The sequence below is a fragment of the Cryobacterium sp. Hh11 genome (genome assembly GCF_004404045.1).
In the GTDB taxonomy this organism is placed as follows: Bacteria; Actinomycetota; Actinomycetes; order Actinomycetales; family Microbacteriaceae; genus Cryobacterium; species Cryobacterium levicorallinum.
Genome location: NZ_SOHF01000031.1, coordinates 57,672 through 139,811, shown reverse-complemented (window position 1 = coordinate 139,811; position 82,140 = coordinate 57,672). Strand labels below are relative to the sequence as shown.

Annotated in this window: 82 protein-coding genes and 1 tRNA gene (1 of these 83 cut by a window edge); 55 read left to right on the top strand and 28 right to left on the bottom strand. The window is 63.5% G+C overall.

Going from position 1 to position 82,140, the window contains the following annotated elements:
• Positions 1-231 (top strand): hypothetical protein (locus E3T46_RS18300; RefSeq protein WP_206751485.1); only part of this gene is annotated, 231 nt, incomplete at its 5' end.
• A gap of 322 nt (positions 232-553) precedes the next feature.
• Here E3T46_RS18300 and E3T46_RS15025 read toward each other — a convergent pair.
• Positions 554-1,552, bottom strand: a complete 999-nt coding sequence (locus E3T46_RS15025; protein ID WP_134579163.1) for a LacI family DNA-binding transcriptional regulator — start codon at positions 1,550-1,552, stop codon at positions 554-556.
• Between the two features lie 270 nt (positions 1,553-1,822).
• Here E3T46_RS15025 and E3T46_RS15020 point away from each other — a divergent pair, with 270 nt between their 5' ends.
• From E3T46_RS15020 to E3T46_RS14970, 11 genes are all read left to right on the top strand, one after another.
• On the top strand, positions 1,823-2,323 hold the full coding sequence (locus tag E3T46_RS15020) for a hypothetical protein (protein ID WP_134579162.1): 501 nt from the start codon (positions 1,823-1,825) through the stop codon (positions 2,321-2,323).
• 1 nt (position 2,324) lies between these two features.
• The gene (locus tag E3T46_RS15015; protein ID WP_134579161.1) at positions 2,325-3,188 is read left to right on the top strand and encodes an N-acyl homoserine lactonase family protein; all 864 of its coding nucleotides are present in this window, start codon (positions 2,325-2,327) and stop codon (positions 3,186-3,188) included.
• A gap of 41 nt (positions 3,189-3,229) precedes the next feature.
• Positions 3,230-4,714 carry a sugar ABC transporter ATP-binding protein gene (locus E3T46_RS15010; RefSeq protein WP_134579160.1) on the top strand — a complete coding sequence of 495 codons (1,485 nt, stop codon included), beginning with the start codon at positions 3,230-3,232 and terminating at the stop codon, positions 4,712-4,714.
• Positions 4,711-5,763, top strand: coding sequence for an ABC transporter permease (locus E3T46_RS15005; RefSeq protein ID WP_134579159.1), 1,053 nt, complete (start codon positions 4,711-4,713; stop codon positions 5,761-5,763). The genes E3T46_RS15010 and E3T46_RS15005 overlap by 4 nt, the downstream gene beginning before the upstream one ends.
• Positions 5,764-5,933: 170 nt before the next feature.
• Positions 5,934-6,770, top strand: coding sequence for an ABC transporter permease (locus tag E3T46_RS15000; protein WP_198419231.1), 837 nt, complete (start codon positions 5,934-5,936; stop codon positions 6,768-6,770).
• A 77-nt stretch (positions 6,771-6,847) separates the two neighbouring features.
• Positions 6,848-8,101 (top strand): sugar ABC transporter substrate-binding protein, encoded by a 1,254-nt coding sequence (locus E3T46_RS14995; RefSeq protein ID WP_134579158.1) that lies wholly within the window; start codon positions 6,848-6,850, stop codon positions 8,099-8,101.
• A 122-nt stretch (positions 8,102-8,223) separates the two neighbouring features.
• Complete coding sequence (gene hisD / locus E3T46_RS14990) at positions 8,224-9,555, top strand: histidinol dehydrogenase (protein WP_134579157.1); 1,332 nt, start codon at positions 8,224-8,226, stop codon at positions 9,553-9,555.
• A 3-nt stretch (positions 9,556-9,558) separates the two neighbouring features.
• A complete protein-coding gene (locus E3T46_RS14985; protein ID WP_134579156.1) occupies positions 9,559-10,311 on the top strand; it encodes an SDR family oxidoreductase in 753 nt (250 codons plus the stop codon).
• A gap of 16 nt (positions 10,312-10,327) precedes the next feature.
• Complete coding sequence (locus E3T46_RS14980) at positions 10,328-11,299, top strand: 3-hydroxyacyl-CoA dehydrogenase family protein (RefSeq protein WP_134579155.1); 972 nt, start codon at positions 10,328-10,330, stop codon at positions 11,297-11,299.
• 693 nt (positions 11,300-11,992) lie between these two features.
• On the top strand, positions 11,993-12,658 hold the full coding sequence (locus E3T46_RS14975; protein ID WP_134579154.1) for a hypothetical protein: 666 nt from the start codon (positions 11,993-11,995) through the stop codon (positions 12,656-12,658).
• Entirely contained in the window at positions 12,658-13,542 is an 885-nt protein-coding gene (locus tag E3T46_RS14970) for a hypothetical protein (protein ID WP_198419229.1), read from the top strand. The genes E3T46_RS14975 and E3T46_RS14970 overlap by 1 nt, the downstream gene beginning before the upstream one ends.
• A 125-nt stretch (positions 13,543-13,667) precedes the next feature.
• On the opposite strand, the gene E3T46_RS14960 is transcribed toward E3T46_RS14970, so the two are convergent.
• Positions 13,668-13,880 (bottom strand): VOC family protein, encoded by a 213-nt coding sequence (locus E3T46_RS14960; protein WP_241980804.1) that lies wholly within the window; start codon positions 13,878-13,880, stop codon positions 13,668-13,670.
• A gap of 205 nt (positions 13,881-14,085) precedes the next feature.
• Between E3T46_RS14960 and E3T46_RS14955 the strand changes: the two genes are divergently transcribed.
• Both E3T46_RS14955 and E3T46_RS14950 read left to right on the top strand, forming a co-directional pair.
• On the top strand, positions 14,086-16,869 hold the full coding sequence (locus E3T46_RS14955; RefSeq protein ID WP_134579152.1) for a response regulator: 2,784 nt from the start codon (positions 14,086-14,088) through the stop codon (positions 16,867-16,869).
• The gene (locus E3T46_RS14950) at positions 16,869-17,774 is read left to right on the top strand and encodes a response regulator (RefSeq protein WP_134579151.1); all 906 of its coding nucleotides are present in this window, start codon (positions 16,869-16,871) and stop codon (positions 17,772-17,774) included. Before E3T46_RS14955 ends, E3T46_RS14950 begins: the two co-directional genes overlap by 1 nt.
• Here the strand turns inward: E3T46_RS14950 and E3T46_RS14945 are convergent.
• The 4 genes from E3T46_RS14945 to E3T46_RS14930 form a co-directional block, all read right to left on the bottom strand.
• Positions 17,769-18,476: a TetR/AcrR family transcriptional regulator gene (locus E3T46_RS14945; RefSeq protein WP_134579150.1), complete on the bottom strand. Its 708-nt coding sequence runs from the start codon at positions 18,474-18,476 to the stop codon at positions 17,769-17,771. The two genes, E3T46_RS14950 and E3T46_RS14945, sit on opposite strands and share 6 nt — an antisense overlap.
• 43 nt (positions 18,477-18,519) lie before the next feature.
• Complete coding sequence (locus E3T46_RS14940; RefSeq protein ID WP_134579149.1) at positions 18,520-19,812, bottom strand: ABC transporter permease; 1,293 nt, start codon at positions 19,810-19,812, stop codon at positions 18,520-18,522.
• Complete coding sequence (locus tag E3T46_RS14935; RefSeq protein WP_134579148.1) at positions 19,809-20,555, bottom strand: ABC transporter ATP-binding protein; 747 nt, start codon at positions 20,553-20,555, stop codon at positions 19,809-19,811. The genes E3T46_RS14940 and E3T46_RS14935 overlap by 4 nt, the downstream gene beginning before the upstream one ends.
• A 100-nt stretch (positions 20,556-20,655) precedes the next feature.
• Positions 20,656-21,306, bottom strand: coding sequence for an MBL fold metallo-hydrolase (locus E3T46_RS14930; protein ID WP_134470323.1), 651 nt, complete (start codon positions 21,304-21,306; stop codon positions 20,656-20,658).
• A gap of 142 nt (positions 21,307-21,448) precedes the next feature.
• On the opposite strand from E3T46_RS14930, the gene E3T46_RS14925 reads away from it, so the two are divergent.
• Positions 21,449-21,521 (top strand) — tRNA-Glu (locus E3T46_RS14925).
• Between the two features lie 28 nt (positions 21,522-21,549).
• On the opposite strand, the gene E3T46_RS14920 is transcribed toward E3T46_RS14925, so the two are convergent.
• Entirely contained in the window at positions 21,550-22,683 is a 1,134-nt protein-coding gene (locus E3T46_RS14920; protein ID WP_134579147.1) for a site-specific integrase, read from the bottom strand.
• Between the two features lie 203 nt (positions 22,684-22,886).
• On the opposite strand from E3T46_RS14920, the gene E3T46_RS14915 reads away from it, so the two are divergent.
• The gene (locus tag E3T46_RS14915; RefSeq protein WP_134579146.1) at positions 22,887-23,087 is read left to right on the top strand and encodes a hypothetical protein; all 201 of its coding nucleotides are present in this window, start codon (positions 22,887-22,889) and stop codon (positions 23,085-23,087) included.
• A 52-nt stretch (positions 23,088-23,139) separates the two neighbouring features.
• Here the strand turns inward: E3T46_RS14915 and E3T46_RS14910 are convergent, their stop codons facing one another.
• On the bottom strand, positions 23,140-23,775 hold the full coding sequence (locus E3T46_RS14910; protein ID WP_134579145.1) for a helix-turn-helix transcriptional regulator: 636 nt from the start codon (positions 23,773-23,775) through the stop codon (positions 23,140-23,142).
• 366 nt (positions 23,776-24,141) lie between these two features.
• Between E3T46_RS14910 and E3T46_RS14900 the strand changes: the two genes are divergently transcribed.
• From E3T46_RS14900 to E3T46_RS14860, 10 genes are all read left to right on the top strand, one after another.
• Positions 24,142-24,789, top strand: a complete 648-nt coding sequence (locus E3T46_RS14900) for a hypothetical protein (RefSeq protein ID WP_134579143.1) — start codon at positions 24,142-24,144, stop codon at positions 24,787-24,789.
• Positions 24,786-25,244: a hypothetical protein gene (locus E3T46_RS14895; protein WP_134579142.1), complete on the top strand. Its 459-nt coding sequence runs from the start codon at positions 24,786-24,788 to the stop codon at positions 25,242-25,244. Before E3T46_RS14900 ends, E3T46_RS14895 begins: the two co-directional genes overlap by 4 nt.
• A gap of 117 nt (positions 25,245-25,361) precedes the next feature.
• Positions 25,362-25,670, top strand: coding sequence for a hypothetical protein (locus E3T46_RS14890; protein WP_134579141.1), 309 nt, complete (start codon positions 25,362-25,364; stop codon positions 25,668-25,670).
• Positions 25,667-27,025 (top strand): AAA family ATPase, encoded by a 1,359-nt coding sequence (locus E3T46_RS14885; RefSeq protein ID WP_134579140.1) that lies wholly within the window; start codon positions 25,667-25,669, stop codon positions 27,023-27,025. Before E3T46_RS14890 ends, E3T46_RS14885 begins: the two co-directional genes overlap by 4 nt.
• Before the next feature lie 198 nt (positions 27,026-27,223).
• Complete coding sequence (locus E3T46_RS18755; protein ID WP_277870978.1) at positions 27,224-27,349, top strand: hypothetical protein; 126 nt, start codon at positions 27,224-27,226, stop codon at positions 27,347-27,349.
• The gene (locus tag E3T46_RS14880) at positions 27,346-27,609 is read left to right on the top strand and encodes a hypothetical protein (RefSeq protein WP_134579139.1); all 264 of its coding nucleotides are present in this window, start codon (positions 27,346-27,348) and stop codon (positions 27,607-27,609) included. The genes E3T46_RS18755 and E3T46_RS14880 overlap by 4 nt, the downstream gene beginning before the upstream one ends.
• A 36-nt stretch (positions 27,610-27,645) precedes the next feature.
• Positions 27,646-27,945, top strand: a complete 300-nt coding sequence (locus tag E3T46_RS14875) for a hypothetical protein (protein WP_134579138.1) — start codon at positions 27,646-27,648, stop codon at positions 27,943-27,945.
• A gap of 133 nt (positions 27,946-28,078) precedes the next feature.
• Positions 28,079-28,435, top strand: a complete 357-nt coding sequence (locus E3T46_RS14870) for a hypothetical protein (RefSeq protein WP_134579137.1) — start codon at positions 28,079-28,081, stop codon at positions 28,433-28,435.
• A gap of 2 nt (positions 28,436-28,437) precedes the next feature.
• Positions 28,438-28,632: a hypothetical protein gene (locus tag E3T46_RS14865; RefSeq protein ID WP_134579136.1), complete on the top strand. Its 195-nt coding sequence runs from the start codon at positions 28,438-28,440 to the stop codon at positions 28,630-28,632.
• A complete protein-coding gene (locus tag E3T46_RS14860; protein ID WP_134579135.1) occupies positions 28,629-29,474 on the top strand; it encodes a hypothetical protein in 846 nt (281 codons plus the stop codon). The genes E3T46_RS14865 and E3T46_RS14860 overlap by 4 nt, the downstream gene beginning before the upstream one ends.
• An 800-nt stretch (positions 29,475-30,274) precedes the next feature.
• Here the strand turns inward: E3T46_RS14860 and E3T46_RS18060 are convergent.
• The gene (locus tag E3T46_RS18060) at positions 30,275-30,433 is read right to left on the bottom strand and encodes a hypothetical protein (RefSeq protein WP_166790292.1); all 159 of its coding nucleotides are present in this window, start codon (positions 30,431-30,433) and stop codon (positions 30,275-30,277) included.
• A gap of 643 nt (positions 30,434-31,076) precedes the next feature.
• On the opposite strand from E3T46_RS18060, the gene E3T46_RS14855 reads away from it, so the two are divergent.
• Positions 31,077-31,424, top strand: coding sequence for a helix-turn-helix domain-containing protein (locus E3T46_RS14855; RefSeq protein ID WP_198419227.1), 348 nt, complete (start codon positions 31,077-31,079; stop codon positions 31,422-31,424).
• Positions 31,425-31,589: 165 nt separating this feature from the next.
• On the opposite strand, the gene E3T46_RS14850 is transcribed toward E3T46_RS14855, so the two are convergent.
• Entirely contained in the window at positions 31,590-32,723 is a 1,134-nt protein-coding gene (locus tag E3T46_RS14850) for a class I SAM-dependent methyltransferase (RefSeq protein WP_134579134.1), read from the bottom strand.
• A gap of 276 nt (positions 32,724-32,999) precedes the next feature.
• On the opposite strand from E3T46_RS14850, the gene E3T46_RS14845 reads away from it, so the two are divergent.
• The 8 genes from E3T46_RS14845 to E3T46_RS14810 all read left to right on the top strand — a co-directional run bounded on the left by E3T46_RS14845 (position 33,000) and on the right by E3T46_RS14810 (position 41,511).
• A complete protein-coding gene (locus E3T46_RS14845) occupies positions 33,000-34,025 on the top strand; it encodes a TerC family protein (protein ID WP_134579133.1) in 1,026 nt (341 codons plus the stop codon).
• Positions 34,026-34,060: 35 nt separating this feature from the next.
• On the top strand, positions 34,061-34,852 hold the full coding sequence (locus E3T46_RS14840; RefSeq protein WP_134579132.1) for a protein phosphatase 2C domain-containing protein: 792 nt from the start codon (positions 34,061-34,063) through the stop codon (positions 34,850-34,852).
• A 151-nt stretch (positions 34,853-35,003) separates the two neighbouring features.
• Positions 35,004-36,461 carry a 3-isopropylmalate dehydratase large subunit gene (gene leuC / locus E3T46_RS14835; RefSeq protein WP_134579131.1) on the top strand — a complete coding sequence of 486 codons (1,458 nt, stop codon included), beginning with the start codon at positions 35,004-35,006 and terminating at the stop codon, positions 36,459-36,461.
• 5 nt (positions 36,462-36,466) lie between these two features.
• Entirely contained in the window at positions 36,467-37,093 is a 627-nt protein-coding gene (gene leuD, locus E3T46_RS14830; RefSeq protein ID WP_134579130.1) for a 3-isopropylmalate dehydratase small subunit, read from the top strand.
• Positions 37,094-37,254: 161 nt separating this feature from the next.
• Positions 37,255-38,577 carry a UDP-N-acetylglucosamine 1-carboxyvinyltransferase gene (gene murA / locus E3T46_RS14825; protein ID WP_233195338.1) on the top strand — a complete coding sequence of 441 codons (1,323 nt, stop codon included), beginning with the start codon at positions 37,255-37,257 and terminating at the stop codon, positions 38,575-38,577.
• 55 nt (positions 38,578-38,632) lie between these two features.
• Positions 38,633-39,373, top strand: a complete 741-nt coding sequence (locus tag E3T46_RS14820; RefSeq protein WP_241980814.1) for a lysophospholipid acyltransferase family protein — start codon at positions 38,633-38,635, stop codon at positions 39,371-39,373.
• Positions 39,363-40,514, top strand: a complete 1,152-nt coding sequence (locus tag E3T46_RS14815) for an NAD(P)H-dependent glycerol-3-phosphate dehydrogenase (protein WP_241980802.1) — start codon at positions 39,363-39,365, stop codon at positions 40,512-40,514. Before E3T46_RS14820 ends, E3T46_RS14815 begins: the two co-directional genes overlap by 11 nt.
• The gene (locus E3T46_RS14810) at positions 40,414-41,511 is read left to right on the top strand and encodes a D-alanine--D-alanine ligase family protein (RefSeq protein WP_134579129.1); all 1,098 of its coding nucleotides are present in this window, start codon (positions 40,414-40,416) and stop codon (positions 41,509-41,511) included. Before E3T46_RS14815 ends, E3T46_RS14810 begins: the two co-directional genes overlap by 101 nt.
• Positions 41,512-41,549: 38 nt before the next feature.
• On the opposite strand, the gene E3T46_RS14805 is transcribed toward E3T46_RS14810, so the two are convergent.
• The gene (locus E3T46_RS14805) at positions 41,550-42,074 is read right to left on the bottom strand and encodes a DUF3515 family protein (RefSeq protein ID WP_134579128.1); all 525 of its coding nucleotides are present in this window, start codon (positions 42,072-42,074) and stop codon (positions 41,550-41,552) included.
• Between the two features lie 177 nt (positions 42,075-42,251).
• On the opposite strand from E3T46_RS14805, the gene thiL reads away from it, so the two are divergent.
• Entirely contained in the window at positions 42,252-43,253 is a 1,002-nt protein-coding gene (gene thiL / locus E3T46_RS14800) for a thiamine-phosphate kinase (RefSeq protein ID WP_134579167.1), read from the top strand.
• A gap of 50 nt (positions 43,254-43,303) precedes the next feature.
• Here thiL and rsmD read toward each other — a convergent pair whose 3' ends face one another.
• Positions 43,304-43,885: a 16S rRNA (guanine(966)-N(2))-methyltransferase RsmD gene (gene rsmD / locus E3T46_RS14795; RefSeq protein WP_134579127.1), complete on the bottom strand. Its 582-nt coding sequence runs from the start codon at positions 43,883-43,885 to the stop codon at positions 43,304-43,306.
• A gap of 80 nt (positions 43,886-43,965) precedes the next feature.
• Here rsmD and E3T46_RS14790 point away from each other — a divergent pair, with 80 nt between their 5' ends.
• From E3T46_RS14790 to mutM, 9 genes are all read left to right on the top strand, one after another.
• Complete coding sequence (locus E3T46_RS14790) at positions 43,966-46,209, top strand: ATP-dependent DNA helicase RecG (RefSeq protein WP_134579126.1); 2,244 nt, start codon at positions 43,966-43,968, stop codon at positions 46,207-46,209.
• Positions 46,210-46,273: 64 nt separating this feature from the next.
• A complete protein-coding gene (coaD, locus tag E3T46_RS14785) occupies positions 46,274-46,762 on the top strand; it encodes a pantetheine-phosphate adenylyltransferase (protein ID WP_092449249.1) in 489 nt (162 codons plus the stop codon).
• Between the two features lie 134 nt (positions 46,763-46,896).
• Complete coding sequence (locus E3T46_RS14780; protein ID WP_134579166.1) at positions 46,897-47,946, top strand: MoxR family ATPase; 1,050 nt, start codon at positions 46,897-46,899, stop codon at positions 47,944-47,946.
• 3 nt (positions 47,947-47,949) lie between these two features.
• On the top strand, positions 47,950-49,326 hold the full coding sequence (locus E3T46_RS14775; protein ID WP_134579125.1) for a DUF58 domain-containing protein: 1,377 nt from the start codon (positions 47,950-47,952) through the stop codon (positions 49,324-49,326).
• Positions 49,319-51,700, top strand: a complete 2,382-nt coding sequence (locus tag E3T46_RS14770; RefSeq protein WP_134579124.1) for a DUF3488 and transglutaminase-like domain-containing protein — start codon at positions 49,319-49,321, stop codon at positions 51,698-51,700. Before E3T46_RS14775 ends, E3T46_RS14770 begins: the two co-directional genes overlap by 8 nt.
• Before the next feature lie 37 nt (positions 51,701-51,737).
• Positions 51,738-52,307 (top strand): DUF177 domain-containing protein, encoded by a 570-nt coding sequence (locus E3T46_RS14765; RefSeq protein ID WP_241978055.1) that lies wholly within the window; start codon positions 51,738-51,740, stop codon positions 52,305-52,307.
• A gap of 2 nt (positions 52,308-52,309) precedes the next feature.
• A complete protein-coding gene (rpmF, locus tag E3T46_RS14760) occupies positions 52,310-52,513 on the top strand; it encodes a 50S ribosomal protein L32 (protein ID WP_092108959.1) in 204 nt (67 codons plus the stop codon).
• Positions 52,514-52,546: 33 nt separating this feature from the next.
• Positions 52,547-53,239 (top strand): ribonuclease III, encoded by a 693-nt coding sequence (gene rnc, locus E3T46_RS14755; protein ID WP_134579123.1) that lies wholly within the window; start codon positions 52,547-52,549, stop codon positions 53,237-53,239.
• A 5-nt stretch (positions 53,240-53,244) separates the two neighbouring features.
• On the top strand, positions 53,245-54,156 hold the full coding sequence (gene mutM, locus E3T46_RS14750; protein WP_134579122.1) for a bifunctional DNA-formamidopyrimidine glycosylase/DNA-(apurinic or apyrimidinic site) lyase: 912 nt from the start codon (positions 53,245-53,247) through the stop codon (positions 54,154-54,156).
• 29 nt (positions 54,157-54,185) lie between these two features.
• On the opposite strand, the gene E3T46_RS18200 is transcribed toward mutM, so the two are convergent.
• Complete coding sequence (locus E3T46_RS18200; RefSeq protein WP_174845410.1) at positions 54,186-54,680, bottom strand: GNAT family N-acetyltransferase; 495 nt, start codon at positions 54,678-54,680, stop codon at positions 54,186-54,188.
• Between the two features lie 233 nt (positions 54,681-54,913).
• Here E3T46_RS18200 and E3T46_RS14740 point away from each other — a divergent pair, with 233 nt between their 5' ends.
• On the top strand, positions 54,914-58,648 hold the full coding sequence (locus E3T46_RS14740) for an AAA family ATPase (RefSeq protein WP_194092398.1): 3,735 nt from the start codon (positions 54,914-54,916) through the stop codon (positions 58,646-58,648).
• Positions 58,649-58,688: 40 nt separating this feature from the next.
• A complete protein-coding gene (locus E3T46_RS14735) occupies positions 58,689-59,246 on the top strand; it encodes a HutD family protein (RefSeq protein WP_134579120.1) in 558 nt (185 codons plus the stop codon).
• Here E3T46_RS14735 and E3T46_RS18750 read toward each other — a convergent pair.
• From E3T46_RS18750 to E3T46_RS14690, 10 genes are read right to left on the bottom strand one after another with little or no spacing between them, the layout of a single operon-like run.
• On the bottom strand, positions 59,243-59,368 hold the full coding sequence (locus tag E3T46_RS18750) for a hypothetical protein (RefSeq protein ID WP_277870977.1): 126 nt from the start codon (positions 59,366-59,368) through the stop codon (positions 59,243-59,245). The two genes, E3T46_RS14735 and E3T46_RS18750, sit on opposite strands and share 4 nt — an antisense overlap.
• 42 nt (positions 59,369-59,410) lie before the next feature.
• A complete protein-coding gene (fdxA, locus tag E3T46_RS14730) occupies positions 59,411-59,728 on the bottom strand; it encodes a ferredoxin (RefSeq protein WP_134579119.1) in 318 nt (105 codons plus the stop codon).
• Positions 59,725-61,125, bottom strand: coding sequence for an FAD-dependent oxidoreductase (locus E3T46_RS14725; protein WP_134579118.1), 1,401 nt, complete (start codon positions 61,123-61,125; stop codon positions 59,725-59,727). The genes fdxA and E3T46_RS14725 overlap by 4 nt, the downstream gene beginning before the upstream one ends.
• 44 nt (positions 61,126-61,169) lie before the next feature.
• Positions 61,170-62,090, bottom strand: a complete 921-nt coding sequence (locus tag E3T46_RS14720) for an ABC transporter permease (protein ID WP_134470291.1) — start codon at positions 62,088-62,090, stop codon at positions 61,170-61,172.
• Entirely contained in the window at positions 62,080-62,865 is a 786-nt protein-coding gene (locus E3T46_RS14715) for an ABC transporter ATP-binding protein (RefSeq protein WP_134471087.1), read from the bottom strand. Before E3T46_RS14715 ends, E3T46_RS14720 begins: the two co-directional genes overlap by 11 nt.
• Positions 62,862-64,274 carry a GTP-binding protein gene (locus E3T46_RS14710; protein ID WP_134579117.1) on the bottom strand — a complete coding sequence of 471 codons (1,413 nt, stop codon included), beginning with the start codon at positions 64,272-64,274 and terminating at the stop codon, positions 62,862-62,864. Before E3T46_RS14710 ends, E3T46_RS14715 begins: the two co-directional genes overlap by 4 nt.
• 2 nt (positions 64,275-64,276) lie before the next feature.
• Positions 64,277-65,338, bottom strand: coding sequence for an ABC transporter substrate-binding protein (locus E3T46_RS14705; RefSeq protein WP_134579116.1), 1,062 nt, complete (start codon positions 65,336-65,338; stop codon positions 64,277-64,279).
• Positions 65,338-66,249, bottom strand: coding sequence for a sulfate adenylyltransferase subunit CysD (gene cysD, locus E3T46_RS14700; RefSeq protein WP_241980800.1), 912 nt, complete (start codon positions 66,247-66,249; stop codon positions 65,338-65,340). Before cysD ends, E3T46_RS14705 begins: the two co-directional genes overlap by 1 nt.
• Positions 66,246-67,031 carry a phosphoadenylyl-sulfate reductase gene (locus E3T46_RS14695; protein WP_134579114.1) on the bottom strand — a complete coding sequence of 262 codons (786 nt, stop codon included), beginning with the start codon at positions 67,029-67,031 and terminating at the stop codon, positions 66,246-66,248. The genes cysD and E3T46_RS14695 overlap by 4 nt, the downstream gene beginning before the upstream one ends.
• Positions 67,028-68,713, bottom strand: coding sequence for a nitrite/sulfite reductase (locus E3T46_RS14690; protein ID WP_194092399.1), 1,686 nt, complete (start codon positions 68,711-68,713; stop codon positions 67,028-67,030). Before E3T46_RS14690 ends, E3T46_RS14695 begins: the two co-directional genes overlap by 4 nt.
• Before the next feature lie 372 nt (positions 68,714-69,085).
• On the opposite strand from E3T46_RS14690, the gene ftsY reads away from it, so the two are divergent.
• A complete protein-coding gene (ftsY, locus tag E3T46_RS14685) occupies positions 69,086-69,961 on the top strand; it encodes a signal recognition particle-docking protein FtsY (RefSeq protein ID WP_104132582.1) in 876 nt (291 codons plus the stop codon).
• Between the two features lie 22 nt (positions 69,962-69,983).
• Complete coding sequence (locus E3T46_RS14680; RefSeq protein ID WP_134442455.1) at positions 69,984-70,487, top strand: DUF2004 domain-containing protein; 504 nt, start codon at positions 69,984-69,986, stop codon at positions 70,485-70,487.
• A 185-nt stretch (positions 70,488-70,672) separates the two neighbouring features.
• On the opposite strand, the gene E3T46_RS14675 is transcribed toward E3T46_RS14680, so the two are convergent.
• A complete protein-coding gene (locus E3T46_RS14675) occupies positions 70,673-72,226 on the bottom strand; it encodes an MFS transporter (protein WP_134579113.1) in 1,554 nt (517 codons plus the stop codon).
• Positions 72,227-72,288: 62 nt separating this feature from the next.
• Here E3T46_RS14675 and E3T46_RS14670 point away from each other — a divergent pair, with 62 nt between their 5' ends.
• The 3 genes from E3T46_RS14670 to E3T46_RS14660 all read left to right on the top strand — a co-directional run bounded on the left by E3T46_RS14670 (position 72,289) and on the right by E3T46_RS14660 (position 75,648).
• On the top strand, positions 72,289-72,885 hold the full coding sequence (locus E3T46_RS14670) for a TetR family transcriptional regulator (protein ID WP_134579112.1): 597 nt from the start codon (positions 72,289-72,291) through the stop codon (positions 72,883-72,885).
• A gap of 79 nt (positions 72,886-72,964) precedes the next feature.
• Positions 72,965-74,554 carry a signal recognition particle protein gene (gene ffh / locus E3T46_RS14665; protein WP_134579111.1) on the top strand — a complete coding sequence of 530 codons (1,590 nt, stop codon included), beginning with the start codon at positions 72,965-72,967 and terminating at the stop codon, positions 74,552-74,554.
• 305 nt (positions 74,555-74,859) lie between these two features.
• The gene (locus E3T46_RS14660) at positions 74,860-75,648 is read left to right on the top strand and encodes an LLM class F420-dependent oxidoreductase (protein ID WP_134579110.1); all 789 of its coding nucleotides are present in this window, start codon (positions 74,860-74,862) and stop codon (positions 75,646-75,648) included.
• A 183-nt stretch (positions 75,649-75,831) separates the two neighbouring features.
• Here E3T46_RS14660 and E3T46_RS14655 read toward each other — a convergent pair whose 3' ends face one another.
• Positions 75,832-76,968 carry a glutamate--cysteine ligase gene (locus E3T46_RS14655; RefSeq protein WP_134579109.1) on the bottom strand — a complete coding sequence of 379 codons (1,137 nt, stop codon included), beginning with the start codon at positions 76,966-76,968 and terminating at the stop codon, positions 75,832-75,834.
• Between the two features lie 202 nt (positions 76,969-77,170).
• Between E3T46_RS14655 and rpsP the strand changes: the two genes are divergently transcribed.
• The 3 genes from rpsP to rimM are packed head-to-tail and all read left to right on the top strand — an operon-like array spanning position 77,171 to position 78,476.
• Positions 77,171-77,575 carry a 30S ribosomal protein S16 gene (gene rpsP / locus E3T46_RS14650; protein ID WP_134442443.1) on the top strand — a complete coding sequence of 135 codons (405 nt, stop codon included), beginning with the start codon at positions 77,171-77,173 and terminating at the stop codon, positions 77,573-77,575.
• Positions 77,576-77,578: 3 nt separating this feature from the next.
• Complete coding sequence (locus tag E3T46_RS14645; RefSeq protein ID WP_035879344.1) at positions 77,579-77,815, top strand: RNA-binding protein; 237 nt, start codon at positions 77,579-77,581, stop codon at positions 77,813-77,815.
• Between the two features lie 4 nt (positions 77,816-77,819).
• A complete protein-coding gene (gene rimM / locus E3T46_RS14640; protein ID WP_241978762.1) occupies positions 77,820-78,476 on the top strand; it encodes a ribosome maturation factor RimM in 657 nt (218 codons plus the stop codon).
• A 115-nt stretch (positions 78,477-78,591) separates the two neighbouring features.
• Here the strand turns inward: rimM and E3T46_RS14635 are convergent, their stop codons facing one another.
• The 3 genes in view from E3T46_RS14635 to nirB are tightly spaced (at most 4 nt apart) and all read right to left on the bottom strand, a layout consistent with a single transcriptional unit that may run on beyond the window.
• Entirely contained in the window at positions 78,592-79,830 is a 1,239-nt protein-coding gene (locus tag E3T46_RS14635; protein ID WP_134579108.1) for a uroporphyrinogen-III synthase, read from the bottom strand.
• Positions 79,830-80,639 (bottom strand): uroporphyrinogen-III C-methyltransferase, encoded by an 810-nt coding sequence (cobA, locus tag E3T46_RS14630; protein WP_134579107.1) that lies wholly within the window; start codon positions 80,637-80,639, stop codon positions 79,830-79,832. The genes E3T46_RS14635 and cobA overlap by 1 nt, the downstream gene beginning before the upstream one ends.
• A 4-nt stretch (positions 80,640-80,643) precedes the next feature.
• Positions 80,644-82,140, bottom strand: the 3' portion of a protein-coding gene (nirB, locus tag E3T46_RS14625) for a nitrite reductase large subunit NirB (protein ID WP_134579106.1). Its footprint extends 1,218 nt past the window's final position; the window shows 1,497 of its 2,715 coding nt (coding positions 1,219-2,715); its start codon lies off the right edge, out of view; the stop codon is at positions 80,644-80,646.

The window sequence follows — 82,140 nt, the reverse complement described above, 5'->3', positions numbered from 1 at the left end:
CTTCAAACGATCAAGCGTCATACGGACCGCTCGTTCGCGAACCTCTGTTGGGTGTTTCTTGGGCATAACCGAATCCTTTCACCAGAAAGAAAGCGGCAGGAAATCAGGGACGGTTCACCCTTCCTTGTAACGATCCGCAAGATGCCGCACAACAAGGTGGGCCGCTGTCATGAATCTGCTCGTACGCACTTTGCAACCTTCTCCCGCCGAAAGCCAAATCCGCCAAGCTAAAACCCATCGACGTCCAGGACTACGCGCACGACGTCGCCCAAAGGATACGCAACACATGGTGCACAGACTCAGAACTTCCGTGGACTGCCGATCACCGGAATATTTAGCCCTAGCGTAACTGCGCGCGTCGGTAAAAAGTGCAGACCGAGCAGCATTCGACGCGCACCAAAAAGGGATATCTAATAATTGGATATCTGCAGAACTTGCGGATGACTACGTTAGAAGTAGACATAATCGTCCGTTATAGGCCACGATCAGGCCGAAGTTCAGGATCTAGAGGGCGGGAATCCGCAGAAAAAGGCACCAGAAAATCAGGGACGGTCTAGATTGCAGTCCGGCCTGTTGACCCTCTGATCACGAGGGCCGCCGGGAAACAGATGTCCTCTACTGGCCGAGTCGGATCTTCAATCCTTTGCAGGAGTAGTCGCGCAGACTCTCGGGCCATTTCCTGGCTGTCTTGGCGAACGGTGGTCAGACTATAGGAATCCCAACTGCTCATCTCAATATCATCGAAACCAACGACCCAAGTGTCTGCCGGGATCGAAATTCCCTCTCGACGCGCCCCGTCCAAGGCTCCTATGGCCATGAGATCGTTTGCGCAAAAAACCGCGTCCGGTGGGTTTTCCAAAGCCATGAGCTCCCGCATGGCCTGAAGCCCGCTTTGGTGACTGAAGACACCGCGCTTCATACAGAGAACGTCCATTTTGTAGCCCCGTTTAGCGAGGCGATCCACGAACCCGTGCTCGCGTTCAGATGCAGTACTCACGTGGCCTGGACCAAAAATGCAACCAATGCGTTCCCTGCCGTTGTTGAGAAAATAGTCCGCGACGAGGCCAGCGCCTTCCACGTTCTGGCTGCGCACCTGGTCGCTCTTCAGTCCCGCAACATAACGGTTGACCATGACGATCGGATATCCGGCAGCAATAGCCCGTTCAAGTTCGGGACTCTTCTCATTGATCGTCGTAAAAACGAGCCCATCGATTATCCCTTGACCAAGTGCTTCAAGCGCATTTTTGTCTTGGAGTCCATCCGAGTTCCAAACGATCACTCTCTTGCCCATGCCGTCAAAGTACTTCGTCAACGCGTCCAGAATCTCGGGGTAAAAGGGGTTCTTGATATCTGCGACAACGACGCCGACGGCATGTGCCTGACCAGTTTTCATCGCCTGGGCAGCAGCGTTCGGAACATATCCAAGCTCACGCATCGCCGCTCGAATCAAATCCAGATTTCCCGGCCTTATGGAAGCGGGGTTCGACATAGCGCGAGAAACAGTCGCTTGCGATACTCCGGCCAGACGAGCGACATCTCGGCTTGTTGCCATGACGCTCCCTAGTCCGTTGGTTCCCGAATGTGTGACTTTTTTCTAAACCTCTGAATACGAACCTCAGAATACCGAGGTCTAGCACGTTAAATCAAGATGCTCGACAGGTGGCGCGCGGGCAGGAAACCGACGTCTGAGACAGAAGTCACCCGACAAATAGAGGCTACTTCAAACTCGTCTCAGAACCAATCCAAAGATTTTGCATCTCACGGCACTGAATACGTATACGCTAGCACCAAGAGAATGAAGCATCACAGACGAGGGAGTCACGTGATTACCATGCGAGATGCAGTTCCAGAAGGACATACGTGGTCCGAAAGCTCCGACCGCGCGATGGCCGTTCAGGAGCTCTATGAGGAGGCGGAAACCCTCCGTCGAATTCTTCAGGCGCAGACCGCTGTGCTCTTACTGCTACGAACTGGATCTGGCCGCAATACGGAGCCTTTACTGCAGACCCTTCTGCAAGTGAGCCGATGGATTTCTGCTTTGGATGCATCCGTCCGCGACCAGGCCCACCAGAATCCGTGCGCCGCCCAGCTCTTAAGCGTTTTATCGCTGGTCAAGGCGAACCATGCCGTACTGCGGTCCGTCGCGAGCCCATCTCTCAAGAATACGAATTTTCACGAGTCCTTAATTGTTGCTCACGCCGGACTCACCGTCATCAATAAACAGGTCGACACAATATTTGCCGGAACTATCGCAGAACTACGTTCCTTCACAAGCGGTTGTGCCTGCGAAGCAGAACGTCTCAATGAAATGAGGAACACTTAGTATGACTGATTACTCGATTTGGGTCTTGGAATACGCCTATGTCAATAAGTATCCGAAGTCCGGTGTGCTTTATGGCGCGCACAACCAAGGAACGATCAAACTGCCTTACTGTTACGTGGTTCTCAAAAGTGATGACAGAACAATAATGGTGGATGTCGGATACAACTTCAAGGAGTATGGGAAGACCCTTGCCGATAAATTCGGCGTGGTTAACTGGCGTGACCCAACTACGGTGCTTTCTGAGGTGGGCGTCAGCCCGGAGGAAGTCACAGATGTGATTATTACGCACGCCCACTTCGACCACTTTGGCAACGTTGAGGACTTCCCCAACGCACGATTTCATATCCAGGAATCTGAGTTCAGTAAATGGCTCTGGGCCCTGACCCTCCCCAAACAATTCAATTGGCTCCAGGTTGCTATCGACCCCGCGGATTTGCTCAGGGCCAGCGAGTTAGCAGTAAACGGCCGGCTCAACCTCGTCGACGGTGATCTTGATGGGCTATTCCCTGGCATTGACCTGTTTCTCGCGAGCGATTCGCATACTTTTGGTTCACAATTCGTCCGAGTGAATAATTCCGAGGGTCAGGACCCCTGGATACTTGCTGGGGATTTGCGTTATACGTTCGAGAACCTCACGGGCTACACCGGAGACGGCACGTATGTCCCCGTGGGATTGGCTTCCGGAAGCCAGCTCAACCTTCTTCTTGCTTCGGAGCGAATGATGAGCCTTGTAGGACACGAAGAACGACGGGTTATTCCTATCCATGAGGAGCGCCTAAAAGATCACTTTCCCGCACGTGAAACAAAAGAGGGCCTTCAAATTGTTGAGGTCGCCCTTGCGCCAGGGCACGATTCGCGTGTCTGAATTCCCTGCAATTTTGCGGCCAACGGAAAAGTCGAATCAGCATGAGTCATATCACAATCACTGACGTTCGTAAGCGTTTCGGAGGCACGCTTGCCCTCGATGGCGTGAGCCTTTCGATTGCGTCTGGAACAGTTCACGGAGTTCTCGGAGAGAATGGCGCCGGAAAAACAACTCTGAATAAGGTCCTCGCCGGCGTCCTGGTTCCGGATTCCGGATCGTTCATCATCGATGGGCAGGTTGTTCCTTTCGGCAAGCCGCTCGTTTCTCGAGCCGCGGGGCTTGCGATGGCCTATCAAGAAATGAGCTCTCCCCTTAATATCACCGTGGCGGAGAAGCTCCTTTTGCCGCGACTTCCGCGTGGGCGATTGGGCTTCGTGTCACGTCGTTTTATTAACATGCGCGCGGGAGAAATTCTTTCAGATTGGGGTAAGCCGAATATCAATCCACGAGCGGAAATTGGCGATCTCGACTTGGCGGACAAGCAGTATGTGGAGATTATTGCTGCTCTTGCGACGGACCCAAAACTACTTATTCTTGATGAACCAACGGCATCTTTACCTGAGTCAGATTGGCTTTTTTCCTGCATAGATAGGATCACCAAAGCGGGTGCAAGTGTAATTTATATATCGCACAAGCTGGCAGAGATTCGTCGCATATGCAGCACGGGCACCGTGCTTCGCAACGGGCGCGTCGTGAAAGAATTTCAGTCGGCCGACGTTGACGATCATGATCTGGTGGAGTTCATGATCGGTCGTTCTTTGGAATTGGTTTTTCCTGAGAAAGTGGTCAGGGACGAATCCAAAGTTGAAACAATCGTGAAAATCACGGACCTAACGGTCGGCGATCTTACCGACTTATCGGCAGAGATCAAGGCTGGGGAAATTGTAGGTATCGCCGGCCTGGAAGGTCAGGGTCAAAAAGACCTCTTTTACTGTCTAGCGGGCCTAAAATCACCGCTTTCAGGGGAGGTGGAGGTTTTCGGTTCGCAGAATGCGAAGAACAAGCCGAACTTCACTCTCGTTCCCGAAGATCGCAAAGTTGAGGGGCTTTTTCTGCCCATGCTGACTCAGGTGAACCTGGTTATGGCCGAGCCTCGCAAAGTGTCTAGATGGGGATTGCTCAGCCCTAAACGCGAGCGGGCTGTTGCTCGAACTGCGGCCCGTGCGTTCAATATTCCCGTGCAGTTTCTGAGTAGAAATATTCAGGATCTTTCCGGCGGAAATCAGCAGAAGGTTTTGTTCGGGCGGGCCGTGATGACAGAGCCACGATGCCTCCTCCTGTTCGACCCCACGCGTGGCGTGGACGCGGCAACAAAAATTGAGCTTTACCACATGGCCCGATCTTTTGCGCGTAACGGAGGGTGTGTGCTCATTTATTCCACGGAGATTCCGGAACTCGTTGGACTGTCTGATCGGGTCTACACAATATATGGCGGCAAAATAAGTGGTGAATTTTCGGGCGATTGGCTAACTGAAAGTGCTCTAATGCGTGGTGCTATCGGTCATCAAGAAGGACTGAAAGAATGAATTTACAAGAATCAACAAGTCTCCCTCGCCGACTCGCTCCTCGCGCCAAGGCACCCTATATCGCGGCGGCAGTATTCCTCCTTCTTTATGGACTTCTCATCGTAGTTTCGCCCGTGGCAGGGTCTTCGTTCCTAATCAACAACTTCGTTGTTCTCATGAGTCCACTTGCCATCGCAGCAGTTGGAACAACTTTAATTCTTGTGCTCGGAGGTTTTGATTTATCCGTCGCGGGCACAATTAGTCTTGCCAACGTTGTAGCAGCAACTGCAATGCAGCGAAGCCCGGAGAATATCTGGCTCATTGCCCTTGGAGTCATTGCTATGGGCGCCCTCATTGGCATGATCAACGGACTGCTAGTCTCAATGCTTAATCTTCCTTCGCTCGGAGTGACGCTGGCAACGAACATTGTGCTGGCCGGCATCGCCTTGGTGATCATGCCAGCACCGGGCGGCCGAGTTCCGGCTGAATTTACTTCAGTGCTTACGGGAATGTTGGGTTCTGTTCCCTTCGCTGCGATAGTGCTCCTTGGATTGGGCGCCTTCTGGGTAGCGTTGATGAAAACTCGAACTGGCATGTCGATTGCGGCTATCGGTGGTGATGCGACCGCTGCCAAACTCTCGGGAATCCCTATTCGACGAGTCTCGACCGTGGCATACGTGATTGCAGGGATGCTCTATTCCGTTGCTGGGCTCTACCTATGCGGATTAACCGCCACGGGGTCACCAGCAGCAGGATCGAGTTTCCTGCTGACAGCGTTTACCGCAGCAGCGCTGGGACTAGTCAGCTTTAAGGGGGGAAGAGGTAGTGGAGTTGCAGCCATATTTGGCGCGGGGACAATCCTGGTTATTCCTAAATTCCTCTTTGCTCTCGGCATCGCCGATTTCTGGGTAGGGGCGTGTCAGGGGCTTATAGTGCTGATCGCTTTGACCATCCCTTCGATTGGACGACTGACAAGGCATGCTGCTCGACAAGGTGCAGGCCGCAACACTCGGGGTTCGCAACTTGCAGCATCGACTGAGGGATTGGAGAAGAAGAAATTACATATCTAACTACTCACGCCGAAGGCACTGACGTTGATCGTGAGGATCACATGACGTGGCCCCGACGGCTGCGCACGTTTATGGGCACTGCCGGCGGCCAAGCGGCTCTCATGTGGGCGCTGGTGATTCTCCTCGTTCCCCTTTCACGTGTGTTCAGCAGTAACTTTCCGTCCGCGGCAATGGTTAACAGCACGATAATGCTCGGGCTGTTTCTGGCCATAGTTGCCTTTGGTCAGGGCCTTGTGATTTTGAGCGGCGGCATCGATTTGTCCGTTCCTGCGGCGATCGCGCTCGGAGCATTCTTCACTGGATTCTTTGCAAATGAGGGGTTGCCGACGCTACTTGCCGTGATTCTGGGGCTCCTCATCTCCTCTCTCGTTGGCCTCATAAACGGCATAATCGTGTGCTCCACGAATTTTCCACCATTTATTGTGACACTCGCAGTTGGAACAATTGGAGCTGCGTTGCTCCTCGGGGTAAGCCAGGGGCAGCCGGGACAAAACTCACCCCCCGAACTCGTGGCACTTTTCAACGGGGAACTCAACATTTTGGGTGCTGCACCTTCCCTGATAATGCTTATAGCGGTCCTGATGCTCGGGTACCTGATCCAGTCCAGAACTACATTTGGGCGCAGCGTTTACGCCATTGGGAACAGTATGAAAGCGGCCCGTATCGCTGGGATCAGGGTCAGGCTCAGCACGTTCTTGGTGTACTGGGTTGCGGGAATCGCATACGGACTTGCCGGTGTGCTTCTACTGGGATACGGGTCCGGTTCAGACCTGAATATTGGTAATTCTTGGCTCCTGCCAAGCATCGCCGTCGTCGTTGTCGGAGGATCATCCATCTCCGGCGGAACCGGAAACTATTCCGGAACAGTAGCCGCGGCACTACTCATAACACTCCTGAGCATCGACATCAGTGCTGCAGGCTTTCCAGAGGGAGTGAAGCAAATCCTCTATGGAGCGATCGTGTTGCTCGCCCTCCTTCTCAGCAAGATCGGGGGTGGTCGTAGATAGACATCGTGTGATTCAGACGGCACTTCTTGGCTCGCGGCCAAGTCAAAATTTATGAACTATTGCAATCGGAGAAGTACATGAACTTTAAAAAGAAACTCACGTTGGTGGGAGCGATGGCTGCAGTTGCTGCCTTCGCTTTGAGCGGCTGCTCGGCGGCTGTCACACCGTCGGGGGGAGCTGATGGAGCGAAGGAAAAGATCTTCGTAAACCTGAGCTACAGCGGAAACAACTGGCAAGATGAGGGTGCCAACTTGGCTATGGCAGTGGCACAGGCGCCTGAGGTGGCAGCCAAATACGACGTTAAAAAGGTGATTTCCGGGTCTGATCCCCAGAAGCAGATATCTGATCTGCAATCCATGATCGCCAGTGGTGCAAAGCTAATCGTGCTGTACCCAATTTCGCCCACGGCGCTCAACCCGGTCATTCAGCAAGGTTGTGACGCAGGTGTCACGTTCGTTGCTTATGACGGAACTGTGGAAGCACCGTGCGCGTGGAACATTTCCTACATCACGGGAGCCCGGACAGAAGACCCAGAACAAGCCTTCTTTGGCGCTCAGACAGCACAGGCGCTGGTGGATCTGCTTGGGGGCACGGGCGAGGTCATGATGAACCGCGGTGTTGCGGGCACGTCAACTGACACGGTCCACTACGACACTGCGATGTCTGTATTCAACCAGTACCCCGGCATTAAGGTTGTAAACGAGTTCTACGGGAACTGGGACTCGTCGGTGAGCCAGCAGGAAGCCACGAAGGCGCTTGCGGCACATCCCGGTGTCGACGGCATCTGGTCCCAAGCTGGCGAAGACGGAGTCGTCAAGGCGCTTGAAGCAGCAGGAATGGAAATTCCAGTTACCGGAGAGAACAGCAACTACCTGCGACAGAAGCTCTCGGAGGGTTGGCCCGGCGTATCATCCGGATCCGCTCCTGCGCAGGGTGCAGTAGCGGTAAAGCTTGGACTTAAGATTCTTGCTGATGGTGCGGATTCCGTACCCAAGGACATTGAAATGCCCCTCCCGTGGGTTACGACCGAAACGGCGAAGGTCTGCCCTGCTGCTGAGTTCGTGGATGGCTGCAACTTCTTTGCCCAAGCGGATGATTCCTTCGTCACGGAAATCTTCGAAAAGAGCGTCCTCCCGGAAAGCTCCTACACTGCGGCTACCACTGGCGCTGCAGTTTCCGCTTTGCAGGCGTTGCCCAGCATGGACACCCTGGCGCAGCCCGCGTCTCGGCGTATTTATACCCGCGGTGTTTGTGACGCCGGGTGGACTCCGGGACCAGTCGAAAAGGGACAAGTTCCCGCAGGCCTTCCGGGCTGTGTAAAAAAGAAGTAGCCCTCAGGGCTATCGGCTTGCCGCCCAGCAGTTCAGGGGCAAATAACTTAACATCGAACCCGCCGGAATGTATACGTATTCATTCCGGCGGGACGCCCACTCACTTGCAAGGAAGCGAAATCATGATCACTACAGCTACCGCACGAATCGTCCTGAAGAAGCCGGAAAAGGAAGCAAGTCCGCGTAGCGGCTCTCCTGAAGTCCGAAGTACTGTCGAAGGTGTTATTGCCGATATCCGTAAGCGCGGCGACGCCGCAGTTCGGGAATATTCAGAGAAATTCGACAACTGGTCACCCGAGAATTTTCGTCTCTCTGAAGCTGAATTAGTGGAGATCATTGCGCAGGTCCCCGACCAGGTAATAGCCGATATCGAGTTTGTGCAGTCTCAGGTCCGCACTATGGCCGAGCGACAGATGGCTTCGCTTACGGACTTTGAGATGGAAACTTTGCCCGGAGTCTTTCTGGGGCAGAAGAACGTCCCCATTACGGCCGTTGGCGCGTATATCCCCGGGGGGAAGTATCCGCTGCTGGCCTCCGCGCACATGACCATCGTGACTGCCAAGGTGGCGGGTGTTGGACGAATCATCGCAGCAACTCCCCCCATCAACGGAAAAATACCGCACGCAACCATTGCCGCGATGCACATGGCTGGCGCGGATGAAATCTACCTACTTGGCGGTGTTCAGGCCGTAGCTGCGATGGTGATCGGAACGGAAACCATCACGCCTGTCAACATGATTGCTGGACCGGGAAATGCCTACGTTGCAGAAGCGAAGCGTCAACTGTTCGGTGAAGTGGGAATTGACTTGTTCGCGGGCCCAACTGAAACACTCATTGTCGCCGACGAGCACGCTGACCCGTTCGTGGTCGCTGTAGACCTGCTGTCGCAGGCTGAGCACGGTCCTGATTCGCCAGCCATCCTCATCACTACGTCGGAAAAGGTCGGCCGCGCAGTCATCACGCACATCGACGAGATTCTCGTTGATATGCCGACGAAAGGTTTCGCCGAACCGGCGTGGCGCGACTATGGCGCGGTGTGGGTTGTGGCCAACCTTGACGACGCGTATGTGCTCGCCGACGACTATGCATCAGAGCATGTGCAGATTCTGACTGAAAACCCTCGCGAGGCACTCGACAAGATGCATCACTACGGTGCGCTCTTCCTTGGGGAAGGAACTTGCGTGTCCTATGGCGACAAGGTCATCGGAACGAATCACGTCCTCCCGACCAAGGGCGCGGCGCGATACACAGGCGGCCTTTGGGTAGGAAAGTATCTCCGTACCGTTACATACCAAGAAGTCAAGAATCAAGAATCCAGTGCGTTCTTGGGCGAAATATGCGGACGCCAGTCACGAGTCGAATACTTCGAAGGGCACGCGCGGTCCGGAGACGTGCGCGCGGCCAAGTACGGGGACAAGACTTTGGCCTGGACTGACCACACGTTCACGGCATAACTGATGCCGCTCGATGACAGATTCGGCGCTCATGACACTGCGCTTGTCGTCGGTGCATCTCGAGGGCTGGGCAAGGCCATCGCTGATGGTCTTGCCCAGCTTGGAGTTCTCGTTATAGGGACCTCCCGAAATAAGGATGATGCTGAGCGAATCGCAGAAAGATACGGCACCTTCCCGGTGGTCTTGGATCTAGAAATAAGCGAGGATATTCCGCACATTATCGACGAGGTACATCACCGATCAGGTGGTTTTTCGCTCCTCGTGAACAATGCGGGGGTTAATATCCCCGAGCCAGCTCTCGAAGTCTCCCGACAGAACTGGGAGAAAATATTCAGTACCAACGCCGCGGGCCCATTTTTCGTTGCACAAGCGACCGCTCGGCACTGGATTGAGTCTGAAACTACGGGATCGATCGTATTCGTGAGTTCGCAAGCTGGAACAGTGGCTCTTGAAAACAGAGTTGCCTACGGCTCAAGCAAGGCCGCTGTATCTCATATGACGAGACTCTTGGCTTTCGAATGGGCGCGGCACGGCATCAGGGTCAATGCCGTTGCACCGACTTTTATCGATACCGAACTTACGGCCAGCACCCTCAACGATCCGGTCATGTCAAAGACGTTACTGGAGCGAATTCCGCTCGGGCGTTTCGGAATCCCTGAAGATGTTGCTAAATCGGTTGCCTTCTTGCTGAGCGAAGAGGCCTCCATGATCACCGGTCACATACTCGCCGTCGACGGCGGCTACACCATCCATTGAAGTCGTGAGGAAAAATATGGACAAGGCTCGAATCTCTATCGTTGGCTCTGGCTACATGGGTGGTGGCATGGCTCAAGTCTTCGCGTTAGCCGGCCACAAGGTTCTCCTGGCGGATGTTGATGGAGCAACGTCTATTGCGGGGCGTGAACGTCTGATGGGGGAAGCGTGGAAGTTTCAGCAACAGGGGCTCTTCCCTGACGGATCACTCGCGAAAATTGAAGAAAATATAACTGCGGTATCCTCAATTGAGGATGCCTCGCGGGATGCTGACTATATCGCAGAGGTCGTTCCGGAAAATCTCGATATAAAAACGACTGTTCTGGCGAGGATTAGCAGCTCTGCCGCGCCCGATTCGATTATCGCTACCAACACTTCTGCTATATCCATATCAACGTTGGCTCACTTCGTTGAAAGTCCTCATCGTTTTCTCGGCGTTCACTGGATGAATCCCGCGCCTTTCGTACCTTCAGTCGAGTTGATTTCTTCGGCGCGAACGTCAAGAAGCGTTCTGGAAAAAGTTGAACTCATCATCAACGACTTGGGCAAAGTGACTACGCGTGTTTCGGATTCAGCGGGATTTGTAGCTAATCGTCTGCAGTTCGCCCTTTTTCGTGAGGCAGCACTAATCGTTGAAGAGGAACTAGCAACTCCAGATCAGATCGACGAGGTAGTTTCTAATTCTTTTGGGTTCCGGCTCCCGTTTTTTGGACCATTTGCTATTGCTGACATGGCGGGCTTGGACGTGTATGCGGGTGCATATGAAACATTGCAGTCCACTTTCGGAGATCGATTGGCACCTCCATCACTCTTAACTGATCTGGTGGCTCAAGGTAAACTCGGGGTCAAAACAGGTGAAGGATTTAGGAGCTACGACGCCACGGAGGCCGGGGAGATGGCTGAGCGTCGAAATCGTTCCTATGCCGCGTTGTCATCACTGCGCGATAATCTTAACGCTCAAAACGCAATTTCGACGGGCTCTGGCGGGTAGCGACAAATGATTCTGCGGTCCAGGCAGACGGCTGAAGTAGAGATCGGGCATCAAATGGGAGCGTAATCGATCTTTTAGGCGAGCCAGACGGGGGGAGTCGCGCCCGGTCGAGTACGGGCGCTGGCGTGACCAGAAACGCACCATAAACCCCAAAATATGACCAGATTCAGGCCGTATCTCGCCGTACAGCGCGTACACTGAACTCCATGAGAACCGCGGAATTCCGCGGAAGTCTGCCCCATATGCAGGTGCGCACCACCACCCCGACGCCTATCATTTGTTCTTGGTTCGAGTCCAGGTACCCCAGCAGTAGCCCATGAGTTTCCGCGGAAACCAGGGGCTTTTCTTGTTTCCAGACACCGCACGCTCGAGGAGTGGCGGCAGACTCGCTCGGGACCGCCATATCGGCGCATATGCGTCGTCGCGTGAGATACCTGCGGTACGGAGTCAAGCGTGGACGTTTGAGCAGGTCCTAACCTGGCAGCGTTGAGGATCGAAGGCGGCCAATTCTCCGGAGGCGAATCCTGAGCAACGTGAACGGACGCCCCAGCCTTGAGACCTGGTGACCCTCGGGTCGTGCAGGCGTTGCCCGCAAGCCAGTCTGGGGGGATACTCACAATATCAGTGGCGTTCCGGAGCGAGCGCGACCGGCATCCGCTTCGCTTCGTCGTCACCCTCCAACGGGAGGTTGTCATGGATGCACGGCGGACATTTTCAGTCATCGGCGTCGTTCTCGTCGAGATCGCCCTCGCGGGGGCGACCCTGACGGGGTGCGCCGTCGCCCGGCCCCAGCAGCCCGAGGTCACCCCGAACGCCCCCAGCTCGTCAGCTCCCAGCACGTCGTCGCCGGCGCCGCCTCCCGACACCGGCGGAGGTGAAATATCCCTCGAGCTCGCGCAACTCCCAATCGGCGGCAGTGTGAGTTTTGACGAAAATACGTTTGCCGACAATTGCGTAACGGTGAACTGGATCGTCGAACAGGATAACTCCAGGATTCCGGAGAATGTGCAGATCTGGATCAGCGGTGCCACCTTCACGGACGACGTCTACGCGCTCGCCGATTCTGGATGCAGCGGCGAGAATCCGCCGTGCATCGGGTTCATCTTCGACGTCGCCAACCAGACCTGCGATCTGGCGATCGCGCCGACCGGCAAGCAGCCGAGTTCGCCGGATGTGCAGCTCGACGTGAGCATCGCCGGCGAGGTCACCTGCACTGAAGGTGAGACCTTTGAGTGCGCGAAATTCCTATCCGCGTTAGACACCGAGAGCAACCTCAGCATCCCCCTCGACACGCCTCCCGTCGCCGATGCTCCTCCCGCGGATGAGAGCTTGGGAGCGACTATGAGCGGACCCGCCTGATGCCCGAACCGGGGGAGAAGAAGGGTGGTGCACAGTTCGAACGCGGGTTGAACGTTCTCGGCAGCATCATCGCTCCGGCGACGCTTCTGGGCGCCCTGCTTTTTTATTTTGGCTACGTTTCGTCTCGGGCCCAGTACGACTACTTCGGCCTTGACGTCGACGTCATCGGCCTGAGCACGCAAGACTACGTGATGCGCAGCCCACAGCCGCTCTTGGTGCCGCTTCTCGTGTTCGCGCTGGTCGGCGCAGCCCTGATCGCCTGGCACGCGCAGATCCGACGTCGCTCGAGCCGAGCCGGCTTCGCGGCTGCGGTGAGACGGGGCGTCGTCGTCGGCCTGGTCATCCTGGGAGTAGGGGTCGTCCTGCTCCTCGCCTATCCGATCCTCGCCGGATGGGGCTACTACCCGCTCGTCACCCCGCTCGTCCTGGCGTTGGGCGGCGCGATCGCAGCGTATTGCCTGGGTGCCGTGCGGTTCCTGGCTCGCACAGCCGGTGCGAGTCACCGCCCGCCGACGGGCGTCGTCGTGCTGCTCTGGGCTGCGGTCGCCGCCTGCGTGTTCTGGGCGACGGCCACGGTCGCGCAGTGGTCGGGCCTGGGTCTCGCCCAGCAACAGGCGCGGCGCCCTGACAACCTTCCCAGCGTCATTGTCGACACCGAGGAGCGGCTCTTTCTCCCGGACGAGGCGCGGGTGAACGAAACCCTGCTGCCCGCGTCGGCCGACGAGACGTTTCGGTTCCGCTATTGGGGGCTGCGACTCCTCATTGTCGGAGGGGATCGCATGTTTCTCATCCCCAACGCCTGGGACAACCACAACACAACTCTCGTGCTGCCGCTCGATGGCTCGGTGCGGCTGCAATTCCAATTCCGAAACCTTGAGCCCTGAACACATGCTGGACCGAACCCAAAAAGGTATTTTGCTCGCCGGGTGACGGCGACATCGCCGGCGCGACTCTCGCCGCCGAAGCATCCGCTCTGGATCTGATCGATGAGTACCGGGGAACGAAATGCTCAGGCGTTCTCGAGTTCCTCGATCACAATCTTCTTCTGGCCCATCATCACGCCGATCTGCTCGGGTCGGCGAGTCAGATCGGCCATATTCTCGGGGATGATCTGCCAGCTGATACCGAATCGGTCTTTGCACCAGCCGCACTGCTCAGAATCGGGCACGTGGGAGAGCTTGGCCCAGTACGCGTCAATTTCGCCTTCGTCCCGGCACAACACCTGGCGCGACCCGACCAGCTTAACTACCCCCGATGGGGGGTCATTTTGTCGATTCGTGATATAGATTTAAGTGAGGGAAATTCCCCCGGTCGACTCGCGGCAATCCAGCGAGGCGAGGTTGCCGACCGCGAGCCTGTTCTGCCATACCGTGAAGCGTTCCAGCAGCGCACGCTCACAGCGCACTCTAGAGATCACGGAAGGCGTGATGACTATGTCCCCCCACAACCGCAAGAATCATTCCCGGCCGTCCGACGCCGATGATTCCACAGCTACGGTCAAGGCGAACCTTCCCGGTGGAGACAGCGCGGTAGCGCAAGAGGCGCTTCTGGCGAAGAATTTGCTGGAGCAGACGGTGATCCTGCAGGACGCCATTTTTAACAGTGCCAACTTCTCGAGCATGGCCACCGACGCCGAGGGCATCATTCAAATTTTCACCGTGGGCGCGCAGCGCATGCTCGGGTATACGGCGGAGGAAGTGGTGAACAAGATGACTCCGGCCGAGATGCACGATCCGGAAGAGGTCATTATGCGGGCAGCGCAGCTGAGCCTGGAGTTCGGAACCACGATCCAGCCCGGATTCGAAGCACTCGTCTATAAGGCGAGTCGCGGTATTGAAGATGTCTATGAAATCACCAAGATTCGCAAGGATGGCAGCCGGTTTTCGGCCATCGTCTCGGTCACCGCGCTGCGTGATGAAGACGTCGCCATTATCGGCTATGTACTGATCGTTACCGACAACACGTCGCGCAAGCAGGTGGAGGTCGCCCAATCCGTGCTGGACCAGCGGTTGCGCGACCAGCAGTTCTATACGCGCTCACTGATCGAGTCGAATATCGACGCGCTCATGATGACCGACACCCTGGGAATCATTTCCGACGTCAATCAGCAGATGATCGAACTGACCGGCCGAACGCGGGACGAACTCATTGGCGCGCCCTGCCGCAATTTCTTCACCGACCCGGCTCGGGCCGACACGGCAATTCAGCGGGCCCTCACCGAGAGCCGGGTCAACGACTACGAGCTCACGGTGCAAGCGCTCAACGGCGATGAAACGGATGTCTCCTACAACGCGGCAACGTTCTACGATCGCGACCGGGTCGTTCAGGGCGTGTTCGCATCTGCCCGGGATGTGACCGAACGGAAGCGGTTCGAACGGGCGCTTAAGGAGACCAATATCGAGTTGGAACACGCCAGCCGGATGAAGACGGAGTTTCTCGCGACGATGTCGCACGAATTGCGCACGCCCCTGAACGCGATCATCGGGTTCTCCGAGGCGCTCAAAGACGGGCTCATGGGTGATATGAGCGATTCCCAGCGGGAATATATCGGAGATATCTTCACCAGTGGACATCACCTGCTCGATCTGATCAATGACATTCTCGACCTGTCCAAGGTTGAGGCTGGAATGATGGAGATCGAGCTGGAACCCGTTGATGTGCGCTTGTTGCTCGAGCAGAGCCTGCTGATTGTGCGCGACGGAGCGGCCGCCCACGATATCCAGTTGCGCTTCGAGGGTGCAGAAGACCTCGGCGTGCCGCTTCTCGATATGCGCAAAACCAAGCAAATCGTCTATAACCTGCTGTCGAACGCGGTCAAATTCACGCCCGACCATGGGAATGTCACCCTGATGGCCAAACGGGTGCCGCGGAGCGCCGTCGGAAAAATTGCCGGTCCGTGGCCCGTGCACGATTTTCCGCTGCCCGCCAGCACAGTCTTGGACTTCCTCGAAATTCGCGTCGACGACACTGGCATGGGCATTTCCTCCGAGAATATGTCGAAACTTTTTCTCGCCTTCAGCCAGATCGACAGCACCCTGGCCCGACGGTTCGAGGGCACCGGCCTCGGTCTGGCCACGGTCAAGGAGATGGTGGGGATTCAGGGCGGAACGGTGGCCGTGGCCAGCGCCGAGGGCGAGGGCTCGACCTTTGTCGTGTGGCTGCCGCTGGGAGTCACCGATCAGGTCGCACCGGCCTGGTCGGCGCCGGGAGACGAATTGACGGGGACCACCGATCGCGAGTCGGCACCAGCGAGCAAGGTGGCGGGCGCAACCGACCGGCCCAAGCCGCATCCGTTTCACCCGGCACCGGCTGCCGTCGAGTCAAAGTCAGCCGAGCCAGAAGTAGAAGCGCCGGTCGAACCCGACAAAGAGGTGTACTCGACCACGACCGGCCAGCCGGCCGCCAGGTCGCAGGCGCAGCAGGAACATGAAGCGAAGTCGGAGAAACACGTTGCCCTCGTCATCGAGGACGATGCCAAGAGCGCAGAGGTACTGCGGCTGCTGCTCGAGGCTGAGGGGTTTCGCGTCATCGTCGCCCCCAGCGGCGAGGAAGGCCTCGCCCTCGCTCCGCACCAACAACTCAGCCTGATCACCCTGGACATCCGCTTGCCGGGAATGGACGGGTGGGGATTCTTGATTCGGCTGCACGAGTTCGCGGATCTGGCGGCGGTTCCCATCGTGATCATCGCAGGGGATACCGATGTGGCCCTGGCCCTGACCCACGGTGCGGCGGCCGTGTTGGAGAAACCGATCAGTCGGGCAGCTCTGCAGAAATCGTTGAACGTGCTGGGTCTCGGCCCGAACGCGCTCCGCACCCGGCGGGTTCTGGTGGCCGATGACGATCCCGAAACCGTTGATGTGATTGCCCGGTTCCTGACTCGCCCGGAGTACGCCGTGGAACGCGCGTTCACCAAGAATGATGCGATCGAGATGGCGCAGCGCCTGCATCCTGACCTGGTGCTGCTCAACCTGATGATGGAAGGGTTTAGCGGTTATCAGGTGGTCCTGGCCCTGCAGAGTGACCCGAATACCGAACACATTCCCGTGCTCGTGGTCACCGGTAAGCGGCTCACCAAGCAGGAGCTGGCCGCCGTCGACAGCGACCCGACCCAGCCCGTGCGCGTGCTGGGAACCGAGAATTTCAATCGAACGGCGTTCATAGCCGAGGTGAAGCGAGCGCTAAGTTCGGGCGTGGATCTGGGTGATGAATAGTGGCCAGGATTCTGATTATTGAAGACAACCCGATCAATATGAAACTGGCCAAGCTATTGGTGCGACGGGCCGGGTATTCGACACTGGAAGCGGTCGATGCCGAGAGTGGATTATTGCTGGCCAGGGTCGAAGTTCCCGACTTGGTTCTTATGGACATCCAGTTGCCGGGAATGGATGGCTTCGCCGCCACCACCGAGTTGAAGAACGACCCGGTGACTGCCGACATCCCGGTGATTGCGCTGACCGCCATGGCCATGAGCCGAGACCAGGAAAAGGCTCGCACCGCTGGCTGCGACGCCTACATCACCAAGCCCCTGCACTATAAGGAGCTTCAGGACGCGATCAACTGGCTCATGCCGCGGGTGGACGATGAGGTCGCTTCGCACGAAGCGGGATTGCTCACCCGGGATGTTCCCGAGCGCGGGAACGAATTCGAGCAGGCCAGCACAGAAGTGGATGCCTCGCCCTCCCCGGTAAGCCGGGCCGCGGTTCGCGCACCGGGCGCGACCCGCATCCTCGTGGCCGAGGACAACCTGACCAACCAGAAGCTCATCCTGTGGCAGCTGAACCTGCTGGGCTACGAAGCCGATGTGACCGACAACGGTGCGCTCGCGTTCGCGCGATGGACGAGCGGCGACTACGACCTGGTGATCACCGACCTGCACATGCCAAAGATGAACGGTTACGAGCTGGCCTCGGCCATCCGGGCGGCCGAGCCGCCCGGTACGCGGATGCCGATTCTGGCCATGACCGCGAGCGCGGTGCGCGGCAGCGATGCTGACCATTCGCGCTTGGTCGGGATGAACGAGTACCTCATGCGGCCGCTGCACCTGGCCAAATTGCGCGCGGCTCTCGATAAGTGGCTACCGGTCGAATCCGACACCCAGCAGGGTCAGCTCCTATAGACCCGGGATGCTCAGCGTCTGCCGGAGGAGAGTGACCGTGTGGTCCAGCGCCTCGGTCAGGGTCAGCCGGGTGGGGCGTTCCCGAGCATCTTCCTGGCTCGTGTCGGCTGGCGCGCCAAACTCGGGGCCGGGGATCCACTGCAGCGCCATGAAGCGCAGCACACCCAGCATGGCGTGCGTGAGTAGTTCGGCCTGGCCGTGTCGAAAGGCCCGGTCAGTTTCGGTTTCTGTGTCTGCGTCGACTCCGCGAGCAAGTCGCAGGTAGACGAGCTCAGCGACCTCATCGGTGACCCTGGCCATCCGTTCCATCTGCTCCTGCAGGAGCTGCGGATGCAGGCCGAAGATCCGAATTCGGTCGGTGAAGAGCTGTTCCTTGATGCCGTCCGGCGGCCCCATCACGCTCATCAGCTCGAGGACGTCGGGCAGCAGGTCGTCTCCCGGCGCTGCGATGAACTCGCGAGCGCTTGCCTCGTCAATGGTCGGCGGTTGGGCACCGATAATGGCGGCCGTCTTCGTCTTGAAGTAGTTGAAGAAGGTGCGCTGCGAGATACCGCTCGCGGTGCAGATCATATCCACCGTGACGTTGTCGAAACCGTGTTCCAGGACGAGGCTGACCGCGCTCCGTTCCACGCGCAAGCTCGTCGCGTGGTGCTTGTCCTCGCGGGAGCGCGGGCGAGTGGAGGTGGTGGGGGTGTTGATCATGCCTCGTCCTGGTTCATCGCTGTGCTTTATTGGATTGCCGGCGCTACTCGTAGCGCAGCGACTCGATCGGGTTCTGCTTGGCGGCTCGCTGGGCCGGAAGGGTTCCCGAGAGGAACGCGATCAGCATGACCAGCAGAATGACGAAGGCCACCGACATCGGTTCGAACAATAGAATGTTCAGCCCGGGCAGCCCGGAGAGGAAGCCCTGCGACAGCACGGCGCTCAGCGCAGAGCCGAGGCCGATGGCCACACCGGCCCCGATGGCGCTGCCGAGGAACCCGATAAAAATGGCTTCGAGGCTGAACAGGGTGTAAACCTTGCCACCGCTCATGCCCATGGCCTTCATTAGACCGATCTCGCGGGTGCGTTCCTGCACGCTCATCAGCAGGGTATTGATAATGCCGAATGCCGCGGCGATCAGGGCGATCACGGCGAAGGCGTTGAGCACACCGACGATGCCGTTGATCACGGTCTGCACAGCGCCGAGCTGGTCCTCGATGGTGCTGGCGGAATAGCCCTCGGTCGCGAGGTCGGCCTTGATTGCGCTGATGCCCTCGGCGGCCAGCGCGGTATCGAAGTGGGCGACGGCCACGCCGTAGCTCGTGACGGCGGTGTCGATGCCGCCGGACTGCGCCTCGGCCAGCTCAGCGATCAGGGCATCGTTGGCTCCGGCCCCGGCAGCGAGCAGACTCTCGAGCGAGACGCCGACGACGGTGGCGTCGACCACGTGCTTCTCGCCGAGAATGTCGGTGATCCCAATAGAAACGGATGCCCCCACCGCGTCATCCGCGGAGGCGAAGCCGAGCGGAGTCACAAAGCTGTCCTGCAGCACCAGCTGCGCCTCCTCGGCACTGCCGTCGAGCTGCGCGCCCGCCGTGAGGTCGGCCGTGGTCACCGCCGAGGTGGCGTTGATGCTGAACTCGTACGGTGTGCCCGAGTCGTATTCGACGTAGTCGGGCTGCACCGAACGGATCGGGTCGACCGACTCGATGCCGGACGTTTCGGCGATCGCCCGGAGGTCGGCATCCGTCAGAGCCTTGGTCGTGGTGCCGGGGGGACCTTGCCGACTGGAGACCGACGCGGAACTCTCGGCGTCATATTCGACCGGGCCGTCGCCGGCGGCGGTCGCATCGCTGGCCTGGGTGATGATGAACACGTCGGGCGAGCCGAGGGCACCGACCTGGGCGTCGACGTACTGGCTGACGCCGGCGCCGACCGCGTTGGTCAGGGTGAGGGTGAAGGCGCCGACGAAGATGGCCAGCACGGTCAGCGTGGTGCGGAGCTTGCTGCGAAAGGTATTGGAGATCGCGGTGGCGACGAGGTCTTTGGTTCTCATACTGCGCCTCCGGCGGTGTTCATTGCTGCAGTGCTGTGTGCTGCGGGGGCGTGGGTGGCGAGCTGGGAGACGATGAGTCCGTCGCGAATGTAGATCTGGCGGTCGCAGCGGGCGGCGAGATCCTCGTCGTGGGTGACGATGACGACGGTGATGCCCTGGCTGCGGTTCAGCTCGAACAGGATGTCTTCGACGACGGCGCCGGTGGCGGTGTCGAGGTTGCCGGTCGGTTCGTCGGCGAAGATCACGCGCGGCGAATTGACCAGGGCTCGTCCGATGACGACGCGCTGCTTCTGCCCGCCCGAGAGGGTCGTGGCCTTGTTGCCGGCCTTGTCGGCGAGCTCGAGCTGCGTAAGAACCTGCATGCCGATGCGGCGGCGTTCCTTGCCGCCCATGCCGGCGATCTTGAGCGGGAGGATGACGTTGTCGAGCACGCTCACGTTGGGGGTGAGAAAGAACTGCTGAAAGACGAAGCCGAATTCCTTATTGCGCAGTTCGTTGACGGCGCGCTTGGACAGCGACTTGGCGTCCTGGCCGGCGACCTGCAGTGTTCCCTTGTCGGGTTCGTCGAGCAGCGCGAGCAGGTGCATGAGAGTGGACTTGCCCGACCCGCTCTTGCCGACGATCGCCACGGTCTCGCCCGGCGCGATCTGCACGGACACGCCCTTCAGCGCGTCGAACCGGCTCGTGCCAGAGCCGTAGGATTTCTCCAGGCCTTGCGCATCAATTACCCACTCGGAATCCATCGGGCGTCCCTCAGTTCGGTGCTAGATACTACAAAATGCAGTAACTGCACTCTAATTTGCAGTAGCTGCAAATTGACTGAGGGGGAGTGCGCTGTCGCAGCTATAGATCGAGGCTGTCTCCTGGTTCCAGCGCGAAGAATTCGCCGCCACCCTGCTCGGTGACACCTTGGATTCGTGCGTTGGACAGGTCTTTCCCGGCCCGGGATAGCAGCATCTCGTGGGTCGTGAAGCTGCGTTTCGGCTGGACGGCCAAAACGTAGTCCATCGCCTCACTCATTTTCATCCAGGGCGCCGCGGCCGGAACGGCGAGTGTGCCGACCGTGACGCCCTCGGGAACCGTGAAGGCGTCACCGGCGTAGTAGAACTCGTCATTGACCAGCACCCCAACGTTGTCGATGACCGGAATCGACTCGTGAATGATCGCGTGCGTCGCCCCGAAGAAGCGCAGGCTGAACGGGGCGACCTCGATCTCGTCCCCGGCCTGCACCGTCGTCACCTCGAGATCGGCATTGAAGGCGGCGATCGCCCGAGCGACTCCGGCCGGAGCGAAGATGCGCAGGTCGGAGTTCATTTCGACGATCCGGCCCAGCTGTTCCGGGGTCCAATGGTCGGCGTGTTCGTGGGTGATAACGACGGCTACGGCGCCCGCCGTGCCGGTGAGCGCCGTGGTGAACGAACCGGGGTCGATGTAGAGCTTCTTGCCCGAGAGCTCGAGGATCAGGGCGGCATGCTCCAGCTTGGTCAGTTTCATGTCCCCGAGCTAACCGCGATTCCAGTCGTGGCGCAACAGCATCCGCTGTCGTGATTGCTGTTTTGGTGCTGTCGCGACGCGCCGTGTGCGCTCAGTTTGGAACTGCGCTGGTCCGTGTGGCATACTCGGTAAGTTGCAAAACGGCCCCATCGTTTAGCGGCCTAGGACATCGCCCTCTCACGGCGGTAACGCGGGTTCGAATCCCGCTGGGGTCACAATGCAAAACCCCGTAGATACCAGTGTCTACGGGGTTTTTTGCTCCCCAGATGCGGTCAAACCCCACGAAAACCCCACAACTGATTCGGCTCGTGCGGCGTCCAGGCGGTCTGAAACGTCATCCAGATCGTCTTCGAAGAGGTCCGCGTACGTGTCGAGGGTCATCGCGGCGGACGCGTGACCGAGCATTCGCTGCACGGCTTTCACGTTGGCGCCGGCGCTGATGGCGAGACTGGCCGCTGTGTGGCGAAGGTCGTGCGGCGTGATTTTCGGGAAGTTCGGGTCGATGTTCTGGCACCTTTTGACCGCATGCTCGAACCATCCGCCGTGACCGGCCGACTGCCTCTGGTGGTTGACTCCGTCGCCGAATACCAGGCCCTCGCGATTCTTGCCCTCGCACTGGAGGGCGATCGGTTCTGAGAGGAATTTCGGATAGGGCACGCTGCGAGCCTCGTGAGTCTTGGGCGTCCCGACGACGACCCTGGCCCCGAGCCACACCGCATTCTCAGCGACGAAGATCCGACGACGCAGGGTGTCGAGCGAGCGGATGCGGATACCTGTCGCCTCGCCCCAGCGCAGGCCCGTGTACGCCAGCGTGTAGACCAACGTGGCATTCTTACCGGAGTTCGCGGCGAGCAGTTCCACCTGGGCGGCCGTGAGGTAGTTGCGCTTCTTCTTCGCCTTGCGGGGGAGCTTGACACCGCGGGCCGGGTTCGTCGTCAGCCGTCGGTCCAGCACGGCGACGTCGAGGATGGCGGCGAGCACTCCGTAGGCGCGGATGACTACGGTTGCCGATCGGCCGGGTGTGATCTTGGTGACCCAGTTCTTGACGTCGGAGTGCGTGATTTCACCGACGCGACGTGCACCCCACACCGGTTTGACGTGGACCCGCCAGGCGCTCTCCTGTGCCGCGTAGGAAGATGGCTTCAGGTGTGTCTGGTTGCTGATCCACTCGTCGCCGAGATCCGCGATCGTTGACTTCGCCGTCTTCGGATTGACGTACTCGCCGCGCAGGGCGGAGACGGTGATGTTCGCGAGGTAGTCCTCCGCGTCCTTCTTGCGGCTGAAGCCAGCCTTCTCGCGAGAATTGCGGTCGGGGTCGCGGTACCTAACGCGGTATCGCTTGCCGTCCTCTGTGCTGTACGAGGTGATGCTGCCCATGTTGTGCTCCGTTGTTCGTAGCGACCGGTTGGCCGTTACCCAGTACCATGCGGCGGGTGTTGCAGTGGTGCCTCAGAGAGGCGGTGATCAGAAGTTTTTTTGAGGCCAGACTTCCCGCCGCAGGGGTATTAGAGAGACCATCCATTGGTTTCTCCGGCGGACGGCTTGACGGTCATCCCCGGAAATCCGACCGAAAGAACACCATGCCCGTCTACCTCACCCCCGACCAGGTCGTCCTGATGCTGCCCGGACTTTCCCGCGGCCAGCTCGCGCAGCTCCGCTTCAATGGCAAGGGGCCCAGCTATCGGAAGCCGACGCCGAAGACCGTGCTGTACGTCGAATCCGAGGTCGTGGCGTGGGTAGAGAGCACGGCGCGTGGGGACGCCCGGCGAGTGGGCGCGTGACTCGCCGACGCGGCACCTCGGCCCGTCGCATTCCTTCGCGTTGCGCTTGGCATCAGAACCCCGGCCCGTCGTCATCGAGGTAAACCCCACTGGCTCGCAGGGCTCTGTCCGTTGTATAGAGCTCCGCGTGGATGACTCGGCGACTCGCCTCGACATCACTCTTCATCCCCTCAGGCATATCACTCCCGGTCTCCTCGGTCATAGAAGCACGCAGAGCCGCGTACCGGTCTTCGATGGTCCGAAGCTGGCGGAGGAGGTCCATCCGCCGGTGCAAGGTTTCCGTGATCAGCTGTTCTATCCAGTGATCACCACTCTTTGCCTGGCCGTCGTACGGTTCGCCATTGACGCTGGCATGGAGGAGCTCGGGGTCCACTAGTCCGCCGAACCAATCCCTGGCAGCCCAAACGGCCACGCTGGCTTCGAAATTTTCACCTCCAGTCAGCACCATTTGGTGGTAGGGCTTTCGCACATCAAAGACCAGAGTCGCCGGCGATACCTGCAGCACGAAGGCGATTGCAATGAGTTGACGAACGGTTATGTCATCTTTGCGGCCGTTTTCGAGATTAGCGACGATCGAGCGAGTTAGCCCAAACCCTGCTTTCTCAGCAACCTCCTCGGCGGTCAGTTTCAGCTTCTTGCGATACTTCGCGATCTTCGCGCCGGGATCATAGGGAAGCGTTTTGTTCATGAACTACACACTAGCGTCGTTTTTGTGTATGGTGGGCAAATACACAAAAACTGACTGTTTGTGTAACGAAGATGGAGATGCAGTGATTACTTTTATGAGCCCCGACCAAGTCGTCTTGATGCTCCCCGGCATCACGAAGGGTCAGCTGTCTCAGTGGCGATACCTCGGCGCAGGTGGGCCGCGATATCGGAAATTGGGAAAGCGGATCCTGTATGTCGAATCCGAAGTCATCGAGTGGGTGGAGGAATCTGCCCGCACGAGCACGGCACTCGGTGCAGCGTGACACAGCACGAAAAAGCCCCCGACGCATTGCAGTGCGACGAGGGCAGAGAAATTGAAACCGTACAGACGAGTAAGGAACCAATCGTGAACCAGATTACCAGCGTACCGACCACCACCGACAAGGACTGGACCGGGCACACCGCCGCCTGCTCGGTGCCGGGATGTGTTAGCGCATTTGGTGACCCCAGTCACACGAGTGCCGTCGCTTCTGCGAACATCCACTTCGCGGCAGCGTACGCCGGAGATATAGCTGGGCTCACCATCAGCCCAGCCCTGGACACCAACACGCGCCCGTTGTGGGGCACGTACGTTGACATCGGGGTGATCGACCGCGATCGAACCGCCGATGAACTCATGGCGATAGGCGCCGCGATAATTGCGGGAGGCGAACAGATCGCGGCGCTAAACGCTGGAATAGTGCAGCAGGCCATCGACGCGGCAGAGGCGCAGGCATGGTTCGACGCCCGCCCGAACGCCCTGAATGCGACCGTGTCGGAAGTGGTCCGCGGGAACCGCGAGCCCGTCTGGCCTCTGATCCTCGACGGGCTGCATGAAATGCACGAGATCGCCTGTGCGAAGCGCGCTGAGCGGCGTCGGACTGCCGTGGTCGCCACTGCGGCCGGCTTCATTGTTGAACCCGACAGCCTGCTGATGAAGAGTCTCGCGAACGGTGACAACGCGCGCGACATCGACCGCGGCCGCTTCATCGTCACCGTAGGAGCGTCCCTGTGATCCTCCACCTCGTCGAAGGCAAGAACACACCTCTCGACTCCCTGAAGCACGGCGTACTGCGAGCCACGGACAGTATGAGCTCCGCCACCGACGCGATCTGTGGATCCCTCTGCAGTTACGACCACGAGGCCGAGCTCGAGTGGATCGACGCAATCGGGCTTGGCCTTTGGGCAGCGCTGGCCGAGCACGTCCCCGGCATCACCGTCACCGACGGCAGTGTGCAGATGACCCCAGATGCGAGACGGGCCGTCCACACGTACGACGACGGCTCGCCCGTCTCGGTATTCATCGACCTCGACGGCTACTGCACAGACTTCTACCCACGGTTCGACGGCCCCTACGCCCCGTTCCTCGAAGAGTTCCAGCGCCGAGCTGTCGTGTACAAGGCCGAGTCGATGGCATACGAGGCCGCACACCCGGCAGAGCACCCCGTCGACGAATCCGAATGGCCGTAAGGAGCCACCATGACAGACGCCCAACGAGAAATCCGCCCCAGGGCAAATGGTACGGACAATGTTCTCGCAGGCAGCTCGAATACTGAAAGTATACCCGCTACCCCAAACACTCGCCTAGTGCCGCTGATCGGTCACACAGTACAGAAGGCGCTCGACGCGGCCCTCTGGCGCCTGCGTAACGACGAGATCAGCCTGGATGACCTCACGCCGGCACTCGCGGGATTCTTTCTCGCAGGGCACGCCGCTGCGCTTGCCAGTGTGCTACCTGATCTGACCCGCGCGGAGCAAGAACGGGATCAAGCTAATTCTTCGGCCGATCGGTACTATCGGGCAGCATTCAACCCGCGCAAGCCGATCCAGATCGGACAGTCATTTCGTGAGCTGGAGAAAACCCGCCACGAGATCTACTCAGGCGGCGTCAAGTGAGCGCCGACACATGGCCGACGACTGCGCCCGGCGCGAACACGTCGAAGCGCGACAACGCCCCCGACAATACCGTCATCAAGCGCTTGAAACTCACCCGCGCAAGCGACGTGCAAGCGGTAGCCGTCACGTGGCTGCATGACGGGTTGATACCGCTCAAGACCATCACCGTCGTGGCTGGCATGAGCGGCATAGGCAAGACCACTTTGGTTCTGCTGTGGATGGCGCAAATCACCCGCGGCGAACTGCCCGGAGAATTCCTTGGACGCCCGCAAGACGTGCTGATAATGAGCCCCGAGGACGACCCCGGAGCCATAACCAGGCCTCGACTCGAGGCAGCGGGCGCCGACCTCGACCGGGTGCACTTTGTCAGCGTGACACGGCGCACGGCATCGGGTGAGGTGGAGACCATCGCAACGTTCCCGACCGACCTCGACATTCTTCGAGAAGCAGTCGTCTCCACCAACGCCGTCGCAATCCTCCTCGACCCGATTGCATCCCTGATCGACGGGAACCTCGACAAGCGCGAAGACGTGCGCGCAGCGTTCGACGCTCTGGCCGGCGAGATCGCAAACAAATACGAGTTGGCCGTCGTGCTCATCGCACACAACAAGAAGGGCATCGACTCCGTGCGTTCCAAAGTGAGCGGATCGGCAGCAATCACGGATGCCGCCCGCAGCGTTCTAGCGCTTGGACGTGACGACGAGACGGGGCAGATCATCCTCAGCGTCGATAAGTCCAGCTACAGCACCACCGAGGGCACCAACCACGCCTACATGCTCATGACGACGCCGGTAGCGCTGGCCTCAGGCGGGACCACCGATGTCGCACGAGCCGTATACATCGGTGAGACCTCGATCAGTGTTGCAGAGCTGAATGAACGGCACGACGGCAGCGATGACGAGCACGACGACCGAAACGCAGCACAGTCATTCGTTCTCGACTACCTCAAGGGCATCGATGTTCAGGAGGCAAATGCCAGCGACGTGCTCAAGGCGGGCCGAGCGGCCGGGTTCACCGACAAGGATCTCAAGAATGCTCGTGGGCGTTGTAAGAATCCTCGCGTCGTGTCGCGCAAATCAGGCTTTGGTGCCGGATGGGTTTGGGCGATTGACGAGTCAGAACAGCACGAAGGACTCACGAAGGCCTCCAAGGACTCAGCACTTGAGAACGTGAGTTCTTCGAGTCCTTCGGTGAGTCCTTCGCCGCTCGAACCGGCTGCACCTGTCAGAAACCTGACACCTGCCCCCGGCACCTGCCGAGTCTGCGCCGCTCCCCTACTTGCCCCGGCCTCACGCGCCGCGGGTATCTGCGGGAAGCGCAACCCCGAGCACGACGCCGAGCGGGTCGCAGCATGAGCGCGGAAGTATTCACCGATCATGCCGGCGCCCGGTGGCCGATCACCGGCTACTGGTGCGACTCGTGCGGTCTGCCAATGCACGCGACCTGTGTTCCATTCGGCACGCATCCCCAATGCGACGGGAGCTCATCGTGAGCCGCGCGACCATCGGCACCAAGAGCAAGACCACCACCTCGACCACCTCGAAAGGCACCCCATGACCTACCAGCGACCCACCAACGGCCCGACCTGGCCCACGCGCAAGCGCAAGGCCAATGAGCGCGCCCGCATCCGCAAGATCCGTTCCAGGTTCACCGTTACCAAGAGGGATGCGAAGCCATGATGCTCGGTCACTACCTTTGGACCAACGACAATCCCGACGAGCCCGGATATGGCGACCAGTTCGATATCGACGTGGACACCCTGCCCGTGACCGACCTACCGTCCAACGTCTTCAAGTCGAATGTGCACATCGGTGACGGGACGAACGGGACGGTCAAGGACCAGCTCTACCGGTGCTGGCCTGTCCCGAACTTCTACATCGACCCTGCAGACGGCCGCCTGTACCACTCCACCACCGAGCCCGACCCTTCCAGCGCATGAGCGCCGCCACGTATCTGCCGTCACCGGGAGTTGACCATGAGCGATAACCGCGACCCGGGCGCGAGGCTGCTGCAGGATGTGATGCGGTTCAAGGGCCAGCGGAACGAGGCTCGAGCGGAGACGGCACGCCAGGCGGGGCTGATCGCTGAGCTGCAGCTGGAACTGATCGCCACAGGGGTCCGCGGCCGCCTGTTGCGGTTCGAGGATTTCCACCAGCACGTGACTGTCGAGGCCGTCCTCTGCCCCGATGGGCGGGTGGACTCGCGCAAGCTTGACCTCATGGTGTCGGACCTCTTGAGAAGACGTCCAGAACTCGGCGTTTCTCCCCAAAAATAGCGTCCGATCAGGTATAATATACATGACGGTGCACGCAATGTCGGTGACATTCTGCATACAGTCGAGACGGGCCCAGTGGGCCAAACGCAGCCAGGCAGTGCCGGCGCGTGAGAACCCACTTAGGAGCTATCTCATGATTCCCAAATTCACCCTTCACGGCAGTACTCAGCAGCGCGTAAGCGAAGCCCTCGACACGGGCATGGACAACCACGCGGCCCGCATCCGCACCGCCGCGCCGACATCCGCGCAGACCCGATCCCAGATATGCCAACGTCTCGGCCTCTCCGACCTCCAATCGTCAGACGCGGTGATCTTCGAAGCCCTCGACAATACCCTCGCCGCGGCGAAGGCCAAGCGCGTACAAGTAGACCCCGTGGACGCGCTCTACGCCGCAGCGTGGGGAGACTCGGATTCGACACCGACCCCGATCGCCAGCACCACCGACGCCATGCTGTACGCGCTCGCGTTCGGCGAGCCGATGGGCGCCTGACCATGGCCGTGAATACCTTCATCCTCGGTAGGGACAAGTACCAAGTGATAGCCGCGGTCGTCGTGGCACGCACGCCCGCCGGAAACGAGACCTACGTCAACCGTCACGGCATCCTGCCGGCCGACACCTCGCAAGGCCACATCGAGTACCTGCTCGAGAACGGCATGATCAGCAAACTCGAGCGGAGCCAGCCATGAACTGGGTCGACCTGTTCAAGTTCAAGACGACCTGTGAGCGTGTGAGCGTCGACGTGCCTCAGCCAATCCTCCGCGGTCTCGACATCATCGAGGTGGCGAAGGCTCACAACCGTGCACCCAGCGGCGGGCTGCTGGACCTCAGCGACGACGCCGTTCGTGATCGCGTCACCAATCTCTCAATCCGTCGCCACCAGGGCCCCGCGGCATCGTCGCGAGGAATGACGGCCGGCATCGAAGCGTTCACCGACGAGCTGCTCATCGAGGTTCGGGAGGCGTGTCTGCCCGAGCTGGACCAGATCATCATCGACCTTCAGCCGAGGTTCGATGAACTCGCCGCGCCCCTCGTCGCCGCCGCGCAAGTGTACGGCTTCACCCTCGCCACCACCTCAGACATGGTGATCGAGCTCGCCGACGAGAAGGCCAGCCAGGCATGGCGAGACTCCCGCGAAGCGTGGGCCTCTGTCGGGCCGATCGTCTCACTGCGCACCTTGATCTCGGACGCGTTCAAGGTCAGTCCGACGCCCGAGGAGACCGACCGGATGTTCTTCACAGCGGGTAAATTCCGATCGACCGATCACTCGATACACAAGCAGGATTACTCTGTTTGTTTCGCGGCCGGTGACAACTGGTCCTATGACGGCGTGTACTACCTCAACAACAAGTCGGGCGGCACTCTCGACTGGTTCGCCCTCGCCGGTGGAGGGTTAAGGCTCAACACACCTGCCGAGGTGCAAGCGAAGCACCAGCGCAAGTCCTCCACCCCTGCAGTGTTCACCGTGCAAGCGGAAGAGGTCGTCAAGACCTCCTCGCACGCGGCCATCCTCCCGCGGTACGACCGCTAGACCAGATGCGCGGGGGACCGGTCCACTCACTCGTGAGCGCCCCGCGCATCTCACCCTGCACAGCAGGTCACGCAGCTGTGCCGGGTACGGGGAGCTTCGCTTGAATCAATGGTTGGGTGCAGACGAAGCTCCCCACAATCCCCGCTCAGGATGAGGGAACCGTCAAAAAATCCAGCGATGGGCAATGGGACGGCCAGGAGCCAAGGGGAGCTTTCCTCTCTCCCCGATGGTCTGACCGGGGGTCGCGCGCGCGCACGCGCGCGAGGGACGCCGATCAGTGACACCGGGACGGGCATCCCTGCCGCCTACAGGCTCCTTGTGGAGCTTGTCCGGGCGCTCGCTCGGCAGATGGGTAAATCGGGCACTGAGGGGCCGTCAGCGCGTCTGTCAGCGGTCGGCCTAGCCGCTACCACCGATGCAGCTAAACCGCAGGATGCGCTGGTTGTGTGGGATCCTATAATTTAGATCGGTGTTTCGAGCGCTGACTAGAATTTTGGGATGAATCACCATCCGTACAGGAGAGAGCGCTACAGTTGCCACATGAAGATCACGAAAGCGGCACTCACGGGGATATCTCACGGGGCATTCGTGGGAGCGACGGGGGATCGGACCCGGCTAATCCAGATGCGCACGGCGCTGGAATCGTCCCGAACGAGGAACTCGACCCAGGTGAAGCGGACGCTCCGCGGGAGCCTCAAGCCCTCTTCGAAATAGCTCAGGCTCAGTCTTTCAGCGGACCGTTACCGCCAGTCCCGACTCTTGCGGGCTACAACGAACTCGTGCCCGGAAGTGCGGAACGACTAATCGATGCGCACTTGCGCAACGAGCAGGTAGCTTCGGACGCAATCGAGCGTCTCACCAAGGCTGAGGCATTTGGAGTGACCATCGGCGCGCTGGGCGCCCAAATCCTCACCGTAGGCGGCTTCGCCATTGGCGTTGTCCTGATCGTTCAAGGGCATTCGATCGCCTCCGTCGGCGCGTTTATCCCTGGCGTTCTTGGTGGGGCTGCGCTATTGGTTTCGGCGTCGCGCGGTGGCAAGAGCAGCTGAACTGTCGATTCCTGACCCGTCTAGGGAAGGCGCCTCGACACGAGATTTGTGGACCATCTGACTTGGTGATAGGTGGGCAATCTACACAATCACGCTGAAGGCGCATGCGGCGGATTGAGCACGTCCAGCCGGTCGGCCCGGCTGCGAAGCTATGCGGGGAAGGGTGCGACTACGTGACCCGATAGGCTCCAGCCATGGCATACATAACGCAGGCATACAATGACGGCAGAATCATTGCGGAACTCCAGAAGCTTCGGCCGGAGATCGTTCTTGGTGAGGCATCTCGAGTAACTGACGTCAGTCTCGCGCCATCTTCCGGGGGCCGATTTGCGGGGTTGAGCGTCACCGTCGAATTTAGTGTGACCCTGGAGGAGCTCGAGGGCATCCTTCAGAATTCCAAGGTCCTGTAGCTGAGTTCGCCCCACTCGCCCCCGATGTCCTCGCGGATGCCGGGGGCGCTTCTGATCGTGTCGGGGGTACTCATACCGGAGTACCCGGTCCATGATCGGTCGATAGGGCCAAATCATCCGCTCCGCGCCCGTACCGTGTCGGGATGACGAACACACCGCAGGCCATGCTCGAGGCAGCCCTCCGCCAGATGATCCGTGAGGAGGTCCTCGCCGTGCTCGCTGAGGTCGAGCCTGTGGCGCCGGTCGCCCCGGTGCCACCCATGCGCACGTACAACGGTCCCCGGGCGCTCACGCCGGCGGAGGTCGCCGAGAAGACCGGCTTCGCTGCTCAGACGCTCGCGAACTGGCGCGGCCTCGGCAAGGGCCCGGCTTTCTACAAGGTCGGGCGTCTCGTGCGCTACGACGAGGTCATTCTGGACGCCTGGATAGCCGAGCTCAGGGGTGGACCCACACCAAAACCCCACAAAAACCCCACAACCCCCCACAATTGAAACGGTGCCCGGGAATCGTAGAGGCCTCTAGACCCTTGATATTCCGGGGGACTTTTCCGTGAGACCAGTCACAGCACGGCCGAATGGTGGGTTCGAATCCCGCTGGGGTCACAATTGCCCGGCTTCCTTCTCTTGAAGGGGCCGGGCGTTTCTGTTTAAGCGGTGCTATTTGGTACGAAGGCGCCACAGCGAGGTGACCTCGCTCTGGCGCACGGCGTGCAGCGGGTCGCTCGTGTCGCTCGCCCGGGAGTGCACGGCGGCCGCTTCGAGCGCACCGGTCACCCGCAGGCCGGCGGTGTCGATCACGGTCATGAGGTCAGCGCGAGTGCGCAGCCCGACCAGTTCGGCAAAGTCGGAGAGTACCAGCCAGACCTCACCGTTCGGCTCCAGGTGGTCGATCACACCGGCCAGGAAGCCCTTGAGCATGCGCGAGCCGGGGTCGTAGACGGCAGCGTCGAGCAGGGAATGCGCGGTCGCCGGAATCCACGGCGGGTTGCAGACGATCAGATCGGCACGCCCCTCGGGAAACAGGTCGGTCAGCTGCACCTCGATGCGCCCGGAGAGCCCCAGTCGGGACACCGTTTCTCGAGCGGATGCCACGGCGCGCGGCTCGAGATCGGTCGCGATCACCCGTGGTACGCCCCGCGTCGCCAGCACCGCCGCGAGCACTCCGGTGCCGGTGCCGATGTCGAAGGCTACCCGCGGCGCGGCCAGCGGAGCCGTCGCCACGAGATCGACGTATTCGCTGCGCACCGGAAAGAAGGTGCCGTAGTGCGGAAAGATCGAGGCGTTCAGCGCGGCGACGCGGATGCCCTTGGTGCGCCACTGGTGTGCACCGATCGTGCCGAGCACCTCGTGCAGCGACACAACGGATGCCTCCGCGATGCTCCCATAGGCATCCACTGTGGCGGCGACCACGTCGGGTGCCCGGCGCAGTCCGATGATGTTGCCGATCTCCAGCGGAACCAGCAGCAGGCTGAGAATGCGCGCCCGGTGCGACCGGTTCTGCCGGTAGCGGTAGAACAGTTCGGCGGTGGTACGCGGGGTTTTGTCGGGGCGGGGCCGGGTGCGGTGTTCCAGAGCGGTCAGAATCTGGCGGGCGTTCTGAAAATCGCCGGTCCAGAGCAGGGCGACACCCTGTGAGGCCAGCCGGTAGGCGGCATCCGCTGTGATGGTGTCGTCAACCGGCACGACACGTTTCGGGGCCGGGGCGCCGTTGGCTGATCGCCAGAGCGCGGAGGCCGACACTCCGTTTTCGGACCAGTCGAGATACTCGCGCGGGGGGCCAGCGGCCGTCATCGAACCCGGTCCATAGTCATAAGGTCCAACTATAGGTGGCGCCGCGGCGACCGGGGTCGAGTGCTGGGCGCGACCAACGCACTGTTAGAATTCTGCATGCGAAGGGGAGTATCCCTCTGGGCCCGATCGGGTCCTATGTCGCGATCGTCAATACGGGCCGCACTGGCGGGGCCCCGGTCGCGGTGGTATCGATGGGCTCCCAACGGATGCTTTCGGTGCGGGAGAGACTTTCGGGTTCTGTAACACCTGACTCCCGTCATTTCTTGAAAGGCCCCCGTGGAACTCGCTCTCCCTCTCTGGTTCGAAGCCGGATCCCTCGTCGTTCTGACCCTGATTTTGGTCGCCGACCTGCTCATCGTCTACAAGCGCCCGCACGTTCCGAGCATGCGAGAGGCCGGCCTGTGGGTCGGTTTCTATGTGGGACTCGCGCTGATCTTCGCGCTCCTGATGCTGGTGCTGGGCGACGCCGAACACGCCGGTCAATTCCTGGCCGGCTGGCTTACCGAGTACAGCCTGTCGATCGACAACCTGTTCGTCTTCGTGATCATCATGGCCCGGTTCTCGGTGCCGAGAAAGTACCAGCAGGAAGTGCTGATGGTGGGCATTATCATCGCCCTCGTGCTGCGTGGAATCTTCATTCTGCTCGGTGCCCAGCTGATCGAGAGTTACGCCTGGATCTTCTACATCTTCGGCGCGTTCTTGTTCTACACCGCGGTGAAGCAGGCGTTCTCGTCGGAGGAAGAAACCGAAGAGAAAGAAAACGGTGTCATCCGTTTGCTCCGTCGCCGCATTAGCATGTCCTCGGAATTCGACGGTTCCAAGGTGCGCACGCTGATCGACGGCAAGAAGGTCTTCACCCCGATGCTGATCGTGTTCATCGCGATCGGTACGACCGACCTCATCTTCGCGCTCGACTCCATTCCGGCGATCTTCGGCATCACCCAGAGCCCGTTCATCGTCTTCACGGCCAACATCTTCGCCCTGATGGGCCTGCGGCAGCTGTACTTTTTGCTCGGCGGACTGCTCGAACGCCTCGAATACCTCAAGTACGGTATCGCCGTCATCCTCGGCTTCATCGGCGTCAAGCTCGTGCTGCACGCGATGCACACCAACGAGGTGTTCTTCATCAACGGCGGCGACCCCATGTTGTGGGCACCCGAGATCGACACCTGGACTTCGCTCGGCGTGATCATCGGTAGCATGGCCGTGGCAACGATTGCGAGCCTGATCAAGGCCCGTCACGATGCCCTCAAGCGTGGGCACACGCTCGCCGAAGAGATTTCGGTCAACGCTGGGGAATGATTGAACGAGGCCAGGTGGCGGCGAACGGAGGATTCATGACTCTGAATCAACAGAGCACCATCGAATTTTCCAGCAGCACCGCCCGTCTCGTGTTCAGCGTGCGCAGCGAGGTGGGCAACGTACGCAAGGTCAATGAGGACAGCGTTCTTGCGCAGTCTCCGGTCTTTCTGGTGGCCGACGGCATGGGCGGACACGCCCAGGGTGACGTCGCCAGTCAGACCGTGCTGGGCGTGTTTGACGAGCACATCGCCCGCGACCTGCCGTCAACTCCCGAGCGCATTCTGGATGCCATCCACTCGTCGAACGATGCCGTTCGTGATCTCAGCGCTGAAGGCGACTCGGGCACCGCTGTGTCGGGAACGACCCTGGCCGGGATCGCGCTGGTCGATGCCGGCGACGAGGTCGGTTATCACTGGATGGCCTTCAACGTCGGGGATTCCCGGGTTTACACCTGGTCCGATGGCGTTTTGACCCAGTTGTCGATCGACCACTCCGCAGTGCAGGAGATGGTCGATGCCGGCCTGATTTCTCGAGCGGATGCCGAGAAACACCCGGAACGCAATGTCATCACTCGGGCCATCGGCGCCGACGAATTCGTCGACGCGGATGTCTGGCTGCTGCCCGCTTCGGGGGAGCAGGCCTTCCTGATCTGCTCCGACGGGCTGACCAAGGAACTCGACGACGTGACGATTGCGCGGTTGCTGGCCACGGACATCCACTCGGCTGTTGACGGGCGCAGCATGGCCGACATTCTCGTCGATGCTGCGATCGAACACGGTGGACGTGACAACGTGAGCGTCATCTACGTGGAGTCGACGGTCAGCTGAGCAGCGCGAACCGGGCCTGCGGGGGAGGTGTTACCCTGAATCCGTGGTGCTGAACCGACTTCTTATCTGCCGCGACGAGTCCCTGTACTGAGGCCTCCCTCGTCGCGGCGTTCGGCGTGGCTGCCATCGATTCGTGAGGAAGACGCTCAAAATGACCAACGTAATACCCACTTCGACTATTAATTCCGACGTCGGCCTGCGCACGCTCGCTGAGAAGGTCTGGGACAAGCACCTCGTCACCAAGGGTGAAGACGGCACCCCCGACCTGATCTACATCGACCTGCACCTGCTGCACGAGGTGACCAGCCCGCAGGCCTTCGACGGACTGCGCCTGGCCAATCGGCCGCTGCGCCGGCCGGATCTGACCATCGCGACTGAAGACCACAACACGCCGACCCTCGCGATCGACAAGCCCATCGCCGACCCGACCAGCCGCACCCAGATCGAGACCCTGCGCCGCAACTGCGCCGAATACGGGGTACGGCTGCACTCGCTCGGTGACATCGAGCAGGGCATCGTGCACGTCGTCGGCCCGCAGCTCGGCCTGACCCAGCCCGGCATCACCGTGGTCTGCGGCGATTCGCACACCTCCACCCACGGTGCTTTTGGCGCGATGGCGCTCGGCATCGGCACGAGCGAGGTCGAGCACGTCATGGCGACCCAGACGCTGCCGCTGAACCCGTTCAAGACCATGGCGATCACCGTCAACGGCGCACTGCGTACCGGGGTCACCGCGAAGGACATCATCCTCGCCGTGATCGCCAGGATCGGCACCGGCGGAGGAGCCGGCTACGTGCTCGAATACCGTGGCGAGGCCATTCGCGCTCTCTCCATGGATGGCCGCATGACCATCTGTAACATGTCGATCGAGGCCGGCGCCCGCGCCGGCATGGTCGCGCCAGACCAGGTCACCTATGACTACCTCAAGGGTCGCGCCCACGCACCGCGCGGCGCCGACTGGGACGCGGCCGTCGCGTACTGGCAGACCCTGGCCACCGACGAGGGTGCCAGCTTCGACGCCGAGGTCATCATCGACGCCAACGAGCTCGAACCCTTCGTGACCTGGGGCACCAACCCCGGCCAGGGCGTCTCGCTGAGCGGATCGGTGCCGAACCCCGCCGAAATCGTCGACGCCAATGAGCGCTCGGCGGCCGAGCGGGCCCTGGAATACATGGACCTGACGGCCGGAACGCTGATGAAGCAGATTCGGGTCGATACCGTCTTCCTCGGCTCCTGCACCAACAGCCGGATCGAAGACCTGCGGGCCGCCGCCGAGATCATCAAGGGCAAGACCAAGGCGGAGGGACTGCGCATGATGGTCGTTCCTGGCTCGGCCCGGGTACGCATCGAGGCCGAAGCCGAGGGGCTTGACCAGATCTTCCTCGATTTCGGCGCCGAATGGCGTTTCGCTGGCTGCTCGATGTGCCTCGGCATGAACCCCGATCAGCTCGAACCCGGCGAACGCTGCGCGTCGACCAGTAACCGTAACTTTGAAGGACGACAGGGCAAGGGCGGGCGTACCCACCTGGTGTCGCCGCTCGTCGCGGCCGCCACGGCCATTCGCGGCACGCTCTCAAGCCCGTGGGACCTCGTTCAGGATGGAGACTAAGTAACATGCAGAAATTCACTACCGTCACCGGCATCGCGGTGCCGCTGCGCCGATCCAACGTGGACACTGACCAGATCATCCCGGCCGTGCACCTCAAGCGTGTCACGCGCACCGGCTTCGAAGACGCCCTGTTTGCAGCCTGGCGCCTCGACCCCGAATTCGTGATCAATAAGAAGGAGTACCAGGGCGGTCGGATACTCATCGCCGGCGCCGACTTCGGCATCGGTTCCTCGCGGGAGCACGCCGTCTGGGCGCTGCGCGATTACGGCTTCGACGTAGTGCTCAGCCCCCGCTTCGGCGACATCTTTCGCGGCAACTCGGGCAAGCAGGGCTTGCTCGCCGGCCAGATCAGCGAAGCGGATGCTGAAACCCTGTGGAACCTGGTCGAGAGCGATCCGGGCGTGGAGTTGACCGTGGATCTGGTCAGTAAAACCGCGCGTGTCGGCGATCTGACGGTGAATTTTGAAATCGATGATTACACTAGATGGCGGCTGCTCGAAGGTCTGGATGACATCGGGCTGACCCTGCGTGACGAAGCGCGAATCAGTGAATTTGAAACCAAACGCGAATCCTGGTTGCCCCGCACCCTTCCCGCACTTTCCCCCGAATCTTCCAGAATTAATTTGATGTAATTTGCATTTGCACTAATTTGCACCAGGACAGGTAACTTGTGAGCACTCTGCGCGAAACAGATCGTAGCGAAACCGACGAGGCGAAGAAGTTGAACGACGCTCGAAACCACGACGACGCGAATGAGCGGGGGAGCGCTGCGAACCACGGAGCATCTGTCGGCCTGACCGCTGACAAGATCACCATTCGAGGGGGAATTCCCCTGGTCGGCCGCATCGAGGTGAAGGGGGCGAAAAACCTCGTCACCAAGGCCATGGTCGCCGCCCTCCTTGGTGAGACCCCGAGCGTGCTCAAGGACGTTCCGAATATCAGCGATGTTCGGATCGTTCGCGGGCTGCTCGAGGTGCACGGCGTCAAGGTCACCGAGGGCGACGAACCCGGAACCCTGGTCCTCGACCCGGTTGACGTGGAGAGCGCGCACTTCGCCGCGATCGACGCCCATGCCGGTTCCTCGCGCATCCCGATCCTGTTCTGCGGCCCGCTGCTGCATCGCCTCGGCGAAGCGTTCATCCCCGATCTCGGCGGCTGTCGCATCGGCGACCGCCCGATCGACTTTCACCTCGAGGTGCTGCGCAAGTTCGGTGCCGTCGTCGAGAAGCAGCCCAACGGCATCCGCATGTCGGCGCCGAACGGACTCAAGGGCGCCAAGCTCGAACTGCCCTACCCGAGCGTCGGAGCCACCGAGCAGGTACTGCTCACCGCGGTGCGGGCCGATGGCATCACCGAGCTCAAGGGCGCGGCGATCGAGCCCGAGATCATGGATCTCATCAACATTCTGCAGAAGATGGGCGCCATCATCACGGTCGACACCGACCGGGTGATTCGCATCGAGGGCGTCGAACGCCTGCTCGGCTACAACCACCGCGCGCTGTTCGACCGCAACGAGGCCGCCAGTTGGGCTGCAGCGGCCCTCGCCACCGACGGAGACATCTTCGTCGGCGGCGCCCGCCAGCCCGAAATGATCACTTTCCTCAACGTGTTCCGCAAGGTCGGTGGCGCTTTCGATATCTGTGACGACGGCATCCGTTTCTATCACCCCGGCGGCGATTTGAAGCCCGTCATTATTGAAACGGATGTTCACCCGGGCTTCATGACGGACTGGCAGCAGCCGCTTGTCATCGCGCTGACCAAGGCTCACGGCACGTCGATCGTGCATGAAACCGTGTACGAGCAGCGCTTCGGCTTCGTTGACGCCCTCGTCGAAATGGGCGCGACCATTCAGATTCACAAGGAATGCCTCGGCGGCCATCCGTGCCGGTTCGGTCAGCGCAATTTCAACCATTCCGCCGTCATCACCGGCCCGACCAAGCTGCACGGCGCCGATATCGTCGTACCCGACCTGCGCGGCGGCTTCAGCCACCTGATCGCGGCGCTCTCGGCCGACGGCACGTCCACAGTCAGCAACGTGGGAATCATCAGCCGAGGTTACGAAAACTTCATCGGCAAGCTGCGGCTTTTGGGGGCGGACTTCGATCTCGAAGGATAATAGGCGCGTGCCTGAAAATAACGACGTGCCCGCAACTCCCGAGTCGACTACCAAAATTCGTTCGGAGAAGAGCAGCCCTTCGGCATTCTGGATTCTCGCCGGGTTGATTCTGCCGGTGATGAACCTCGCCGCCCGCTACGAGATTCTCGATGCCCACAAGTTTCCGCGGAGCGGCGCGTTCGTGTTTTCGCCGAACCACTACAGCGAGATCGACCCCGTGGTCATGGGGGTCGTGGCCTGGAAGCTGGGGCGGCTGCCTCGGTTTCTGGCGAAGGCATCCGTTTTCAAGATCCCGGTCATTGGCTGGGTGCTGACCAAGTCGGGGCAGATTCCGGTGCAGCGCGGCGGATCGGTGCGCGGGAGTGAGCCGGTCAAGGCCGCCCAACGTCTGGTCGATAAGGGCCAGATCGTCGTGGTGTACCCGGAAGGGTCACTCACCCGTGACCCCGACCTGTGGCCGATGCGCGGCAAGACCGGCGCCGTGCGCATCGCGCTGGAACAGGGGATTCCGATCGTGCCGGCCGCGCACTGGGGCACGCAGCACCTGATGGAACGGTATTCCAAGAAGGTGCACCTGTTTCCGCGCAAGACCATCACAGTGAAGATCGGCGACCCGATCGACCTCGCGCAGTTTCGGGGACGCAGCCTCGACACGGCGACGCTCAACGAGGCGACCGCCGTCGTAATGCTCGCCATCACTGCGTTGCTGGAAGACTTGCGCGGCGAGAAAGCCCCGGTCAAACGATGGAATCCGGCGGAGCACAACCAGAAAGAGACCGGTCGTTTTGAAGCCTAGAACCCCCCAGCTGCCGAAGATTCAACCAGGCACCCGGGTGGCCGTGCTCGGCGCGGGCAGTTGGGGAACGACCTTCGCCAAAATTTTGACGGATAGCGGTGCCGATGTCGTTCTGTGGGCTCGCCGCCCCGAGTTGGCCCGGGAAATCTCCGAAGCGCGCCGCAACAGCGACTACCTGCCCGGGGTGAACCTGCCCGTCGGGCTGCGCGCCACGAGCCGGCTCGAGCTGGCGCTGGCCGGGGCCGAAATGGTGTTCGTCTCGGTTCCCAGCCAGTCGCTGCGCGAAAACCTGAAGCAGGTTGAACCGTATTTGGCCGAGAACGCGATCATCATCTCGCTGATGAAGGGTGTCGAACGCGCAACCGGCATGCGCATGAGTTCGGTGATCGAAGAGGTGCTCCGCATCGACCCCGATCGCATCGCGGCGATCAGTGGTCCCAACCTCGCGCTGGAAATCGCCAAGGAACAGCCGACCGGCGCGGTCGTCTCCTCGGCGAGCCTGGAAACGGCGCAGGCCGTGGCCAAACTGGCGACCAACCGCTACTTCCGCTCCTACGTCAACACCGACGTCATCGGCACCGAGTTCGGCGGCGTGCTGAAAAACCTCATCGCGGTCGCCATCGGCATCGTCGACGGCGTCGGCTACGGCGAGAACACCAAGGCCTCGATCATTACGCGTGGTCTGGTCGAAATGACCGACTTCGCGGTCGCCTACGGCGCTCAGCCCGAGACCCTGGCCGGACTGGCCGGCCTCGGTGACCTCATAGCCACCTGCCAGTCGCCACTGTCGCGCAACAACACAGCGGGCCGGCTGCTCGGCCAGGGTTACAGCATTAACGACGTCGTCAAGCAGATGCAGCAGACCACCGAAGGCCTCGCCTCGGTCAAGCCGATTCTGGCACTCGCCCGAGCCAAGGGCGTCGAGATGCCCATCGTCGAACAGGTACGTCAGGTACTCGACGGCACGCTCAATCCCCGCGACATTGCGCCGCACCTCACAACTGACTCCGGCGAACCGCAGGGCGAAAGGACACTTGACGATGGACAAGCTCACGGTGGTGCTTCTCTTTGGGGGGCGTTCCAGCGAACACTCGATCAGCTGCGCCACGGCGGGCGGGGTGCTGGCAGCCCTCGACCCTGATGCGTACACCGTCATCCCGGTCGGAATCACCCGGGACGGTGCCTTTGTGCTCGAAGAAAACGACCCCGCCAAGTTTGCCCTCAACGCCTCAGCACTGCCGGTCGTTGCGGACAACGGCACCCGCGTGCGGTGGCCGGAGAGCGCGTCCAGCCGGGAATTGACCGTCGTCGACGCGTCCGGTGAGCGAACGCTTGGCCCGGTCGACCTTATATTCCCGATTTTGCATGGGCCGTTCGGTGAGGACGGCACCATCCAGGGCATGCTCGATCTGCTCGGCCTGCCGTATGTCGGGTCGGGAGTTCTCGCATCCGCTTTGGGTATGGACAAGCACTTTGCCAAGACCGTCTTTCAGCAGGCTGCCCTGCCCGTTGCGCCGTGGCGCACCATCACAGCGGATGACTGGGTAACGGCTCCCGGTTTGGCCTATGCGGCCCTGGAACAGCTCGGCCTGCCCGCGTTTGTGAAGCCGGCGCGGGCCGGATCGAGCGTCGGCGTCAGCCGGGTGTCGACCCCGGACCAACTGGTCGAGGCCATGACGGTCGGGCTCGCCGAAGACAACAAGGTGCTGATTGAATCCGGGCTGGTCGGCCGGGAGCTCGAGATCGCGGTGCTGCAGGGGCGCCCGGGGGAGCCGACCCGCGCCTCTGTGGCCGGTGAAGTAGTGGTGACCGGCCGGGACTTCTACGATTTCGCCGCGAAGTATCTCGACGCGCCCGGCGTCGACCTGGTCTGCCCGGCGCCGCTGGCACCCGAGGAACTGGCCGAGGTGCAGCGGCTGGCCATTGCCGCGTTCGAGGCGATCGGCGGTGCCGGCCTGGCCCGCGTGGACTTCTTTCTCACCGCGACCGGCTGGGTGATCAACGAGATCAATACCATGCCCGGGTTTACGAGCATCTCGATGTTTCCGAGCTGCTGGCTGGCCAGCGGCTACACCTATCCCAAGCTGATCGACGAACTCATCGCTGTGGCCATAGCCCACGCCCGCCACGGCTCCTGACCTATTGCTGATCGAGGCGCGACGAAGGAGCGATCGCCCTAGGGTGCGCTCGTGGCTCCATCAGTCGGGAGATCCAGATCTTCCGCGCCGACGCAGGCACCAGTCGCCGGCACGTTGCCGACCGCGTTGGACACGTCGATGAGCGTCGTCGACCCGCTCACCCGTTCAGAGTCGATCACGATTTCGATGGCCGGATCGCGACCATACGTCGTGTAGCGGTAGGTCGGGGCGTCGGAGTCGTCTTCGATCCAATCGATGCCGTTGATGTTCAGGCACGGCAGCGTCGTGGGTTCCGGCACCGTAACGCCACAGTGCAGCAGCACCGCGGCCGGGTCACCCCAGGCGCCGGTCGCCTGCGCATTCGTTTCGCGGGCCGCCTCATCGGCGACGCTGGATGGCAGGTGCACGATGACGTCGGCACAGGCCACGTTGGTGGCGTCGGGGGCCGGCGTCAACGGCACGACAGTGGCGCAACCGGCCAGCAGCAGCGAGCTCGCAAGCACGCTGAAGACGGCGACGGAACGTACGGGAACTGAGCGCAGGAGCAGGAATGGGTGAGACATCGCATTAAGGCTACCGTTTCTTACATGACGACTTCTGCGGATGCCCCGCGTCCAGCCCCTGCGACGCCATCCCGACTGGCCTCGGCAGCGCCAGTTTCAGCATCGCAATCGCCCAAAATTTCCGTGTCGGAGTCGGCTGCGTCTGCAGCGGTCAACCCGTCGCGGGGGCCCGAGCCGATGGCATCCGCTTCGGAAACGCTCGCCGATCTCAGTGAAGGCGCCGTGCTCGCACGAATCTTTCCCCGGCTGCCGACCGCGGCAGCCGAACTGCTCGGCCCCGGCGACGACGCGGCGGTCATCTCGGCGCCCGACGGACGATTCGTCGTCACCACCGACATGATGATTCAGGGTCCCGACTTTCGCCTGGCCTGGTCGACACCGCACGACCTCGGTTGGAAAGCGGCAGCGACCAATCTTTCCGATGTTGCCGCCATGGGCGCTCGCCCGACCGCCCTGGTCGTTGCGATCGCGGCTCCGCCATCGACACCGGTGTCGGTGCTCGAGGGCATCGCTGACGGGCTGCGAGACTGCTGCGAGGCGCTCGCCCCCGGCTGCGGGGTGGTCGGCGGCGACCTGTCGGCGTCCGACGCGCTGACCCTCGCTGTGACGGCGTTCGGCGACCTCGAAGGGCGCGCGCCCGTCGTGCGCTCGGGCGCGCGCCCCGGCGACACCGTGGCGCTCTCCGGGCGGCTCGGCGACGCCGGCATTGGCCTCGAGCTGCTGTTCCGCCTCGGCGTCGACGACGACGGAGTGCCCAACCTCGCTCGCGCCAATGCGCTCAAGCTCACGCACCCGGCCGAGGTCGCCGCCCAGCTGACTCCCGTGCCGCCCATTGCGAGCGGTCCGGTCGCTGCCGTGGCTGGCGCCACCGCCATGCTCGATGTCTCTGACGGCCTCGCCATCGACGCCGGACGCATCGCCCGGGCCAGTGGTGTGGCCATCGACTTCGATTCCGCCTGCCTCGGCGATCGCATCGAGGTCGCTCTCGGCGGCGGCGAAGACCACGGATTGCTGGCCACCTTCGGGCCAGACACGGCACTGCCGCGCGGTTTTCGCCGCCTCGGAATCGTCACCGCGGCCTCCGTTGCACTCCCGGCCGGCTCGATCACCGTCGACGGGGCGCCGCACGACCAGGGTGGCTGGGACCCTTATCGCGGCTGGGACGGTTCCGCCGGCTAGATCGACTGTGACGGCGCCCGGTACGAGAATCGTGCTGGCCGTCGCTCGAACTATGGCGCAGGCTGCTCGACGGGCGATGCGTACCAGACGGTCGTATCGCCATAGTCCTTGCGGCGTTCAAGCTCGAGTCCCGTACCCCACTCCGGCTCGGGCGAGCGTGAGCTGCGCTCGAGTACCACGAGCGCGTCGTCGGCCAACAACGGGGCGAGCGCGCTCAAATTGTGGCCCAGCTCAATCTCACTGAGGTCATACGGAGGGTCGATGAACACGACGTCGAAGCCCTCTTTCGTAGCGGCTAAGAATGACTGGACCGCCTGCGAGGAGACCGCAATCTTCAGGTCGGTGCCCTTCGGGGCAGACCGCTGTACGGCCTCGCCGTTTTTGCGACACATGGCCGCCGCGCCGTAGCTGTTCTCGACCAGCGTCACTACGCGCGCCCCACGACTGGCAGCCTCGAGGCCCAGGGCGCCCGACCCAGCGTACAAATCCAGCACACGCATGCCGTCGACGGCGTCCCGCGAGTCGAGGGCCGAGAAAATAGCTTCCCTTACGCGATCACTCGTGGGCCGGGTGCCCGACTTGGGAACGGCCAGGGTCAAAGAGCCGGCAAACCCGGAAATAATTCGCGTCATAACCCTCCCGAGCCTAGCCGCAGCCGCTCCCGGGTGGCCGCACACGACGCAATGTCGGAGGCCCGGTTTACCATGGAACCATGACCGGTTCGAGTGCTGCCCATGGCCCCGAATTCGATGGTGCTTCTCTGCCGGCGCCCGAGCTCAAACCGCTCACCCTCGACACCACCCTCAAGATCGCCCTCGGCCCGGCCAGGGCAACCGCGCTGCGCAAGGCCTTCGCCATGGAGACCGTTGGTGACCTGCTGAGCCATTACCCGCGCGACTACGCCGACCGCGAGGTGCTCCGGCCCCTGAATCAGGTCACGCCCGGAGCCAACATCACCGTCATCGCCGATATCGTTTCGGTGCGAGAACGTCGCATGTCGTCGAAGCCGGGCACGATCGTTGAGGTGGTAATTTCTGACGGCGGGGGCGAGTTCACCCTCACGTTTTTCGGTAAGAAGAGCCAACAGTGGCGGCTTGACCAATTGCGTCCCGGTCTGCGTGGCAGTTTCTCGGGCAAGGTGGGTAGGTATCAGGGCCAGAGCCAGCTGGCGAACCCGGCGTACAAGACCTTTGAGAGTGAAGAAGAAGAGGCCCGTGACGATCCGTCCGTTCGGCTGAGGCGCAAGCCGCTCATTCCGATCTACGCGGCAACGGCCTCGGAGACCAGCTGGAGTCTGCAGACCATGATCGACCTCGTGCTGCGGCGCATGGACACTTTGCCCGACCCGGTTCCCGACGATCTGCGGGCCGAACACGGCCTGCTGACCCACACCGAGGCCATCCGCTGGATCCACAGCCCCGACAATCCGGCCGAATGGATGGCCGCCCAAAACACCCTTCGGTTCACCGAGGCCTGGGTGCTGCAGTGCGCCCTGATGCAGCGGCACAGCCTGGCCAGGGAGCGTCGCACCCGCCCGCGGGTACCAACGCCCGGTGGGTACCTCGAACGTTTTGACGCCGCGCTGCCGTTCGTGCTCACGGTCGACCAAGAGATCTGCGCGGTCGAGATCGCAGGCGACATGTCCCAGTCCGGCCCGATGAACCGCCTGCTGCAGGGCGAGGTCGGTTCGGGCAAGACCGTGGTCGCGCTTCGGGCAATGCTCGCCGTGGCCGACAGCGGTGGCCAAACGGCTCTGTTGGCCCCGACCGAGGTGCTGGCCGGGCAACATCTGCGGTCGATTACGACCCTGCTCGGCCCCGATCTCGCGGCCGAACTCATGCCGACCCTGCTCACCGGCAAACTTCCAGTCGCGCAGAAGCGCAAGGCCCTGTTGCGCACAGTGTCCGGCCAGTCCCGCATCGTGATCGGCACCCACGCGCTACTCAGCGACACCGTGACGTTTTTCGACCTTGGGCTGATCGTGATTGACGAACAGCACCGATTCGGCGTCGAGCAGCGGGAAACCCTGCGGTTGAAGGGCGCCGAGCCACCGCACGTTCTCGTCATGACGGCCACTCCGATTCCCCGCACCATTGCCATGACGGTGTTCGGCGACCTCGACGTGAGTACCATCCGCATTTTGCCGGCCGGGCGCCAGGGCATCACGAGCATCGTCGTGCCGCTGGCCGATCACCCAGACTGGTTCCAGCGCATCTGGACCAAGCTCGCCGAAGAGCTCGCTTTGGGTCGACAGGGATTCGTGGTCTGCCCGGCAATTTCGCCCGCCGAGGTTGAAGAAGACGCGGAACTGGCACCCGCGTCTGAGGACGACAAGAAGACTCCGCTCGCCAACGTTGAGACCGTGCACGAGAGGCTGCGTGGATTCGCGCCCCTGGCCGGGTACCGCATCGAGGCCCTGCACGGGCGCATGACGAGCGAGGAAAAGGATCGCATCATGCAATCCTTTGCCGCCGGTGAGATCGACGTTCTCGTCGCGACGACCGTCATCGAGGTGGGCGTTGACGTGCCCAACGCTTCGGCCATGGTCGTGCTCGACGCTGAACGCTTCGGCGTCTCCCAACTGCACCAGCTGCGCGGTCGGGTTGGACGTGGCGGTGTGCCCGGGCTGTGCCTGTTGGTCACCAACTCCCGCACCGGCTCGCCCTCCCGCCAGCGCATCGGTGATGTCGCCGCGACCCTCGACGGTTTTCGACTCGCCGAACTCGACCTGGCGCTCCGCCGGGAAGGTAATGTGCTCGGCGATATGCAATCCGGCGAGGGAACGTCCCTGCGTTTTCTTCGGGTGGCCGAGGACGGCGACCTGATTGCCGAGGCGCGACAAGCCGCCTTCCATCTCGTTTCGGGGGATCCGGGTATCCGCACCAACCCGGCCCTGCGCGAGGCGATTGCCCGTCGACTGAACGAATCCGAGCGCACCTGGCTCGTGAAAGGCTGAATATGCCCACTAGAAGCGCACGACCAGGCAGCGCACCGTCAGTCTCTGGCAGTAGGGTGTGAGCATGCGCAGGATCGCCGTTGTCCCTGGATCATTTGACCCCGTCACACTGGGCCACTTGGACGTGATCAATCGCGCGGCCGGCCTGTTTGACGAGCTTCATGTGCTTGTGGTGCACAACCCCGACAAATCGGCCCTGTTGCCGATCAGTCAGCGCGTGTCGCTGCTGGAACAGGCCATCAAAGAAGCCGGACTCCCCACCAACATCGTGGTCGCCAGCTGGAGTATGGGCTTGCTCGTCGACTACTGCATGGATGTCGGTGCCAGCGTGCTGGTGAAAGGCATCCGCTCTCAGGTGGATGTGGCTTATGAGACGCCGATGGCGATTGTTAATCGCAACCTGGCCGCCGTGGAGACGGTCTTCCTCTTGCCGGATCCGGCCAACGCCCACGTCTCCAGCTCGCTGGTCCGTCAGGTGGCCGGCCTCGGCGGCGACGTCTCGCCGTATGTGCCGCGGGCCGTGGCGCAGTATCTGGAGCGGTCGCGGGTATGAACCGCCAGCCGGCTCGCTCCTCTGAGGACTTAGCGTCGGTTCCGCCAGCCGACACCGCGCAGCTCCGGACTGCGCCGTTCACCACCGAGTCGGGCGTTGACCTCAGCGAGCTTCAGGCCGCCGGGCGCGCGATCATGCGCAACGTCGAGACGGTCATCGACGGCAAGCACGATGCCGTGCAGATTGCCCTGACCGTGCTGCTGGCCGAGGGACACCTGCTGATCGAGGACGTTCCCGGTGTGGGCAAGACCATGCTCGCCAAGGCGCTGGCTCGTTCCGTGGACTGCACGGTCGGGCGAATCCAATTCACGCCCGACCTGCTGCCCTCCGACGTGACCGGCGTCTCGGTGTTCAACCAGGCCGAACGTCGCTTCGAATTCAAGCCAGGGCCGGTGTTCGCCAACATCGTCATCGGTGATGAAATCAACCGGGCGAGCCCAAAGACTCAGTCGGCGCTGCTGGAATCGATGGAGGAACGCCAGGTCACCGTCGACGGCGTCACCTACCCGCTCGCGCTGCCGTTCACCGTGATCGCCACCCAGAATCCGATCGAGATGGAGGGCACCTATGCCCTCCCGGAGGCTCAGCGGGACCGCTTTATGGCGCGCATCTCCATGGGGTACCCCGACATCGGGTCCGAGCTCGCCATGCTCGACTCGCGGGATACCAACAGCCCGCTCGCGCTGATCTCCGCCGTTGTTTCGGGGCAGATCCTGCGCGACATGATGCACACCGCCCGAGCAGTATTCGCCTCCGGCGCCGTGAAGGAATATGCCGTCAATCTGGTGCGAGCCACGCGCGATGATCGGGACCTGCGCCTCGGGGCCAGCCCGCGGGCGACCCTGCAGCTCATTCGCGCGGCCAAGGCACAGGCCGCCCTGAACGGACGAGACTACGTGCTGCCCGACGACATCGACTCTCTGGCCGTGGCGGTGCTTGGCCACCGGCTGGTTCCGACCAGCCGCGCCCTCGGCCACCACCACCAGGACAGCGGCCCCGTCATCGACGACATCGTGCGCCGCATCCTGGGCGACACTCCCGTTCCGGTGGGAGCTGCAGCGTTCGCTGTCCCGGCATCCGCTGTACCCAAAACGGCCGTGCCGGCGTCGGGGCGGTCAGGGCCGGTGCTGCCGGCCGTACGCGGGATTCCGGCCAGACCGGTCGGTTCCACCGGACAGCCGTAGCTCATGGCCGCGCGCGGGGCAGGTGGTTCGGAGCGGTCGGCTTGGCTGCAGCGGCTCACCGCTGGGTTGACCTCCCGGCTCACCCTGCGCGGCGGTGTCTGTCTGATGGTCGGAGCCGTGATCTTCGCCAACGCGGTCGTCGTGAACAGCCGGGATCTGCTGTTCGTGGCCAGCATGCTCATCGTGGCGCCGCTCATCGCGGTCGGCTATGTGTCCGTGCGACCGGCGCGGGTAGAAGTGACCCGCTCCTTCCGGCCGCCGATCCTGTCGGCCGGCGGCGAGAGCGTCGTGTCGCTGCATCTGCGTAACCTCTCTGCGCGGCCGTTGAGCGGCGCCCGCTGGGCCGATACCCCATCGCCCGGTATCAATACGCCGCCCGGCGCCATCCTGCCGCTGGTGAGTCGGCGCGGCGCGCCCGGTGACAGCGTGCGGCTGGAATACGCACTCTCGCCGCGTCAGCGCGGTGTCTACGCGGTGGGACCCCTCGGGGTGTCCCGTCACGACCCGTTCGGCTTCGCGCACGGCCTACGTCTGTTCGGTGAGCCGCATGACCTGATCGTCACACCGCGGGTCATGCTCCTTCCCGGCGGGGGACTAGCCCAGACCAGCAATGACGGTTCGATTCGGGAACTGCTGCGCCAGGCCATCCAAACCTCCGACGAACTCATCGCTCGCGAGTACCGGCCCGGGGATGCTCTGCGCCGCGTGAACTGGCCGGCCACAGCGCGGCACGGCGAGATCATGGTGCGGCAGGAGGAACAGCGCAGTAATCCGGAGGCCCGCATTGTGCTCGATACCACCCTGGCCGGTGCAGCCGGTCTGGGTCCCGGTCGGGTGCCGCCGCATCTCGTGGCCGCATTCGAACTCGAGGTCGAGCTGGCGGCATCCGTTGGGGTGCACCTGATAGACGAGGGCTACCGGCTCGAAGTCATCGAACTCGGCGCGAGCCAGCTGGTGCCGGGCGGCGAACAGACGCTCGGTGGGCTGCACGGCGACGTGCCGGCCAGTTATCGTGCCCCCGGCGGTGATCGGGCCCTGTTGGAGGGCCTAGCGAGCGTCGTTCCGGTGCCGTGGCCAAGTCGCAGCGCACGCTTGGCGGCGTCACGACGCGTGCCGGTGCGTGCGGCCCTGCGCGGCGCAGAGTTATCGCTGCCGACCTTTGCGCTGTTGGTCAGCCTGTCTGAAGCGGATGTCGACGACCTCGTCGCTCTCGCCCGTCACTGCGATCCCGCCATTGCGTTCGTGCAACGTACCGTCGTCGCTGTCGCCCGCGAACGGCTGCAGGAAGCCGGCTGGCGCTGCCTGGAGGTCGCGAGCATCGATGACCTCGAAACCGTGTGGAACGACGTGAATCGGGAGCGAGGCCCCGTTCATGACTAGCCTGGCGACGAAGCCGGTCGCTCTGCGCGGAGTCACCCCGGCCCAACCCCGACCGCGTGCCCGGCGGGGCGGTCGGGGTGCCGCCCGCTGGCCGCTGGCCCTGACCCAGCTCGTGCTGGTGCTCGTGTGCTGCGCGGCACTGGGCCCCCTGCTGCGGGGCACCGCCTGGTGGTGGGTCTGTGCAGTGGTCGCCAGCGCCGTGCTGCTGGGTTCTTCCGTATTCCGCCGTCTCGGCCTGCCGCGGGCCGTCGTTCCGTTGGCGAACACGGCGGTGTTGCTGGGCGCTCTGACGCTGCTGTTCGGCGGCGGATCCGGCCTGTTCTGGCTCATTCCGACACCACAAACGGTGGGCACGTTCAGCAGATTGATTGCCGCAGGGGGAGAGTCAGTTGCCCAGCAGAGCACGCCGGCGGCGGTGACCGTCGGCATCCTCTTTCTGCTCGCCGGTGGAACGGGACTGATCGCTATTCTGATGGACCTACTCGCCGTAACCCTGCGCCTGCCAGCGGTCGGCGCGGCTGTGGCGCTCGTGCCGCTGCTGATTCCGGGCTTCATTATCGAGGATGGTGCCGATCTCGCCGCACTCGTGGCGGCGGCCGCCGCCTTTCTGCTGCTGCTGCGGGTGGACGTCTACGTTGGCCGCGTGCGGGAAGCCCGGCATTCACCGGCTGGACCGCACGCGCCCCGCGCCTTTCGGTCGGATCGGCCACGCGGGCCCGGACCGATGAGTGGCTCCATCGTGGTGGCATCGTTGACCATTGTGGGCGCCCTGATTCTGAGCACGGTCGCCCCGGCCTTCACTGTCGGGGGACTGGTCGCCTCCCGGTCCGGCGGTTTGCTGTTCGGCAGCGGGGTTAGCCCGATGATCAACCTGGGGCAGGATCTGCGTCGGCCCAAGGCCGGTCCGGCCTTCCATTACACCTCGACCGGCACCGAGCAGCCCTATTTCACCCTGCTGACCCTCGACGAAGTGATCGGCCTGAATTGGACGGCGCGCATCGACGCAGCCGACGTGCAGAACACCGTCGATCGCATTCCGCGACCCTTCGGTCTCGACGCCAACGTGGAGACTTCCCCGGCATCGACCTCGGTCGTCATCGACGGCGTCACCAGCCAATGGCTGCCAGCGCCGGCCCGCGCCACGAGCATCGACGGGCTGAGCGGCCGATGGTACTGGGATAGCCGCACCCGAGCGATTACCAGTCGTTCCGCGAACACCCTCGGCCAGGAATACACGGTGTCGGCGTTGGAGCTCAAGCCAACGGCCGTGCAACTGCGCAGTTCGAGCACGAACTTTCCGGCGAGCGTGCAGGGCAACCTGCAACTGCCGGTAGAACCGCCGCCCATCATCGAGGAGACGGCCCGGCGAGTCACAGCCGACACCACGTCGAACTATGACGCGGCGGTCGCCATGCAAAAGTACCTGCGCAGCAGCGTCTTCGCCTACGACACCGATGCCCCGGTCGAGGACGGCTACGACGGCGGCGGCGTCGACGTGATCGGACAGTTTCTAGAAGCCAAGCGAGGCTATTGCGTGCACTTCGCCGCCACCATGGCCGCGATGGCCCGCACCCTCGGCATTCCCTCGCGGGTGTCGCTCGGCTATCTGCCCGGCGTCAAGTCGCAGGACCTCGAACAGGGGCTGGGCCGCTACAACGTTGATTCGCACGACCTGCACGCCTGGCCGGAACTGTACTTCGTCGGCATCGGCTGGGTGAAATTCGAGCCGACGCCCGGCCGCGGCGTCGTGCCCAACTACGAGCAGGCAGAGGATGCCGGCACCCCGTCGACCGCGCCCGGTGCGCCCGGCTCCACGAACGCACCAGGCCTGAGCCCCGATCGGCTCGCCGACGATTCCGCCCTGGAACGCGGCGCGTCGGCGCAAACCGCCGACGCCGGTAACCGGCTCGGCATCGTCGGATTCAGCGCACTGGGTCTGCTCCTGCTTCTGGTTCCGGGTGCGGCGAGACGGATACTGCGGCGCTGGCGGGTGCGCCGCATCCGCTCCAAAAATGCCGGCGCGAGCCTCGCCTGGCTCGAAGTGCAGCACACCAGTCTCGATCTCGGGGTGCCTGTGCGCGTCACCGAGACTCCGCGCGCGTTCGCCGTGCGCCTGGAGCGGCTCGGCCCCCTCGACCCGGCGTCGGCGGCAGCGCTCGAACGAGTGCTGCTGGAGGTGGAACGGTCCCGGTTTGACCGATCGTCGGGCCAAGCGGAGACCCTCGTCGACGATCTGGCCCTGGTGGTGCGCGGGCTGCACGTCGGCGCGAGTGTCGGCATCCGTTTGCGAGCCCTGTTTGCGCCGCGATCGCTGTTCACCGTGCTGGGAGCGGTGCTGCGCGGGGAACGTCGAGCCGCCCCGATCGCCCCCTGAACGGAGTACCCACGCAGAAAGCGTAGAATTTACGACCGTGACTAAGTTCAAGAAGACGCCGTACACGGTCGACGTGCGTGACCTCATTAACCGCCCGGGCACCATGCACGAACGCCACCTCGACATTGACGTACCTGACGACCTCGGCGCTGGCCTCGTGGCGGTGAAAGCCGGGTCGACCCTGTCGACCGAGTTGCGCCTCGAGGCGATGCACGAGGGAATTCTGGTGAGCGTCGAGGTCTATGCGCGGGCGCTCGGTGAGTGCGGTCGATGCCTGAAAGACATCGACCTGCCGGTCCGAGTTCATTTTGCCGAGCTTTTCGGTTATCCTCAGGAGGAAGCCTTCGAGTTTGAGATTTTGGACGACCATGTCGATTTGGAATCTTTGATCCGGGACGCGGTAGTGTTATCACTTCCGTTCCAGCCGGTATGTCGGCGTGATTGCCCTGGTCTTGACAGTGAGACCGGGCAGCCGCTTGCCGAACTGCCCGAACTCGTTTCCGACGAGAGCTACGATCCCCGGTGGTCAGCGCTTGCGGGGTTTACGGCTTCCACAGACAAAGACATGGATGCGGACATCCATGTTTCAGACAGAGAAGAGAAGTAGTCATGGCAGTACCGAAGCGCAAGATGTCGCGTTCCAACACCCACTCGCGTCGCGCGCAGTGGAAGGCCACGCCTCCCACCCTCGTCAAGACCATGGAGGGCGGCAAGGTTGTCTACAGCCTGCCGCACCGCGCCAAGGTTGTCACCGACTCCACCGGCACTCCGTTGTTCATGGAATACAAGGGCCGTAAAGTCGCCGACATTTAAGTCGCCTCTTCTCTCCAGACCGGAACTCGGTCGATGAAAAGAGTTCATACCGAGCGGTCGCCCCTGTTGGCGACCCTCGGCGTGCAGATTGAACCGGTGATTCTGGAGCTAGCTCTAACCCACCGGTCTTTTGCGTACGAAAACGGCGGCATTCCCACCAACGAGCGCCTGGAATTTCTCGGCGACTCGATTCTGGGGCAAGCCGTCACGGTCATGCTCTACCGCAGCTACCCGAACCTCGATGAGGGTCACCTCGCGAAGCGTCGGGCCAGCCTGGTATCCACGGCCGCTCTCGCGCAGATTGCCCGCGGCCTCGGCCTGGGCGACTACATTCTGCTCGGTCGGGGCGAGACCCTCACCGGCGGCCGCGATAAGGCATCCATTCTCGCCGACACCGTCGAGGCGCTCATCGGTGCCACGTTTTTGGATGCCGGTGGCGAAGCTGCCACCGCGTTCGTGCTGCGCCTGATCGAGCCGCTGCTCGCTGAACCTGGCCACTTCGGTGTGTCAATGGACCCGAAAACGAGCTTGCAGGAGCTCGCCGCGAGCTTGGGCGTCGGCGTCCCGGTTTATACGCTCGAAGGTAGTGGCCCCGATCACTCCAGGGTGTTCGTCGCGACGGTCGTCATCGGCTCGGCCGTGACCGCCCAGGGCGTTGGCCCCAGCAAGAAGTTCGCTGAAATGGCTGCAGCTCGTGACGCAATCGACCAGCTCAACGCGCTCTAACTTCTATGCCGGAGCTCCCCGAGGTTGAGGTCGTGCGTGCCGGTCTCCAGCCGGCCGTCACCGGCGCTCTCGTCACCGGGGTTGAAATCTTCGACGAGCGCTCCCTGCGTCGGCACGTTCCGGTGGCCGGATCCTTCGCCGAGCAGCTCACGGGGCGGCGAATTCTCGCCGCCGTGCGTCGCGGCAAATTCCTCTGGTTGCCCCTCGACAGCGATCGCGCCCTGGTCGTTCACCTCGGTATGAGCGGCCAGGTGCTGCTGCGCACACCGGGTGCCGCGGAGGATCGCATGTTGCGCATCCGCTTGACGCTGGAACACCCGGCCCACGGCGAGCTGTGGGTCAATTTCGTCGACCAGCGCATCTTCGGCAGCATGGCCGTCGACGCGATGGGCCCGACCCGTGACAGCCTGCCGGGCGGATATTCGGGTCAGCTCCAAGCGGATGCCGCCTGGCAGAACCGCATTCCATCTCAGGTAGCGCACATTGCTCGCGACCCGATCGACCCCTCGTTTGCTTCGAGCGCCTTCTTCGCCGCTCTCGCACGCAAGAACACCGGCATCAAGCGGGCGCTGCTCGACCAGAACCTGATCAGCGGCATCGGCAATATTTACGCGGACGAGGCGCTCTTTGCCGCTCGCATCCACTACGAGCAGCCCGCAGCGTCGCTGTCGGCGGCGAAGGCGAGGACGTTGCTCGCGGCCGTGCGCACCATTCTGCAGCGTGCCCTCGCCGAGGGCGGCACCAGCTTCGACGCCCAGTACGTCAACGTGAACGGGCAGTCCGGCTACTTCGCGCACAGCCTCGAGGCCTACGGTCGGCAGGGCACGTCGTGCTCCCGTTGCGGCACCTTGATCGTGCGCGAGCAGTTCATGAACCGCGGCTCGCACTTCTGCCCCCGCTGCCAGCGCCTGCGCTGACTGCCGGTCGGAGCCCTCGGTTTTCCGGATCATTTTTCGGCGGGAACGACCCGCTTCCAGGCACCCTCATAGCCCATCGGCACGAAGCCGAGCGCCTCGTTGACCACGAGCATGTGCCGATTCTCCTCCGCGTTGAAGGTCGTCACCGACGGATGCCCCGGGCTTTCCTGCGCCAGATACTCCAGATTCGCCGTCTTCAGCAGCATGCCGATGTCGCATCTGCGCCAGGCTGGCAGCACCTGCACGCCCAGCCAGGCATGGTCGTCGTTTGCGTCGAGCAGGGTTTCATAGGTGGCGCGGGCCACCACTGTGCCCTCAACCCGAGCTACGAACATGCGCTTAGGGTCGTATTTCGTGTTGAGCCACCCGGGCAGCAGTTCGGCAGCCGAATAGTTGAGTGCGTTCGTACCAAACCCCTCAGCCTCGACGTGGTTTCGCAGCGCGGCCACCGCCACGAAGTCGGGCCAGCTGGGCGCGTGCGGTGTACTGGGAATGACGAGTTCGTCGATTGAGAAGTCGCTCATGCTGCGCCACAGTAATCCGAGCAGCACCAGTCCGTGCGGCCGGCCCCGTACAGAACTGCGGATAATTTCGCCCGCAGCGCCGATCGGAGTGCCGAGGCCGCCGAAACGTCTCCGCGGTTCTGCACGCAACTCTTCCCAACAAGCGGATGTCCCGGCCGCTGTCGGTGGCGCAGGGTACCGTTGAACCAGCCCCGAGACCAGGACTCGCGGCCGACCGACCGAAAGGGTGCCCGTTGTATCTGAAGAGCCTCACCCTCAAGGGGTTCAAATCGTTCGCGCAGCCGACGACGTTTGCCTTCGAGCCCGGCGTCACCTGTGTGGTCGGCCCGAACGGGTCGGGCAAGTCCAACGTGGTCGACGCGCTCGCCTGGGTGATGGGGGAGCAGGGTGTGAAAACCCTGCGCGGCGGCAAGATGGAAGACGTCATCTTTGCCGGCACATCGACGCGCGGGCCGCTCGGTCGGGCCGAAGTCATCCTCACCATCGACAACTCCGACGGCGCCCTGCCGATCGAGTACTCCGAGGTCACCATCTCCCGCACGCTGTTTCGCAATGGCGCGAGTGAATACGCCATCAACGGGCGCACCTGTCGGCTGCTCGATGTGCAAGAGCTGCTCAGCGATTCCGGTCTCGGCCGGGAGATGCACGTCATCGTCGGTCAGGGTCAGCTCGACGCCGTGCTGCGTGCGACCCCCGAAGAGCGTCGCGGCTTCATCGAAGAAGCCGCGGGCATTCTCAAACACCGACGTCGCAAAGAGAAAACGCTGCGCAAGCTCGACGCCATGCAGACCAACCTCACCCGGCTGAGCGACCTCGCCGGAGAGATTCGCCGCCAGCTCAAACCGCTCGGCCGTCAGGCCGACATCGCCCGCGAGGCGCAGACCATCGCCGCCGTGGTGCGCGATGCCCGCGCGCGCTTGCTCGCTGACGACGTTGTGCTGCTGCGCACCGCGCTCGACGCCCACAATCACACCGAGAGCGAACGGCACACCGAACGGGTCGTGCTGCAGGAGCAGCTCGCGCAGAAGCAGGGTCGGGTGCAGCGGCTCGAACTGGCCCAGGTCGGCGACGCCGTCGATCGGGCCCGCCGCACCAGTTTTGGCCTGGAGTCGGTGCAGGAACGCCTGCGCGGCCTGTTCACTCTCGCCAACCAGCGACTGGCCCTGCTCGGTTCGCAGGCTGAGCCGTCCGGTCCGGCCTTTAGCGTCACGCCCGCCATGCTGACGGATGCTGCTGCCGAGGTTGAACAACTGCGCGCAAGCATCGGGACGGCCGAGACGGCCTGGGGCACCGCCCGGGAGCAGAGCGCGGCGGCACGGTCGCAGCTGGATACCGTCGACGACGATATCGCCGCTCAGGCTGTGCTCGTCACCCGGCATGATCTCGAAATCTCGCAGCTGACCGGCCAGTCCGAGACGGCCCGGTCGCGGCTGGCCGCTGTACGCGGCGAACAACTACGGCAGCAGAACGCCCTCGACGCGGCGTTCGATCGCAGCGAGAAGGCACAAAGTCAGCTGGCCGAGCTCGAAGCGGCCGTGACCGAGGCCGCCGAAGAACCAGACTCCGACGAACTGTCCGAGGCACTCGCACTGGCGCAGACCGCAGTGCAACGCGTCGAGGCCGAGGTGGAACGACTACGCGATGAGCTGCACCAGCACGAACGCGAACGCGACGCCCAGGCGGCCCGGCAGGGTGCATTTTCCCTCGCACTCGACCAGAAAGACGGTTCCGCCGCACTCCTCGGCGCGCAGCTCGCCGGTATCCGTGGCCTGGTGGCCGACCGGGTGCGCGTGCAGCCCGGGTTCGAGGCGGCGATCGCCGCCGCGCTCGGGTCTCTCGCCGACGCTGTGCTGGCCGACAACCGCGAGGCAGCCCTGGAAGCCATCGGCCACGCCCACACCGACGATCTCGGCCGGGTCGAACTCCTCATCGCGGACGGTGCCGACACCCTGGCTCCGGGCGTTGATTCCAGCGTTGCTCTGGGCGCGGGCATCCGTTGGGCGACGTCGGTCGTCGACGGGCCGGCCGGAGTGCGTGCTCTGCTCGCCCAGACCGTGATCGCCGACGATCTCGCCGTAGCCCGCGCCGCGCAGCTGACCGACACCGTGACGATCATCACACTCGTCGGTGAGGTGCTGGGCCCGTGGGTCGTGCGCGGCGGATCCGGCGCCCGGCCGAGCAAACTTGAACTCGTCGCCGAACGAGACACCGCCGCCGAAAAGCTAACCACCGTCACAGCACTGATCGAGCGGGTGCGCTTCGACCTCGGCGAGCAGCGTACCCTGCTGCACGCGCACAAGGAGCAGTCGGTCAGCGCGCGGGCGGCCGTGCGCGCCCTCGAAACCCAGCTCGCCACTCAGACGGAACGCTGCGGCCGCCTCACCGTGCAGGCCGACGCCGCGACCGCCGACCTCGCCCGGGTTAGCGCCGCCCTGACACTCGCGACCCGCGCCGTCGAAGAGGTCGAAGCCGTCGTCGCCGAGGCGTCCGCCACGCTGGTCACCGCCCAGTCCCGGCCACGACCCATCCTCGATGCGACCGTGCGCGATGTGCTCTACCGTGAGCTGGAGGTCGCCCGGGATCGTGAGGTGGAAGCTCGCCTCCAGGTTGAAACGGCCCGCGAACGGGTGCGGGCCGGTGAGGCACACGTCGTTGCCCTGACCGAGCAGCTCGCGGCCGAGCATACGGCAGCCGAGGCCGCGGCCCGGCGCGCCGTCATTCGCCGCCGCCAAGTGGATGCCGCTTCCCGCGTAGCCGAGGCGCTCCCGGCCGTGCTCGCCGCGGCCGACCGCTCGGTCGCCGAGGCCCGGCTGCGTCTGGCCAGCGCTGAGGCCGAACGCACCAGTCAGACCACCGAACTGCAGCAGCTTCGCCTCGACGAGAGCGCCTTGCGTGAGCGGCTGGCCGCGATCACCGAGAACGTGCACGGTCTCGAACTCGAGATCTACGAGAAGAAGCTGCACCTCTCGGCTCTGCTCGAACGGGCCGGCAGCGAACTGGGCCTGACCGAAGACGTGCTTGTGGCCGAGTACGGGCCCGACCAGCTGATCCCACCCGACGGCATGATCGTCTCTGACGACTCCGGCGCCGACTCTACCGCCCAAGCCCGCGGGGCCAGTGAACGCGATATCAGCGACAGCGACAGCGACAGCGACAGCGACAGCGACAGCGACAGGGACAGCGACAGGGACCGCGACCGCGACACCGGCGACACCAGAGGCGACGGAGGCGACGGCGGGACGGCTGGCGGACGCGCGACCAGCGGCATCCGCTTTGATCGGGCCGAACAGCAGCAACGGTTCGCGGCCGCCGAACGCAAGCTCGGCCAACTGGGGCGGGTCAACCCGCTCGCGCTCGAAGAATTCGCGGCGCTCGAACAGCGCCACCGGTTCCTCACCGAGCAGCTCACCGACCTCACCGAGACCCGAAGCGACCTGCTGACCATCATCGGCGACATCGACGAGAAAATGCAGACCATCTTCTCCGCCGCATTCGACGACACCCAGGCGGCGTTCGCCGCGGTATTCCCGGTGCTGTTCCCCGGCGGCAGCGGCAGCATCTGGCTCACCGACCCCGACGACCTGCTCACGACCGGCATCGAGGTGTCGGTCAAGCCCGCCGGCAAGAAGATCGAACGGCTGTCGCTGCTCTCGGGCGGCGAACGTTCCCTCGCCGCCGTCGCGCTCCTGATCGCCATCTTCAAGGCGCGCCCGAGTCCGTTCTACATCATGGACGAGGTGGAGGCGGCCCTCGATGACGCCAACCTCGGCCGGCTGCTGACCATCTTCGAGGACCTGCGCGAGACCAGCCAGCTGATCGTGATCACGCACCAGAAACGCACCATGGAAATAGCGGATGCCCTCTACGGCGTCAGCATGCGGCAGGACGGGGTGTCCGCCGTCGTCGGCCAGCGCGTGGGGACTCGTGCTGACCAACGAGAGCGCGACCGGGAACCGGCGGCGTCCTGACCGCTCGGCGTCTGCCGTCTGCTAACCTAAGCCTGAAATCATGCACATTATTCGATATGACGCGCTTCGGCCCACCCCCTGGCGAAATGGCGGCGGGACCACCCGCGAGGTGGCGTCCTTCCCCGCCGGCGCGGTGGACTTCGACTGGCGCATCAGCATCGCCGACGTGACCGCGGCCGGTGATTTCTCGAGTTTTCCAGGGGTGGACCGCATCCTCACGGTAATCGAGGGCGAGCTTATGGTCGTGATCGTCGATGGTGAAGAGCACGCCATGGAGCAGTACCGGCCATTCCGGTTTTCCGGTGACAGCGCGACGAGCTGCGCCCTGCCGGTCGGCGATACCAGAGACCTGAATGTGATGACGAGGCGCGGAGCGTTCAAGGGCTTTCTGTCGATCGTCGAGCTGTCGAAGAAACGCGCCCACCCGGTGTTCGACGACCAATTCGCCCTACTGCTGAAGGGGAACGCCGTCGTGACCGCCGGCGGCGAGGAGGCCAAGCTGGGTGCCCTCGATACCGTGCGCGGCGACGATCCAGCCCCGGAAGTGCTCGGACGGGGATTCCTCGCCGTCATCACCCTGGAAGCGGTTCCGACCTAAGCGGATGCTGCTGCGGCATTCGCCACCGCTTCGTTGCCGAGCAAGCCTGCGGCATACAGAATCACCAGCGCGATGAGAAGTGCTCCTGCAATGAGCAGTGCTAGCCACAGTGCCGGACTCAAGCCCGAGCCTTATCCATGGCGTGCAGAATAGCAGTCGCGCCGTTACCCCTGCGGCGGCAGCGCGCTGATCACCGCGTGGTCCTTGGAGAGCACGCCGACCTTGGCTGCGCCGCCCGGGGAGCCGATGTCGTCGAAGAATTCGACGTTGGCCTTGTAATAGTCGGCCCACTGTTCGGGCAGGTCGTCTTCGTAGTAGATGGCCTCGACCGGGCAGACCGGTTCGCAGGCACCACAGTCGACGCACTCATCCGGGTGAATATAGAGGGAGCGTTCGCCTTCATAGATGCAGTCCACCGGGCATTCGTCGATGCAGGCACGATCTTTGACATCGACGCAGGGCAGCGCAATCACATAGGTCACAGTGTCAGCAACGCTTCCGTGCGAGAGATCGCAACCTGTTCGGCCCGAGAAACGACTTTGACTCGCTCCCGACCGGGAGTGACCAGGTCCTGCGCGCCGAGCAGCTGCTCGTGCGCGTCCAGGGTGCGCCAGCCCGCCCAGGTCGTGAACTCGACGTTACGCTCCGCCAGCAGGGCCAGAATCGCCTCCGCTGATTCGTCAGCCGTTTCGCCGGCGACGAGCGCGGGCAGGTCGGCCACGAGCCGGGTCACCGTCTCGAGAGCGTCGCCCTTGGTGTGGCCGATCAGGCCGACCGGGCCGCGCTTGATCCACCCGGTGGCGTACAGCCCGGCAAGAGGCTCGCCGGCGGCATCAAGCACCCGCCCGCCGTCGTTCGGAATGACGCCGCGCACGGCGTCGAACGGCACCTCGGTCAGAGCGCTGCCCCGATAGCCGACCGCGCGATACACGGCCTGCACCGGGTAGTCGACGATCTGGCCGGTTGACCGCACGCCACCGTCTCCGGTGTGTTTGGTACGTTCAAAGCGGATGCCTTCCACCCGTCCATCCCCGTACACCTCGACCGGCGAGTGCAGAAAGTGGAGGTGCAGGCGACGTGAGGCGCCGAGCGGAGCCTTGGTGAGCCATCCGTTCAGCGTGCGGGTCATGATCTTGACCTGATTGTTGCTGGCGACGAGCTGTTCGCTGTGCGAATCGGGAGTGAAGTCTTCGGCGTAGACGACGAGGTCGACGTCGGGAATGTCGGCGAGCTCGCGCAGTTCGATCGGGGTGAATTTCACCTGTGACGGCCCGCGGCGGCCGAACACGTGCACGTCGGTCACCGGGGATCCGGCGAGCCCGGCATAGACCGAGGCGGGAATGTCGGTGCTGAGCAGATCGTCGGCGTGCTTGGCCAGGATTCGGGCCACGTCGAGGGCAACGTTGCCGTTTCCGATGACGGCCACGTCGGTCGCGTCGAGCGGCCATTCCAGCGGCACATCGGGGTGGCCGTCGTACCAGGAGACGAAGTCGGCGGCGCCGAACGAGCCGGGCAGGTCGATGCCGGGAATGACGAGCGGGGCGTCGAGAATGGCGCCGGTGGCGAAGATGACCGCGTGGTAGTGCTCGCGCAGATCAGCCAGGGTCAGGTCGGTGCCGTAGGTGACGTTGCCGATGAAACGAATGATGCCTGCGTCGAGCATCTCCTGCAACGACTTGACGATGCCCTTGATGCGCGGGTGGTCGGGGGCGACGCCGTAGCGAATGAGTCCGTAGGGGGCCGGCAGCGCATCGAACAGGTCGATGGCCACGGTGTGACCGGCCTCCAGCACGAGTCGGTTGAGAATATTGCCGGCGTAGATTCCGGCCGGGCCGGCGCCGATAATGGCAACGCGCAGTGCAGAGGGAGCGGGGGTCATAAGGAGCCTTTCAAACAAAGGGAAGAAGAGTGGATGCGGGCGGGTCAGCGCAGGCCAGCGGCCATCAGTCCGCGGCGGCGCAGCAGGCGACGCTCGATCGGGGCGAAGATCACGAGTTCCACCAGGACGCCGACGAACAGAATCACCAGGATCGTGGCGAGGACCCCGGAGAGGTCAGCGAGCACGCGGCTTTGGTCGAGCATTGAACCAAGGCCGAAGCCGATCGTTCCGCCCGTCGTGATGATCTCGGCCGCCATGAGTGAGCGCCAGGCGAAGGCCCAGCCCTGTTTGAGCCCGGAGAAATAGCCCGGCAGAGCGGCCGGCAACACCACGAGGGTGGCCATCTCGAAGCGCGAGGCGCCGAGTACTGTGCCGACGCGGCGCAGCTGCGGTGGAATCTGGTCGACACCCGAGACCAGCCCGTTGGCGATCGAGGGCACAGCACCCATCAGGATGACAAAGTATACGGTGGCGTCGGTAAGGCCGAACCACATAATCGCGGCCGGCACCCAGGCAACGGAGGGAAGCACCTGCAGGCCGGACAGGAGCGGGCCGACGGCGCGTCGCACCGGTCGGCATTCGGCGAGCAGCAGCCCGATCGGCGTGCCGATGGCGACGGCGACGAGAAAGCCGAGCCCGCCGCGTTCGAGGCTCGTCGTCACGGCGAGCTGCAGGCGGTCGCTGTTCCAGGCGCTGGCTAAAGCGCCGAACACGTCGAGCGGGCCGGGAATCAGATCGGGACGCGGTTTGGCGATGAGAATGTAGATCTGCCAGGCCACCACCAGGCCGATGAGCAGCAAAATCGGCGGTACGACGCCGTCGAGGGTGCGGCGAAAGGCGCCGCGGGGCGTTTCGGGAACGGCCTGCAGCGAATCCAAACCGGCTTCGAGGCGGCGCAGTTCGTCGTGGCTCGGGTCGTTGGTCGCTCCGCCACGAATGGTGTCGGTGCGAGCATCAAGCGGCATTACGGCGGATCTCCTCGCGCAGCTGGTCAGTGATTTCGTCACCGAGGCGGGCGACCTCGGGGGACTCGATCCGGCGGGAGCCGGTGTCGGTGATGGTCCATTCGTTGACGATGCGGCCTGGGCGTGAGGACATCAGCAGAATGCGCTGTCCCAGCCGTGCGGCCTCGCGCACGTTGTGGGTGACGAACACGATCGTGCGGCCGGTCTGGCGCCAGACCCGTTCGAGTTCTTCGTGCAGCAGGTCGCGGGTGATGGCGTCGAGCGCGGCGAAGGGTTCATCCATCAGCAGCACCTTGCGGTCCTGCGCGAGCGAGCGGGCCAGGGCGACCCGCTGCCGCATACCCCCGGAGAGTTCGTGCGGGCGTTTGTCGGCGGCATCGGCGAGGTTGACCAGGTCGAGCAGTTCGAGGGCATCCGCACGGCGGTCCTTGCGCGGAACCCCGCGCAGTTTCAGGGCCAGCTCCACGTTGCGGCCGGCCGTCAGCCACGGAAACAGCGCTGCGTCCTGGAACATGACGGCGGCCTTGCCGCTCGCCACGGTGACGGCGCCCTCGGTGGGTTTCTCCAGGCCGGCAATGATGTTGAGCAGCGTGGACTTTCCGCATCCGCTTGCCCCGAGCAGGCAGACGAACTGGCCGGCTTCGATCGACAGGTTGATGTCATCGAGCACGAGCGGACCGGTGCCGTAGCGCTTACCGAGGCCGTCGATCGTGATCGCGACGGGTTCGAGCGCGGTCGGGGCCGGGGCGACAGACACGCTGGTCAGGGAGGTCACGGCGACACGTCCGACCCGGCACCCGAGCCGTCGCCGGCGCGGGTGGGCTCGCCCGGCGCGGTGACGATACCGGCGGCCAGGGTTGCGCCGTCCTGCGGGTGAATGACAAGGAACGCCCCGGAGCGACGATTCTGCGCATAGCGTTCCACCGGCAAATCGCGCGACAAACGGATGTTGGCCTGCCCGATATCGTTCACGGCCAGGCTGGTGGCGGGTTCGACGCCGAGGGTCGTGAGGTCGAGTCGGCCGGTGACCTCGCGAATCAGGGCCTGCACGACGGTCGTGCCGAACTTCAGGAGCACGCGGGCTCCCGGTGCGAGCGGACGCGGGTCGAGCCAGAACAAATCGGCTTCGAGGGCGCGGGTGATCGGGGGAAGGGTACCTGCGGCCGCGATGACGGCGCCGCGGGCGATGTCGAGGTCGTCGGCCAGGCGCAGCGCGATCGACTGGGGCGCGAAAGCCTCGTCGAGCTGCACTCCGGCGAAGTCGATACCGGTGACGGTGCTGGTGCCGCCGCCGGGCTCGACGCTCACCATGTCGCCGACCTTGATGCTGCCGCTCGCGACCTGCCCGGCGTAGGCCCGGTAGTCGCGGTAGGAATCGGCCAGTTCCGGGGAGACGACGACCGCGCCCTGCGGCCGCAGCACGAGCTGAACCGGCAGGCGGAACGCCTCGGTGGCGCGCCCACTGTCGTCGAGGTCGTCGATCACGGTGAGGGTTTCGAGCAGTTCGAGCAGGCTCGGACCGGCATACCAGGGGGTGCGCTCGGAGCGGTCGACGACGTTGTCGCCGACCAGGGCCGACACCGGAATGACATGAACTCCGGCAATGCCGAGTTCGGCGGTGACGACACGAACGGATGCCTCCACCTCGCGGTAGGCAGCCTCGTCGTAGCCCTGCAGGTCGATCTTGTTGACCGCGACGATCACGTGCGGCACGCGCAGCAGGGCGACGACGCTGAGGTGCCGGCGGGTCTGCTCGAGCACGCCCTTGCGGGCGTCGATGAGCATGATGACGGCATCCGCCGTGGTGGCGCCGGTGACCATGTTGCGGGTGTACTGCACGTGGCCGGGGCAGTCGGCGAGAATGAACGAGCGGGCGGGAGTCGCGAAGTAGCGGTAGGCCACGTCGATGGTGATGCCCTGTTCGCGTTCGGCGCGCAGGCCGTCGGTCAGCAGGGCGAAGTCGATGCCACCGTTCTCGCCGCCGAAGCCACGCTCGGTGGAAGTGCGGGTGACGGCTTCGAGCTGGTCGGCGAGGATCGCCTTCGAGTCGTGCAGCAGCCGGCCCACGAGGGTGGACTTGCCGTCGTCGACCGAACCGGCCGTCGCGAAGCGGAACAGGGTGCCTTCGGGGGCGGCGACGGCGGCTTCTTCGGTTTTCGCCTGGGTGTCAATGGTGAGGGTCATGGTTATTCCGTTCCCAATCCGCCGGCCGAGACCGGGACTTCAGAGCGCTCAGCCAGTACGGCGTTGAGCAGTGCCACGTTGAACAGGCCGTCGAGGCCGCCGTCCTTGCCGATGCCGGCCTTGACCGCCTCCGCGAGCGAGACCGGAAAGGTCGAGGCGAGCGGGTCGACGTTGAACTTCACTTCGGTCAGGGCCCGGGCCAGAACGTCGTCGGCGAGGGCCTTGCCGGTGTCGGCTTTGAGCTTCGTGTTGATGGCGGTGGCAGCATTCGCCGGATTCTGGGTGAGCCAATCAACGGCGGTGACGTGCCCCTCGAGCAGGGCGCTCACAGTGGCGGGATGTTCCTCGAGAAAACCCTTGCGCACGAGCAGCACGGTGGTCGGAAAGTCGCCGTTGTCCCACAGATCGGCTTCGTTGACGAGAACGTGGCCGCCGGCCTCGAGCACGAGTCGGGAGACCCAGGGCTCTGGCAGCCACGCGCCGTCGATCTTGCCGCTTTGGAACAGGGTCAGGGTCTGCGCGTTCTCGGTCGGTGACACGTTGACGTCACCACCGCCGGTCGTGCTGGTTTTATAACCCTCATCGCCGAGCCAGGAGCGCAGGGCGACATCCTGGGTGTTGCCGAGCTGCGGGGTGGCGAGGAGTGTGCCGGCCAGGTCGGCAGGGCTGTCAATGCCGTCGCGCACGACGAGCGCGGCACCGCCGCTGGCCGCGCCGGCCACGATAATGGCCGACTGGCCGCCGCTCTGAATGAAGGTGTTCACGGCCGGGCTCGGCCCGATGTAGGCGGCGTCGATGGCGCCGGCGCTGAGGGCTTCAACGGCGGCCGGGCCGGCGTTGAAGATCTGGGTGCTGAGCTTCGTGTCACCGAGGGCATCCTCGAAGAAGCCGTTCTGCAGACCGACGAGCGCGGCGGCGTGGGTGACGTTGTCGAAGTAGCCCAGGCGCAGCTCGGCGGCGGGTCCCTGGTCGGTGGCGGGCTCGGTGCTGACCGAGGTTGCGCATCCGCTCAAAAGCAGGACGGTTCCGAGCATGAGTGCGCCCAAACGTAGTGAGGTCTTCATTAGAAATATCCTTCCTTCTTGCGGTCTTCCATGGCGGCCTCTGAAATGCGGTCGTCGGCGCGGGTTGCGCCTCGTTCGGTGATGGTGGAAACGCCCACTTCGCGCACGACATCGGCGACGGATGCTGCGGTCGAGTCGACCGCACCGGTGCAGCTCATATCACCCACCGTGCGGTACCGCACCGTGCGCGTTTCGACGGTTTCGTCGGCGCGGGGCAGGCTGACCGGGCTGACCGAGCGCCACATATTGTCGCGGCGGTAGACCTCACGCTCGTGGGCGTAGTAAAGCGGGGGCAGCTCGATGTTTTCGCGTTCGATGTAGCGCCAGACGTTGAGTTCGGTCCAGTTGCTGATCGGGAAGGCGCGCACGTGCTGGCCGACGGTGTGGCGGCCGTTGTAGAGGTTCCACAGTTCGGGGCGCTGGTTGCGCGGGTCCCACTGGCCGAATTCGTCGCGCAGGGAGAGGATGCGTTCCTTGGCGCGGGCTTTGTCTTCGTCGCGGCGGGCGCCACCGAAGACAGCGTCGTGCCGGCCGGCGGCGATGGCGTCGAGCAGCGGGAGGGTCTGCAGTGGGTTGCGGGTGCCGTCGGCGCGTTCGGCGAGACGTCCGTCGGCGACGTAATCCTCGACCTTGGCGACCGTGAGGCGCACCCCGTGCGCGGCGACGGTCTTGTCGCGAAACTCCAGCACCTCGGGGAAGTTGTGGCCGGTGTCCACGTGCAGCAGCGAGAAGGGAATCTTGCCCGGCCAAAAGGCCTTCGCGGCGAGGTGCAGTACCACGACGGAGTCCTTGCCTCCGCTGAACATGAGCACGGGCCGCTCGAACTCGGCGACGACCTCACGAATAATGTGGATGGCTTCGCTCTCGAGCACGTCGAGTTCGGAAAGGCGGTGTGCCGTCGTGGTCATCATAGGTGGAGCCCGCATTCTGTCTTCTCGAGGGTGGCCCAACGGCCGGAACGGGGATCGGCTCCCGCCGCGACGGGCTGGGTGCACGGGGCACAGCCGATGGAGGGGTAGCCCTGCGACAGGAGTACGTTCACCGGCACGTGATTCTCGGTGGCGTAATCCATCAGTTCGTCGTAGCTCCAGGCGGCGACCGGGTTGACCTTGACCAGGCCATTGCGTTCGTCCCAGGTGACCAGGGGCGTGTTGGCGCGGGTAGGGGCTTCGTCGCGGCGCACACCGGTGAACCACAGTTCATAGCCGCCGAGCGAACGCTGTAGCGGTTCCACCTTGCGCATGGCGCAGCAGGAGTTGGGGTCGCGGGCGAACAGTTCGGCGCCGTGCAGGGCGTCCTGCTCCGGAACTGTCGTGAGCGGCAGCACGTCGACCACCGTTACCGGAAGGGCGGCGGCGACAGCGTCGCGGGTCTCGTAGGTTTCGGCGAAGTGGTAGCCGGTATCGAGAAAGAGCACGTCGACGTCGGGCAGCTGCTTCGACACGATCTCGGGGAGCACCGCGTCGGCCATGGAGCAGGCGACGGCGACACTGTCGGCGCCGAAGTTGCGCGCGACCCAGGCCACGACCTCCGCAGCGGTGGCCTCGCGGCCGCTGGCTGCCGCGGCCGCTTCGAGTTCGGCTGAGCCAGCTTCGGCGAGGGCCTGCAGTTCGGCGGCCGGTCGGCGCGGCGGCAGGTCACGGGTAACGGATGCCGCGGCCTGTTTGACCGCGTTCAGATTGATGGCGCTCATTTGAGGTCCTCCTCGTCGGCGCGGTGCGCCCACTGGGCAAAGGTTTCGTCGTCGGTGCGGGCGGCCAGAAAACGCAGCACGAGGTTTTCGACATAGTCGGCGAGGTTCTCGGCGGTTACCTTGAGGCCGCGCACGGTACGGCCGAGGCCGGCCTCGTCACGGTCGGCGGAGACCAGGCCGCCGCCGAGGTGCACCTGGAAGCCGGGGGTGGACCCGCCGTTGCCGTCGGGCAGCAGCTGGCCCTTGAGCCCGATGTCCGCAGTCTGAATGCGGGCGCAGGAGTTGGGGCATCCGTTCACGTGCAGGCTGATCGGGTGCGGGGCATCGATTCCGGCGAGCCGTTTCTCCAGCTCGAGGATGGCATCCGTTGCCGTCTGCTTGGTCTCGACGATGGCGAGCTTGCAGAATTCAATGCCGGTGCAGGCGATGGTCGAGCGGCGGAACAGGCTCGGGCGGGCCGACAGCCCGATCTCGTCGAGGGCCGCGATCAGGGGTTCGACGTGTTCTTCGGCGATGTCGAGCACGACGAGCTTCTGGTGCGGCGTGGTGCGCAGTCGGCTCGAACCGTGGGCTTCGAGCAGGTCGGCGACCCGGGTAAGGGTCTGACCGGAGATACGACCGACGAAGGGGGCCAGCCCGATGTAGAAGCGGCCGTCCTTCTGCTTGTGCACACCGATGTGGTCGCCCTGCGTCTTCGGGCGCGGTGCGGCGGGGCCGTCGGGCAGGGTATAACCGAGATATTCGTCTTCGAGAATACGACGGAACTTGTCGGTGCCCCACTCGGCGAGCAGAAACTTGAGGCGGGCCTTGCCGCGCAGGCGGCGGTAGCCGTAGTCCCGAAAGATGGAGACGACGCCGCGCCAAACCTCGGACACCTGGTCGGGAGCGACGAAGGCTCCGAGCCGTTCGGCCAGACGCGGGGTGGTGCTGAGCGCGCCGCCGACCCAGAGGTCGTAGCCGATGCCGAGTTCGGGGTGCTCCACGGCCACGAGGCCGATGTCGTTGATCTCGTGCACGACGTCCTGGCTGGGGTGACCGGTGATGGCGGTCTTGAACTTGCGCGGCAGGTTGGCGAATTCGTCGGTGCCGAGATATTTGCGGGCAAGCTCGTTGATCGACTCGGTCGGGTCGATGAGTTCGTCGGCGGCGATGCCGGCCACGGGGGAGCCGAGGAAGACGCGCGGCACGTCGCCGCAGGCCTGGGTGGTTTCGAGGCCGACGGATTCGAGGCGGCGCCAGATTTCGGGCATGTCCTCGATCTGGATCCAGTGCAGCTGAATGTTCTGGCGGTCGGTCAGGTCGGCGGTGTCGCGGCCGAAGTCGCGGGACACCTCACCAATCACGCGGGCCTGTTCGGTCGTGAGCTGGCCGCCGTCGATGCGCACCCGAAGCATGAAATAGCGGTCTTCGAGCTCTTCCGGCTCCAGGGTGGCGGTCTTGCCGCCGTCGATGCCGGGCTTGCGCTGCGTGTAGAGGCCCCACCAGCGAAAACGGCCGTGCAGGTCGGTGCCGTCGATCGAGTCGAAGCCCTGCTTGGAATAGATCTGCTCGATGCGGCCGCGCACCGCGAGGCCATTGTCGACCTGTTTCCAGACCTCGTTGCCGTTGAGCGGTTCGGTGCCGTCGATCTTCCACTGGCCATTCGGACGGGTGGATGGCCGCGGCGAGCGGGCTGCTGCCAGCTTGGTAGCTGCCGCCGGAGCGTTCTCGGCCCCCGTCGTGACGGTGGGCACCGTCTCGGTTTCATTCGGCACGTCGGCTCCCTCGGTTTGCGGCGCCGCTCCAATGATTTCGATCGGAGCGACCCCGCCAACGCTACTGCGACCACGGTGCAATGTCGCAGCCGAGGGTCACGTGCTGTCACACACTGTCACGCAGCGTCACACAGGCCGCCGGGTACTCGGCGCGCCTTCCGGGCAGTGGATGACGGCGGCGCCGGAGTGGTGTCGCGGACATCCGCTTGGATGGTGCCGCTCACCGGCCGTTACTGCCACGGGGACAAGCTGGTGCCACTCGCCGCGCGCAAGGCGGCGGCGCCCCCGTAGGCTAGGGACATGGCTGAACGCACCCCCTGGTCCCTCTCCGGCGCACTGCGCGGAATGTTCACGAAGAAGACCATCGACGCGCAGACCTGGGACGACCTCGAGGACGCCCTGCTGCAGGCCGATTTCGGCCCGAATATCACCGAGTCGGTCATCGCCGACCTGCGTGCCAAGGTCGCCAAGTACAACACGACCGACCCGGCCGATTTACAGCGGATGCTGCGCGAGGGAATTGAAGAGCGGCTGTCCGTTCTCGACTCCACCCTGACCCTCTCCGAACGGCCGGCCATCGTGCTCGTCGTCGGCGTCAATGGTGTCGGCAAGACCACCACGATCGGCAAATTCGCCAAGTTTCTGCAGACCTACGGTCGCAGCGTCGTGATCGGCGCGGCCGACACTTTTCGGGCGGGGGCGGTCGAGCAGCTGGCGACCTGGGCCGAACGAGCCGGGGCGCAGATCGTGAAGCCGCAGATGACCGGCCAGGATCCGGCCTCCGTCGCCTTTCAGACCGTGGAGAAGGCGAAGAACGAGGGCATCGAGATCGTGCTCATCGACACCGCCGGGCGGTTGCAGACCAAGGGCGGACTGATGGACGAGCTGACCAAGATTCGCCGGGTCGTCGAAAAGCAGGGACCGATCGCCGAGGTGCTGCTCGTGCTCGACGCCACGACTGGTCAGAACGGGCTTGCCCAGGCCGAGGCGTTCATCGAGCACGCCGGGGTGACCGGTCTCGTGCTGACCAAACTTGACGGCTCAGCGCGTGGCGGCTTCGTGCTCGCCGTGCAGGAAAAGACCGGCATTCCGATCAAGCTGGTCGGGCAGGGTGAGGGCATCAACGACCTCACCGGTTTCACCCCGCACGTGTTCGCACAAAAACTCGTCGGCTGATGAAGAATTTAAGAGGAGCACTATGAGCATCGAACACGATTTCTTCGGAATTCTCGGCGACGAAGACGAGGGCGAGGTGTACTGGTCGGAATCGGCTGAGCTCGGAGACCAGAGCGTCGAGATCGACCTCAGCTCGCCCGACGAAGATTCGGTCACCGCCGAAGCGCTCGATATCGCCGCGGCCATGATCGGGTCGATGGAGGACCTCGACTCCCAGGTGAGGGAATCCCTCGTCGCCGATCTGTCGGCCGAGGTCTCCGTGACCAGCCAATACATCGCCGAGCAGCTCGACGAAATGGACCAGGAAGCGATCGAAAACGCCATCATCTGGGATTCCGGTGACCAGCAGATTGACTTCCTGCGTTCGCTGCGCCTGCAGCGCATCGGCTTTCACCCGCACCGCGCCGGCAGCGAAGCGCACTTCGCGGTGCTCGAATACGCCATCAGCCCCGACGACACCGACGGCCTGCTCGTCGTGACAATCGACGTGCACGGCGACACTGTCCAGGTAGCCCTGGACAGCTAACTTCGACCGGGCCCGGGCCCGGAAACCGGGCCCATGATCTATCGTGGGCCCGCTTCCTTAAGGTGGGCCCGGCCATCCTGAATCCGCCTGCCCGAGGTGCACTCCGGGCAGGCGCGTGAGGGCGGTCCGCACCCGGTGCCGTGCCTCCTCTTTCCGGGCCCGGGCCAGGAAACCGGGCCCATGATCTATCGTGGGCCCGGTTCCTTAAGGTGGGCCCGGGTGAGCGCTGGCAGCCCCGAACCGGGCTGCCCGAGGTGTGCGGCCTGCCCCGCGCCGAGCAGGTCTTCCTTGCGCGGGCGCACCAGGAAGAAGGCGATGGGCCCCGCCGCGAAGATAATGATGGCCGCCCACAGGAAGGCGGACTGGTATCCGCTCACGAGAGCGCCCAACTGAACGGCTTCGGTGGGAACCTTACCGATCAGGTATGAGCTCACCGCAGCGGTGTAGAGCGCGGTGAACAGGGCGGTTCCGAGCGATCCACCGATCTGCTGCATCGCGGTGACGGCAGCGCTCGCCGCACCGGCATCATGCTCGGCGATTCCCGACAGCGCCACGTTCTGCAGCGGCACGAAGATCATGGCGAGTCCGAGCCCGAGCAGGATGAGCCCCGGCAGCACCTCGAGCGCATAGTTGCCGCTCACCGTGATCTGAGTCATCCAGAGCAGCCCCGCCGCGCCGACGATCGGTCCGACGGTCATCGGAATCTGCACGCCGGTACGCGCCAGAAACTTTGACAGCACGCCGGCACCGATCATGATCGTCGCGGTCATCGGCAGGGAAGCCAGCCCGGACTGAATCGGGGTGTAGCCCAGCACGATCTGAAAGTACAGGGTGAGAAAGAGGAGCCCTCCGAGCAGTCCAGCGCCCGACAGCAGCGCCGTGAGGAAAGCTCCGCCGCGTACCTTGTTGGCCATAATGCGCACCGGCAGCAGCGGATGATTCGACCGCTTTTCCACCAGCACGAACAGCACGAGCAACACCAGTCCGAGTGGGAGGCAGACGAGCACGGGCCAGCTGGCCCAGCCATTCTCGGCCTGCGCGAAGCCGAATACCAGGGATCCGAGGCCGAGTGCCACGAGAATAGTCCCCGGCACGTCATATCGGGTGTTTCCTTGCGCCTTGCTCTCCCGAATCACCGGGATGGCGGCCGCAATCGCCACGATGGCGATCGGCACGTTCACGTAGAGGCACCACCGCCAGCTCGCGTACTCGGTGAGCACGCCGCCGAGGATGAGGCCGACCGCCGCGCCGCCGCCGGCGATCGCGCCGTAGACGGCGAAGGCTTTGATGCGGTCCTTGCCGCCGGGAAAGTTGACGGTGAGCAGCGCGAGCGAGGCCGGAGCGAGCAACGCGGCGAACAGGCCCTGCAGGCCGCGGGCGGCGAGTAGCTCCCAGGTGCTCTGGGCGGCGCCGCCGAGGGCCGAGGCAATGGCGAACCCGGCCATGCCCACGATGAAGGAGCGTTTGCGGCCCCAGAAGTCGGCAATACGCCCGCCGAGCAGCAGCAGCGCGCCGAAGACAAGCGAGTACAGCGTGACGACCCAAGTGCGCTCGCCGTCGCTCATGCCGAGCGCGGTCTGGGCCTGGGGAAGCGCGATGTTCACGATGGTTCCGTCGAGTACGACGGTGAGCTGGGCGAGCGCCACGATGGCCAGCAGTAACCACTTTCGTGGGCGGGGCGCGGTGGCCGCCGACGCGGGCGGGGCAGAACTGGACTGGTTTGTACTGATACCGGGCATAACAGTGACTCTATCGTGCAAACCGAACGAACTAGTTCGTTTTTATGAACTAGAGTGAAAACATGGCACGCGACGGAGCAGACCCCCAGACCCGCATTCTCGAGGCGGCGCGCACCGAATTCGCCGCCTACGGACTAGCCGGGGCCCGCATCGACCGCATCGCCAAGAGCGCCGCGGCGAGCAAGGAACGCCTCTACGCCTACTACTCCGACAAGCAGCAGCTATTTCTCGAGGTGTTGGAGCTCAACCTGCGCGAGTTCGCAAGCGGCGCCGTGCTCACCGACAACGATGTGCCGGCCTTCGCCGGGGCGCTGTTCGACCACGCCGTCGAGCACGGCGACCACCTGCGCATGATCGACTGGGCCCGCCTCGAGACCGATGGTACCTGGCTGCCGGCCCTCGAGGTCATGCTGGGCTATCGGGACGAACAGGTGCGGCGCATCCGCTTGGCACAGACAGCCGGTCGGGTCGATGCTTCCTGGCAACCGGTGCAGCTCATGACACTCATCTTCGGCATCGCCTCGGCCTGGGTGCACGAGCCCGGGGCGGCGCTCGCGCACGGCGGCCCTCCGGACGTGACTGCAATCGCGGTTCGCCGAGCCAACGTCGTTCGTGCGGTCGAGCGGCTGATTGCACCGAGTGTGGCGGCGCAGAACTGACGCTCGCCCGAATTTGACGGAACCGCGCCTCAGCATCCGTTTCGAAGTAGCAGCGGCCACCGGTTAAACTAAACGCATCATGGCAACTTTTGGAAACCTCTCAGATCGTCTTGCCGAGACGTTCAAAAACCTCCGCACCAAGGGCAAGCTCAGCGCAGCGGATGTCGACGGCACCGTTCGTGAGATCCGTCGCGCCCTGCTCGACGCCGACGTCGCCCTCGAGGTCGTCAAGGATTTCACCGGCAAGGTGCGCGAGCGCGCCCTCGGCGACGAGGTCAGCAAGGCGCTGAACCCGGCCCAGCAGGTTGTGCAGATCGTCAACGACGAGCTCATTACGATTCTCGGCGGCCAGCAGCGCCGGCTGGAATTCGCCAAGAAGCCGCCGACCATCATCATGCTCGCGGGCCTGCAGGGTGCCGGTAAGACCACCCTCGCCGGCAAGCTCGCGAAGTGGCTCGCCAAAGACGGCCACACCCCGCTGCTCGTCGCCGCCGACCTGCAGCGCCCCAACGCGGTGACCCAGCTCGAGGTCGTCGCTAAACAGGCCGGTGTCGCCGTCTACGCGCCCGAGCCCGGAAACGGTGTCGGCGACCCGGTCAAGGTCGCCCGCGACGGCGTGAAGTACGCCCTGCAGAAGGTTCACGACGTCGTCATCGTGGACACCGCCGGACGTCTGGGCGTCGACGCTGAGCTCATGAAGCAGGCCGCCAATATTCGCAAGGCGATCGATCCAGACGAGGTGCTCTTCGTCATCGACGCCATGATCGGCCAGGATGCCGTCGCCACGGCGAAGGCCTTCCAGGATGGCGTCGACTTCACCGGCGTCGTGCTCACCAAGCTCGACGGTGACGCCCGCGGTGGCGCCGCCCTGTCGGTCGCTTCGCTCACCGGACGCCCGATCATGTTCGCCTCGACCGGTGAAGGACTCGACGACTTCGAGCCGTTCCACCCGGACCGCATGGCCGGTCGCATCCTCGACCTCGGTGACATCCTCACCCTGATCGAGCAGGCGCAGGGTGCGTTCGATGAGGACGAGGCCCGCAAGGTCGCCGAGAAGTTCGCGACCGACTCCTTCACCCTCGACGACTTCCTCGGCCAGATGCAGCAGCTGCGCAACATGGGTTCGATCAAGAAGATGATGAGCATGCTGCCCGGCGCCGGCGCCATGAAGGCGCAGCTCGAGAACTTCGACGAGCGCGAGATCGTGCGCACCGAGGCCATCATCCAGTCGATGACCAAGCTTGAACGCACCACCCCGAAACTGCTCAACGGATCGCGCCGCATGCGCATCGCGAAGGGTTCGGGCATGACCGTCACCGAGGTGAACCAGCTTGTGCAGCGCTTCGAACAGGCCGCCAAGATGATGAAGACGGTCGCCAAGGGTGGCATGCCCAATATCCCCGGCATGGGCCCCATTCCCGGTGCCGGCTACGGCGGCAAGCCCAAGCAGGTGGCCAAGAAGAAGGGCTCCAAGTCGGGCAACCCAGCCAAGCGCGCTGCCGAGAACGCTGCGATTGCCTCGGGCATCAAGCCTGCCGGTGAGTCTTCCAAAGCGGATGCCGCCGGCTCCGGTTTCGGCCTCGGCTCCGGCGCCCAGCCGGGCAAGGGCAAGGCCGGCGGCCCCACCGAAGAGGAAATGGCCGCGCTGCAGAAAATGCTCGGCCGGTAGCATCCGTTTGGGGAAAGCCTTTAGCGGGCCGGGCCCACCTTACGGAAGCGGGCCCTTGATGGATCATGGGCCCAGTTTCCGGGCCCGGGCCCGGTCGCAGAACGTAGGCCCAATCTGCTCGCTGAGCCCGTGGACCGCGCAACTCCTGCAAATCGGGAGCGCCAGAAGCCCGGTCCCGGCAAATCACTGGGATCCGCGGTGCTCGCCGAAGAAATTGCAGGAATTGTGCGCGTGCAGTGGCCTTCGGTCGGCGCTGGGGGCCTGGGCGCCGGGGCACGAACCGTGGGCAGTCCTAGGCTGGACGCATGACTACGACGACGAACCACAACGTGCGCATCGGTGTGCAGATCGCCCCGCAGCACGCCCAGTACTCCAAGATTCGCGACACCCTCACCGAGGTCGAGGCACGAGGCGCCGACATCGCCTTCAACTGGGACCACTTCTTTCCGCTCACGGGCGAGCCTGATGGTCTGCACTTCGAGTCGTGGACCATCCTCGCCGCCTGGGCCGAGCAGACCACGACCATTCAGTTCGGCGCCCTGGTCAACTGCAACAGCTACCGCAACGCCGACCTGCAGGCCGACATGGCCCGCACGATCGACCACATCAGCGGCGGACGCTTCATCTTCGGCACCGGTGCCGGCTGGTTCGAGCGCGACTACCAGGAATACGGCTACGAGTTCGGCACTCCCGGCACCCGGCTGAACGCCCTCGATGCCAGCCTGGGCCGCATCGAGGCCCGCTGGGCCAAGCTCAACCCGCCGCCCACCCGCGACATCCCGGTGCTCATCGGCGGTGGCGGCGAGAAGAAGACCCTGCGCATCGTCGCCCAGCACGCCGATATCTGGCACTCGTTCTCCAACCCCGAGGTGCTCGAGCACAAGCTCGGCGTGCTCGGCGCCTGGTGCGACGAGGTCGGCCGCGACCTGAGTGAGATCGAGATCTCCACCGAGCTGCGCGGCCGCACGGTGGACGACGCCGATGCGCTCTACGACCTCGGCACGCGCCTGTTCACCGTAGGAATCTCCGGCCCCGACTACGACCTCGGCCAGGCCACCGACTGGCTGGCCTGGCGCGACAGCAAGAACGCCTGACCCGAGCGGATGCTGCTGGCGCTGCCCCGCGCTGCTGGCGCTGCCCCGCGCTGCTTGCGCGGCTGGTGTGCCCCGTGCTGCTCGCGCTGCTGGTGTGCGCCGCGCGCGAGCCACGAAGGGGTGCCCGTGCAGCGAACCGGGGCGTGGCGACCGCACGGCTTGGGCGCGCGTGCAGCCAACGCGTTAGCTCCCGAGCCCCTCCGCGAGCTCGTGGCTGAGCGCCGCCACCACCGCCGGCAGGCTGCCGTCATGCGCGGCCGCGACGGCGAGCTGCCGCTGGTAGCTGCCGCCCTCATCGATGATGCGGTGCAGTCCGAGCAGCTCGGGCAGGCAGCCGAGCCGCTCGGCGACGGGGGAGAGGGTCTCGATGAGGCGACGCACATCCTCCGTTACCAGACACTCGGTGCCCGCAGCATCGAGGATGATCTCGGCGCCCAGCCCATAGCGGGCGGCCCGCCACTTGTTCTCGCGCACGAACCACGGCTGCATGCGCGGAACGTCTTCCCCCGCGTCGAGGCGGGTGGACATCCACTCGACCAGGCACTGGATGAACGCGGCGATCGCGCCGAGCTCCACGGCCGTCGAGACGCCGTCGCAGACTCGAATCTCGATCGTGCCCCAGCGCGGCGACGGGCGAATATCCCAGCGCACCTCGGTGACGTCCTCGATGATGCCGGTCACGGCCATGTCGTCGACGTAGCGCTCCCAGGCTTCCCAATCGGGCAGGTCCCAGGGCAGCCCGGCGGTCGGCAGCTGCTGGAACATGAGCGAACGGTTGCTGGCATAGCCGGTGTCGACGCCGGCCCAGAACGGGCTCGACGCGCTCAGCGCCTGCAGGTGTGGCACGTAGGTGAGCAGGCCGTTCATGATCGGAATGACCTTGGCCTTGTCCTCGATGCCGACGTGCACGTGGATTCCCCAGATCATCATATTGCGGCCCCACCACTGGGTGCGGTCGATGAGCTTGTGATAGCGGGCTTTGTCGGTGACGGTCTGGTCGAACCATTGCGCAAACGGATGCGATCCGCTGCAGATCAGGTCGACCTCGCGTCCCGAAAGCACGCGGCGCACCTCGCCGAGCTGGCCGGCGACATCCGCTACCGCACCGCCTACGGTGGTGTGCACGCCCGAAACCAGCTCGACCGTATTGAGCAGCAGCTCGCCGGTGATCGTTGGGTGGGCCGAGCCGTCGGGGCCGCGCAGGGCGTCGAGCACTTCGTCGGCGATATTGACCAAATCGCCGGTCGAGCGGTCGACGAGGGCGACCTCCCACTCGATGCCCACGGTGGATCGGGCGGATCGGGCGAATTCCAGTGGCACGGGGGGCTCCTTGGGTGGGCCGGTAAAAGTCGTTGAGGTTCGATTATCACAATGCCCGCAATCTCTGACAGAATGATTAGTCGCGATCCGTTGTGCCCGACCCTCTATCTCGGTGCAACGTGATCCTATAGAGCTTATGCCGAGTGTGCCCCCACGCTCACGGCCCAAGGTTCGCCAAACAACGAATTAACACTGGAGAATTGTGGCTGTCAAAATCCGTCTGAAGCGCATGGGTAAGATCCGTGCACCGTACTACCGCATTGTCGTCGCCGACGCGCGCACCAAGCGCGACGGTCGTGTCATCGAAGAAATCGGCATCTACCACCCCACGGAGGAGCCCTCGGTCATCGAGGTCAAGTCCGAGCGTGCGCAGTACTGGCTGAGCGTCGGCGCTCAGCCGACCGAGCAGGTTGCTGCACTCCTCAAGCTCACGGGCGACTGGGGCATCTTCAAGGGCGACAAGAACGCTAAGAACACCGTCAAGGTGAAGGAACCGAAGGTCGCTTTCGTCGCTGACGAGAAGAAGAAGCCGGTTCTCAAGCCCAAGGCCGAGAAGCCGGTCGCCAAGGCCCCCGAGGTTGCTGCCGAAGCAACCGAAGAGGCGTAACTGTTGCTTGCTCCCGCGCTCGAACACCTCGTCAAGGGGATCGTTGATCACCCCGATGATGTGCACGTTGCAGAAAAGAACTCGCCCCGAGGCGAGGTACTCGAGGTTCGTGTGAACCCCGAGGATCTCGGCCGGGTCATTGGTCGTGCCGGTCGCACAGCCAAGGCTCTGCGCACCCTCGTTGCGGCTCTGGCTGATGGTCGACGCGTACGCGTCGACGTCGTCGACACCGATTTCTAGTTCAGTGAACGACACGACGGTGAACGATAGCGAGAAGGACCGCACCCAGCAATTACGGGTGGGGCGCCTGACTAAGGCTCACGGCCTCAAGGGAGCAATCAAGCTCGAACTGTTCACGGATGACCCGGGACGACGTTTCGTCCCGGGCGCCGTGTTCACCCTGCAGGTTCCGACCGGGTCGGCCTGGCACGGCAAGACGATTGAACTCGTCGAGCTGCGCTGGTACAACCAGCACGCGGTCGGTTTTTTTAAGGATGTTCCCGACCGCTCCACGGCAGAAACGCTCGCCAAGGCGATCCTCTGGATCGACGCGGACGTGGCCGAGCAGTCGGATGAAGAAGACGCCTGGTACGACCACCAGCTCGTCGGGCTCGCCGTCATGCGTGACGGTGTGCGCATCGGCACCATCGGTCGCCTCGAGCACATGCCCGCGCAAGATCTGCTGATCGTGAAGACGCCCACCGGCGACGTCATGATCCCCTTCGTGAAGGCCATCGTGCCGAGCGTCGATGTGAAGGCCGGCATCGTCACCATCACCCCGCCGCCCGGACTGCTCGAAGAGCTGCCCGAGGACCCGGCCGATGCTGTAGCCGACGCCGTGGCCGAACCGCTCTCTGAAACGGATGCCGCGGCATCCGCTCTCGAGACCGACCGCCCGTAACGCACTCCATTCACGGCGCGCGGGACTTGCGTCGCTGCGCGGGAGGCGCAGCTCCCGCGTACTGGCGCAGTTGCCGCGCAGGGCGAGGCGCCGGTCACGAGTGGTACCGCCCGACTTACACGTTGAGCCGGTAGCCTCGCTTGACCACGGTCGCAACCAGCCCGGGCACGGCGAGCGTCTGCCGCAGGCGGCTGAGCGATACCTCCATGGCGTGATCGTCGGAGTAGCCGGCCAGCGCGAGGTCTTCGCGGGAGACGACCGCTCCGCGCGCCCGCACGAGGGCGCGCAGAATGGCGAGTGCCGTCGGGGGAAGCTGCACGCGTTCCTCGCCGATCTGCACGATCGAACCACGCAACTGCACGAGTCCGTTCTGGGTTTCGATGCGCTCGACCATGTTCTGTTCCAGGTGTTCGCAAACCAGGCGAATCAGCGCGCCCATGCGAAACCGGGTCGGTTGAATCGGCGCGATCCCCGCGGCAATCAGCGGCGCACTGGTCACCGGTCCGACGGCGGCCGCGCAGACCTGAGTCTGTAATGCTGCAATCAGCTCGGGGTAGACATCCATTCCCTCTGCCGCGGTGAACAGGGCGTGCACGGCCGGGGCGCTCGTGAAGGTGACGCAGTCCAGCTGACGGGAGCAGATGGCCTCGACAAGCTTGTAGACGCGCGCGTCGCTGTCGTCCATGGCAATCCAGCGGTACGGCGCCACGACGAGCACACGCTGATGCACGGCGCGCAGCCGGTCGAGTTGCACCTCATCGGTGGCCCCGTGCACCTGAATGCCGATGGTCAGCCCCGGCGGATACTCGGCCAAAACCTTGTCAACGAGCGAGGCGGTCGTCTCCGAATCGCTCATTCCAGAGTCATTGAGCCCGGTTGCGCGAATGCCGCCGCGGGCCTTGGGCCCTCGCACCAGAATCGTGGTGTCGGCGAGCGCATCGGTCAGTTCGGAGCCGATTCCGTCGGCCTCGGCCACCTCGAACCAGCGCCGTACGCCGTAGCCGGTCGTCGCGAGCAGTAGATCGGGCCGCGCGGCGATCATGGTGCGGGTATCGTCGAGCAGCGGGCCATCCTGCTGCGAGTGGGCGATGCGCAGCGTCGGTGCGTGCACGACCCGCGCGCCGCGTCGTTCGAAGGCGTCGATCAGGTCGCTCGAGCGGCGATCACTGGTCACTCCGATGCGAAATCCCTCGAGCTGGTTTGGCTGCAGAAACGGGGCAGCGACCTCAATCGGATCGGTCGCTCCCGGCAGGCGTACGTGGTGCGCCTGCCGGTCCGGTGCCGGAAGCTGTGAAGCGGATGCCGCCGGCTCGCCTCCCGAAGCAGCCTCGGCCCCGTCGTTCGTCGCCGCCATCAGTCGGTCACCGAAAATTCGGCGGCGCGGGCTACGAGGTCGTTCGCGGCCGCGTCACCGCTGAACGCGAGGCGTACGACCTCGCCGACGACCAGCACGGCGGGGCTGCGTACGTTGGCCGCGGCCGCATCGGCCAGCACCGTCGCGAGCGTGCTCACGGTCGTGCGCTGGGTGGCACTGAAGCCGCGCTCGATAATCGCCACCGGCATGCCAGCTGGCATGCCGTGGCGGAGCAGGCCCTGGCTCAGGGTCGGCAACGTGCCGACTCCCATCAGCACGACAATGGTGCTGCCGAGCAGAGTGAGACCCTCGAGCTCGTTGTCGGTGAGCGGCGCGTGGCCGCTGATCACGGTGAACGCGTGGCTGATGCCGCGGTGGGTGAGCGGGATTCCCGCCGCCGCCGGCACCGCGATCGCACTGGTGACGCCGGAAATCACGGTCACTGGAATGCCGTTGCGGTGGCAAGCCAGAACTTCTTCGCTGCCGCGCCCGAAGACATAGGGGTCGCCTCCCTTGAGCCGCACCACGCGCTTGCCGGCCAGGGCATGTTCGACAATGAGTTCTTCGATGCCGGTCTGCGAGACCGGATGGCTGCCGGCGCGCTTGCCGACGTCGATGAGGACCGCGTGGGGCGCGAGCAGGGTGAGTTCTTCGTTTGGGGCGAGGCGGTCGAACAACACGACATCCGCTTGAGCGATGGCCGTCATTGCTGCGACGGTCAGCAGTCCGGCGGCGCCGGGGCCCCCGCCCACGAGTGTGACTGATCCGGTGTTGACTGACCCAGCCGTTCGGGAATTCTGGGCTGTCATTTGCTTACTCTTTTCGTACAGGAATGCGGCTTCCACTTAGGAGAACAGTACCCGACGAGGCTCGCTCGGCCGGGGTCGCCGGTCGGATTTGGTCACGCTCCGTAACGAGCGCGATGCTCGGGTCGGGTTCGGTCGGCGCGTTCACGAAGGAACGGAACCGGCGTAACCGCTCCGGATCAGCGAGCGTCGCCGCCCACTCGTCCTCATAGTTGTCGACGTGGGCGAGCATGGCCTGTTCGAGTTCCTCGGCCAGGCCAAGCGAGTCGTTGATGACGACGTCGCGCACGTGCTCCAGGCCTCCCTCGAGGTCTTCCATCCAACGGGCGGTGCGCTGCATCCGATCGGCCGTGCGAATGTAATACATCATGTAGCGGTCGATGTACTTGATCAGGGTTTCTTCGTCGAGGTCGGTCGCGAGCAGCTGCCCGTGGGCAGGCTGAAAGCCGCCATTGCCGCCGACATACATGTTCCAGCCGTTGTCGCTCGCGATGATGCCGACATCCTTGGCGCGGGCCTCTGCACACTCGCGGGCGCAGCCCGAGACCCCGAACTTGAACTTGTGCGGCGCGCGCAGCCCACGGTAACGCAGTTCAAGGCGGATCGCGAGGCCGACGGCATCCTGTACTCCGAATCGGCACCAGGTTGACCCGACGCACGATTTCACGTTGCGCAGCGCCTTGCCGTAGGCCTGCCCCGACTCGAAGCCAGCGTCCACCAGGATTCGCCAGATGTCCGGCAGCTGCTCCAGCCGGGCACCGAACAGGTCGATTCGCTGGCCGCCGGTGATCTTGGTGTAGAGGTCGAAATCGAGAGCGACCTGCGCGATCACGGCGAGTTTGGTCGGAGTGATCTCGCCGCCCGGAATGCGCGGAACGACGGAGTAGGTGCCGTCCTTTTGCATATTGGCCATGGCGCGGTCGTTGGTGTCCTGCAGGGTGCCGCGGCCGGAATCCAAAATGTAGGCGGTGTTCTGACTGGCCAGAATCGAGCCGACGGCGGGCTTGCAGACATCGCAGCCGCGGCCGGTTCCAAAACGGGAGAAGATCTCATCGCTTGATGTGAGGCCGAGCACCCGCACCGATTCGAACAGTTCCTGCCGGCTCAACTCGAAGTGTTCGCACAGCGCGTGCGACACGGTTTGACCGGATGCCGTCAGCTCGGCCTCGAGGATCTTCTTGACCAGCGGCACGCACGACCCGCACTGGGTGCCGGCTCGGGTGCACACCTTGAGCGCGCCGAGTTCGGTGCAGGCTTGGGTTTGGTGTTCATCGTTCACATCGTCGCCGCGCACGGCGCTCCGCACCGTTCCGGCCGAGACCATGTTGCAGGAACAGACCAGCGCGTCGTCGGGCAGTTCGTCACCGGCCGGAGCCTCGGCGCCGGCGGCCGAGAGGTAGGCGGCAGGTTCGCTGCTGAGCTCGCGGCCGACCATGGGGCGCAGGGCCGAGTAGGGCGTGGCGTCGCCGACGAAGATGCCGCCGAGCAGGGTCTTGGCGTCGTC

Excerpts from the sequence above, each read along its gene's own strand:
- E3T46_RS15025 (WP_134579163.1), bottom strand. The coding sequence starts at position 1,552 with ATGGCAACAAGCCGAGATGTCGCTCGTCTGGCCGGAGTATCGCAAGCG.
- E3T46_RS15015 (WP_134579161.1), top strand. The coding sequence starts at position 2,325 with ATGACTGATTACTCGATTTGGGTCTTGGAATACGCCTATGTCAATAAG.
- E3T46_RS15010 (WP_134579160.1), top strand. The coding sequence starts at position 3,230 with ATGAGTCATATCACAATCACTGACGTTCGTAAGCGTTTCGGAGGCACG.
- E3T46_RS15005 (WP_134579159.1), top strand. The coding sequence starts at position 4,711 with ATGAATTTACAAGAATCAACAAGTCTCCCTCGCCGACTCGCTCCTCGC.
- E3T46_RS15000 (WP_198419231.1), top strand. The coding sequence starts at position 5,934 with ATGGTTAACAGCACGATAATGCTCGGGCTGTTTCTGGCCATAGTTGCC.
- E3T46_RS14995 (WP_134579158.1), top strand. The coding sequence starts at position 6,848 with ATGAACTTTAAAAAGAAACTCACGTTGGTGGGAGCGATGGCTGCAGTT.
- hisD (WP_134579157.1), top strand. The coding sequence starts at position 8,224 with ATGATCACTACAGCTACCGCACGAATCGTCCTGAAGAAGCCGGAAAAG.
- E3T46_RS14985 (WP_134579156.1), top strand. The coding sequence starts at position 9,559 with ATGCCGCTCGATGACAGATTCGGCGCTCATGACACTGCGCTTGTCGTC.
- E3T46_RS14980 (WP_134579155.1), top strand. The coding sequence starts at position 10,328 with ATGGACAAGGCTCGAATCTCTATCGTTGGCTCTGGCTACATGGGTGGT.
- E3T46_RS14975 (WP_134579154.1), top strand. The coding sequence starts at position 11,993 with ATGGATGCACGGCGGACATTTTCAGTCATCGGCGTCGTTCTCGTCGAG.
- E3T46_RS14970 (WP_198419229.1), top strand. The coding sequence starts at position 12,658 with ATGCCCGAACCGGGGGAGAAGAAGGGTGGTGCACAGTTCGAACGCGGG.
- E3T46_RS14955 (WP_134579152.1), top strand. The coding sequence starts at position 14,086 with ATGACTATGTCCCCCCACAACCGCAAGAATCATTCCCGGCCGTCCGAC.
- E3T46_RS14945 (WP_134579150.1), bottom strand. The coding sequence starts at position 18,476 with ATGATCAACACCCCCACCACCTCCACTCGCCCGCGCTCCCGCGAGGAC.
- E3T46_RS14940 (WP_134579149.1), bottom strand. The coding sequence starts at position 19,812 with ATGAGAACCAAAGACCTCGTCGCCACCGCGATCTCCAATACCTTTCGC.
- E3T46_RS14935 (WP_134579148.1), bottom strand. The coding sequence starts at position 20,555 with ATGGATTCCGAGTGGGTAATTGATGCGCAAGGCCTGGAGAAATCCTAC.
- E3T46_RS14930 (WP_134470323.1), bottom strand. The coding sequence starts at position 21,306 with ATGAAACTGACCAAGCTGGAGCATGCCGCCCTGATCCTCGAGCTCTCG.
- E3T46_RS14920 (WP_134579147.1), bottom strand. The coding sequence starts at position 22,683 with ATGGGCAGCATCACCTCGTACAGCACAGAGGACGGCAAGCGATACCGC.
- E3T46_RS14915 (WP_134579146.1), top strand. The coding sequence starts at position 22,887 with ATGCCCGTCTACCTCACCCCCGACCAGGTCGTCCTGATGCTGCCCGGA.
- E3T46_RS14910 (WP_134579145.1), bottom strand. The coding sequence starts at position 23,775 with ATGAACAAAACGCTTCCCTATGATCCCGGCGCGAAGATCGCGAAGTAT.
- E3T46_RS18755 (WP_277870978.1), top strand. The coding sequence starts at position 27,224 with ATGACCTACCAGCGACCCACCAACGGCCCGACCTGGCCCACGCGCAAG.
- E3T46_RS14880 (WP_134579139.1), top strand. The coding sequence starts at position 27,346 with ATGATGCTCGGTCACTACCTTTGGACCAACGACAATCCCGACGAGCCC.
- E3T46_RS14875 (WP_134579138.1), top strand. The coding sequence starts at position 27,646 with ATGAGCGATAACCGCGACCCGGGCGCGAGGCTGCTGCAGGATGTGATG.
- E3T46_RS14870 (WP_134579137.1), top strand. The coding sequence starts at position 28,079 with ATGATTCCCAAATTCACCCTTCACGGCAGTACTCAGCAGCGCGTAAGC.
- E3T46_RS14865 (WP_134579136.1), top strand. The coding sequence starts at position 28,438 with ATGGCCGTGAATACCTTCATCCTCGGTAGGGACAAGTACCAAGTGATA.
- E3T46_RS14860 (WP_134579135.1), top strand. The coding sequence starts at position 28,629 with ATGAACTGGGTCGACCTGTTCAAGTTCAAGACGACCTGTGAGCGTGTG.
- E3T46_RS18060 (WP_166790292.1), bottom strand. The coding sequence starts at position 30,433 with ATGCCCTTGAACGATCAGGACAACGCCAATGGCGAAGCCGCCTACGGT.
- E3T46_RS14855 (WP_198419227.1), top strand. The coding sequence starts at position 31,077 with ATGACGAACACACCGCAGGCCATGCTCGAGGCAGCCCTCCGCCAGATG.
- E3T46_RS14850 (WP_134579134.1), bottom strand. The coding sequence starts at position 32,723 with ATGACGGCCGCTGGCCCCCCGCGCGAGTATCTCGACTGGTCCGAAAAC.
- E3T46_RS14840 (WP_134579132.1), top strand. The coding sequence starts at position 34,061 with ATGACTCTGAATCAACAGAGCACCATCGAATTTTCCAGCAGCACCGCC.
- leuC (WP_134579131.1), top strand. The coding sequence starts at position 35,004 with ATGACCAACGTAATACCCACTTCGACTATTAATTCCGACGTCGGCCTG.
- leuD (WP_134579130.1), top strand. The coding sequence starts at position 36,467 with ATGCAGAAATTCACTACCGTCACCGGCATCGCGGTGCCGCTGCGCCGA.
- E3T46_RS14810 (WP_134579129.1), top strand. The coding sequence starts at position 40,414 with ATGGACAAGCTCACGGTGGTGCTTCTCTTTGGGGGGCGTTCCAGCGAA.
- E3T46_RS14805 (WP_134579128.1), bottom strand. The coding sequence starts at position 42,074 with ATGTCTCACCCATTCCTGCTCCTGCGCTCAGTTCCCGTACGTTCCGTC.
- thiL (WP_134579167.1), top strand. The coding sequence starts at position 42,252 with ATGGCATCCGCTTCGGAAACGCTCGCCGATCTCAGTGAAGGCGCCGTG.
- rsmD (WP_134579127.1), bottom strand. The coding sequence starts at position 43,885 with ATGACGCGAATTATTTCCGGGTTTGCCGGCTCTTTGACCCTGGCCGTT.
- E3T46_RS14790 (WP_134579126.1), top strand. The coding sequence starts at position 43,966 with ATGACCGGTTCGAGTGCTGCCCATGGCCCCGAATTCGATGGTGCTTCT.
- coaD (WP_092449249.1), top strand. The coding sequence starts at position 46,274 with ATGCGCAGGATCGCCGTTGTCCCTGGATCATTTGACCCCGTCACACTG.
- E3T46_RS14780 (WP_134579166.1), top strand. The coding sequence starts at position 46,897 with ATGCGCAACGTCGAGACGGTCATCGACGGCAAGCACGATGCCGTGCAG.
- E3T46_RS14775 (WP_134579125.1), top strand. The coding sequence starts at position 47,950 with ATGGCCGCGCGCGGGGCAGGTGGTTCGGAGCGGTCGGCTTGGCTGCAG.
- E3T46_RS14770 (WP_134579124.1), top strand. The coding sequence starts at position 49,319 with ATGACTAGCCTGGCGACGAAGCCGGTCGCTCTGCGCGGAGTCACCCCG.
- rpmF (WP_092108959.1), top strand. The coding sequence starts at position 52,310 with ATGGCAGTACCGAAGCGCAAGATGTCGCGTTCCAACACCCACTCGCGT.
- rnc (WP_134579123.1), top strand. The coding sequence starts at position 52,547 with ATGAAAAGAGTTCATACCGAGCGGTCGCCCCTGTTGGCGACCCTCGGC.
- mutM (WP_134579122.1), top strand. The coding sequence starts at position 53,245 with ATGCCGGAGCTCCCCGAGGTTGAGGTCGTGCGTGCCGGTCTCCAGCCG.
- E3T46_RS18200 (WP_174845410.1), bottom strand. The coding sequence starts at position 54,680 with ATGAGCGACTTCTCAATCGACGAACTCGTCATTCCCAGTACACCGCAC.
- E3T46_RS14735 (WP_134579120.1), top strand. The coding sequence starts at position 58,689 with ATGCACATTATTCGATATGACGCGCTTCGGCCCACCCCCTGGCGAAAT.
- E3T46_RS14725 (WP_134579118.1), bottom strand. The coding sequence starts at position 61,125 with ATGACCCCCGCTCCCTCTGCACTGCGCGTTGCCATTATCGGCGCCGGC.
- E3T46_RS14720 (WP_134470291.1), bottom strand. The coding sequence starts at position 62,090 with ATGCCGCTTGATGCTCGCACCGACACCATTCGTGGCGGAGCGACCAAC.
- E3T46_RS14710 (WP_134579117.1), bottom strand. The coding sequence starts at position 64,274 with ATGACCCTCACCATTGACACCCAGGCGAAAACCGAAGAAGCCGCCGTC.
- E3T46_RS14705 (WP_134579116.1), bottom strand. The coding sequence starts at position 65,338 with ATGAAGACCTCACTACGTTTGGGCGCACTCATGCTCGGAACCGTCCTG.
- cysD (WP_241980800.1), bottom strand. The coding sequence starts at position 66,249 with ATGATGACCACGACGGCACACCGCCTTTCCGAACTCGACGTGCTCGAG.
- E3T46_RS14695 (WP_134579114.1), bottom strand. The coding sequence starts at position 67,031 with ATGAGCGCCATCAATCTGAACGCGGTCAAACAGGCCGCGGCATCCGTT.
- ftsY (WP_104132582.1), top strand. The coding sequence starts at position 69,086 with ATGGCTGAACGCACCCCCTGGTCCCTCTCCGGCGCACTGCGCGGAATG.
- E3T46_RS14680 (WP_134442455.1), top strand. The coding sequence starts at position 69,984 with ATGAGCATCGAACACGATTTCTTCGGAATTCTCGGCGACGAAGACGAG.
- E3T46_RS14675 (WP_134579113.1), bottom strand. The coding sequence starts at position 72,226 with ATGCCCGGTATCAGTACAAACCAGTCCAGTTCTGCCCCGCCCGCGTCG.
- E3T46_RS14670 (WP_134579112.1), top strand. The coding sequence starts at position 72,289 with ATGGCACGCGACGGAGCAGACCCCCAGACCCGCATTCTCGAGGCGGCG.
- ffh (WP_134579111.1), top strand. The coding sequence starts at position 72,965 with ATGGCAACTTTTGGAAACCTCTCAGATCGTCTTGCCGAGACGTTCAAA.
- E3T46_RS14660 (WP_134579110.1), top strand. The coding sequence starts at position 74,860 with ATGACTACGACGACGAACCACAACGTGCGCATCGGTGTGCAGATCGCC.
- E3T46_RS14635 (WP_134579108.1), bottom strand. The coding sequence starts at position 79,830 with ATGGCGGCGACGAACGACGGGGCCGAGGCTGCTTCGGGAGGCGAGCCG.
- cobA (WP_134579107.1), bottom strand. The coding sequence starts at position 80,639 with ATGACAGCCCAGAATTCCCGAACGGCTGGGTCAGTCAACACCGGATCA.